Below are 114641 nucleotides of genomic sequence, written 5' to 3'. Positions count from 1 at the left end.
CGCCTGGCAGGAACGAACCCGTGCTCAGGCGTACCGCTACGAGCCGATGCCCGCGATCGACGACCCCGTGTTGGCCAAGCACCTCGCGGAGATGCGGCACGTGCAGCGTTCGGTGCAGCAGAACCGCCTCGCGGGCAAGCCGGTGACCGCGCTGGAGAATCGCTACGCGTGGTTGCAGCGGGAGGCGAGCCGGCTCGGGTGGTACACGAGTCAGTGGGGGCGGCCTCGGCCCGTCGCGTCTCCCGACCAGGTCGCCGACGCGCTCGGCGAGCGGGTCATGGTCAGTTTCGTCGGCCATGCCGACACCCTCGCCGCGGTGGTGGTGCGGGACGGCCGATTCGCGCTCGTGCGACTGGGTGTCCTGGGCGATGCGGTGGAGCTGACCCACCAGTTGCGGGCCGACCTCGACGCACTCGCTCCCGACCACCTGCCCGCGCCGCTCGCGGCAGCCGTGTTGTCGTCGGCGCGACGCCGGGCGGCCCGGCTGGACGACATGCTGCTCGCCCCACTCGGACGGCTCGTCGCCGACCGCGAACTGGTGATCATTCCGACGGGGTCCTTGCACGCCCTGCCGTGGGGCGCACTGCCGAGCCTGCGGGGACGGCCGCTGTCGGTGGCGCCGTCGGCCACGGCGTGGCTCGGCGCCGCGAGTCGACCGAAGCCCGAACCGGTGGTGCTGGTGGGCGGCCCGGGAGTGCCGGGCGCGGTGGGCGAGGTCGGCAAGCTGACCTCGGTGTATCCGACGGCGCGCCTCGTGGACGGCGAGAAGGCGACCAGCGACGCGGTGCTGGAGGCACTCGACGGTTCCGGGCTGGCCCATCTCGTGGCCCACGGAGCCCACGAACCGGCGAACGCGCTGTTCTCCCGGCTGGAGCTGGTGGACGGGCCCCTGTTCGCGCACGAGGCCGCGCGCCTGCCGAACCCGCCCGACCAGGTCGTGCTGGCCGCCTGCGAACTGGCGTTGAGCCACATCCGGCCCGGTGAGGAGGCGCTCGGCTTCGCGGGGGCGTTGCTGGCCAGCGGGTGTCGCACGGTGGTCGGCGCGGTCGCGCGGGTCGGCGACCACGCCTCCGCGGAGGCGATGACGGACCTCCACACCCGGCTCGCGGCGGGACGTTCGCCCGCCGTGGCCCTGGCCGAGGCGACGGCGGTGGATCCGTTCCGTCGCCCGTTCCTCTGCCTCGGCGCGGGCTGACGGGCGATTCGCCGGTCTCGCAGTAGCCAGCCACGACGGGGGCCGTGCGTCAAGATGGTCGTCGTGGACGCGACCGGCCGCCGCAGCGCCACCCCACGGTGGATCGTGCATCTGCTGCGCGTGCCCCTGGACCCGATCCGGTGGAACCAGTTGCTGCGCGCCGCGGTCGTCCTCTCGGCGCCCATCCTGGTGGGCTATCTGCTCGGCAACATCGGTTACGGCGCGCTGGCGTCCACCGGGGCGCTGCCGTCGATCACCGCGGACACCACGGACACGTACCGGGCTCGCGCCGTCCGGCTCGTCGGGGCGTTGAGCGCGGCCGTCGTGGGTTTCGGCCTGGGGATCGTGAGTGGAGACGACACCGTGGTGTCGGTGTCGGTCGTGATCGTCGTCGCCGCCGTGTCGGCGCTGATCAGCGATGCGGGGAGCAACGCGTCGACGGCGGCGCTGCAATTGTTCGTCTTCACCGTGCTCGGCTCGGGGCTGGTGACGGACGCGGCGTCGCCGTGGTTGTCGTTGTCGCTGTTCTGCGTCGGGGCGGGGTGGGGACTCTTCGTGGCGCTCGCGGGCTGGACGGTGCGGGCCACCAGCCCGGAACGGCGCGCGGTCGCCCAGGTCTACCTCGAACTCGCCACGATGTTGTCGGCCGTCGCCGCGGACGACGACGAGACGGCGCTGGAGGCGCGGCACCAGCTCACCAAGGCGCTGAACACCGCCTACGACCGACTGCTCGCCGCCCGGTCGTGGCTGCCGGGGCGCGACGACACCTACCGCAAGCTGCTCAACCTGCTCACCGCCACCACTCCGGCCATCGAGGCGACGGTGGCGGCCGTGAACTCGGGGGTCCGGCCGCCCCGTGCTCTCATCGCGCACTGCACGGACCTCGCGACCGCGGTGCTGTCCGACACGCCCCTGCCGCGCGTGCCTCCGCTGCGGGAGGAACCACGGCCCGAACAGGCACCCGCCGTCGCCGCGCTTTACCAGGCGCTCCACGACATCGGCACGGAGGAGGAACGCCTGCGCCGGACGAAGACGTCGGCCGCCGACCGGGTCGTCGAGTGGGTGAAGACGCTCGCGTCGGGGCCGTTGGTGTGGCTCGCCGCGGTGCGACTCACGGTGTGCGTGGCGGTGGCGGAGGTCGTGCGGTTCGTCCTGCCCACCGACCGGTCGTACTGGATCACGCTGACCGTCGGTCTGGTGCTCAAACCCGACTTCGGCTCGGTGTTCGGCAGGGCCGTGTTGCGTGGGTTGGGCACCGTGGTGGGCGCCGGGATCGGCACCCTCGCGTTGTCGCTGGTGCCTCACGGTGCCCTGCTGGCGGTGGTGGTCGCGGTGTTCGGGATGGGCGTCGCGATCGGCAAGGGGCGGCACTACGGCCTGCTGAGTGCCTTCGTGACGCCGGTGATCCTGGTGCAGATGGCGTTGTCCTCGGGCGACTACGGGGTGGCATCCGTGCGCGTGATCGACACCGCAGTCGGGTGCGTGCTGGTGCTCGTGTTCGGCTACGTGCTCTGGCCGGGCAGCCGCAGACCCGCGCTGGGGGGCAACCTCGCCGACGCGGCCGAGGCGATCTCCGAGTACGCCGAGTACGCGCTGCGACCGATGGCGGACGAGGATGCCCGCAACGCCCGGTCGCGGCGACGTCGGAAGTGCTATCGCGAGCTGTCGAACCTGCGGACGGCGTTCCAACAGATCGTGGTGGAGCCGTCGGCGGCAGGTCGGCAGGCGGTCGCGTGGTGGCCCGCGATCGTGGCGTTGGAGCAGCTCACCGACGCCGTCACGGCGGTCGGCGTGGCGATCGACCAGCAGGCCGCGGAACCGCCCGAGGAGAGCGAGGTGCGCAAGGTCCGTGCGGCGCTCGCGGAAATCGCGCTTGCCGTGCGAACCGGGATCGAGGCACCCGAAGTGGAGCTGCCGGGAGGCGAGGTGCTGGCCGACGTCCGCACGCAGCTCACGAACGCCGTCGACGCGGTGGCGGGGCCGGACCCGCACACGTTCCGGCACGTGCGGTGAGTCGGGCAGCGCGGCGCTCGCGTTGCGGGACGAGCCAGAGCCTGGTCCATTGGTCGTATGGGCATCAACTTCAACGAGCTGAAGCACAAGGCTCAGGACGCGTTGACGAAGAACAGCGACAAGATCGAGCAGGGCTTGGACAAGGCGAGCGGAATGGCCAAGTCCCGATTCGGCAAACAGTCGAGCAAGATCGACAACGCCACGGAGAAGGCGAAGAAGTTCCTGCACCGCAACGCCGGTGGCGACGACACGGGGCAGGCGGGCGGTCAGCCGCCGCCTCCGCGCCCGCAGCCCTGACCCGCCGCGTCAGGGCACGTCGGCCAGGGCCACGTCACCATCGAAACCGGTGACGTGGCCGCCACGGTGGCCGATCGAGAGCAACGCCTCGGGTGCGTCGGGTGCGTCGAGTCGCACTCGCACCGGGGTGGTGGGCGCGTCGCGCTGCTCCGCCATCCGACGGAGCGCGTCGTGCCCGGACCGGATCGTGGCGGCGAGTCCGCCCGTGGAGGCGAGTGACCCCCGCGCTGCTCCGAGCGCGCCCAGCACCTCGTCGACGACCGGGAGCAGGGCGTCACGGTTGCCCTCGGTCATGGCCTGGACGAGTTCAGGCCGGGTACCGGCCACTCGGGTGCCGTCGGCGAAGGACCCGGCGGCGAGCGAAGCGGCGACCGGCCCTCCGGCCGCGCCGACCGACGCGAGCACCGCGGCCAGCAGATGTCCGACGTGCGAGATCCGGGCCACCGTCTCGTCGTGGGTGTCGGCGTCGAGTGGAACGACCCGTGCCCCGAGATCGAGAGCGAGCGTGGCCACCTCCCGCCACGCCGACAGGTCCGTGCTGCCGTCGAGGGTGGTCACCCAGGCGGCACCGTCGAACAGCGTCGGCGTCGAGGCGCGCCAGCCCGACTCGGCCGTCCCCGCCATCGGGTGCCCACCGACGAACGTCACCGACGGGGCCACCGCCCGCGCCGCGTCGTGGACCGGGGCCTTCACGCTGGTCACGTCGGTCACCAGACAGCCCGGCGCGTGCTGCTCGATTCGCGTGAGCACCGAGCGGACGGCGGTGAGCGGGACGGCGAGCACCACGACGGCGTCGGTGGCGGCGGCCCGGCTCAACGCGTCGGCGACCGCACCGTCGCCGCCCCGCGCGTCGAAGCCGTCGGCGGTGGCGGCCTCGGCGTCGGCGACGGACGTCGACGCTCCCCAGGCCTTGCGGCCCGAGGCGACCGCCGCTCGCAGAACCGAGCCGCCGAGCAGGCCCAGCCCGATCACACACACGTCACGCACGGTGTTCATGGCAGCACATCCTGCCCGATCGGTTCACCGTCACCGGCGCAGGCTGTCGAGTGCGTAGGCGGCGTACATCGCGACGCCGTAGGCGAGTGCGTCCTCGTCGTAGACCACGCGGTTGGAGTGGTTGGGTGCCGCCTCGGCCGGGTCGACGCCGGGCGGGCAGGCACCGAGGAACGCGAACGCGCCCGGAACCCGCTGCAGCACGTACGAGAAGTCCTCCGCGCCCATGATCGGGTTGGCCATGCGCTGGGAGCGTTCGGCGCCGAGCACCTCGGCGGCGAGGTCGAGCACACGTTGGGTCTCGGTCTCGTCGGCGGCGGTGACGGGGAAACCCGGCACAACGTCGGCGAGGACGCGGCAGCCGTGTGCCTCACCGATCTGCTCCGCCACCCGAGGCACCTCGGTGCGCAGGTGCGCGCGGGTGCGTTCGGACAACGTGCGGATGGTGCCCTCCAGCTCGGCGGTCTCGGGGATGACGTTGTCCGTCGTGCCGCCCGCGATGCGGGTGACGGTGACGACCGCGGGGTCGAACACGTCCACGCTGCGGGTCACGCGGGTCTGCAGCGCCGTGACGATCTCGGCAGCCGCCGGGATGGGGTCGACGGCCGAGTGCGGCATGGAGCCGTGTCCGCCCTTGCCCACGACGCGGACGGAGAAGCTGTCGGCCGACGCCAGCACCGGGCCGGACCGCGTCGCAATGACGCCGGTGGGCAGATTGGCGAACGTGTGGATCGCGAAGGCGTTCGCCACCCGCGTGCCGCCGGCGTCGAGCACGCCCTCGTGGATCATGTGGCGGGCACCGTGGTGTCCCTCCTCGCCGGGCTGGAACATGAAGACCACCGACCCGGCCAGCTCGTCGACGTGCTCGGACAGCAGGCGAGCGGCTCCCACGAGCATCGCCACGTGGGTGTCGTGGCCGCAGGCGTGCATCGCGTTCGGGACCTCGGACGCGAACTCCAGGCCGGTGTCCTCCGGCATCGGCAGCGCGTCCATGTCGGCGCGCAGCAACACGGCCGGGCCGGGCTGCGAACCCCGCAGCACGCCGGTCACGGACGTGGTCGTGGTGCCCAGGGTGGTCTCGATGGGCAGCCCGTCGAGCGCATCCAGCACCGCCTGCTGGGTCTCGGGGAGCTGAAGGCCGAGTTCGGGACGGCGGTGGATCGTGCGTCGCAGGGCGACGGTGCTCGCTTGGAGGGCTTTCGCCTCGTCGAGCAGTCCCGCGAAGCGGGCGTCGGGCAGGGAGGGCAGGTCCGTCGGTCCGGTCATGCTCCGATAGTGACACGTGCGCCCGACGTCGTTCGTCGCTTGCGTCGGGCCGTCGCGGTATACGGTGGTCGTATGGCGCTGGAAGGGCCGGTCACGGGATTCGCAGTGGCCGTGGTGCGTGAGGACGGTCGTTGGCGTTGCGACCGGCTGGCCGACACGGCGCTGACCGAGTTGGACACCACCATCACCGAGTTGCGGAAGCTCCGGTCGACCGGGGCGGTGTTCGGGCTGTTGGCAGTGGACGACGAGTTCTTCGTGGTCGTCCGGCCGACTCCGAGCGGGGTGTCGTTGCTGCTCTCCGATGCGGCGGCGGCACTGGACTACGACATCGCCGCCGACGTGCTCGACCTGCTCAGGGCCGAGGCGCCCGATGACGATGACGACGTGGTGTGGCCCGCGGGCGATCTGGAGATCCTCGCCGACCTCGGGATGCCGAAGGCGGAACTGGAGGTCATCGTCAACGAGGTCGAGCTCTACCCCGACGAGCAGCTGCAGATGATCGCGCAACGCTGCGGGTTCGCCGACCAGTTCGCGACCCTGCTCGACGAACTGTGATCGCCGGGCCCGCGGACCTCGACGCCGTGCGGGTGGCCCTCGACTTCGCCGAGCGCGCTCGTGACACGGCCGACGTCCCCATCGGCGCCGCGGTGTTCGCACCCGACGGCAGGCTGCTGGCCGGTGCCCACAACGCAAGGGAGGCGCTGGGCGACCCCACCGCGCACGCGGAGGTGCTGGCGCTGCGGGAGGCGGCCCGCGTGCACGGTGACGGGTGGCGGTTGGAGGGATGCACGCTCGCCGTCACGGTGGAGCCCTGCACGATGTGCGCGGGAGCGCTCGTGCTCGCGCGCGTGGCACGGGTCGTGTTCGGCGCGTGGGAGCCCAGGACGGGAGCCGTGGGGTCGTTGTGGGACGTCGTCCGCGACCGCAGGCTCAATCACCGTCCCGAGGTGCTGGGTGGGGTGTTGGAGCAGGAGTGCTCGGCGTTGCTGGACGACTTCTTCTCCGGCCACCGAACGGCCTCGGAACGCCGCTGACCAGGCCGAAGATCGGTGTTGCGGACCCGTCGGCGATCAGCGTCGGGGCATGCAGTATTGTTTTCAGCGGTAGCGTGTCCGAGCGGCCGAAGGAGCACGACTCGAAATCGTGTGACGGGCAACCGTCCGTGGGTTCAAATCCCACCGCTACCGCCACGAGAAGCCGGGCGACCCCGAATCGGGTCGCCCGGCTTCCTCCGTTTTCGTGCCGTGTGCGGCCCGGACGGGTGGACGTCATCACCTGACCAGGGTCGGAGGCGACCCGAACGGCGTGTCCGCTGAAACCAGCACACGAGGGCCGTCGAAGGTGACGGTATGTGCTCTCTTGGAGACCGTCTGTTCGCGCGTCTGGTCGCCGTCGTCACCGCCACCGTTCTGGTCGTCGGCCTCACCGCGATCGGGATGCTGGAGGGCAGCACCGCGCGAGCGGAGCAGCCGCACCTTCCTGAAGGTTTCTCGCTCAAGGAGCTGCCCAGCGGGCAGGCGCCGGGCAACCTGACCGACTTCGCCTACCTGCCCGACGGCAGCGTGCTCAGCATCGGCAAGACCGGCACGGTCGCGTGGGTGTCCACCGACGGCCGGTCGCGGACCCTGCGCACTCTCGCGGTGGAGTCGCAACAGGACATGGGGCTCGTGGGGCTCGCCGTCGCGGCCGACTACGAGGTCTCCCGGCACATCTACCTCGCGCGGTCGGTGCCGACGGGTGGCGGCGCCTACGACCTCACGCTCGCCCGCTGGGAGGTCACCGGCGAGGCCGAGCCGACGGGATTGACCGGCGAGACGGAACTGGTGCGGCTGCCCGGCGACGCCAACGTGCACGGCATCACCGGCATCGTCGCCGACGACGACGGCACCATCTGGGTCTCCATCGGTGACGTCGCGAGCTACACGGAGACCGACCGTCTTGCCCTGCGCGCACAGAAGCCGCACGCCTTGCAGGGCAAGATCCTGCACCTCACCGCCGACGGCGCGGGTGTCCCGAGCAACCCCTTCTACGACCCCGACGCGCCCCACTCCGCCCGCAGCAAGATCTTCGCCAGCGGCTTCCGCAGCCCGTTCCGGATGTCGCTCGACCCCCGCACCGGGCTGCCCGTGCTCGGCGAGGTGGGGTGGAACCGCTGGGAGGAGATCAACGTCGTGCAGCCGGGCCGCGACTACGGCTGGCCCTGCTGGGAGGGCAACGAGCGCACCACCGGGTACCGCGACTTCCCCGAGTGCGAGCAGGCACCGAACACGGCACCGCTCGTGACGTTCCGGCATGGCAAGGGAGTCGACAACGCCAACAGCGTCACCGGCGGCGTGGTCTACACGGGATCGGCGTACCCGGAGCAGTACCGGGGCGCGTACTTCTTCGGCGACTACACCCACCGGAAGCTGTGGACGTTGCGATACGACCACCGGGGCAGGCTGACGCAGGAGCCGCAGAGCCCGCCGATGGGCACGCACGTGGGGCGGCCGGTCAAGTTCGACACGGCGGCCAACGGCGACATCGTGTTCGCCGACATCGAGTCGGGCAAGCTCAAGCGGCTCGTCTACGCGGCGGGCAACCAGGCTCCCGTCGCCCGCATCGCGATGGACACCGACCCCGAGACCCGCACGGTGTCCTTCGACGGCTCCGACTCGTTCGACTTCGACGGCGACACCCTGACCTACACCTGGGACTTCGGCGACGACAGCACCGCCGAGGGCGCCCACGTCGAGCACACCTACGGCGACGAGGCGGAACGCTTCACCGCCACCCTGACGGTCACCGACCCCGCGGGAGCCCAGGGCAGTGCGGAGGTGAGCGTCGTCCCCGGCAACCACACGCCCGTGCTGCGTGCCGAGCAACGGGACGACCACGCGTACGCGGTCGGGGAGCCGGTGACGGTGAGCGTGCTCGCCACCGACAAGGAGGACGGGATGCTCGACGTGCGCTGGCAAGCCACGGTGGTGCACTGCCCGGAACGGCAGACGTGTCACGCCCATCCCACGGAGACCGGCGAGGGGATGCGCTTCAGCGTCGCGTTCACCGACCACCCCGACTCCCACATGGAACTGACGGCCACCGCCACCGACAGCGCGGGCGTGTCCGCGACCCACACCTACGAGGCGCTGCCTCGCGAGCATCGGCTGAGGTTGTCGAGCAACGTGCCCGCCGCCGTGGAGATCACCAGTGAGGGCGACGGCGACACGTCGAACGGGGCCGGCGGGACGGCGATGGTCACGGCGGGCGCCACGGTGGGCGTCACCGCGCAACGGGTCGCGGCGGACGGCCTCTCGGTCTTCTCGCACTGGGACGACGGGGTGTCGGAGCGCACGCGCACGATCACGATGCCCGACGAGGACGCCACGCTGAACGCCGTCTACGCGACACCGGTGGAGCAGCGCTATGACGAGGAACCGGAACTGCGGGAGGTGCTGGGCCCGCCGACGGGTCCGGTGGTGATCGACGGCGGGACGTACTACCGCGATCACGCCCGAGGCCGGCTGTACTGGTCGGCCCGCACGGGCACACACGAGGTGCACGGACCCATCGCCGAGAAGTACGTCGAACTGGGCGGGCACGAACGGTTCGGGCCGCCCACCACCGACCAGACCGTGACCCCGGACGGCGAGGGTCGGTTCAACCACTTCCTCGGCACGCCCTACACCCGGACGGCGTCGATCTACTGGACACCGGAGACCGGGGCCCATGCCATCTGGGGCGAGGTGCGCAAGCGCTGGGCCGCGATGGGCTGGGAGCGGGGTCGACTGGGCTACCCGACCACCGACGAGCTGCGCACGCCCGACGGGATCGGGCGCTACAACCACTTCAGCAAGGGCGGCTCGGTGTACTGGACGCCGCGGACCGGAGCGCACGCCGTGTACGGCGCGATCCGCCGCCGCTGGGCGGAACTGGGCTGGGAGCGGTCGTACCTCGGTTACCCGGTGACGAGCGAGTACGCCGTCGAGGGTGGACGGCGCAGCGATTTCCAGGGCGGGTCGCTCGTGTGGCGGGCCGCCGACGACACCGTGGTCGCCCGACCCGCTAGGTCGTGACCAGCGCCCGCAGCTCGGCGAGCAGTTCGGCACGGCTGGAGGCACCCAACCGCTGACGCATGCGGGCCACGTGGTGTTCGACGGTCTTGGCGGAGATGAACAGTCGATCACCGACCTGGCGGTAGGTCAGTCCCGCGACGACCAGCTCGGCCACCTGCCGTTCCCGTTCGCTGAGGACGTCGGTGTCGGACCGTGGCGTCGGTTGCGCGGTGCTCGTCGTCACCGTGCCCTGCATCGCCCGAGCGCTTTCGAGCAGGCTCACCATGGCGGAGCGGTCGGTGGTGCGGATGGCGGCCTGACCGGCGAGTCGGGCGGCGTCCCAGCAGAGCCCCGCCGCGTGCAGGGCACGCGCGGCCGAGTCGACGCGGTCGGCGTCGACCGTGTTCCCCATCGCGTCGACCCAGCACGTGGCGGCCTCGGCGAGCGCGCGGTGGTAGTCGCTGTGGTCGGCGAACTCCCCCAGCGCGCGGGCGTGTTCGGCGGCCTCGTCGGGGCGGTCGGAGACGACGGCCTCGTGCAGTCCGTTCCAGTGCAGCGTCGCCGACCACAGCGGCGGGTCGCCCAGCGCGGCGAGCAGAGCGCGCGCTCGCTGGAGGTGGTGGGCGAGGCGGTCACGTTCCCCGATGCGCGCCGCGGCGACACCGAGTTCCGTGAAGGGGAGGATCGTGAACAAGTCGATGCGCAGCCGCGGCAACGCCTCCCGGACGTCGGCCCAGAGGTCGCGCAGCGCGGTCGGATCGCCGGTCCTGCGCGCGAGACCCGCCCGCAGCGCCACCGCGAACAGCCAGTCGCGTGTCGACAGCTCGGTGCCGACCGAGGGCAAGGCGTGCGTCGCCGCGTCCAGATCACCTCGCAGCATGCGGATCCACGCCGCCAACAGCAGATGGCGGGTCCGCGTCGTGCGGCCCCCGCCGCCGGTGTTCACGGCGTGGTCGAGCAACGCCTCCGCGAGGGGCAGTTCACCGCACTGCATGCCCACGAGAGCTCCCACGGCGGCCGGGGTGTCGGGCAGAAACAGCGTGTCGCCCACGGGGTCGAGCGTCTCCGCGGCGTCGGACAACGTGGACAGGGCGGTGGTCGGTCCCGCGGTCACCGACTCGACCACACCACGGACCAGGGTGGCGGTCGCCGCGGTCGCCAACGTCGGTGGCTCGTCGGTGTTCCGCTCGCTCAGCACCGACTCCGCGTCCGCCAGCGTTCCCTGCTGCACCGACACGAGAGCGGAGTGCAGTCGCGAGAGTCGGGTGCCCGACCAGCGATACAGTTCCCGCGCGCGGTCGAGTTGGCCTTTGTGGACGAACGCGGTGGCCGCCGTGCGGGCGGCCTCGGCGCGACCGTCGGCGTCGGGCGAGGCGATCACGGCGTCGGCCAACCGGAGGGCGGCGTCCAGCTCGCCTGCACGGGCCGCCGCCTCGGCCCACCGACTTCCGACGGCGGTGGTCGCCCGGCCCGCGCGCGTGGCCGCCTCGTACAGCGTCGCCGCGAGCCGGGGATCGCGTTCGGTGGCCTCGTCGGCGGCGGCCTCGAACGCCTTCGCCAGCTCCGCGCCGCTCGAATCGCTGCCCAACAACGGCCGGACGAGGTCGAGCACGGGGCCTCGGCGGTCGAGCTGGATGCGGACCAACCGGTGGGACACCGCGAGTCGTCGTTCCTCCGGAACCAGCACCCGCACGGCACGTGCCACCACCGGCACAGGAGCGCCGTCGTGAGTCAGCAGCCCGCACGCCCTCGCCGCGGCGACGGTGCGGGCGACACCGTCGTGGTCGGTGTCGAGCAGCCCGGCGAGCAGGTCCACGTCGAGACCGGCTCCCGAGGTGGCCGCCAACAACAACGTCAGCGTCTGCGGTGACAGACGGTCGAGGTCGGCCCGGAACTCGGTGAACACGGCGGGCGGGAGGCCGGTGCCATCGGCCGTGGCGTCGGCGGTGCCGCCCTTGTTCGCCCCGACGGCGGCGAGGGCGGCGGCGAGCCGCACCACGAATCCCGGGACGCCGAGGGTCTGGGCTCGCACGAGCTCGGCCAGCTCGGCGCGGTCGCGCCCCAGCAACGCGGCGACCCGACGGGCGTCGAGCGGGCGCAGCACGACCTGTCCCCGGAGCCGGGAGAGCAGCGTGGTCAGCGCGGCCGGACGCGGCCACGGTCGTGCCGCGATCACGAGGTCGGTCACCTCGTCGACCGCCTTCTCGCACAGGTCGCCCAGAGCTGCGTCGTCGAGGCGATGGGCGTCGTCGACGAGGACGAGGTCCGCGCCCTCGACATCCTGCTGGCCGTACCAGGCCACCGACCTCCCTCGGCTCTCGCAGCGTCGGGCGAGGTGGCCCAGTACGGCGGTCTTGCCGTGCCCGCCGGGTGCGATGACGGCGAGGCGCGCGGGAGCGAGCGTGCCGTCGGCGACCGCCGTGCACAGTTCCCGGGTCGGTTCGTCGAGCAACGGATCGTCGCGTGTGGACGTTCGGAGGGCGCTCGGCCGCTCCGGCGAGGCGACGTGGGTTGAGGGCATCAGCGATCCTCGTCTCGGGCTCGTGACGAGCCGCCTCGGCGCGCACGGGAGAACCGGCGGCGCGGCGGCTGCAACGGAGTGATCTCGACGGGTGGTCGATGGGGTGGTGGTTCCGGGGACTCGGGCGGTTCGCCGGAGCGTGCCGGCAGGTCGTCGAGGCCGGGAACGAGCGCCGTGCCGCGCGCCGGTGCGGCGGCGGGAGCGGGCGGCTTCGGGGAGTTGCCGGGCCTCGGGTGCGGTCGGGGACGTGCGGCCAGAGCAGCGCCCCGACTCAATGCGGTGCCGGGATCGTCGGCGACGACCACCGGACACGGCAGCTCGGCGCGCGCGAGCCTGGCGGCGAGCGGGATGTTGGCACTGCCCCCGACGAGGATCGCCGCGGCCAGCTGCCCCTCGGGCACGTGCAGCAGGAGTCGGCGCAGCCGCCGGACCGCCGACCGCAGCACCGGTGCGGCCAGTTGCTCGAACTCCTGTCTGCCCAGCGACACGGTGTCGGTGACGAGGACGTCCGTGGTCGTGGAGAGCCGTTCCTTCGCGGCCGTGGCGGCGGACCGAAGCCGCCCCATGGCGTTCGGGTCGCCCGTGTCGACGTCGGCGCGTTCGAGCACGTGCCGCACCACCAGGTCGTCGAGGTGGCAGCCCGCCTCGTGCTCCGACGACTCGGCGTGGGCGAGCAGTTCGACCCCGCGGGGAGTCCGGCGCAGCAGCGCCGTCTCCACGTGCACGCCGCCGATGGCGCACACCGCGAGCAGCCGCCCCGGTTCGACGTCCGCCGCGTCCGGACGGCCCAGGTGACACTCGGCGGCGGCGATGGGACTCGGCAGGGCCAGCACGCCCGGCAGCTCCGCCGCGTCGAGGGCCTTGTGCAGCAGGCCCCGGCGGTAGGCCGACCAGCTCGGCGGATGGGTCACGACGATGCGTTCGGCGTGGGATGCCTCTGCCTCGGCGACCCGGTCGGCGACCCAGCCGATCATGCCGGCGGCGAGCGTCTCCGCCGGGTAGGACGTCTCTCCCAGGACGAAGGGCACGGGATCGCCGGTCCGGTGCAGGGGAGCTCGTGCCACGCGCTCGGGCTCGCTCGCCACGTGTCGCAACGCCGCTTGTCCCACGAGCAGGTCGCCCCTGCCCGACACGTGCAGCACCGCGTCCGCCCATCGGGTGGACGTCCCCAGGGGGATCACCTCGGGCGGATGCCAGTGACCTCGGCGGTAGCGGGAGACCGCCGCGCTCACACGGGTGGCGCCGAGGTGGATCCCCAGGACATAGCGCATGAACGGCGAGTTCCTCCCGACTCGGGACTTCGGTCGGCGGGCGTCCGGGTGGGACGGGCCGCCGCGGGTGGGTCCTTTCGTACCAAAGTCATTCCTCCGTATGACACCCCCCGATTAGGCCGTTCGGCATCCCCTAACCCCCTAACGGGTGGTCACGGAACGGTGGTGAAGAACCCGGTCTTCTCCCCGATGCCCCTTGGAATGCGGCGACCTAGCGTCGGCCGGGCCGTCGCGCGCGGCGACACGGATGTCAGCTTCGGACGAAGGAGAAGACCCTTGATGAACGCACAGGGCGAGGCAGAGGCCGAGTACGACGTGACCGTCTCGGAGCCCGCAGGTGTCACCCACGAGCAGACGCTGCACGACTTCGTGGCGAACCTGCTCAACGACGCCACCGCCCGTGCAGCCTTCGCGCAGGACCCGGTGGGCATGCTCGACGTCGCCGGACTCGGCGGCATCACGCCGCAGGACGTCCAGGACGTGGTGCCGCTGGTGATGGACCAGGTCGGCGCCGAACCGGAGGACGACGTGGTGAACGGGCTCGGTGACGTCCTGGCCCAACTTCGGGGTGTGGCGCAGGAACAGGGGCAGGCGCCGCGGGCCGACCTGCCGGAGTCCACCGGTCTCGACTCCCTCGTGGGCGGTGTGACCGCGGGGGGAAGCGCCACGCTCGACGAGGTGACCGGCGTGCTGCGCTACGACAACGAGGCCGTCGTCGGTGAGACGGCGGGGCAGCTCGACGAGCACGGTCTGAACTTCGGCACCTACACCGACAGCCTGGTCGGCAGGGCGTCGGGCGTGGGTGGCGTCGGTCTGGAGAACTCGGGCGGGATGGCGTCCGTGGACAGTGCCGTGGGTACCGCGCACGGGATGCTGGACGCCAACGCCGACGGCGTCGCGGGCCTCGGTGGGGTGAGCACCGACCAGCTCGACGCGGGTGTGTTCGGTGACGTGGCCGAGGACAGTGTCGTCGGCAGCGCGGGTCTGCGTGGCGACATCGTGTCGGGTGACGGGCTCGCGATCCTGACCGAGGACGGTTACGCCGCCGGTGGCACGGTCGAGACGCCGTTCGGCACGTACGGCGTGGAGGTCACCGACGAGACCAGCCTCAGCCTTCCCGAGATCACGACCAAGGGGGACCTGGTCGACACGCTCGACGCCGACACGCTGACCCGGGGCAGCGAGGCCGCCGCCAGCACGGTGGCGACCTACGTGACCTCCGGTGGGGCCGCGTTGCCGGGCACCGTCCGCGCGGCGACGGAGGAGCTGGCCGCCGAACTGCCGGTCGACCTGCCCACCGACGTTCCGCGCGACACGCGCGCGGTCGCCCCGGAGAACGACGACGCCGTCGCGGCCGACGCGACCAGTGTGGACGACGAGGTGCTGGCGCAGCCCCGCGACGTCGGTCTGGACCTCGACGAGCCGATCCAGGTGATCGACCTCGACACGAACCTGCCGGAGCTGGGGCAGCCGGTCTACGACCTGGCCTCGGACCTGCACCGCGACCTCAACACGCTGCCTGAGCAGCTCGGTTTCGACATCCCGGGCCCGAAGGCGGAGATGCCCGACCTGCCCGTGTTGAACCCGATGCCCGAGTCCGACAGCGTCGACGCCGACACCATCGGCGACGTGACCCGCGCTGCGGAGCCGATGAGCGGCGGTGTCGACCAGGTCGCCGACACCGTCAGTGACAGCCCGCTCGGCGGCATTGCCGACCAGGGTGAAGATCTGCTCTCCCGTGGCTCCGGACTGGACGATGTGGACCTCGGGCACTGACTCTGAGTGATCTCAACCTGATAACAGGCCGGGCTCGGTGATATTACGAGTCCGGCCTGTACTGCGTCGCGTGAAGGAGGCACACTGTCCGATCGATGAAGGCTTCCCCGTGGCTCGACGTCCTGGACGAGGCGATCCGTTCGTGTGCCGCGCACGACCGCAACGACCTCGTTGCGCGGCTGCGTGCCCGCCGTGCCGAGCTGGCCGGACCGAAGATCCGCGTCGTGGTGCTCGGTGCGCGAGGGCAGGGCAAGAGCCAGCTCCTCAACGGACTGCTCGGTACGACCGTGTGCGAGGTCGGTGCCGACGTCACCACCACCGTGCCCACCGTGATCTCCTACGCCTCGGAACCGGTGGCCTCGCTGGTGCCGGGCAGTCCGGTGCCACTCGTCGAGGCCGGTGACGGCGGACTCGTGTCGGACGGTGTCGGCCACGGTGCTCCCGCGTTGGAGAGCGCCGACCGGACGGTGGTGTCGGTCGAGTCGGCCACCACGCTCGCCAACGGGCGCCGCGACGTGGCGCGAGTGGAGGTGGGGTTGCCCCGGGCCCTGCTGGAGACGGGCCTGACGTTGATCGACACACCGCCGTACGGAACCGGCGCCGACGAACACGCGCGTGCCGCTCTCGCCGCGTTGCCGAGCGCCGACGCGGTGCTGCTGACCACCGACGCGACCCGCGAGCTCTCCGCGGCCGAGCTGGAGGTGCTCGACAGCGTTCTCTCGGTGTGTCCGACCGTGGCGGTCGTGCTCACGAAGACCGACCTCGTCCCCGGATGGCGGCGGGTCGTGGAGCGGACCCGCGACCGTCTGCGGCAGCAGGGGCTTCCGGTCACGGTGTTCCCGGTGTCGTCGGCGTTGCGGCTGATCGCGGCGAGGACGAACGACACCGGACTGAACGACGAGTCCGGCTATCCCGCGCTCGTCTCGTACCTGCACCACGAACTCATGGGCAACGCGGACGTCCTGCGTCGGCGCTGCGCGGGCCTGCTCGCCGGCCTGGCCGCCGAGCGGATCGCACGCCCGTTGCGGGACCGGCTCGCGGAGCTGCAACGCAGCGGCGACGGTGAGCTGTTCGCCCGGTACCGCGCCGCGAGCACCCAGCTCGAACGGCTGCAGCGGGAGTCGGCGCGTTGGCAGACCATGTTGTCCGACGAGGTCGCCGACCTCACCGCCGATCTCGACTACGACTTGCGCGATCGAACGCGGCGCATCCTGCGGGAGGCGGACGAGTACTTCGAGGTGGCCGATCCCGCGAAGGACTGGCCGGAGTTCGAGGAGTGGCTTCGCGAGAACCTGACGGCCGCAGCCGAGGCGAACTCGGGCTGGTTGCTCGACCGCTTCGAGTGGATCACCCGCAAGCTAACGGGGGCGATCGCCGTCCACCGTCCCGACGCGTTCGCCCCCGAGGACGTCCTGCCGTCGTTGCCCGTCGAGGAGATCGCCGAGTTGAAAGGACCGAACATCGAGAGGTTCTCCCTCGGGCAGAAGCTCTTCGTCGGGATGCGCGGCTCGTACAGCGGATTGTTGATGTTCGGCCTCGCCACCACGTTGGCCGGGATGGACCTGATCAATCCGATCTCCATCGGGGCCGGGGTGGCGTTCGGCGCGAAGAGCGTCTTCGAGGAGCGGGGAACGCGGCTCAAGCGCAGGCAGTCCGCGGCCCGCACCGCCGCGCACCGCTACGTGGACGACTTCTTTTTGGCCTACGGCAAGGAGAGCAAGGACACGGTGCGCCTGATCCACCGGGAACTGCGCGACCGGTGTGCCGCCGTGGCGCAGGAGTTGCGCACGGAGATCAGCGAGGCGGCGGCGCGGGTCAAGCAGGTCATCGACGCCGAGGCCGCGGAGCGGGGCACGGCGATGCGTGAGGTGGCGCGGCGGATCGACGAGTTGGAACTGCTGCGCAGGCGGGCGGAGGCGCTGGCGCCGCGCGCGGTCCCGCGGGGGCTCACCGCATGACGTTGGCCGATCGAGCATGGTCGCTGCTCAACCGCGCGCAGGAGGTGTACGCCGACAACCCGAGGGCGTCGAGTTGGGTGCGCAAGCACCTGGTGCGGCTCGGGGAGCCGGTACGCATGGCCGTCGCGGGCACGGCGGGCTCGGGGGTCTCGACGCTCGTGTCGGCGTTGACGGGCGACGCGGACTACGGCGTGCCGCCGCACCCGCCGATGTCGTGGCGGCACATTCCGGCGCGTCACCCGTGGCCGGAGTTGCTGGTGCTCGACACGTCGTTGACGCGGCACGACTCCGTCACCGCGCTGTCCGAGTCGATCGGCGCGGAGGCCGACGCGGTGCTCTACCTCGTGACTCAGCACGACACCGACGCGGAGTTGCTGCGTGCGCTGCACGAACAGCCCTCGCCGAAACTCCCGCCCGTGCACGCGCTCGCGGTGTTGGCCAGGGCCGACGAAGTGGGTGGAGGTCGCCTCGACGCGGTCGACTCGGCGCGGCAGGTGGCGCGACGTCGGGCACGGGAGGGGCGGCTCGCCGAGTCGTGCCAGGACGTCGTCGCGGTGGCGGGACTGTGTGCGCGGGCGGCGCGGACCCTGCGTCCCGACGATTTCGAGCTGCTCGCCGCCCTGGCTGCCGTACCGGAGGCGGAACTCGAACCGCTGCTGTTGTCGGCCGACCGGTTCGGCGCGGACCCGCAGCGCGCTGAGCTGCTCTCGCGGCTCGGGTTGTTCGGGGTCCGGGTGGCCACGACGGCGATCCGCCGTGGGGTCCGCACTCCCCAGGGGTTGTGCGCGGAACTGGCGAAGCGCAGCGGCCTCGACGCCCTCGGCGAGGCCGTGTCGGGATACTTCACCGACCGCGCAGCCGTGTTGAAGGCGCGGTCGGCGTTGCTGGGGCTCGACGTGATGATGCGCAGAGAGCCGCGGCCGTCCGCCGCGCCGCTGGTGGCAGAGCTCGAACGCACGCTCACCGGGGCACACGAACTCGCCGAGCTGCGCTTGTTCGCCGCGTTGCGCACGGGCCGCGTGGTCCTGCCCGGCGACCTCGGTGAGGAGGCGGCTCGGCTCGTCGGAGGGTACGGCGAGGCACCGCGGACGAGGTTGGCGTTGACCGCGCCCGAGCCGGTGGAGCCGGTGGTACGGCGGACCGCGGCGGGAGTGTTGCGGATGTGGCGCTCGTACGTGGAGAACCCGGTGCTCTCCTCGACGCAGCGGCAGGCGGCCGCGACCGTGGTCCGGACGTGTGAGGCCCTCGCCACCGGCGCGCTCGGCTGACTCCTGAGAGCGCGGCGGTGGGGCGAGGCGGTCGGCCGCTGTCCGCTTCGTCGGGCACTCTGGGCGGCATGACCACACCGACGCGCTTGTTGCGCCTGCTGTCGCTGTTGCAGACCGCGCGCGAGTGGCCGGGCGGCGAGCTGGCGCGCCGGTTGGGAGTCAGCCGTCGCACGGTGCGCCGCGACGTGGAACGACTGCGGGAGCTGGGGTATCCGGTCGTGGCGTCACGAGGCGCCGAGGGCGGGTATCGGTTGGTGGCAGGTGCCGCCTTGCCGCCGCTGTCGCTGGACGACGAGGAAGCCGTGGCGGTCGCGGTGGGGCTGCGCAACGCCACGGCACACGCCGTGACCGGGTTGGGAGAGGCCGCTCTGCGGGCCCTGACGAAGGTGGAGCAGGTGTTGCCGTCGCGGCTGCGGTACCGGGTGACGGCGGTGCACAGTGCCGTCGAGCCTGGCCCGGAGCTCGGTGAGTCCATGGTGGACCCGACGGTGCTCACGGTCGTGGCGGCGGCGATCGGCAACACCGAGCGGCTCCGGTTCGCCTACCGCTCGCGCGGTGGGGAGCGCTCGCGACGGCACGTCGAACCGCACCGGCTCGTGCCACTGGGACGGTGCTGGTACCTGGTCGCCTTCGACCTCGACCGCGACGACTGGCGCACGTTCCGGGCAGATCGGATCGCCGAGCCGTTCGCGACCGGGGCTCGGGCGGCACCGAGGCGGTTGCCTGCCGACGACGCGGCGAGCGTCGTCGCCGACGCGTTGTCCCGACTCGGACCCACCCACGAGGCGGTGGTGACCGTGTTCGCGCCCGCGACCGAGATCGACGCGGGACTCGGCGACGTCGAACCGCTCGACGAACGCCGGTGCCTGGTGCGCTGCCACGCGGACACGGCGGAGTGGCTCGCGGTGCGACTCCTGTCGCTCGGGCACGAGTTCCGGGTCCATGAACCCCCGGAACTGCTCGACCAGGTGCGTGAGGTGGGACGACGCGCGCTGCGGGCGGCGTCGCCGGATGAGGCGTCGAGTGCGCCGTGACACAGTTCGCCGGGACATCCCCGACGAAGGGCGGCTTCTCCCCGTTCACCCGAATGGGTAAGGATGCGCCGGTGAAGTCTTCCCAACGCACAGCGAGGATCGCGGGCAGCACCGCCCTCGTGGCGACTCTGGGCGTGCTCGTCGCGCCCGGAGCGGTGGCCGACCCCGAGCACACCGTCACCGCCACGCCCACCCGCATCCACGAGATTCAGGGCACCACGCGCATCTCGCCCCTGGTGGGCGAGCGCGTGAGCGTGTCGGCCGTGGTGACGGCCACCCGCGCCTTCGGTTCGAGCCGTGGGTTCTGGATCCAGGACCCCCACCCCGACGACGACCCGCGCACGAGCGAGGGCCTGTTCGTCTTCACCGGCTCGCAGACCCCCGACGTCGAGCCGGGTGACGTCGTCACCGTCGACGGCACCGTGACCGAGTACTACCCCGACGACCCCGCGACGACCGCCGCGCAGTCCACCACAGAACTCGTGGACGCCGACTGGACGGTCACCGCACGCGGCGCAGAACTGCCGAAGGCGCTGGAGATCGGGCCGGACACGATCCCCGAGTTGCTCACGGCCACGCCCGGCGGGTCGATCGAGCACGAGCCCCTGCGCCCCGAGACGTACGCCCTCGACTTCTGGGAGGCGCACGAGGGCGAGCTGGTCTCCGTGTCGGACGTGCGGCTGGTCGGGCCCAGCACCGCCTACGACGAGCTGTACGTGACGACCAAGCCCGAGCAGAACCCCAGCGCGCGGGGCGGGACGGTGTACCTCGACTACGACCGTCCCAACACGGGTCTGCTCAAGATCGAGTCGTTGATCCCGTTCTCGGAGCGGCCGTTCCCGACGGCGAACACGGGCGACACCCTCGCCGGGGTCACGTCCGGGCCGGTGGAGTACGACTCCTACGGCGGGTACACGCTCATGGCGACCGTGCTCGGCGAGGTGAAGGACAACGGGCTGGAACGCGAGGTCACGCGTCCCCAGAAGCCCGGCGAGTTGGCCGTGGCGACCTACAACGTCGAAAATTTGTCCGCTGTGGACAGCGAGGAGAAGTTCGCCCGCCTCGCCGAGGGCATCGTTCACAACCTGTCGACACCCGACGTCGTCGCGCTGGAGGAGATCCAGGACGACAACGGCCCCGAGGGGGTCGGTGACGGCGTGGTGTCCGCCGACCAGACGTTGCGTCGCTTCACCGAGGCGATCGTGGCCGCCGGTGGGCCGCGGTACGAGTGGCGGCAGATCGACCCGGAGGACCTCGCGGACGGCGGTCAGCCCGGCGGCAACATCCGCGTGGGCTTCCTCTTCAACCCCGAGCGCGTGCAGTTCGTCGACCGCGAGGGCGGGGACGCCACCACCGCGGTGCGGGTCGAGCGCGAGCGTGGCGGGGCGCGGTTGTCCGTGTCTCCCGGCCGGATCGAACCCGGCGACGACGCCTGGATGGAGAGCCGGAAGCCGCTGGTGGGCGAGTTCGTCTTCCGCGGGCGGACCGTGTTCGTGGTGGCCAACCACTTCGCCTCCAAGGGCGGGGATCAGCCGGTGCGCGGGCGCTTCCAGCCTCCGGCTCGGCCGTCGGAGGACCAGCGCGTCCGGCAGGCGGCGCTCGTGCGGGAGTTCGTGGACGAGCTGCTCGCGGTCGACCGCAGGGCGAACGTCGTCGTGGCGGGCGATCTCAACGACTTCCCGTTCTCGCCGACCGTGCGGGAGCTGACCCGGGGAGGGGCGCTGCGCTCGCTCGTCGACACGCTGCCGCCTTCCGAGCGCTACAGCTACGTCTACGAGGGCAACTCGCAGGTGCTCGACCACATCCTGGTCTCCTCCGGCCCGCACCGGGTCGACTACGACGTCGTGCACGTCAACGCCGAGTTCGCCGACCAGGCGAGCGACCACGACCCGCAGATCGTGCGGTTCATCCCCAGGTAGCGTGCGTGGGCGGTGCCTCGACCGGCACCGCCCACGTCGATCACCGGCCGGGCTGGCGAGCCAGTGTCGCCTGGAAGCCGGTCACCAACGCGTCGAGCGCCGCGTCGAACCGCGCCGTCCGTCTCCCTGAGCTCATCGCCTCGTGCAGCAACGGGTGCGTCGAGGCGTCCACGTCGGACCCGTCGGTGTCCGGGGTCGCCGTGTCGAGGACGACGTGTCCGACGACGAACCCGGCGAGCGAGTGCAGCACGTCCAGGGCGGCCTTCGGCTCGAAGCCGTGGGAGCACAGCGCGGTGAGCACGGCCTCAACGAGGTCCTGGTTCCTGGTGGTGAGAGCAGGCCGCGTGGCGACGAGCGAGATCAGCGCGGGATGGGTCAGCAGAGCCTCTCGCAGTGTTCGCGCGTACTCCCGCAGCACCGCCTGCCAGTCGTCGGAAGGCTGCGGTGACCTGGCTGAACGAAGCACCTCCTCGACCATGCCGTCGAGCAAGGCGTCCTTGCCTGCCACGTGGTGGTACAGCGTCATCGCCTCGACGCCGAGTTCCGAGGCCACCCGGCGCATCGACACGGCCGTGACTCCCTCGTCGTCGGCCAGCCGAACGGCGGCGTGCAGGACGTCCTCGCGCGTGAGACCAACGCGATGTCCGCGTCCCCGCTTCGCTGTCACGGTCCCTCCCCGTTCTGGCCAAACTTACGATGTAAGAATACGATGGTCGGCGCAATGACGCCGCGGGGCGGGGGGCACCGCGGCGTCCCGTGACGCGGTGTGGGGGAGACATGACAGCGAATCCAGTGGTCAGGACACGTGCCGGTGCCGTACGAGGGCTGGTGATCGACGGCGTCCACGTCTTCAGAGGCGTGCCGTACGCGCAACCGCCCGTCGGGGCTCTACGGCAACGGCCACCACGTCCGGCCGAGCCCTGGGACGGCGTGCGGGAGGCGACGTCGTTCGGACCGACCGCGCCGCAACCGGACTTCGGGATGCCGGAGGAGCTGTCGGGCTTCTATCCCACGGTCGTCGGGGACGACTACCTCAACCTCAACGTCTTCTCGCCCGATCTCGGTCGGGCCGGCCTACCGGTGATGGTGTGGGTGCACGGCGGCGGGTTCGACGGCGGCAGCAGCATCCTCTACGACGGACGCCGCTTCGCTCGGGACGGCGTGGTGTTCGTCAGCGTCAACTACCGGCTGGGCGTCGAGGGGTTCCTCGCGCTGGGCGACGGCATCGCGAACCTGGGGTTGCTCGACCAGGTGGCCGCGCTCGAATGGGTCCGGGACAACATCGCGGCCTTCGGGGGCGACCCGGACAACGTCACGGTGTTCGGGGAGTCCGCCGGGGCGATGTGCACGGCGACGTTGCTCGCCATGCCGGCCGCACGTGGGCTGTTCCGCCGCGTGGCCCTGCAGAGCGGTGCGGGCAACCTGGTCCAGTCGCTCGACACCGCTCGGCACGTCGCCGGTCTGCTCGCTGACGAACTCGGGATCGGTCCGACGCGTCAGGAGTTCGCGCAGGTGCCCGTCGAGCGGCTGTTCGCCGCGCAGCAGCGGGTGGAGCGGCGGCTGGCCGAACGTCCCGACCCGCGGCGGTGGTGCGGCGAGCCCGGTGCCAGGGTGCACCTGGTGCAACCCACGGTCGACGGCGACGTCCTGCCGTCGACCACCCTCGACGCGGTCCGTGCGGGGGTGGCGGCCGACGTCGACGTCCTCCTCGGCAGCAACGCGGAGGAAGGACGGCTCTCGTTGGTGCCGTTCGGTGCGCTGGACGCGATCGGTGACGACGACGTGGAGACCGCCATGCGGTCGTACGGGCTGCCGGTCGAGCGGGCGTGGAGCGTCTACCGCGCCACCCACCCCGACGCCGGTCCCGGCGACGTCCTGGCGCTGCTGCAACGAGACTGGTACTACCGCGCGCCGGCCCACCGCCTCGCCGAGGCCGTCGTCCGACGCGGCCGGTCGGCGTACCTCTACGACTTCGCCTGGCGTTCCCCCCAGTTCGGTGGGGCGCTGGGGGCGTGTCACTTCCTGGAGGTCCCGTTCGTCTTCGACCTCCTCGACATGCCGCTCTTCTCGGCGATCACCGGTGACGCCCCGCCGCAGGCGCTCGCCGACGCGATGCACACCGCCTGGGTCGCCTTCGCCACGCACGGCGATCCGGGTTGGCCTCGCTACGACCTGAGCACGCGACCTGTGCAGCGGTTCGACAGCGAGTCGCGCGTGGTGGAGGACCCGGCTCCGGAGGAACGGCGGCTGTGGGAGGACCTCGACATCGCGCGCGGGAGCTGATCAGGGCGCGGCGAACTCGGCCACGACGGTGAACAGTCCCGTGTGGACGGACGGTGTGGGTGTGTCACCGCCCGCCCACACCGTCCGTCGTGCCGTGTGCCCGCCACGCCTCAGCGGCGGGCGCGCCAGCCCAGTGCGGCGACCGCCTTGGTGAGCTCGCGGTAGGACGTGCGGATCTCTTCGAGGTACTGGTCGAGGTGCTCGCTGCGGGCCACGGGACTGGCGTTGGGCGGGTCCCCGGGTTCGATCCACGACAACCGGTCCACGTTGTCGCACGCCATGCGCCACCAGCGGTGGGTGCGCTCCTGGACGGCGACCTCCTGCTCGGCGACGCGGTCGAGCCGGTCCTGCGCCCCGGCGATCTGCGACTCCAACTCCTCGACCCGGCGCCGTTCCCACTCGCGCACCTCGTCGGCGGAGCGGCGGGCGCCGCTCATGATCTCCTTGTAGCGAACGGCGGCGGTCGGCTCGTCAGGCATGGTCGGCCTCCGGACGATGGAACGGGACGGTGACCTCCGGGCTCGCGTGCGTGCTGCGGTCGAAGAACAGTGCGCGCCCGGCACGCGGCGCCCAGTGCACGACCTGGCCCGCGCAGAACGCCGCGAGTTCGTTGCCCTGGACGTCGAGTGCGACCCAGGCCCCGATGTCCTCGGTGCCGCCGAAGCCCAGGGTGTCCTTCAGCCGGGCCACGCCACGCCACCAGCCCAGCACATGGAGGCCCTTCGGCGGCCCCTGCTTCAACAGGATCCGCAACTGGTCCAGACCGCTCGGTTTGCCCGGCTCCTTGCGTTCCAGTGCGGGGAGCACCGCGTCGACCCCGTACAGGACGAGGAACCGGTCGCCCGCCGACTCGGACAGTTCGGTGGCACGCTGCGCGATCAGCTCCGGGAACTCGTCGGCCGTCACGACGGGAGCCTTGTGTCCCAGTGAAGCCAGCTCGTCCGCCAGAGCCCGCACGTCGCCCAGACACCGGTCCACCGCACACCCCAGCACGAACTCCGCCGTCCCCGGCTCGTACTGCCGGGCCAACGAGCGGGTCGCGGCGTCGAGCACGGAGAGCGCCTCCGTGGTGCTGCTGCCGAGGACAGCGAGGTTGCGTCCGGGCGCGGCGGGCAGCTCCACTCCGTGGGCGTTGTCGGCGACCTCGATCGACTGCCCCACCAGCGCCTTCGGGCGGTTGCTGCCGGGCGTGAGCGAGGTGAACGCGGTCAGCTCGTCGAGCCGGGGCGCGACGGCACCGTCGAAGAGCCTCGGTCGTCCGTGCGTGGCGTACCGCTGCCACAACTGCCGCTGCAACACCGGGAACGTGTTCTTCGTGCTGGCGTCGGGAATGTGGGCGAGTTGGTTGCCGTGCGCGACGCCGGACTCGTGGTTGATCACGGCGTGCCAGCGAGGTGCGGACACCGCCGCCTGGTTCGACTCCGCCAGCACGCGGCGGGCCTTCGGCATGGCGATGCGCAACGTGCACTGCTCGAACACGGCGGGCTTGCCCCAGAAGGCGTCGATGCCCGCGATGTCCTGGCTGGCCAGGATCAAATGGATGCCCTGGGAGCGGCCCCGCCTCGCCAGGTCCTCCAGCAGCGACGTGGCCATGGCCGTCACCGAGTCGCGTTCGGCGAACAGGTACTGGAACTCGTCGATCACGGCGACGATCCGCGGCCAGTGCCCGGTGGGGTCGGCCTCGCGCAGCTCCGCGATGTTGGTGACCTCGAACTCCTTGGCCGCCGCCGATCTGCGCCGCATCTCGTCGGAGAGGAACCGCAGCAGCGCAACGCCGAACTCGCGGTCGGTGTTGACGTTGACACCCACCAGCCGGGCGTGCGGCAACCAGCTCTCGTCCTTCTTCCCGGGCGCCAGCCCGGCGAACGAGACGCCTTCCTTGAAGTCCAGCAGGTACAGCGCCAGTTCGTCGGGGGAGTACCGGGCCGCGAGCCCACCCAGCAGCGCGTACAGGAAGTTCGTCTTGCCCGATCCGCTCGGCCCGCCGATGAGGGCGTGGGGGGTGGCGTCGCCGATCACGACCTCGACGGGTTCGCCCTCGTGGAAACCGACCGGGGTGCGCAGTTCGCGGGCGGAACACTCCTGCCCGTACTCCGTCGGCAGTAGGTCGGCGAACGATCGTGGGCCGCCCTGCCGCGTGACGATGGCCTCGGCGATCCGCGCCGCTGCGTTGGCCACCTGCCCGCCCGGCAGCGGCGGGTCGAGTCGGATCTCGACGCCGGAACCGGTCATCGACGTGATCGCCCGCCGGTCGTCGAGCAGGCTGATCGTCTCCACCGAGCCGCCCAGGACGGTGGGAACGTCCACGAGCACCAACGAGATCCCCGCGGCGAGCGCGCCGCTGGCGACCCGCCTGAGGTCGCGCAGATGCTCGGGTGCGAGGTCCTCCCCGTTGCCGTAGAGCACGGCGATCCGCCACGGCTCGACGCGTTTGCCGGTGGCCTCCCGCATCGCGCGCAACGACGCGTAGCCCGCCTGCAACGTCTGCGTGTGGATGCGGCGGATGTGCCCGGCGAGTTCGTCGAGCAGGTCGACCAGCCGCGTGGGGTCGTGCACGGTGACGGCGCTGGTCCGGCTCAGCGCGTAGAAGTTGGGCAGCACGGCCGTGAGCTGGCCGATGTCCCAGAGGTGCACCTTCACCGCGCCCGGCGCGAACGTGCTCAGCACGCGCATGAGCAGGTTCTCCACGAGCGCGTCGACCGTGGCGCGCGTCTTCGGCGCCGACGTGATCGACAGGTGCGACTCGTCGAGCAAGGGCACGGCGACGTCGAACGACAGGGTCGTCCCCGGGGCGCGGCCGACGCTGGAACCGTCCACTGTGGCCTCGCCGATCCGCCACAGTCCGGGCGAGGTCGGGCCCTCGTCGGTGCCGAGCCTGCCGAGCCACTCGCTCGGCGGTCGCCCCGCCGGACCCGGCGCGGCCGAGGCGACCACCCGGCGCAACTCGTCGGGACCGTCCGCCCAGTCGGCGTAGAAGCGGCTACGGACGCTCTCCAGCCACGACAGCACCGACGTCATCGCCGGATCGCCCCGGTACTCGGCCAGTCTCGGGTCGGTGGCGACGTTGTCGAGCCCCACCGACAACACCAGCTTTTCGAGCTTCAGCTTGGTGAGTTCCAGCTCGGCGTCGGAGTGGGCGTTACGGGCGGCCCCGAGGGCGAGCCCGATCTGGTGGCGCAGCGCCTCCAGCGCGTTGGTCACCCGCGCGCGCTGCTCGACGACCTTGCGTCCCATGGGCACACTTCACAATCTCGACTCGTACTCCGTGAGCAGGCCCCGCACGGTGTCGAGCCGCGCGTGGTTGGCGTCGATCTGCTCCACGGCCCTGTCCAACTCGACGGGCAGCCACGGTTCGGCCTTCGCCTGTACCTCGACGACCACACGGCGGTAGTCGTCGAGTAGCTGTCTCGCCTTGGTGCTGTGGGCGTGGGCGTCGACAAGCGAGTCGAGCGTCCCCGCGAGGAGGTGCCGTACCTGCTCCAGCATGGGACTAGAGCCGAGCCGAGTAGCTCTCGGCGGAGGAGATGCACGCGAGGATGGTGCTCTGCGTGCCCGTCACCGCCTGCAACGCCTCCGCGAGGAGGCCGTGTGCCTGGCTGATCTCCTCCTGCGTGCTGCCGGCGGTGGCCTGCGCCAGGGACTGCTGCGCCTCCTGGAGTGACTGAGCGGCCTGTTCCAGAGCGGCGATGCTGGCCGAGGCCTTCTCGTTCGCCAGGGCGATACCTGCGCGAATCTCGTCCACACCGGGCATGGCGAGCTCCTTCGAGCGAAGTCGGGTTGGGTTCTGTCACGCCGCATCCAACTTAGCGTGAGTGATCGACAACGCACAGCAGGTAGGTGGGGGATTCGAAGTGCGCTGATCAGGCGCGTGCGAGGACTCCGGACGAAGGCCGGTACGGACGACGAACGCCGGGCCCCTCGTGGCGAAGGACCCGGCGTCGTGATGCTGGCGGAGGATACGGGATTCGAACCCGTGAGGGCTGTTACACCCAACACGATTTCCAATCGTGCGCCTTAGGCCGCTCGGCCAATCCTCCGCGGAAGAGGGTAGCAGGCGCGCGATCGGCTGCTCGTCGCGGGCACGGCCCGGCTCAGGACGTCAGGGACAGGACGTTGTTCTTCGTGCTCGTGTTGGCGCGCACCGCCTTGCGCATCCGCTTCCGCAGCCGACGTGCGCGCCGGTCGTCCTCCGTCAGGGCGAAGGTGGCCGCCGTCGCGAGCCCGTACGCCAGGTGCGGCAGTACGTCGCTGAGCCAGTCCGACGTGCTCCACGTCCGTGGGTCGCTCACCCCCAGCGCCGCCATGGGAGCGTTCGAACCGACCATCGCCGCGACCGTCGCGACGACCCCGCCGACCAGCACCGGCGGACGCCAGCCCAGGCCGTGCAGAAGTCCGTAGCCGACCCCCACGGTGGTTCCCGTGACCATGCCGAGCAACGCGCCGAGGCCGGACTTGCGGCTCTCCTGTTGTTCGGCGTCGCCGGGGATCTTCGTCCCAGCGGCCTCGCTGAGCTTGTCCACGGTCTGCTGGGGCGTGCTGCTCGACGGCCGTCCGCGCAGTGTCATGTCCAGGTAGGTCGCGGCGTGCAGGGCGGTGGTTCCGGCGGCACCCGCCGCGGCGCCGCGCGCGATGGAAGACAACATGGCACCGGATTACCCCGGGCGGCGGCCGCGAACCGGTGCGATCGGGTCAGCCGTGACGCACGCCGGCCGTCCCGAGCACCTCCGTGACGAACTCGGTGACGTTCGCCGACGCGGTGGTGTAGTCGACCGAACGGGGGCTGCGGGTGAGGACGGCGACGAGCCAGCGGTCCGGCTCGGCACCCTCGCCGACGACCCCGGTCGTGTGCAGGACGCGGTGGTCGGTGCAGCACGCCCACCCTTGCTTCACCGCGAACGACAGGCCGTGCCGCAGGGCGGCGTCGGGGATGCCGAAGCGCTGGTCGAAGCCGTCGTGCCCCCGAGGCGTGGACGCCTGTAGTGCGGAGAGCACCACGTCTCGGGTGCGGGGAGGCGCGTCGCGTAGCAGGTGGTCGTAGACGGCCACCGTGTCCGCCGCCGTGGTGAGCGTGTCGCCCCACATGGCGGGCCGCTCGGGCGGGACGGTGTGGCGCAGGTCGAGTCGTTGCGCCCAGGACGTGACGAGCCTCGGGCCGTCGTAGCGGACCCAGAGCCGACTCGCTAGCGGGTCGTGGCTCGTGGCGAGCATGGTGTGCACGTCGGACGCGGGCTCACCGCGGTCCAGGGCCTCGAACGCCAGGAGCAGCTTCACCAGCGACGCGGACGTGAAGATCGCGTGCGGGGCGTGGGTCAGCACGACACCCGGGCGGGCGCGGTCGACGACCACCAAGCCCACGTCCTCGAAGCCGTGCTCGTGGACGACCTCGTCCGGCACGGACGCGACCGGCACCGCCGGGGCTTCGGCGACCGGAGCCGGTGAGAGCGGAGATGCCGAGGATGGCGCCGGGGATGGTGTCGGGGACGGAGCCGTCGAGGGAGGCTGCGTCGGGGACGTCGGTGTCTGGGACGGCGGTGTCTGGGATGCGGTGTCGACGGCGCAGGCCGCCACCGGAGCCGTCACGCCGACGACGGCGATGGCGGCGAGTCTCAGAAGCCGGCGAAATCCCGGCTCGCGCGTCGACATGCTCGGTGTCGTCCGTGGGTCATCGGGTGGGCCGCCCACCCGAACGTGTGTGACTCAAGCCACATGCCCCAGGGTGCGCGCGGAAGCGGCGCATGGCAACGACCGAGGCGTGCGTCCTGGCCCGTCGATCAGACCTCGTGTTCCTCGCGAGGGTCGGCGGCCCAGGTGGTGTGGAAGCTGCCGTCGCGGTCGACCCGGCGATAGGTGTGAGCGCCGAAGTAATCGCGTTGCCCCTGGATCAACGACGCGGGGAGCCGGTCCGCGCGGAGTGCGTCGTAGTAGGCCAGTGCCGTGGAGAACCCGGGCGTCGGGATGCCCAGCCGGACGGCGGTGCTCACCACCGACCGCCACGCGTCCTGCGCGTCCTCGACCGCGGCGCGGAACTCGCCGCTGGTCAACAGCGTGGGCAACGTCGGTTCCGCACGGTAGGCGGCGCGGATGTCGTCGAGGAACGTCGCGCGGATGATGCAGCCGCCGCGCCAGATGGCGGCCACGGACGCCAGGTCGATGTTCCAGTCGTACTCGGCGCTGCCCGCCTGGATCTGGTGGAAGCCCTGCGCGTACGCGACGACCTTGGACGCGTACAGCGCGTGCTCGACGTCGTCGGCGAAGCTTTCGGGCACGTTCGCTCTCACCGAGGAGTCGCGGGTGGGTCCGGCGAGGCCACGGGCGGCACGCCGCAGGTCCGTGTGACCGGAAAGCGAACGCGCGAAGGTGGCTTCGGCGATGCCCGTGATCGGCACCCCCAGTTCGAGTCCGTTCTGGACGGTCCAGCGCCCGGTGCCCTTCTGCTCGGCCTCGTCGGCGACGACGTCGACGAACGGCCTGCCGGTCGCCGGGTCGGTGTGCGCGAGGACCTCCGCGGTGATCTCGATCAGGTAGGAGTCGAGCCTGCCCGTGTTCCAGGTGCGGAAGATGTCGGCGATCCGGGGCGGCTCGTACCCGAGCGCACCCCGCAGCAGGTCGAACGACTCGGCGATGAGCTGCATGTCGGAGTACTCGATGCCGTTGTGCACCATCTTCACGAAGTGACCCGCGCCGTCGGGGCCGATGTGGGTGCAGCACGGCGCGCCGTCCACCTTGGCGGAGATGTCCTCCAGCAGCGGCCCCAGCGACTCGTACGACTCCGCCGAGCCGCCCGGCATGATGCTCGGCCCGTGCAGGGCTCCTTCCTCGCCGCCGGACACGCCCGTGCCCACGAAGTGCAGGCCGCGCTCGCGCAGCGCCGCCTCCCGACGTCGCGTGTCGGCGAAGTGCGCGTTGCCCGCGTCGATGACGATGTCACCCGGTTCGAGCAACGGCACGAACTCGTCGATGACCGCGTCGGTGGGTGCGCCCGCCTTGACCATGACGACGAGCTTGCGGGGGCGTTCCAGTGCCCGCACGAACTCCTGCGCGGAGTAGGTGGGGACGAAGTCGCCCTCGGAGCCGAACTGCTCGACGAGGTCCCGTGTGCGCTGCTCCGTCCGGTTGTGCAGGGCGACCGTGTGCCCGTGCCGAGCGAGGTTGCGCGCGAGGTTGCGGCCCATGACCGCGAGCCCGGTGACGCCGATGCTTGCTCTGCCCGTCTGCGAGGTCATGGCTCGACATTACGCGCGCCGGGCCTCTCGCGACGGTCGCGCAGCGTGGCCATCGGGTGAGTCGAAAGCCAGCCGGTGAGGTGATTTCACTCGGGCGGTTGAACGCGGTAACGTCATCGCGCCATGGCCAGCACCGTCACTTCCCGTCGCAAACAGCTCGGTAACGAGCTTCGGCATGCGCGCAGGTCTGCCGGAATGACCCAGCAGCAGGTCGCCGAGGTTCTGGGCTGCACGCAGGGGAAGGTCAACAAGATCGAGTCAGGCGCGGTCGGCGCGAAGCTCGGCGACGTGCGCAGGATGTTGGAGGCGTACGGCGTGACTGGCGACGAGGCCGAGACCTTGATCGACATGGCCAGATCGGCCGCGGGGCAGCGAGGTCGGTGGTCCGGCTACCGCTCCGTGGTGCCGCACTGGTTCCGCACCTTCACGGACCTGGAACCGGCCGCGGCCGAGATCATGACGTGGCACTGCGAGCGCATTCCCGGCCCGCTGCAGTCCGAGCACTACATGCTCAAGCAGTTCACCGAGTTCGGGGCCACGGACATCACGGCATTGGTGCGCAACCGGCTCGACCGCAAGGCCGTGTTCGACCAGCAGCAGCCGCCCTACTACCGGTTCATCATCAGCGAGGCCGCGTTGCGGCGAGCCCCGGGTGGACACGCTCCGGCGGTGATGCTCGACCAGATCGAGCACATGCTGGAGCTGGACCAGCGGCAGCGCGTGTACGTGCACGTCCTGCCGTTCGACGCCAAGCTGGCCTCGGTGCCCAACGACTTCACGATTATGAGGTTCCCCGACCGCACCCGGGACTTCGTCTACATCGAGCACTCCGCCGGCGGGCTCTACCTCGACGACATCAAGGACTTCCAGATCTTCGTCGACTCGTGGGACCGGCTGCGGGGCGCGGCCCTGGAGCGACAGGAGACCCGCCAGTTTCTCAAGCAGCTCGCTCAGGAGTATCGCGAGGCCCTCGACTGAACCGCGTCAGCGGCCCCCTAGGCTCGGCACAGGTAGCGCAGCGCCAGCGGGTCCTCCACGAACAGGAGAGACACGGGCTTCTTCCGGGTCGAGAGCTTGACGAGGTTGAGATTGAGTCGGTTGCGACGAGGCGTGGGTGTGTCGGCTTCTGATTCTTCGTTTCTCCACCGGCTCGCCAGCGGTCCCACGTCGAGTCGTACGGCCATGCCTGCTCCATCCCCCGGAGTTGTTGCCGATCTCTCAGGAGATCGACCCCGCTCGCGTGTGGTGATCCCTACCCGCTAGTAATAATCCTAGATCGTTAATAATCGTGTTGTCGACCCGCGGCGTCGAAAGTCGCACGGATGGACGCATCCGTTCGAGGGGTTTCGGGCTCTGCGACGACAAATGTCACTGAGGGCGACGACGGGGTGCGGAACGTTCGCACCGGGTTCGGAGGTAGGCGATGGTCGATTATGCCGGGAACGGGGACTATGACCCGTCGACGGCGGTGAGCTTGTTCGACCCAGGAAACTGGCGCAAGTCCTTCGCCAGTGAACCCAACGGGGGCAATTGTGTCGAGGTGAATCTCGCCGAGGACAAGGTCGGGGTTCGCGACACCAAGCTTTCGCAGAGTCCGGTGTTCGTGTTCGGCCACTCCGAATGGCAGGCGTTCTTGACGGCGGTGAAGGCGGGGCAGTTCGACCTGCCGCAACGCTGAGGCGCGCCGACGCGGCGACCCGGGCTCGATCCGCCTCGGCGGTGTGGCCTAGACTGAACGTGGACCCCCGCGGCGTCCACCCTGTGAACCTCCCCAGGGCCGGAAGGCAGCAAGGATAAGCAGGCTCTGACGGGTGCGGGGGTCCCCTTCTTTTCCTGCCCCCTTTTTCCTCCCGTCGGCGCGCGTGTCGTCGCGGTGGGGCGGTACCGGGCCGGTGGCACGCCATTGCCGGGACCGTGCAGGCTACGGGCCGAGCGTCGGGACCTGCCGGTACGCTCGCGTCGTGGCTTTAGCGCTGTACCGCAAGTATCGGCCGGCGACCTTCGCCGAGGTCGTCGGGCAGGAGCACGTCACCGAACCGCTGCGCACCGCGCTGGCTTCCGGCCGCATCAACCACGCCTACCTCTTCTCGGGGCCCCGCGGCTGCGGCAAGACGTCGAGCGCGCGCATCATGGCCCGCTCGCTCAACTGCGAGAAGGGGCCGACTCCGGACCCGTGCGGCGAGTGCGGACCGTGTCGGGCGCTCGCGCCCGAGGGGCCGGGCAGCGTGGACGTCACCGAACTCGACGCGGCCAGCCACGGCGGCGTCGACGACGCCCGCGAGCTGCGCGACCGCGCGTTCTACGCGCCCGCGGAGTCGCGCTACCGGGTGTTCATCATCGACGAGGCCCACATGGTCACGCCGCAGGGCTTCAACGCCCTGCTGAAGATCGTGGAGGAGCCGCCCGAGCATCTGATCTTCATCTTCGCCACCACCGAGCCCGACAAGGTGCTCACCACCATCCGGTCGCGGACGCACCACTACCCGTTCCGGCTCATCCCGCCCAGCGCCATGCGGGAGTTGCTGGAGCGCAACGTCGCGGCGGAGGGCGTGCCCGTCGAGCCCGCGGTGTACCCGCTGGTGATCCGCGCGGGTGGCGGATCGGCGCGTGACACCCAGTCTGTGCTCGACCAGCTTCTGGCGGGCGCGGGACCGGAGGGCGTCACCTACGAGCGCGCCGTGGCCCTGCTCGGGGTCACCGACTCCGCGCTCATCGACGCCGTGGTGGACGCGCTGGCCAATGACGACGCCACGAACGTCTTCGGCACCATCGACCGACTCGCCGAGGCGGGACACGACCCTCGGCGGTTCGCCACGGACTTGCTCGATCGCTTCCGCGACCTGATCCTGCTGCGGTCGGTGCCGGAGGCGGCGAACAACGGCATGGTGTCCGCGCCCGAGGAACAGATCGAGCGCATGGTCGGGCAGGCCGAGCGGTTGCAGCCCGGCACGTTGACCCGTTATGCGGAGATCCTCCACAACGGACTGTTGGAGATGCGGGGCGCCACGTCGCCGCGGCTGGTGCTCGAACTGCTGTGCTCGCGGATGCTGCTGCCCGAGGTCGCCGACGACTCCGGAGCCGTGCTCCAACGACTCGAACGGATGGAACGGCGACTCGCTGCCGGGGTCCCCGCCGCCGGGCAGCCGAGTGCGCCGTCGGCCGAATCGGAGACCCGGCCCGCGCCCGAGCGCGTGTACCAGCGACCGTCGCAGCGCGCGGCGGCGCAGCAGGAGCGGGCGGCACGCCCCGAGCGTGCGAGTGTCTCCGAGAGCCCGACGCGGCGTGCGGAGACCGCGGCCGCCCCGGCGCCTTCGCCCACCGCGCAGCCCGCACCCACTGCGCAGCCCGCGCCGGAGCGCCCGACGTCCGACACCGGGTCGGCGAGCGCAGGTGCGTCGGGAGCGGTCGACGTCGCCGGGCTGCGCCAGTACTGGCCCCAGGTGCTCGCGGCCGTGCGGTCTCAGAGTCGGAGCACGGAGGCGTTGCTCACGGGCGCCACGGTGCACAGCGTCGAGGGCACCGCGGTGACGCTCACGCACCCGGCGCAGCCGCTGGTGCGACGGCTGTCGGAGCCGCGCAACCTCGACTGCATCGCCCGGGCGCTCGGGCAGGTGGTGTCGGGCACGTGGAGCGTGCGGTGCGTGCACCCGAGTGCGTTGGCAGGTGACGAGCCGAGTGCCGCGCCCCCGGCCAGAGCACCACAGGCACGTCCCGAGCAGGGCAAGGCCCGCACCTTCCAGCGGCCGTCCGACTCCGCCGCGCGCGAGGGAGCGCGGGCACGGGTCACGACGTCGGAGCCCGACATCCCGCTGCCACCCGAACCCGACGACGAGCCCTACCCGCCCGAGCCCTCGGAGCAGGAGACCGAGTCGGTCGACCCGGAGACCCGGGCTCGTCGACTCATCACCGAACACCTCGGCGCCCGGCCCATCGACTGACCCGCCACGCCGCCGTGCGGACCAGGGCGCACTTCTCTTCAAGCCCGCGGCGGGCACTCGGAGGGCACGGTCACCGTCGGCGCCTGCGGCTAGGCTGGAACCGGCGCGACGACGTCGCCAGGCGGCGGACTCGGCCAGCGAAACAAGCACTCGACAACGAGACGATCGGAAAGCCACATCATGGTGCAACCCGGCGGCGGAATGCCCGACATGCAGCAGATCCTCCAGCAGGCGCAGAAGATGCAGGAGCAGCTCGTCGCGGCACAGGAGGAGCTGGCGAACGCCGAGGTGACCGGGAGCGCGGGTGGCGGTCTGGTCACGGCCACGGTCAGCGGGAGCCTCGAACTGAAGAACCTGACGATCGACCCGAAGGTGGTCGACCCGTCGGACACCGAGACGCTGTCCGACCTCGTGGTGGCCGCGGTGCGTGACGCGATGGGCAACGCGCAGCGGCTCACCGAGCAGAAGCTCGGCCCGCTCGCCGGTGGACTCGGCGGCGGTGGCGGCATGCCCGACCTCGGCGGCTTCGGACTTCCTGGATAACGGTGTACGAAGGCGTCGTTCAGGATCTGATCGATGAACTCGGGCGGCTGCCCGGCATCGGTCCGAAGAGTGCGCAGCGCATCGCCTTCCACCTGCTGGCCTCCGACCCGGCCGACATCGCGCGGCTGCAGGAGGTGCTCGGCAAGGTCCGGGAGGGCGTGCGGTTCTGCGAGGTGTGCGGCAACGTGTCGGAGAACCAGCGTTGCCGCATCTGCTCCGACGTGCGTCGCGACACGAGCGTCATCTGTGTCGTGGAGGAGCCCAAGGACGTCCTCGCCGTCGAACGCACCCGGGAGTTCCGGGGGCGCTACCACGTGCTCGGTGGGGCGCTCGATCCGTTGTCGGGAGTGGGGCCGGATCAGCTCCGGATCAAGGAACTGCTCGCGCGCATCGGCGCCGACGAGGTGTCCGAGGTGATCATCGCGACCGACCCGAACACGGAGGGCGAGGCCACCGCCACGTATCTCGTGCGGATGCTGAAGGACTTCCCGGGGCTGACGGTCACGCGCCTGGCGTCCGGGTTGCCGATGGGCGGTGACCTGGAGTTCGCCGACGAACTCACTCTCGGCCGGGCGTTGTCCGGTCGGCGTGCGCTCTGATCCTGTCGCCGACCGGGTGGCCGACGCGGTGCGTGGGTCACCCGCTCGGCTCGGCGGCGTGCGGCTGGTCGCGGTCGACGGGCCGTCGGGTGCCGGGAAGTCGACGTTCGCGCGTCGGCTCGTCGCGGCGCTACGAGCCCGAGGGGACGCGGTGGCCCTGGTGAGCACCGACGACTTCGCCACGTGGGACGACCCCGTGTCGTGGTGGCCGAGGCTCGCCGCCGTGCTCGACCGGCTCGCCACCGGGTGTCCCGGCTCCTACCGCGCATGGGACTGGACGAGCGGCCTGCCGCGTCCGGGTGCTGTGGTGGAGGTCCCCGTCCCCGATGTCCTCGTCGTGGAAGGGGTGTCGTCGGGGCGGGCCTCGGTGCGTCTGAGGTTGACGCGGTTGTGCTGGGTGGAGGGCCCCGATCGGGCTCGCCGGTTGGAGCGCGCGGTGGCCAGGGACGGCGAGTCGTGTCGACGACACCTCGAAGCCTGGCAGCGCTTCGAGGACGGCTGGTTCGCGGTGGACGACACGCGTCGCCACGCCGACGACGTCGTCCAGCCGGAGGACGGTGCGGCGGTCGTCGGCGCGTGACGAGGACGTCAGGGTTTCCTGGCGACTCCACCGGTCATGAAGCGCACGCCCATCGTCGTGGAGTCGGTGATGCTTCGGCGCGCAACGGGCGCCTCCTCGTAGTGGTATCGCTACACACCGTGACGTCGACCGTCGACTGGTCACCTGGTTGTCAGCAGTTATCCAACTGTGACGAAGCTGTGGGATGCAACCCTTTCGAGTGATGATCGCCGATCAGGTGACACGCGTCTGACACTCCGCGACGGCGCGAAATGCGAGGCCCAGAAGGTCTCGACCACTCTCGGCAAGATCCGCGACGGCTTGATCGAGTCGGCGATCGAGCGGCGTTCGGCGCTCCGACGACCCGCCGATGGGCGGTGTGAGGCCGGTTTCGGGGGCTTAAGTGAGCGCGCGATAACCGATATGGTCACCCACCATCCGCGTGCACCCTCTGTGGACGCGGCCTGAACCGAAGCCTTTGCTCAAGGGGGCCAACATGCTCCAATCACGGGTGGCTCGACCACGCCGCCTGGCTGTGCTCGGCATCGCGGGCGCGCTGGCGCTCTCGCTCACCGCGTGTGCCGAGTCCCAACGTGACGCCGCGGGCGGTGGCGAGGGCGGCACGTTCGTCTTCGGCGCCACGGGAGCTCCGTCCAACTTCGACCCGTTCTACGCCTCCGACGGCGAGACCTTCCGCGTGACGCGGCAGATGTTCGAGAACCTCATCGGCATCGAGCCCGGCACTGCCGACATCAAGCCCGAGCTCGCGAAGGAATGGTCGTCGAGCGAGGACGGCAAGACCTGGACGTTCGAGCTCCAGGAGGGTGTCACCTTCCACGACGGCACGCCCTTCGACGCCGAGGCCGTGTGCGCGAACTTCGAGCGCATGTTCAACCAGGAGGGCGCGGGGACGTCCCCGGCGCTGTCCTACTACTGGATCGAGAACTTCGGCGGGTTCGCCGACGGCAAGAAGCCGTCGCTGTACGAGGGGTGCGAGGCCACGGGCGAGCACACCGTGGAGCTGACGCTCACCCGCTTCACGGCCGACTTCCCGACCATGCTGACGCAGGACTCGTTCGCCATGCAGAGCCCCAAGGCGATGGACGAGCACAAGGCGAACGACGTCAAGGCCGAGGGCGACAGCTTCGTGTTCTCGGAGTACGCGCGTCAGCACCCGACCGGCACCGGCCCGTTCGTCTTCGACAGCTACGACGAGGCCAACGGCACCATCACCCTCAAGCGCAACGAGGACTACTGGGGTGAGAAGGCCAAGCTCGACCGCCTGATCTTCCGCATCATCCCGGACGAGACCGCGCGCAAGCAGGCCCTGGAGGCCGGCGAGATCGACGGCTACGACTTCCCGTCGCCGTCCGACTGGGACTCGCTGGAGAAGGCCGGCTACAACGTCGAGATCCGCGACCCGTTCAACATCCTGTACCTGGGCATCACCCAGAAGAACAACCCGGCGCTCAAGGAGTTCAAGGTCCGCCAGGCGCTGGCCTACGCGATCGACCGCAAGACCCTGGTCTCGTCGATCATGCCGGAGAACTCCGAGGTCGCGAAGCAGATGTATCCGTCCTCGGTCGACGGCTACGCCGACGACGTGATGGAGTACGAGCACGACGTCGACAAGGCGAAGAAGCTGCTGAAGGAAGCCGGACACGCCGACCTCACCGTCGAGCTCTGGTACCCGACGCAGGTGACGCGTCCGTACATGCCGAACCCGACCGCCATCTTCGGTGCCATCAAGGAAGACCTGGAAGAGGCGGGCATCACCGTCAAGCCGGTCAGCAAGCCGTGGGCCGGTGGCTACACCGACGACGTCGAGTCGGCGCGCGCGGAGCTGTTCCTGCTCGGTTGGACCGGTGACTACAACTCGCCGAACAACTTCATCGGCACGTTCTTCGGCACGACGGAGAACCAGTTCTACACCGGTGGTTCGCCGTGGGGTGACGAGCTGGCGGACGCGCTGCAGGCTGCCGACTCCACGGTCGACGCCAAGGAGCGCGAGGCCGCGTACCAGGACATCAACCGTGACCTGATGTCCGAGTACCTGCCGGCGATCCCGCTGACGCACTCGCCGCCCGCGTTGGTGCTCCGTCCTGAGGTGAAGGGTCTGGTCGCCAGCCCCCTCACCAAGGAGGAGTTCGCTGCCGTGACGATCGCGGAGTAGAAGCTGAGTCGTGCTTCGCTTCGCTCTTAGGCGAGTACTGCAGCTCGTACTCGTTCTGTTCGTTCTCTCGGTGCTGCTCTTCGCCTGGCTGCGGTCACTGCCGGGAGGGCCGGTCTCGGCCCTCCTCGGTGACCGCGGCACGGCGGAGAGCCGCGCGCAGCTGGCCCAGGACCTCGGTCTGGACCAGCCGATCTTCGTGCAGTACTTCGCGTTCCTGGGACGCGCGCTGACCGGCGACTTCGGAACGTCGCTGGGGGTTTCGCCAGGAAGGCCCGCGTTGGAGCTGTTCCTCGAACGGTTCCCCGCCACGATCGAGCTGAGCTTCGTGGCCATCGTCATCGCGTTGGCCACCGCGATCCCGCTCGGTTACCTGTCCGCCCGCCGCCGTGGTGGCTGGCTGGACAACATGGGCATCGTCGGCTCGCTCGTGGGCATCTCCGTCCCGATCTTCTTCCTCGCGTTCCTGCTCAAGTGGATCTTCGCCATCGAGCTGGGCTGGTTGCCCACGGGTGGTCGCCAGACCGTCGGCATCGACGCCACGAGAGTGACCGGCTTCTTCGTGCTGGACGGCATCCTGACGCAGGAGTGGGACGCGGCGCTCGACGCGCTGGTGCACCTGATCCTGCCGGCGATCGCGTTGTCCTCGATCCCGTTCGCGGTCATCTTCCGTATCACCCGAGCCTCGGTGCTCGACGTGTTGGACGAGGACTACGTGCGGACGGCCCGGTCGAAGGGGTTGGCCAAGCGGGTGATCCGCGACCGCCACATCCTGCGCAACGCGATGCTGCCCGTGGTCACGACCATCGGTCTGCAGACCGGCTCCCTGCTGTCGGGTGCGGTGCTCACCGAGACCGTGTTCGCGTGGCACGGCATCGGTGAGGCGCTCGCGCTCGGCTTCGAACGCAAGGACTTCCCCGTGCTCCAAGTGGTGATCATCGCCGGGGCGGCCTCCTACGTCCTGGTCAACCTCATCGTCGACCTGTCGTACGCGCTGATCGATCCGCGCATCCGGACGGCGCAGAAAGCGGGGGCGTGACATGGCCTCGCGTGCAACCAAGATCGACGAGCTCGCGGCCACGGCGGGTGGGGTCGCGGGTGGACTCGAACCCGACGACTCCGGCGCCTCGGGCGCGGAGGGGTTGAGTCTCGCCAAGTCGGCGTGGCGTCGGCTGCGGCGCAACCCGCTGTTCTTGATCGGTGCCACGATCATCGGGCTGTTCGTGCTGCTGGCGTTGCTGGCGCCGTGGCTGGCCCCGCACGACCCGGCGTTGCGGCTGTTGGAGGACCAGGTGTCCAACGCCCGCAACGAGATCCCGCCCGCGCAGGACGGGCACCCGCTGGGTGGTGACCAGTACGGTCGCGACCTGTTCTCGCGGATGCTGCTCGGGTCGCAGCAGACCCTGCTGGTGGCGTTGTTGGCCACGATCATCGGGCTCGGCGGTGGGCTGGTGCTCGGCACGCTCGCGGGCGCGTTCGGCGGCTGGGTCGACACCGTGGTGATGCGGGTCGTCGACGTGATGCTGTCGATCCCGTCGCTGCTGTTGGCGGTGTCGATCGGCGCGCTGTTCGTGTCGCAGACGCAGTTCTCGGTGATCCTCGCCGTCGCCATCGTGCAGGTGCCGATCTTCGCGCGGCTGCTACGCGGCACGATGCTGGCGATCCGGGAGAGCGACCACGTGCTCGCGGCCCGGGCCCTCGGCGTGAAGCGCGGGGCGATCGTGTTCCGGCACATCCTGCCGAACTCGCTGGGGCCCGTGATCGTGCAGTCCACGTTGGTGCTGGCGATCGCGATCCTCGACGCGGCGGCGCTGTCGTTCCTCGGCCTCGGCGCGGCGGACGACTCGACGCCCGAGTGGGGGCAGATGCTCGGCAACGCACAGGACTACTTCGACACGCAGCCGCACCTGGCCTTCTGGCCCGCGGCCTGCATCGTTGTGGTGGCACTGGGATTCACGCTCGTCGGCGAGTCGATGCGGGAAGCCCTCGATCCTCGGCAACGGCGGTGATGGCATGGCTCTGCTGGAAGTACGCGACCTCTCGGTGCAGTTCCACCGTAAGGGCGAGCAGCCGACCACGGCCGTCGACTCGATCTCCTTCGACGTCGAGCCGGGGCAGACCGTCGGTCTGGTGGGCGAGTCCGGTTGCGGCAAGTCGGTGACGTCGCTGGCGATCATGGGGTTGTTGCCCACGCGCAGCGCGCGGATCAGCGGCTCGGTGAAATTCGCGGGTGAGGAGCTGCTGACGCTCAGCCCGAAGCAGCTCGACGAACGTCGCGGTCGGGACCTGAGCATGGTGTTCCAGGACCCGCTGTCGTCGCTGAACCCCGTGGTGACCGTCGGCGTGCAGTTGACCGAGGTGCTGCTGCGACACCGTGACCTCACGCGCAAGCAGGCGAAGGCGGAGGCCGTCGACCTGCTCGGCCGGGTCGGTATCCCGGACCCGAAGCGGCGGGTGGACGAGTACCCGCACCAGCTCTCGGGCGGGATGCGGCAACGGGTGCTCATCGCCATCGCGCTGGCGTGCTCGCCGAAGCTGCTGATCGCCGACGAGCCGACCACGGCGCTCGACGTCACCATCCAGGCGCAGATCCTGACGTTGCTGCGGGAACTCGTGTCGGAGACCGGCACCGCGCTCATCATGATCACCCACGACCTGGGTGTCGTGGCGGGCCTGTGCGACCGGGTCAACGTCATGTACGGGGGACGGATCGTGGAACGCGCGCAGCGCCACGAGTTGTTCGCCGAACCCCGTCACCCGTACACGAACGGCCTGCTGGCCTCGATCCCGCGGCTCGACGCGCCGAGGGGCGAGAAGCTGGTGCCCGTGAAGGGCTCGGTGGCCGACAACATCCCGTGGACGAGCGGCTGCGCGTTCGCCCCGCGGTGTCCGAACCACGTCGAGGCGTGCTGGTCGAGCGCGCCCGAGCTGGTGTCCGACGGCCGTCGCGAGGGCGGGATGTTGCGGTGCCACAATCCGGTGGAGGTCACGGTGGCGGAGGGAGCACGATGACCGACGAGACGCCACGGACCACGGCCGAGTCGGGCCCCGGCGACGACCTGCTGGTGCTCGACGACGTCAAGGTGCACTTCCCGATCAAGCGCGGGTTGCTGCTCGACCGCACGGTCGGCTACGTCTACGCGGTGGACGGGGTGAGCCTGCGGGTCACCCGCGGGGAGACCTACGGACTCGTCGGTGAGTCGGGCTGCGGCAAGAGCACGCTCGGCCGCGCGGTGCTGCGACTGACCGATCCCACCGACGGCACCATCACCTTCGACGGCACCGACCTGTCGTCGCTCAAGGGCGAGGCGCTGCGGTCGATGCGCAAGCGGATGCAGATGGTGTTCCAGGACCCGCTGTCGAGCCTCGACCCACGCCAGTCGGTGGAGTCGTTGCTCGTCGAGGGCCTGCGGGCACACGGGCTCGACAAGGACCCCGCCGAGACGAGGGCGAAGCTCAAGGAGCTGCTCTCGGCGGTGGGGCTGCCGGAGTCGGCGCTGCGCAAGTACCCGCACGAGTTCTCGGGCGGCCAGCGGCAGCGCATCGGCATCGCGCGGGCGCTGGCGTTGCAGCCGGACCTCATCGTGGCCGACGAGCCCGTGTCCGCGTTGGACGTCTCGGTGCAGGCGCAGGTCATCAACCTGCTGAAGGACCTGCAGGAACAGTTCGGGCTCACCTACGTGGTGATCGCGCACGACCTCGCCGTCGTGCGGCACATCTCCGACCGGATCGGCGTGATGTACCTCGGCTCGCTGGTCGAGGAGTCCGATGCGGACAGTCTGTACGCCGAGCCGCTGCACCCGTACACGAAGGCGTTGCTGTCGGCCATCCCGGTGCCGGACCCGGTGGTGGAGGACAGCCGGGAGCAGATCCTGCTCTCCGGCGACCTCCCGTCACCGGCGAACCCGCCCACCGGCTGCCGCTTCCACACGCGGTGCCCGTGGCGGCAGCAGACGCTGTGTGACACCGAGCGACCGGAGCTGCGCGAGGTGGGCGACGGGCACCGGGTGGCCTGCCACTACGCCGAGGACATCCTCGCGGGGCGCGTGTCCCCGCGTGCCGAGGCGGCGGAGGAGCCGGTGTCGGCCTGACCGTGTGACCGTCGTGGTCGGCGGGGAAGCGATCCCAACAGGACCCCGCCGACCACGACCACGGAGGCCGCGATCTCGACGGGTGTGGGGCGCTCGTCGAGCACGAGGAACGCGAGCGTGAGTCCCACGACGGGCACCAGCAGCGAGAAGGGTGCGACCGTGCTCGCCGGGTTGCGGCGCATGAGCGTGGTCCAGATTCCCGAGCCCACGACGGTGCCGAGGACGACGACGTAGGCGAGACCCGCGAGTGCGAGCCAGGCGTCACCGGCCAGTGCCGTCGACACCGCTGTCCACTGCGCCCGCGGTCCCTCGAACACCAGGGACAGCGCGAACATCGGAAGCGGCGGGACCACCGATGACCACAGCGTGAAGTGCAGCGGGTTGGGTGCCTCCGCCTTGCGGGCGCACAGGTTCCCGACCGCCCAGCTCAGCGCACCGAGCAGGGTCAGGATCACCGGCAGGAGGGCGGCGTGCTCGGCGCGTTGCCACGCGATGGCGGCCATGCCGAGGACCGCGACGGTGATGCCCACGACCTGCCGCCCGCTCAGCTTCTCCCGCAGCAACACCGCGCCGAGCACCACGGTGAACGGCGCCGAGGCCTGCAACACCAGTGAGGCCAGTCCGGTCGGCATCCCGGTGTCCATGCCGACGAACAGGAACGCGAACTGCAGCGTGCCGAAGCCCAGTCCGTATCCGACGAGCCAGCGCAGCTTCACCCGGGGCCGGGGAACCAGGAGGATCGTGGGCACGGCGACCAGGAGAAACCGGATCGCCCCCGCGAGCAATGGCGGGAAATGGGTGAGCATCGCGTGGATGGCGAGGAAGTTGCAGCCCCAGAGCAGGGCAGTGAGCACGGCGAGCAGGCGGTCGAGGCGTGGCACGTCTTCAGGATCTACCCAGGCACTGTGAAGCACCAGCGAGTTTGTTTTCACCGAGTATGAAGTGAAGCTTCACGATTCGTGCTTCGATGCGGTTGTGGACGTCACGAGACTTCGAACGCTGCGCGAGTTCGCCGACCGCGGCAGCGTGACCGCGGCGGCGGAGGCGTTGCACTGCACCCCGTCGGCGGTGTCCCAGCAGCTACGGGCACTCGCGCGGGAGGTCGGGGTGCCGTTGACGGAGCCGTCCGGACGCGGACTGCGGCTGACCGACGCCGGTCGTGCGCTGGTGGCGCGTGCCGACGAGGTTCTCGCCGCCGTGGAACGGGCGGAGGCCGAACTCGACGCCTACCGTCGGGTGCCGCGGGGCCGGGTCCGCGTGGCGGTGTTCCCGTCGGCGGGGCTGTTGCTGCTTCCCGGGCTGCTCGACCGGGTCGCGGCGCACGCCGGGCTGGACGTCGAGGTGCGCGACGTGGACATGACCCCGGCCGAGGTGCCGCGGTTGGTCGCCGACTTCGACGTGGTAGTGACCCATCGCGACGAGCACGGCGAGCCGTTCCCCACCGACCGCCTGGACGTGGTGCCGTTGCTGCGCGAGCCGCTCGACGTGGCGTTGCCGTTCGGGCATCGACTGGCGAACCAGCGGCGCATCGAGCCGCACGAGCTGGCCGACGAGCCGTGGATCGGTGTGGACGTGGGGTTTCCCGTGGACGACGTATTGCGGTCGCTGGCCGTGCGTACGGGGGTGCGGCCTCGCGTGGTGCACCGCATCAACGACTTCCGCATCACCGAGGCTCTGGTGGCGGCGGGTCACGGCATCGCGCTGTTGCCGCGTCACACCATGGACACGCGCCGCGTGCTGCGCCGCGAGCTGTCCGGGATCAGGGCTGCTCGCCACGTGGAGGCGGTGCTGCGACCCGGTGCGGCCACGCGTCCCGCCGTGGCGGCGGTGCTCGCCGCGCTGCGCGCCGAGGCCAACCGGGTGGCGTGACGCGGTTCAGCGGTGCGCGTCGGCGGTCGAAACTCTGCCGGTAGGTGGCAGGGTTCGCGGGCACCGTGAAGGCATGAACGAACTGACAGGCAAGGTCGCACTCGTCGCCGGTGGCACACGGGGTGCGAGCCGGGCGATCGCGGTGGAGTTGGCGCGGGCGGGGGCCTTCGTCTACGTCACGGGGCGCACGTCCGGCGAGCACCGGTCGGAGGTCGGCAGGCCCGAGACGATCGAGGGCACCGTCGAGCTGATCGAGCAGGCGGGCGGCAGGGGCACCGCGATGCGGGTCGACCACCTCGAACCCGACCAGGTTCGCGCGTTGGCGGAGCGCGTCGAGGCCGATCACGGCAGGCTCGACATCCTCGTCGACGGCGTGTGGGGCGGTGACACGCATCTGGGCTGGGAGAAGCCTGTGTGGGAACACCCGCTGGACGCCAGTCTGCGCATGATCCGGCTGGGCATCGACGCCCATCTCATCACGGCGCACTCCCTGCTGCCGCTGGTGCTGAAGCAGCCCGGGGGACTCGTGGTCGAGCTGACCGACGGAACGGCCGAGCACAACGCGAAGTACCGGGAGGGCACCACGCTCGCGTTCTACGTGGCCAAGGCGTCGGCGCACACGCTCGCGATCGGTGAGGCGGCGGAGACGGCGAAGTACGGCTGCACGGCCGTCGCGTTCACCCCGGGTTGGCTTCGGTCGGAGGCGATGCTCGACGAGTTCGGTGTCACGGAGGAGAACTGGCGGGACGCGCTGGCCGAGCAGCCGCACTTCTGCATCTCCGAGACGCCGACGTTCGTGGGCCGCACGGTCGCGGCCCTGGCGGCCGATCCCGAGAAGTCGCGGTTCTCGGGGCAGACGCTCAACAGCGGCCAGCTCGCGAAGCTCTACGAGATCGACGACGTGGACGGCAGTCGGCCCGACGGGTGGCGGTACATCGAGGAGGTGGAGCAGCAGGGCAAGCCCGCCGACCCGACCGGTTACCGCTGAGGTCGGTGACGTGACCGGCACGGCGGCCATGGTGGCCTCCGCCGTGCCGGGTTCCGGCGGTGACGCGGATCAGCCGCCGTGGCGCTCGGCGATCCGTCGGGCCACGGCGGCGAACTCTTGGCGTACCGATGCGGGTTCGAGGACCTCCACCTCGGTGCCGAGCGCGAGGAGCTGCCCCACCGCGACGTCGGGTGCCTCGAATTCGACGACGGCCTCGGTCCAGCCGTCGGTGGTGGGGCGAGCGCCGTCGAGCGCCGCCGCGGCGAGCTCGGCGTCCAGCACGGTCGCCAACGCCCGAACCCCGGCCGGGCTCAGCTTCACCCGCACCGGGAGCCGACGCAGCGAGCGTTCGAACCGTGCCGACGACTCCGCCCACCACCGGGCGAGGTCGAAGTCCTCCGGGCGTTCGGTGCGTTCGGTCAGCGGTTCGACGTTCGTCATGCGCGCGACGCGGTAGGTGCGGATCGACTTCTCGACCCGCGCCACGAGGTACCACACCCCGGCCTTGAGGACGAGTCCGAGCGGGTCGAGCGTGCGTTCGACCTCGCGCTCCGCGCCGCTGGGGCGATAGCGCACCCGTAGCCGCGTCTCCTCCCACACTGCCTTCGCCAGCTCGGCGAGGTGAGCGGTGTCCTCGGCGGGGCGGAACCAGCGAGGAGCGTCGAGATGGAAGCGTTGCGCCACTTGTCGGGCCTGGTCCCGCAACGGAGCGGGCAATGTGGCGGTCACCTTGGCGTGCGCGCCGGCGACCGCCGCGCCGAGCCCGAGTTCGGCCAACGCCCGCGGCGCGCCCATCGCGAAGAGCGCCACTGCCTCCCGGGCCGTCAGCCCGTCCAGCCGGGTGCGCCACCCCTCGACCAGTCGCACACCGCCGTAGCGTCCGGTTTCCGTCCACAAGGGAACGCCCGCGGCCTGGAGTGCCGCGAGGTCCCGGTGCATGGTGCGTGGCGACACCCCGAGCGCCTGCGCCAGTTCGGCCACCGTCGCGCTGCGTCGGCTCTGCAAGGTGAACAGCAGGGCCACCAGACGTTCGGCTCGCACCCCGCCATCATGCCCGGGCGGAGGCGGTCGCGGCGCGCCGGATCATCGCCGTGATCACCACGGCCACCGTCAGCGCCACGGTGGCCGAGACCACGACCCCGAGTCGGGACTGCTCGGCCAGTGTGCCGCCCAGGTAGCCGAGTCCACCCGCGTACGCGCACCACAACGGCACGCCGATCAGGGAGGCGGACACGAACCGCGAGCCGGACCAACGCAGGGACCCCGCCAACAGGGCGCCCACGGTGCCGCCTGCGGGCAACCAGCGCGCGAGAACGAGGATCGGCACGCCCCGCCGGTCCAGGTGACGGCCGATCCAGTGGGCGCTGACGTCGGCGGAGCGCCGGGTCCGCAACCGGTCGAGCAGGCGAGCGCCGCCGAGCCTGCCCACGAGGTACAGCCCGAGGTCGCTGATGAGGCAGCCCGCCACCGCCACCGCCACCACCAGCAAGAAGGGGTCGCCACCGTGTGCGGCGGCGACCCCCATGCCGATGAGCGCGACCTCCGTCGGTATCAACGGCACGACGGAGACGGCGAAGAGGATCAGCAGCGAGACGTCGTCCACGCCACCATCCAACGCCGTGACGGTCGAGAAGTCCTCAACCGCACCGTCGCGCCGTGATCACGGCCTCACCGGTGGGCGCGGTTGACTGCCGAGACGACGGCCCGCAGCGAGGCGGTGATGATCGAGTGATCGATGCCCACACCCCAGAACACCCTGTCCTCGATGGCGCACTCGATGTACGAGGCGGCCTTCGAGTCGTCTCCGGGGGTCAGCGTGTGCTCGCTGTAGTCCATGAGCCGCAGGTCGAAGCCCACCGTGGCCAGCGCGTCGAAGAACGCCGCGATCGGTCCGTTGCCCCGGCCGACGACCTCCTGCTCCTCGCCGTCGAGCCGGATGGTGGCGGTCAGCTCGTAGTCCCCGTTGGCGACCACGTGCTGGCTGATCAGCTCCAGCGGAGCACTCGGCTCCAGGTACTCGCCGGAGAACGCGTCCCACATCGTCTGCGGGTCCACCTCGCCGCCCTCGGTGTCGGTGTACCGCTGGATGATCTTCGAGAACTCGATCTGCAGGCGTCGCGGCAGGTCGAGCTGGTGCTCGGTCTTCATGATGTAGGCGATGCCGCCCTTGCCCGACTGCGAGTTCACGCGGATGACGGCCTCGTAGGTGCGGCCGACGTCCTTCGGGTCGATCGGCAGGTACGGGACCTCCCACGGGTGCTCGTCCACCGGGACTCCCGCCTTGTCGGCGGCGTCGCGCAGCGCGTCCAGCCCCTTGTTGATGGCGTCCTGGTGGCTGCCGGAGAACGCGGTGAACACCAGGTCACCGGCCCATGGGCTGCGCTCGTGTACGGGAAGCTGGTTGCAGTACTCGACGGTGCGCTTGATCTCGTCGAGGTCGGAGAAGTCCAGTTGCGGGTCGATGCCCTGGCTGAACAGGTTCATGCCCAGCGCCACCAGGTCGACGTTGCCGGTGCGCTCGCCGTTGCCGAACAGGCACCCCTCGATGCGGTCGGCGCCCGCCTGGTAGCCGAGTTCGGCGGCGGCGATGCCGGTGCCGCGGTCGTTGTGCGGGTGCAGCGACAGGATCACCGAGTCACGCCGTTCGAGGTTGCGGTGCATCCACTCGATGGAGTCTGCGTAGACGTTCGGGGTCGCCATCTCGACCGTGGCAGGCAGGTTGAGGATCACCGGCTTGTCCGGGGTGGGCTGCCAGATCTCGGTCACCGCGTTGCACACCTCGGCGGCGTACGACAGCTCCGTGCCCGTGTACGACTCGGGGGAGTACTGGAAGCGGAAGTCCGTGTCGGAGTACTTGGCCGCGTACTCGGTGACCAGCTCGGCGGCCTGCGTGGCGATCTTCTTGACGCCCTCGCGCTCCTCGCGGAACACGACGCGGCGCTGCAGGATCGACGTGGAGTTGTAGATGTGCACGATGGCGCGCGGTGCGCCCTCCAGCGCCTGGAACGTGCGCTCGATCAGCTCGGGGCGGCACTGGACCAGTACCTGGATGCGGACGTCCTCCGGGATCGCCCCGTCCTCGATGATCTCGCGGACGAAGTCGAAGTCGGTCTGGCTCGCGGCGGGGAAGCCGACCTCGATCTCCTTGAAGCCCATGCGGACGAGCAGGTCGAAGAACTTCCGCTTGCGGGCGGGCGACATCGGGTCGATCAGTGCCTGGTTGCCGTCACGCAGGTCGACGGCACACCACAGCGGGGCGTGGTCGATGCGCTTGTCCGGCCACGTGCGGTCGGGCAGCGAGATGTCCTCGACCAGCCGGTGCCACGGCCGGTAGCGGTGGAACGGCATGGAGCTGCCGCGCTGGGGATTCCACGCCGGTTGGTCGGCGGGTGCGGGCCGGGAAGGCTTGCGAATGCGGCTGGCGGGGGCGATGGGCTCCGGGGTGGAGGACGTGCTCATGGGGCTCCTTCGAGAGAAACGGCTGGTGACGACCGGCGCTGGCGGCGTGTCGAGAACACCAGGAATCCCCGCGACGGGGAGCCGGTCAGATCAGGCCCCGTCGCGGCAGCGAAGGAGAAGGAGCGCGAACGCCACGGGGTCAGCTTAGACACCGCGTCGGGAGAACGACATCCGGGGGCGTGTCCGAACCGTTATTCGGCGGCGACCGAAGCGGTTACTCGCGCGTAGATTCCGGCGGATGTCGCATGCCACACTGCTGCACATGGGTGCACATCACATCGACGACGACGTGCGGGAGAGCGGTGGCGAGACACCGGCGGAGTCGTCGTCCACCCGCACCGTCGATTGGGGTGCGGTGCGAGGCAGGGTCGTTCGGGGACTGGCGGGGCTCGTCCGTTGGGTGGGGCTCGCCTGCGCCACGGTGCTCGTCCTCCACGTCCTGTTCGTGGTGGGTGAGGGCAACCCGGACAACGGCATCGTGTCGTTCGTCGCCGACGCCGCCGACGCCGTCTCGCTCGGGTTCGAGGACCTGTTCCTGCCCGACGACCCGAAGCTGACGGTGCTCGTCAACTTCGGACTCGCGGCGCTGTTCTGGCTGGTCGTGTCGTCGGTGGGGGCGAAACTCGTCCGCCGCGTCGGTGGCGAGGACGTCTGACGGCCGCTGCGGTACGCAAGGCCCTGCGCGACCGGATCAGGACAACCGGCCCACGGGGGCCACGGGCCCTCGCATAATGTCCCCCACACAGCCGAACACGCTGCAGGGAGAGATGTCATGTCGGCCCAGATGGACGAGTTGATCGCCCAGTTCTCGAAGTTCCAGTCGAAGCTCCGCGAGGCGGAGGCGCGCTTCGAGGGGGTCGGCGAGATGCAGCAACAGATCGCCGAGATCCGGCACGCGGTGACCTCGCCCGACGGCACCGTGACGGTGGTCGCGGGCGCGTCCGGGTCGGTCACGGATCTCACGCTGTCGCCGTCCGCGATGCGAATGGACCACACGCAGCTCGCGTCGACGATCCTGTCGACGCTGCGTCAGGCCGTCGCGGGTGCCGTGCAGCAGCAGGCCGGGATCGTGGACGACACCTTCGGCGACGCGTTCGGTCTGAACACCTCGGAGCAGATCCGGCAGGCGCAGGCCGAGGCGTTCGGCACCGGCGATCAGGACACGGCCGAGCAGGCTCCGCAGGCGTCGAGGCCGAGCCGGTCCCGTCCCGACGACGACTACTTCGAGGACCAGGGCTCGATCCTTCGCCGCTGACGTCGGCCTCCGGACGAGCCGTGGCCCAGCGAGACCGGCGCACCGCTGACCTGGCGCCGTCCGACGCCAGGCGGCGGGCCGTGCGGAAACGGCGAACCCGAGGGCTGACCCGGGCGAGCGGCCCGGGCGGTCGCCGCACTCAGAACGCCGGGGTGCCCCAGTCGCGCAGTGCGAACTCGTCCAGCGGGACCCGCACGCGGGGAGCGTTCTCGCGCTCGACGTCGCGGTCCGTGCCCAGCACCTCCGGCTCGGCGCGGACGCCCACCGCGATGGCGACGAGCGGCTCGACACCGTCGGGCAGGTCGAACACCTGTCGGGCGGCGTCGGCGTCGAAGCCCGCCATCTGCCGCGCCGCGAGACCCTCGGCGACGGCCTGGAGCACGAGGTTCTCGCTCGCGAGCCCGAGGCCGTACTCGGCGTAGGGCACGTCGCCCTTGTCGTTGCGCGTCACCGCGCAACCCAGCAGCAGCACACCGGCGCGGTGTGCCCACTGCCGGTTGCCTTCGGCCAGCACGTCGAGGATGCGCTTGTACGTGTCGTCACCGCGCACACCCACCAGGTAACGGGCCGGTTGGGTGTTGCCGAACGACGGGGCCCAGCGCGCGGCTTCCAGCAGTGCGCGCAACTGCGTCTCGCTCACGTCCGCCTCGGCGTCCAACGCGCGAGGGCTCCATCGGCGGGCGATGATGTCGTGGATCCCGACGCTGGTCAGGGCTCGCTTGTCACTCACGGCGGTCGAGTATGCCAGCCACAGAAAATGCAGGTCGGGCAGTGGTCGGCGCCACACAATCGGGTAAAGGGAAGATGAGCCACCGGTAGTCTGATGTCTCGAAGCGACCCGCACGCGCTGACGTCGAGACCGGATCGGCGGCAGGCGCGGCATGCGAGGAGGTACGAGGCAGTGGCCCTCGTAGTCCAGAAGTACGGTGGTTCGTCGCTGGAGAGCGCTGACCGGATCAAGCGTGTGGCGGAGCGGATCGTCGCCACGAAGAAAGCAGGAAATCACGTCGTGGTCGTGTGCTCGGCGATGGGCGACACGACCGACGAGCTGCTCGACCTCGCTCAGGAGGTCAACCCCGTTCCGCCGGAGCGCGAGATGGACATGCTGCTCACGGCGGGGGAGCGCATCTCGAACGCCCTCGTGGCGATGGCGATCTCGGCACTCGGAGCGGAGGCCTGGTCGTTCACGGGCTCGCAGGCCGGTGTGGTGACCACGTCCGTGCACGGCAACGCCCGCATCATCGACGTCACCCCGTCGCGGGTGACCGAGGCCCTGGAGCAGGGGTACATCGCTCTGGTGGCCGGGTTCCAGGGCGTCGCGCAGGACACGAAGGACATCACCACGCTCGGCCGTGGTGGCTCCGACACGACCGCGGTGGCGGTCGCGGCGGCGCTGAACGCCGACGTCTGCGAGATCTATTCCGATGTGGACGGCGTGTACTCGGCCGACCCGCGCATCGTCTCCGACGCCCGCAAACTGGACACGATCCCGTACGAGGAGATGCTGGAACTCGCCGCGAGCGGTTCCAAGATCCTCCACCTGAGGTCGGTGGAGTACGCCCGCCGGTACGGGGTGCCGATCCGAGTCCGTTCTTCCTACAGTGACAAGCCGGGCACCACGGTGACCGGTTCGATTGAGGAGATCCCCGTGGAACAAGCGCTGATCACCGGTGTCGCCCACGACCGGTCCGAGGCGAAGATCACCGTCACCGGTGTGCCCGACCATGCCGGAGCCGCCGCCCGCATCTTCCGTGCCGTGGCCGACGCGGAGATCGACATCGACATGGTGTTGCAGAACATCTCCAACACCACCGGCCGCACGGACATCACCTTCACGCTCTCGAAGTCCAACGGGCCGAAGGCGGTCAGCGAGCTCGAGAAGATCAAGGAGGAGCTGGACTTCACCGCCGTCCTCTACGACGACCACGTGGGCAAGGTCTCCCTCGTCGGAGCGGGCATGCGCTCGCACCCGGGTGTGACGGCGACGTTCTGCGAGGCGCTGGCCAAGGCCGGAGTCAACATCGAGATCATCAACACGTCGGAGATCCGCATCTCGGTGCTGATCCGGGACGAGCAGCTCGACGACGCGGTGCGCGCCATCCACGAGGCTTTCGATCTCGGTGGCGACGAGGAAGCCGTCGTCTACGCGGGGAGTGGTCGCTGATGGCCGGCGCAGAGGGCGTGCGGATCGGCGTCGTCGGCGCCACCGGCCAGGTGGGTGGCGTGATGCGCGCGTTGCTGGAAGCCAGCGACCTGCCCGTGACGCAGATGCGGTACTTCGCGTCGTCGCGGTCGGCGGGCACCACGCTGCCGTGGCGGGGCGAGCAGATCGAGGTCGAGGACGCGGCCACCGCCGATCCGTCCGGGTTGGACATCGCGTTGTTCTCCGCGGGCGGGGCGACGTCCAAGGCGCAGGCGCCGCGGTTCGCCGAGGCGGGCGCGACCGTGATCGACAACTCGTCCGCGTGGCGACTCGACCCGGACGTGCCTCTCGTGGTGAGCGAGGTGAACCCGCACGCGCTGAAGGAAGCGCGCAAGGGCATCGTCGCCAACCCGAACTGCACCACGATGGCCGCCATGCCGGTGCTCAAGCCGCTGCACGACGAGGCCGGGCTGCGGCGGCTGGTGGTCAGCAGCTACCAGGCCGTGTCGGGCAGTGGACTGGCCGGCGTGCGGGAGTTGGCGTCGCAGGTCCGAGCCGCGGGTGACCAGGCCACCGAGCTGACCTACGACGGCTCGGCCGTCGACCTCGGTGAACCCGACAAGTACGTGCGGCCGATCGCCTTCAACGTGCTGCCGATGGCCGGGTCGATCGTGGACGACGGTTCGTGGGAGACCGACGAGGAGCAGAAGCTCCGCAACGAGAGCCGCAAGATCCTCGACATCCCTGAGCTGCGGGTGTCCGGGACGTGCGTGCGGGTCCCGGTCTTCACCGGGCACGCGCTGTCGATCAACGCCGAGTTCGAGCGGCCCCTGTCGGTCGAGACCGCGACGCGGTTGCTGTCCTCGGCTCCGGGGGTGCGGCTGTCCGACGTGCCCACGCCGCTGGAGGCTGCGGGCAAGGACCCGTCGTACGTCGGCCGCATCCGGGTCGATCCCGGTGTCGACGGTGGCCGGGGCCTGGCGCTGTTCGTCGCCGGTGACAACCTGCGCAAGGGTGCGGCGCTGAACGCCGTGCAGCTCGCGGAGCTCGTCGCCCGGTCCTGAGTCGTGTCGACGTGCCCCGGCGGCCGACGTGTCGACGTCGCCGCCGGGGCACTGTCGTGTCTGGGACCGAGCGTCGGTATGCGAACTGCTACCCCGGGTAGTCGGTCGCCGGTAGGTTGAGTGCCATGCGATTGACGGGTGGTGGGACGGCGGCGGTCGTAGCGGTGTTGGCAGGCGTGATGTTGGCGGGCTGCGACGAGGTGACCTCGGCCGTGGAGGGCGTCGAGTCGGCGGGCGACAAGGCGAAGGTGTGCACGGAGGCGTTGCGGATCATCGATCTGAACGTCGACGTCAGCCCGGAGAGTGTGGCGGCGGGTGCCGAGGAGAAGGCACGCGAACTGCGGGAACTCGCCGAGCAGGTCGCCGACCAGCCGGTGCGTGACACGCTCTTCGACCTGGCCAACGGGTATCTCGAACTGGAGCAACGGAAGTACGAGCACCTCGGCAACTTCTCGGCCTGGCTCGAACGCAACCTGGACAACCTCGGAGAGCTGCGGGAGGCGTGCTTCTAGGCCGGTTGCGGTGCGCTCGGCGTGCGGGGTGACCGCTGCCGGGCCCGCGCCGACAACAGGGCACCCACCGCGGCGAAGCACAGCCCGCCCGCGGCGGAGGCGACGAATCCCCAGCCCGCGGCCGCGCGGTCGAGCACGAACCCGATGACGGGACTGCCGAGGCCGAGCCCCAGCCGCGTCGCGGAGTCCTGCAGTCCCATGGCGACGCCGCGCACGGTGTGGGGAACCTGTTCGCTCACGGTCTCCGCCGTGGCCGCCAGCGTCGGGGCGCACAGGACGTTGGCGGGTATCAGCGCGAGCAGGAGCACCCACCAGGTGTCGGTGGCCAGGCCCACGGGCGCCGTCAGCACCGTGAGCAGCACCATCAGCGTGAGCTGGCTCAGGGCGCGTCGGGCGGCACCGTGTGCGAGTCCGCCGAGCAGTGAGGTCACGCCCATGCCCGCGAGCACCACACCGGTCCACGCCACGTCGCCGGAAGCCCGCAGGGCCGCGATGGCCGACAGCTCGGTGCCCATGAGGACGAACGCGGCTCCCATCGCGATGGTGAGCGCGGCGACGAATCGCAGGGAAACCCAGGCTCGCAGCGTGGGGACCGTTTCCCGGGTGGACCGCGACTCGTCGGGCGAACGAACGGGCGGGTCGAGGAACCACAGTGCCAGCGACACCACCCCGAACGTCACGCCGACGCCGGTGAGTGTCACCGACGTCGAGTAGCGAGTGCTGACGAAGATCGCCAGCACGGGGCCGAGCATGTACGACAGCTCGATCAGCACCTGGTCGAGGGAGAATGCCGTCCTGCGTCGGTCGACGGGTACGAGCGCGCTGATCACCTGTCGGGAGATCGATCCGGCCGGGACCACGAGCATGCCCGCGGGGAAGGCGGCCACGAGCAGCACCTCGTAGGGCAGGTGCGCGGCGGCCAGCCAGTAGACACACGACACGAGACCGCAGACGGCGATCACCGGACGCAGGCCGAGGCGGTCGATGGCCCTCCCGACCGTCGGAGCACCGACGGCCGTGCCGAACAGGGTCGCGGTGCCGACCAGTCCTGCCGCGCCGTATCCCCGACCGAGTTCGCTCACCACGTGCAAGGTCGTCACGACGCTCGTCGAGATGATCGGTATCCGCAACAGCAGCATCAGCGCCAGTGACGTCGGAAGACCCCGGATGCGCAGAACGTGCAGATACGGTCGAAGCCCCACGACGACGACGCAACCCCACGACGCCCCGTGGAGCAAGCCATTTTCGTGTGGCGTCGGTCCTGCTCAGTCGACCACGGTCACGCCGAGCGCCTGGGCGAAGGCGGGTGCGAGTGCCGTGAGCTGGGCGGTGTCGATGACGAGGCCGGTCAGTGAACTCGGGCCGAGCCGCAGGTGCAGGTCGTCGGCCTCCCGTAGGTCGACCCGGTCCATGGTGGCGTCGTCGAGCCCGACGTTGCGCAGCGTCGAGCCGGGGAAGCGCACCCGTGTCAGGGTCGCGCCGCCGAAGTCGACCTCGTCCAGCGTGCAGTCGGCGAACACGACGTCGGTGATCCTGCTGCCGCGGAGGTTGACGGAAGCGAGTTTGCAGCCGTGGAAGGTGACCCGGCGCAGCGTGCTGTCGTAGGCCAGGCCGCCCGCGACAACGCTGTTGACCAGCTCGGCGTCGAACCACGAGCTGGTGGTGATGTCCGTGCCGACGAGCCGGCACCCGGTCAGCCGGACGTCGGTGAACCGCGACCGGGGCAACCGTGCGGTGCCGAACTCGACCGACGAGAACGCGCACTCGGAGAATGCCGAGGCCGGGGCATCCGTGGCGGACAGGTCCACGCCCGTCACGTGTGCCCTGTCGAGGTCGGTCGAGTCGTCGAACGGCTCGGTCACCGGCACGAGGTGACGGCGGTAGGGCAGGTCCGACAGCGCACGCGGAACGGGGCGAGAGGTCACGGCCCCGCATTCTGCCGAACGTGCGGGCGCCGGAGCGGAATCCGGCACCGCGACGGTGCCGCTCCCGCCCGTGCGCGTCACTCGGCTGCCGGCCTGCTGAGCCCGACCTTCAGCGCGCCTGCGGCCTCGGCCAGTGCCTCCCGGAACCGTCGACCGACCCCGAGGAAGTTGGCGTAGCCGTGGATGAGGTCCGACTGGCGGGACAGGGCGACGGGAACACCGGCGTCGGCGAGCCGGGCGGCGTAGGCCTCACCCTCGTCGCGCAGCGGGTCGAAGCCGGCCGTCGCGACGTAGGCCGGGGGCAGCCCGGAGACGTCGTCGGCGAGCAGCGGGGACAGCGTGGGGTCCGACCGGTCGACGCCCTCGGGGGCGTAGTGGTCGATGAACCACGTCATGTGCTCGTCGGTGAGGAAGAAGCCGTCGGAGAACAGGTCACGCGAGCGTCGCCGCCGAGTCGCGTCGACGCCGGGGTAGAGCAGCAGTTGGAAGGCCGGGGCCGGGCCACCGCGCCGGGTCGCCACCTGCGCGGTCACGGCGGCGAGGTTGCCGCCCGCGCTGTCGCCGCCCACGGCGATCCGGCGCGGATCGGCGCCGAGATCACCGGCCTTGGCGTGGGCGAAGTCGAACGCCGTGAGCGCGTCCTCCTGCGCCGCGGGGAAGGGATGCTCGGGGGCGAGTCGGTACTCGACGGAGAGCACGCGCACCCCGGCGTACTTGGCGAAGAAGCGAGCCGTGTTGTCGTGGCTGCGTCGCGACCCGACCACCCAGCCGCCGCCGTGGTAGAAGACGAGCAGGCCGGAGTCGGACGGTGCTTCTTCCGGCGTGTAGAGGGTCGCCGGGATCTCCCCGTGCGGGGCGGGAATGGTGACTTCGCGCGTGAGCACCGGTTGAATCGGTGGTCCACTCACCAGGTGGCGGGAGACGTCCAGGGCCTTGCGGGACGACTCGACGGTGCCCCGCACAAGCGCGGCCCCGCTCAGCCGTTGCAGTCGCAGCAGCAGCTGTGCGTCGAGGGCGAGTTCCTGACCGTCGATCCGGACGGGCCTGCCCGCCAGCAGCCGGCGGAGCGGTCGCGGTAGGCCGTACACCAGCCGCGCGCCGGCGGCTTGGACACGGATGTGGGCTGGTAGCACCATGATCGCCTCCGTGGCTCGATTCGCACGCGACGCTCAGGCTACTCAGCAGTAGATTGTTGGACCAGCCCCGGCCGAGGTGTGACGGAGTTCCCTTCTCACGAGCTGGACCTCTACCGAAGTCGAACGTCTAGCCTCGGAGTCGTGACAGCGACACGCGCGATCAAGGTGCTCGGGCTCGGCGGGTCCCTGCGCAACGGCTCGCAGTCCGAGCGAGCGTTGCGCATCGCCCTGGCCGGCGCCGAGGAACGGGGAGCGACCACGACCGCTCTCACCGGAGAAGCCCTGCAACTGCCGTTCTACGACGCCGGGGTGCCCGACCGCACCGCCGAGGCGAGGGAGCTCGTCGAGGCCGTCCGCGAGGCCGACGGCGTGATCGTCGTGTCGCCCGGTTACCACGGTGCGCTCTCCGGTCTCGTCAAGAACGCGCTCGACTACGTCGAGGACCTGCGCGACGACACCCGCCCCTATCTGCACGGCCGCGCCGTGGGGCTCATCGCCGTCGCACACGGCTGGCAGGCGGCCGTCACCACGCTGAACCAGATGCGCACCATCGCGCACGCGTTGCGGGGCTGGCCGACTCCGTTCGGTGCCGCCGTGAACAGTGCCGAGGTGAAGTTCGACGAGACCGGCGGAGCGTCCGAGGAGCGGATCGAACGCAACCTTCGGCTCGTCGGCCGCCAGGTCGCCGAGTTCGCCGCCGCTCAGCTCGCCGCGGGTTTCGGTGATGCCCCGATCGGGTAACCCTGCGTCAAGCGACAGTGCAGGGAGGACACCACGATGGCGCACTCGCCGATCAAGAGCCCGCTCAAGGAGAGCGACAAGGAGCTGACCGCAGGCGTCCTGCAGTCGGCCCTCGTCGACCTGATCGATCTGAGCCTCATCGCCAAGCAAGCGCACTGGAATGTCGTCGGTAGGAACTTCCGCAGCGTGCACCTCCAGCTCGACGAGCTCACCGAGGCGGTCCGGGAATTCGTCGACGACGTCGCCGAACGGGCCAACGCGATCGGTGTCTCGCCGAACGGCAAGGCCAAGACGGTGGTGGAGAACTCCGGACTGCCTGAGTACCCGGACAACTGGCAGAGCTCGGACATGACGGTCGACCGGATCGTCGAGATCCTGGACCGGCTGATCCAACGGATGCGGGTCCGGATCGACGAGACCGACAAGAGTGACCTCGTCACCCAGGATCTGCTGATCACGATCACCCAGGAGCTGGAGAAGCAACACTGGATGTGGCAGGCGCAGAAGGCCTGACATCGCGCACCGAAGGGCCACCTCCCCGGGTCGGGAGGTGGCCCTTCGAGCGTTCAGGCCAGGCCGACCGCGCGGCGCGCGAAGTCGACCTCGATGGCCACCTGCTTCATGGTCTCGGCCACCACGAGGGAGCCGTGCCCGGCGTCGTAGCGGTAGAACGCGTAGTCGGCGCCCCGTTCGGCGAGCCGGTCGAGGTAGTTCTCGATCTGCCGGATCGGGCAGCGCGGGTCGTTGTCCCCGGCGAGGACGAGCACCGGCGCGCGGACCGCGTCGACGTAGGTGAGCGGTGAGCACTTCTCGTACACCTCGGGCACGTCCGACGGCGCACCGCCGAACAGCGCGCGGTCGAACGCCCGCAGCGGCTCCATCTCGTCGGCGTAGGCCGTGACGTAGTCCGCCACCGGAACTCCGGCGACCCCGGCCGCCCACCGCTGCGGCTGCGTGCCGAGCGCCAGCAGCGTGAGGTAACCACCCCACGAGGCGCCCGCCACCACGCACCGTGCCGGGTCCGCGAGTCCCGAGTCGACGGCCCAGTCGTGCACGGCCGCGACGTCCTCCAGCTCGGTCAGCCCGGGCCTGCCCTCGATCGCGTCGCGCCACTCCGACCCGTACCCGGTCGACCCGCGGTAATTGACCTCCACCACGGTGAAGCCCGCGTCCAGCCACAGGGCTCGGTACGCGGAGAAGCGGTCCTCGTCGGCGGCGTGCGGCCCGCCGTGCAGCAGGAACACCGTCGGCCCGGCCGTGGTGTCGTCCTCCGGCGTCGAGATCAGGGCGTGCACGTCACCACCGGGGCCGGGCACGAACGCGTCGCGCACGGGCCGCGAGCCGGGGGCACGGTCGCCGGGCGGGGTGATGAGGACCCGGTCGTCGCCGTCGACGTCCCGCACTCGCACCAGCGGCGGCTCCGCGGCGTTGGACCAGGTGTACTCCACCGCGCCGTCCGGCCGGACCGCCGCGGCGCCCACGTATCCGGGTCGGGAGTTCAACGCCGTCAACGCCGACGCACCGGGTTCGGCGTCGAGGTCGTAGCGGTACAACCGACTCCGTCCCCGCTCGAACTGCGCGACCAGGAGGGCCCGGCCGTCGGGGTACCAGTCGGCGGTGAGCTCGCCGGGCAGGTCGATGTCGAGCTCGGTCTCGGTGTCCGCCTCGACGTCCCAGATCAGCAGCTCCTCGCGATCGTGCCGTTCGTGCTGCACGAGTAGTCGCGAGTCACCCTTCACCGGGGAGAACGCCAGTGCGCCGAGCCCCTTGCCCTCGCCGTCCCACTTCTCCGCCACGACGTCGAAGCCGTCGGTCGTCAGTACGCGCAGCGCCGGGTGGCGCGAGTCGCCGTGCTCGGAGTGTCCGATCGCGACCAGTCGTTCGTCGCGCGACAGCGCGGACACGTCGGCGTCGTGCTCGCTGGCGTAGAACTTCACCGTCCGTCCGTCACGGTGCAGGTAGAGCGCCGTGCCGTCGTCGGTGGACACGCCGACGGCCGAGCACGTGTGTCCCAGCGCCAGGCCCGCCGGGTACCCGGCCGGGACGTCCGGCAACGCCGGTACCGGCGCGGCCCCACCGGCGAATGGTTCCCGCACCCAGGAGCCGAACTCGTCGCCGTCGGTGTCGTCGAACCACCAGATCCACGCCCCGTCGGCCGACAGGGTGCCGTGCATGGTCCCGTTTGGACGGTCGGTGACCTGGCGGTGCGTGTCGGTGGCGCGATCCCAGGCGTACAACTCCCACACGCCGCTCGCGTTCGACACGTAGAGGTTCGCGTCCGGCGCGTCGAGTGCCCAGCTCGGGGCCGACACCCGGGCCGCGCTGAACCGCGCCCGCCAGCGGGCTTCCAGTTCGGGATCACCGAACAACGTCTCGGGAACACGGGGGCTCGGATGTTGTGTGCTCACCCCGGTGATCCTGCCAGGTCCGTAGGGTTGACAGCGTGAGTGAGGGGCAGTCGGGTCACGCGAGATTCGTGTTGCCGCTGTTGCGGCCGGGAATGCGAGTGCTCGCGCTCGGCTGCGTTCCGTCCGGGGGTGCCGAGGACGTCCGACTGCTGACCAGCCTGCGTACGGCGACCCAGCCACTGCACGTCGTCGGCGCGGACGTCGATCTCGACGCGGCGCGCCGGGCTCGGCGGGCACTCGCGCTCTCCGCGGTGTCGACCACCGACGTCGTGGTGGCGAGCCCGACCGCGCTCGCCCTTCGCTCGGAGTCCGTCGACGTGGTCTACGCCCATGCCCTGCTCGACCGTGTGCGGGAGCCCCAGCGGGTGCTGGCCGAGTGCGCCCGGGTGCTGCGGCCGGGTGGGCTGCTCGCGTTGTCGACCCCGGACTGGAGCCGGACGCGGGTCAAGCCCCGCACCGCGAACGTCGACGCCGCACTGCGCGGGTGGACCATGCTGCGTCGGCGCGAGGGCGGGGACCCGGCGGCGGGCCGGCATGTGGAGGACTGGGTGCGGGGCGCGGGCTTCACCGACGTCCGATCGCGAGCCCGCTTCCACCACGGCGCCGACTACCGGCAACTGGGGTGGACCATCGAGGCCGAGCTGGCCGAGGTGCTGCGGGAGTCCGGCGACCACATGGACCCTCAGCTCGCGAGCGCGGCACGATCGGCGTGGATGTGGGTGCGTGGCGGCCCGGGCGAGGTCAGCCAGTGCTGGGTGGAGACGGTGGCGGTGCGCTGAGCGTCCGCCGTCGACGCATCCGAAAACGAAAGGACCCCCGCCCGGAGATCCGGACGGGGGCCCTTCGACGTCGGGGTGGCGGGATTTGAACCCACGACCTCCTCGACCCGAACGAGGCACGCTACCAAGCTGCGCCACACCCCGATGTTCGCCTGGGGTCACCCCCAGCGGGTCGTCACCTAGTTTAGCGGACGTTGCTGGCGGCTCGACGGCGGGCCGCACTTTCGGCGTCCGACCGTGCCTGACCTCGCGGAACCAGCGTCAGCAGGCTGGCCTCGGGCGGGCACGCGAACCGGGCGGGAGCGTACGGCGAGGTGCCCAGTCCGGCCGAGACGTGCAGCCACATGTCGGCTCCCCAGCGGGACGCCCCACGAGCGCGGGAGCGGTCGAGCTCACAGTTGGTGACCAACGCGCCTACGCCGGGCACGCGGAGCTGGCCGCCGTGGGTGTGGCCCGCCAGCACCAGGTCGTACCCGTCGGCGGCGAACGGGTCCAGCACCCGCGGTTCGGGCGAGTGCGTGACACCGAGTCGCAGCACCGCGTTCCGGTCGGGCGTGCCGGTGATGTCGGCGTAGCGGTCGCGGTGCAGGTGCGGGTCGTCGACCCCGGCCGCGAAGACGCGCTGTCCGGCCACGGTGAGGGTCCGTCGCACGTGTGTGAGGTCGAGCCAGCCGTGCTCGACGAACGCGGCCCGCAGGTCGCGCCACGGCAGGTGGGCGCCGTGGATGCGCTTCTTCTTGCCCTTCGGCATCAGGTAGCGCGCCGGGTTCTTGGGCTTCGGCGCGTAGTAGTCGTTGCTGCCGAACACGAACAGGCCGGGCCGCTGCAACAGCGGGCCGAGTGCGCGCAGGACGGCCGGCACCGCCTGCGGGTGCGCGAGGTTGTCACCGGTGTTGACGACGAGGTCGGGATCGAGCCGGTCGAGTTCGGCCACCCAGCGTTGCTTGGACTTCTGTCCGGGCAGCATGTGCAGGTCGGACACGTGCAGGACCCGGATGGGGCGGGCACCCGGGGCGAGCACGGGCAGCTCCGCGGTGCGCAGCGTCCAGTGTCGGCGTTCGATGCCGATGGCGTAACCGAGGGTCGCAGCGGCGAGCGCCGCCGTCCCCGTCACGAGGCGTTTCATCATCATCCTTGAGGTGACGTGTGTCACCGAGCGTACGCGCGGTCACCGACTGTTCGCTGTGCCCCATAAGGGTTGTCGACGCCTCCGTACCACGGTGCACGGCGGAAAATACCTGATCGGGTGAACAATCAGGCGGGTTCGGGCGCCCGGACCCACCGGGAGTGGAGCCGGGCGCCCGCGACGTTCACCCGACCTTCGCGTACTCCGGGTCGGGTTTCGGCAGTTGTTGCACGGGCTCGCCTTCCAGGATCGGCTTCATGGCCCGGAACCAGGTGTGTGCGGGCGTCTTGCCGCCGAACATGTTCCCGTCCGTGGTGGCGCGGACATTGCCCGGACCACCGTAGGTCAGGCCGCCGTACGGGACGTCGGGGCGGAAGACCATCGCCGCCCCCGCGAGCTGCGGGGTCGCTCCGACGAATGCGGCCGAACCCTGGAACTGCGTCGTCCCCGTCTTACCGATCATCGGCCGGTTCCAGCCCACGGAGGCCGCGGCCGCTGCTGCGGTGCCGCCCGGTTCGGTGTCCTTGCTCATGCCGACCGCGAGCGTGTTCGCCAGCCCTTCCGGGATCACCTGCTCGCACTCCGGCTCCTTCACCGGGAAGGCCTTGCCCGCCCGGTCATTGACCTCCAGCACGGGCGTGGGGGAGCACCACACCCCACCGCTCATGATCGTCGCGGCGACGTTGGCCATCTCCAGACCACTGACCGGGCTCGCCCCGAGCGTGAACATGCCGCGTCCCTGCGGGGCCAGCTCGTTCGGCCCGTAGAACTCCTTCTGCGTCATGCTGTACTCCGGGCGCTCGTGGTCCGGGTCGGGAGTCCCACCGTTCGCGGGGCTCGACGACATCGTCTTGCGCAGCCCGAGTCGCTCGGCCATCTCCACGACCGGCCCCATCCCGGTCCGTTCCTCCAGGATGACGAACGTGGTGTTGGGCGACTTCGCCAGCGCGTCCTGCAGCGACATCGAGGTGTCGGCGCCGTCGCTGGCGTTCTGCACGCAGTACGTGCGGATGCCCGACGGCCTGGTGGGGCAGTGCTCGCCACCCCAGTTGAAGACGGGGGAGACGTGGAAGTTCGGCACCGGCACGGTGTCGTAGATCCCGACCTTCTTGTGCTCCATCGCCGCCGCCGCGGTGAAGATCTTGAAGCTGGAGCCCGCACCCGTCACGTTGATGACCTCGTAGGGCAGGCCGAAGGAGGTCTGACCGAGGTCGGCGTCGGTGCCGTAGTCCTTGTTGGCCACGAGCGCCACCACCTCGTGCCGGTCCTTGCCCGGCTTGACCAGCGACAGCGTGTTGGCGACGTTCGGCTCGTTCTTGCGGACCTCGGCCTCGGCGGCTTCCTTCGCCTTCAGCGTCGCCTCGCGGTCCATGGTGGTCCGGATGACGTAGCCGCCCGTGTAGAGGTCGTCCTTGTCCATGCCGAGGTCCTCGACGAGGTGGTCCTCGACGTACTGGCAGAAGAAGCCGAACTCCGGCTTGGCGCTGACGCACGTGGAGGCGGGCTTCTCGGGGCCGCCGGGCAGCACGCCGAGGGGTGCTTCCTTGAACCGCTCCGCGTCCTTCTCGGCCAGCTTGCGGTTCTCGACCATCTTGTCGAGCACGAAGTTGCGGCGTTCCTTCGCCTTCTCCGGGTTGTTCCACGGGTCGAGCACGGCCGGGTTGTTCACCATGGCGGCGAGCAGTGCCGACTGGGGCACGTTGAGCTTGTCGGCCGTGGTGCCGAAGTACGCCTTGGCCGCCGCGCCGACGCCGTAGATCTGGCGGGAGAACTCGACGACGTTGAGGTATCCGGTGAGGATCTCGTCCTTCGTCATCTTCGTCTCGAGCTGAATGGCGACCCGCGCCTCTTTCAACTTCCGGGCGATCGAAGCTTCCTGCGCCTTTTGCTGCCCGAGTTCGTCACCCCGGTAGGTGACATTGATCAAATAGTTTTTCACGTACTGCTGCGTCAGTGTCGACGCGCCTTGTGTGTCGCCGCCCGACGAGTTGCTGATCGCGGCCCGAAGTGTCCCTTTCCAGTCGACGCCGTGATGGTCGTAGAAACGGCGGTCCTCGACCGACACGAGAGCCCATTTCATGGCTTCGGAGATCTGGTCCGACGTCGTGGGAATTCGGTACTGCTTGTACAGGGTCGCGAACGGTTCGCCGTCCCGGTCGGTCAAGGTCGTGACCAGGGGTGGCGGTTCGTCGGCAAGCTCGGACGACATCGAATCAACCGTCTCGCTGGCCTGATTGGAGATCACTCCGGCGGCCCCCACGACGGGGAACAGAAGCCCCGCGACAAGGACACCGGCGAGCAGGCACAGACCCAGCAGCTTGAACAGACCGCTCCGGATACTCACGCACTAAGGGTACGCACACCCAGGTGTGATCACGGTGACCAGATCCCTTGCGTGAGAGGCCGTCTGATAACAAATGACCATGGGGGCTTGGCGGAGGGAACCGGTAGCCCCTACAGTCCGTCAACAAACTCACGGGAACGATGCCTGGGGAGGCTTCGTCGGAGGGACGTGAGTACGAAAGACCTGCTCGTGGGGGACGCGGTCGCACGCTCCGTCGCCTACCTGCCGGTCGTAACAGGGTAGGAGCTGGGGGTATGAGGTACGACTTCTCGGACTGGCGTGTTCATGCGTTCTGCAGGGACACCGATCCCGACGGCCTGTTCGTGCGGGGAGCCGAACAGAATCGGGCGAAGCTGGTCTGCATGGGTTGTCCGGTCCGTACGGAATGCCTTGCCGAGGCATTGGACAACCGCATCGATTTCGGCGTGTGGGGAGGCATGACCGAGCGCGAGCGTCGTGCGCTGCTCCGCCGTAGGCCGGAGGTCGTCAGTTGGCGCGACCTGCTCGAATCGGCCAAGCGGGAGTACGAACCCGCGCAGCGCGTCTCCTGACCGTCGGCCACGCGGTCATGCGCCCGCCAACCGATTGCCGACGTCGCGAAGACCGGGGAGGTCGTGCACGTCGCTGGGCAGCGCGGGAACCGTGGTGACGGCGACGTCGGGATGTGCCTTCGTGAAGCGCGCCAGCAGGCGCTCCTCGCGTCGGGACATCTCGACACGGTCGGCGTGCAGTCGGAGCACGGCGGCGGCGAGCGAGGCTTCCGCGTCGCCGTCGGCTCCGCCCGCGCCGCTCGTCCGGCGTTCCAGGGCTTCCGCGGCAGCGAGGGCATCGATCGCCGACAGGTCGGCCAGCACGGGATGGGTCCGGTTGGCGACCAGCCCGGCCAGCGGCATCGACTCCGTCGACAGCCGTTCGACGAAGTAGCTGGCCTCGCGCAGCGCGTCGGGTTCCGGGGCCGCGACGACGACGAATGCCGTGCCCTGGGATCGCAGCAGTTCGGCGGTCTTGGCGGCGCGTTCGCGGAACCCGCCGAAGGTGGAGTCGAAGGCCTGCATGAACGCCGATGCGTCGGCCAGTAGTTGTCCACCGAGGATGGTCGACACGGCCTTGGCGAACATGGAGAAGCCGGCACTGACGACCTTGCGCAGGCCCCAACTGCCCGCGCGCGCCGGTGTGGTCAGCAACCGGATCATGCGGCCGTCCAGCGCGGCCGAGAGCCGGTTGGGCGCGTCGAGGAAGTCCAGCGCCGACCGGCTCGGCGGGGTGTCCACGACGATGAGGTCCCACTCCTCCGTCGCCGCGAGCTGGCCGAGCTTCTCCATCGCCATGTACTCCTGCGTGCCGGAGAACGACGTGGAGATCGTCTGGTAGAAGGGGTTGCCGAGCAGCGCCTCGGCACGTTCCGGGCCCGCGTGACGGCGCACCATGTCGTCGAAGGTGCGTCGCATGTCGAGCATCATGGCCCAGAGTTCGCCCTTGGGTTCGAACCCGGCGACGGAGACCTTCCTCGGCTGGTTGCCGAGTTCGCGCAGCCCGAGTGCCTGGGCGAGTCTGCGAGCCGGGTCGATGGTCAGGACCACGGTCTGGCGACCGCGTTCGGCGGCCCGAAGCGCCAACGCCGCCGCGGTGGTGGTCTTGCCGACGCCACCCGAGCCGCAGCACACGACCACCCGGGTCTCGGGGTCGTCGAGCAACCTGTCGATGTCGAGCTGGTCGGTCACAGACGTACTCCCTGGTCCACCAGAGCGTCGGCGAGTTCGTACAGTCCCGCGACGTCCACTCCACCACGCAGGTCGGGAAGGCGCAGAGTGGGCAGGTCCGCTTCCGTGAGCTGCTCCGACGAGCGCGCTTCCGCGGCGATGCCGATGGCGTGTTCGACGGTCTCGGTGACGAGGGCCTCGACCGTGGAGTCGGGCAGGTCGAGTCCGGCCGCGCGGAGTCCGGCCCTGACGCCGTCGGTGTCCACCTCGCCGTCGGCCGCCGGAGTCAGCGACGGGGCGGGCAATCGTGGTGGGCGGACCCGGTTCACGAGCACGGCACCGGGGCGAAGGTCCGCCCCGTCCAGTTCGGCCACCGCGTCGAGGGTCTCCCGCACCGGCATCTCCTCCAGCAGGGTGACGAGGTGGACGGCCGTCTCGCCCGAGTGCAGCAGGCGGACCACACCCTCGGCCTGTCCCCGGATCGGCCCGGTCTTGGCGACGTCGGTGAGTGCCCTGGTGACGTCGAGGAACTTCACCACCCGGCCGGTCGGCGGGGCGTCGACGACGACGGCGTCGTAGACGTGCCTGCCGTCGGAGTCGGTGCGCCCGACGCACTCCTTGATCTTGCCCGTGAGCAGGACGTCCCGGAGCCCGGGAGCGAGCGTCGTGGCGAACTCGATGGCCCCCATCCTGCGCAGCGTCCGACCCGCGAAGCCGAGGTTGTAGAACATCTCGAAGTACTCGAGCAGCGCCGCCTCGACGTCGATGTGCAGGGCGCGCAGTTCGCCCCCGCCCGGTGCGGACGCCAGCCGCTGCTCGGCGTACGGCAGCGGTTCGGTGTCGAAGACCTGGGCGAAGCCCTGCCTGCCCTCGACCTCGACCAGCAGGACACGACGGCCGCCCCTCGCGAGCGCGAGGCCGAGCGAGGCCGCGAGGGTCGTCTTGCCGGTTCCGCCTTTTCCGGTGACGAAGTGCAGTCGGGTCCGAGCGAGTTCGTCGGTCCAGCCTGGCAGGGGAGTCACAGTCCGAAGCGTATCCGGAAACCGGGGGCGACCGGTCAGCTCGCGAGTGCGAGGACGCTCACGATGACGGCCACCGTGCCCGCCAGCACCCAGGTCACGGGACCGGGGAGAGTCGTGAGGGTGAGTACGGCCGTGACCGCGAGCGCCGTGAGTCCCACCAGACCGGTGACGGCGACGGTCGAGCCGCGGCCGGTCTTCTCCCGTGCTTTCGCCATGGCGAGCAGCACGCCGATCACTCCGGGGACGCCGAGCAGCACCGTCGCGAGGATGCGCCATCCTTCCACGGGATCAAACCGTAGTGGCTAGGGTGTTCGACCATGAGTGCCACGAAGTGGGAGTACGCCACGGTGCCCCTGTTGATCCACGCCACCAAGCAGATCCTCGACCAGTGGGGCGAGGACGGCTGGGAGCTGGTCACGGTGCTGCCGAACCCCAGCGGTGAGCAGCATGTCGCCTACCTCAAGCGCCCGAAGAACTGAGGGGTCGAGACGATGCAGTGGAGCGCGAGGCTCGCGGAGCTCGGTATCGAACTGCCCGACGTCGCGGCTCCGGTCGCGGCCTACGTCCCCGCGGTGAAGACGGGCTCGCACGTCTACACGTCGGGCCAGTTGCCGTTCGTCCGGGGCGAGCTGGCGGCCACCGGCAAGGTCGGGGCGGAGGTCAGCCCGGAGGAGGCCAAGCAGTACGCGCGCACGGCCGCGTTGAACGGCCTGGCTGCCGTCCACGCCCTCGTGGGCATCGACTCGGTGGTCCGCGTGGTGAAGGTCGTGGGCTACGTGGCGTCGAGCGAGGGCTTCGGAGGTCAGCCCGCGGTGATCAACGGTGCCTCGGAACTGCTCGGTGAGGTGTTCGGTGAGGCGGGCGCCCACGCGAGGGCAGCCGTCGGGGTCGCCGAGCTGCCGCTGGGAGCCCCGGTCGAGGTCGAGCTCATCGTGGAGGTCGAGTGATGGACCCGGACATCGAGAACTCTTGCCACGAGCTGCTGCTGCGGTTGGCGGGTCGGCTTCCGGACCGGTTGCTCTGGCGTTTCCGCGACTGGCTGGGCGAGGGTGCCATGGGCACGCTGGCCAGGACGCTCCCGAAGACTTTGCTGAAGCACAGGATCGATCTGGACCAATCGGAGTATCGCCTGTTGGTCGCCGGTCTCATCCCGCACGGCGCGGACTGGCACGAGGTGAGTTCCACCCTGGGGGTGGACGCCTTGATCGAGAACCGGTACACATTCACCACGGGAGCACCCGATTGGGTGAACACCGTCGATTCGGTGTCCGTGGTGGTTCACGCAACGTTGCGGGGACGTCCGGATGTGGGTGAGGTCCGGGAGAGTTGGCGACACGAGCCAGGAGCCGGCGAGGACGAGGCCAAGCGAGTCCTCCTCGTGACGGCCGTGGCCGGGTTGCCGCGTCTCACCGGGGAGCTCCAACGCGTCCTTCGCGTGCTGGGTGACGAAGCGCCCAGCGTCGAGGTCCTGCCGACGCAGGTCGAGTTGCCCGCCTACCACGAGGCGGCGCTCGCGAATTCCCGGTTCGTGTGCGTCGGCGCCGTGGACGCCGGTCATCACAGGCTTGTACCCGCATAGCGCTCGCATCGCAGCGGGCTGGAGGGAGTTGGGGGATGGTGGACGAAGGTCTGCCCAAGGATGGCTTCGCCGTTCCGCTGCGGCTGCACAACGTCCTGCTGGCGTTGGCCGGTCGGCTCGACGACAGTGCGTTGTCCGAGGCGCGGGAACTGGTTGCCCGGTCTCATCTCGACGACGCGGCTGAACTCGCCGTCGGGGCGCTGATCGCCGGACGGATCATGGTGCGGCCGAGCGAGCAACGCGAACTCGCACTCGTGCTGGAGATGAGTCGTTCGGACGCGGCGCTGGCGGACCAGCTCACCGTCGGCGACTCGGTTCCGGGCTTCACCCACCGGTTCAGCCGGGACAACGACCCGGACGCCGGGATCGCCGAGGCGCTCGACCGCACTCTGCAGGTGCTGCCCGACGTGCGGTCGGTGCACGCCGTGTGGCGGAACACGCCCGCGGGCAGCGTGCCGGGGCCGCTGCCCCAGCGGGTGGTGCTGATCGAGATCGGTCCGGAGGCGCACCCTCCGGCCGTCGCGTTCCGGGTGGACGACGCGCTGCGGCGTGGTGGCATCCGCGCCGTCGTGGAGGTCACGGGCCCGAGCGCCGAGCGCACCGAGTACCACGAGGCCGCGTTGGCCTCGGCCGCGCCGGTGTGGCTGGCCTCCGGCCAGGCCGGTGCGGAGGGCAGCAACTCGAAGTCGCGGCCGAGGTCGTCCCGCAAGTCGGCCTCGGGTGCGGCGCGGGCCGAGGGGCCGCGGACCCCGGCCCACGCGATCGCGGAACCGCCGGCAGCCGAGCCGCAGCAGTCGGGACAGCACGTCCTGGCCGAGTCGGAGTCGACCCCGGTCGCGATCCCGCAGGCGCGGGAGGGCGGTTCGCGTTCGATCGCGACGTTCGAGGTGGAGCATCCGGTTGCCGCCGGCGACACCGTCGACGCGGGCGCGACGCCGTCCGTCGAGGCGGCGGCGGTGGAGACGGCCGAGCGTCCGGAATCGGCGGTGGTGGAGACGGCCGAGGCCGTCCAGACCGCTGCGCCCGAGGCCGAGCCCACCCCCGAGCCGTCGCGGCGGGAGAAGGAGAAGCCGTCCTTCTCCGCCGACGAGCTGGCGGAGCTGGAAAACCGGGTCGCCGAGACCACCGAGATGAGCCCGGAGGAGGTCGCGCAACTGCGTGCCGCGATCGCCGAGGACTCCGAGCGGGGTCGCGAGATCGCCGGTCTGGCCTCCAGCATGGTCGAGCTCCCGGAGCTGAATCTGGACGACCCGCAGCTCTCCGACCGCGATCGCCAGTTGCTGAGGGAGCTGCACGCCGAGCTCGCGGAGCGGGAACGGGCCGAGGCGGCACGCACCAACAACGGAGCCGAACGCCCCTGAGAGGGTGGTCCGGCGGGTGATCGGCGGTTATCGTGCGGCCGTGACTCACTCTCCGAATGGCGGGGCGACCGAGAGTTCCTTCTCGGTCCCCGCCCGTGTCGTGCCGCCGATGTCGAGGAAGACACCGCCGGAGCCGGTGCCCGCGAAGGACTCGGCCACGGTGGTGTTGGTGCGGGACGCCGTGGACGGCGCCGGCGTCGAGGTGTTCCTGCAGCGGCGGGTCAGGACCATGGCCTTCGCCTCCGGCATGACGGTGTTTCCCGGCGGTGGGGTCGACGAGCGTGACGCCGACGCGTCCGTGGGCTGGGTCGGTCCTCCGCCCGCGGAGTGGGCGCGTCGGTTCGCGTGCTCGGAATCGCTGGCGCGCGCGTTGGTGTGCGCCGTCGTTCGGGAGGCGTTCGAGGAATCCGGCGTGCTGCTGGCCGGGACGCCGTCGGAGGTCGTGGCCGACACGAGCGCGTACGCCGACGCGCGGGCGGCGTTGACGTCGGGGGAGCTGTCGTTGGCCGAGTTCCTCGCCGACGCGGGGCTGGTGGTGCGTGCCGACCTGCTGCGGCCGTGGGCGAACTGGGTGACGCCCGAGCAGGAACCCCGGCGATACGACGCGCGGTTCTTCGTGGCGGCACTGCCGGAGGGACAGGTGGCCGACGGCGCGACGTCCGAGGCGGAGTCGACGCGCTGGCAACGGCCCGCCGACGCCATCGCCGACGCCGAGGCGGGTCGTGCCGCTCTGATGCCGCCCACGTGGCACACGCTGGAGGAGGTCGGACGCTTCGGGTCGGCGGCGGAGGTGCTCGCCTGCGAGCGGACGATCCGGCGCATCATGCCGAGGCTGGTGCGCGACGGCGAGCGTGTGGTGGTGGAACTGTGACCACGCATCCCGCGTACGGCGTGCTCCGCCCGGTCTCCCCGCTGGCGACGGTGCTGCTCCAGAACAACCCGTCGACGATGACGCTCGACGGCACCAACACTTGGATCCTCCAGGCACCGGGAGCGTCCGGTCGGGTGCTGGTCGACCCGGGGCACGCACTCGACGACCACGTGGCCGCGCTGGCGGAGCTGGAGAATGTCGAGTTGGTGCTGCTGACGCACTGGCATCCCGACCACACCGAGGCCGCCGACGTGGTCGCGGAACGACTCGGCGCACCGGTGCGGGCGTTCGACCCGCGGTTGTGTCGCGGGGCCGGGCCGCTCGAACACGGTGAGGTCGTGCGGGCGGCGGGCTTGACGTTGGAGGTCGCCCACACGCCGGGCCACACCGACGACTCCGTGGTGCTGCGGGTCGACCACGGTGAGCGGACCCACGTGCTGACCGGCGACACGGTGCTCGGTCGCGGCACCACCGTGCTCACCGACCTCGGCGCCTACCTCGACTCGCTGCGGACGCTGCGGGAGCTGCCCGAGGGTGTGCTGGGACTTCCCGGGCACGGCCCCGAGCTGGCCGACCTCGCCCACACCGCGGGCGAGTACCTGCGCCACCGCCAGCAGCGGCTCGACCAGGTTCGACAGGCGCTGCGGGCCCTGGGTGAGGACGCCACGGCCCGGCAGGTGGTCGAGCTGGTGTACGCCGACGTCGACCGTGCCCTGTGGGCTCCCGCGGAGGAGAGTGTGCGGGCGCAGTTGGAGTACCTGCGCACGCGCGGGTGATCACGTCCTCGTCGGCTGTCCGACCTCCGTCGAAGTGGGGCGCACCGTGTTCCTGCGCAGCCACACGAGTCCGGCGATCACGGCGGCGCAGGCTCCGGCCACGAGGAACGCGAGTGGCGGGCCGCTCTGTTCCACGAGGTAGCCGCTGACCGACTGTCCGGCGGCGAGGCCCAGGGTGATGGACGTGAGCACCCACCCGAACGCCTCGGCGGCCGTGTCCTTCGGCGCGACCAGCTCGATGGTCATCGAGTGAGTCGTCGACTGCGGCGTGATGAGCGCGCCCGCCGCGAGCATCGCCACGCCCAGCCCCCACAGGGTGGACGGCCACGCCAGGAGTGCGACGGTCGCCGCGAACAGTCCGAGCAGGACGGGCAGTCGGAGCCCGAGCGGCCTCGGCCACGGCCGAAGACTGAACAGCACGCCGAAGGCGACCGAGCTGATCGACCACACCGACAGCAGGACACCGCCCACGGCGGTGTTGCCCGCAGCGGTGGCGGCCGCGGGCACGGCGACCTCGACGAAACCGATGACCATGCCGAACCCGAGAGCGGCCAGCGCGAGCGTGCGCATGCCGGGGCTGGCGAACGCGCCCAACAGCGTGGCACCACCCCGGCGTGGGTTCGGGGGCCACGCGCGGACGGCGGGGCTGAGCGCGAACAGCACGGCACCGGTGATCATGCAGGCGGCGCCGAGCACCATGCCGGTGCCGGGCCACGGTGCCGTCACCAGCGCACCCGCGAGGCCGGGGCCGAGGATGAAGAAGACCTCCATGCTGATGGCTTCGTAGGAGTACGCGGCGGTGAGCGCGGGGCCGGGTGACAGCAGCCGTCCCCACAGGGCACGGGAAGCCGACCCGCACGCGGGCTCGAAGATCCCGATGCCGAAGGCGAGCGTCACCAGCACCACCGTGTCGGCCTCGGTCTCGATCGCCGTGACGAGGGCGGCGATCGAGAGGGCGAACAGTGTCGTCACGACCACCAGAGGGCGGGTGGGGCCGAGTCGGTCGATGAGCCTGCCCTGCGCCACCGAGCCCACGGCGACGCCGAGGAGGGTGCTCGCCGACACGAGACCCGCCACGGCGTAGGTGCCGGTCTCGTGCTGGACGTACAGCAGTTCCGAGATGCCGATCATCGCGATCGGGAGGCGGGCCAGGAGCGAGGCGACGAGCGGGCGGCGGGCCGCCGGCGTGGTCAAGGCGACGCGGTAGTCGGCGAAGGTCGTGCGGCCGGACTCAGCAGAGTGGGACACGCGTACCAGTATGAAGCAGAGTGGTACGGCAGTGCCACTCCGGGTTCCGAAAATCTTGAGAGGATCGACGCGGAAGAGGTGTTGAATGCACCTCTGTGGGGTAAGTAGATATCGGAACGATAACGGTGTCCGGGGGTGCGGCATCATCTTCTGCCCCCAGGCGTCTTTGAGGGTGAAAGACCTTGAACCCACGGGGTGGGGCCATGGGACCCTAGCGAGACAACCCCCGTGGTCGGAACATTGAAGACAGCGACCTTGCGAGGTTGTCGCGAAGAACGTTCACCGGCGCTCGGCGCGGTGGGTGTTCACAACTACAGACTCCCTCCGGGTTTCGGGTCGGGGCCTACAACCGGAGGGCGGGGAGCGCGGTCTGTCGGGGGATGGCCCGCGCATGACGGACAAGGGGCCGGAACAGTGCCACGTCGGGGGTGGCGCCCGGCCCCTTGTTCCATTTCAGACTTCGTGGTGGGAGATGCTCCGCCACGCCCTCGCAGCACGACTCTGTGCGCGACAGGTGCGCGGCGGTGTGCAGGTCAGCGAGCCCGTCGAGCCAGTCGCTCCGGGTCGAGGATGAGCACGCTCTTGCCTTCCAGTCGGAGCCAACCGCGGTGGGCGAAGTCGGCGAGCGCCTTGTTGACGGTCTCGCGCGACGCACCCACGTACTGGGCGATCTCCTCCTGGGTGAGGTCGTGCGTGACGCGCAGCAGCCCGGCCTCCTGGCTGCCGAAGCGCTGGGCGAGCTGCAGCAGAGCCCTGGCCACACGTCCGGGGACGTCGGTGAAGATCAGCTCCGCCACCATGTTGTTGGTGCGGCGCAGCCTGCGAGCGACGACACGGAGAAGCTGCTCGGCGATCTCCGGGCGCGTGGAAATCCACTGCCGCAGTGCCGGGCGGTCCATCGTGACCGCGCTCACCTCGGTCACCGTGGTCGCGGTCGACGTGCGCGGGCCCGGGTCGAAGATCGACAGCTCGCCGAACATGTCCGAGGGACCCATGATCTGGAACAGGTTCTCGCGGCCGTCGGCCGACTTGCGGCCGATCTTCACCTTGCCGGACTTGATGATGTAGAGCTTGTCCCCCGGCTCACCCTCGTTGAAGATCACGTGGCCTCGGGGAAATTCCACTGTCTCCAGAGTCTGCGCGAGCGCCTCGGCCGCAGCCGGTTCCACACCCTGGAAGATGCCCGCGCGGGCCAGGGTCTCGTCCACCTCGTGCCTCCTTTGGGTAGCGGCAGCCGTCTTCAGGCGCGAAGACGGTGCCGCCGATCACTACATGCAGTGTAGGGCGTGCCCCCGAGATCGCTCCGCGCTCGGGTCGTCGAACGGCAATTGGCTACCTGCGAGTACGCCCGAGGTGAACCGACCGCGTTCGCCTGCATACTCGCTGTTGTACGGCGTGGCGGAGCATCTCGTCCGACCGAACAGCCTAACTCCGGAGGCTACGCTGCTTCCCCTTGGCTGCCTTTCCGGCGAGCCTGCGCAGCCGGAACAACTCCAGCGCGCGGCCGATCCCGTGGCCGTAGAGCGCCCTGACCTCGTCGGGCCGGGCCTGCTCCAGGAACTCCTCGACGTCCTCCCCGCGCACGGACACGTGACGCAGTCGGTGCTCGACCCGCTCCATCCCGAGTGCGAAGAGCATCACCACGACCGGCACCGCGATCACGAACCAGACGGTCATATCACTCCTGATCCCTCGTTTATCCGGGCTCGGTCGCCGAGTCGCCGATGGTGACCCGACGTCAGCGAAGGAGGTGGCTTCCTGACCCGACGGCGCACGTAGGCTAGCGGGGTGTCGTCAACCGTCGGTCACGCCCCCCGAAAGGGGCGCGCAGTCGCTGAGCAGAGCCGGTTGTCGTTGGTGAGACGTGCACGGCGTATGAAGCGTTGCCTCGATGCCGCCTACCCAAACGCTCACTGTGAACTCGACTTCACGACGCCGCTGGAACTGCTGGTGGCCGTCATCCTGTCCGCGCAGTGCACGGACGAGCGCGTCAACGCCGTCACGCCCGCGCTCTTCGCGCGGTACCGCACGGCCGCCGACTACGCGGGTGCCGACCGCGCCGAGCTGGAGGAACTGATCCGGCCCACCGGGTTCTTCCGCAACAAGGCGACTTCGCTGATGGGGTTGGGCGCCGCCCTGGTCGACCGCCACGACGGCGAGGTCCCGGGCACGCTGGAGGAGCTGGTGAAGCTCCCGGGAGTGGGTCGCAAGACGGCCAACGTGGTGCTTGGCGAGGCGTTCGACGTGCCGGGGATCACGGTCGACACCCACTTCGGGCGTCTGGTGCGGCGCTGGGCCTGGACCGACAGTGAGGACCCGGTGAAGGTCGAGCACGAGGTCGGTTCGCTCTTCCCGCGCAAGGACTGGACCGTGCTGTCGCACCGGGTGATCTTCCACGGGCGCCGGGTCTGTCATGCCCGCAAGCCCGCGTGCGGCGCGTGTCCGCTGGCGAAGGACTGTCCGTCCTACGGTCTGGGGCCCACCGAGTTCGACGTCGCGGCGAAACTCGTGAAGGGAGTCGAGCGCGACCACATCCTCGGGCTGGTGACGGGCTCTTGACCACTGCGACGAAGTGGGCGCTGGCGGTGGGAGCTCTCGCTCTCGCGTTGATCGTCGCGCTGTTGCCGCGGTCGCAGAGCGTGCCCCCGGACTCGGGAACCGCCGAGCTCGGCCCCGCCCGGGAGCGCGCCGCGTTGGAGGCGTGCGTTCCCGGTGACGGCGAGCGGGAAGCGGAGGACTCGGCGTTGGCGGACGTGGAGACGCTGTGTCTCGGTGACGGCTCCGGCGTCACGCTCGCCGACGCGTTGGGCGAGGGGCCCACGCTGGTCAACGTGTGGGCGACGTGGTGCGAGCCGTGCCGGGAGGAATTGCCGCTTCTCGCCGAGTACGCGCGTCGCCCCGACGCCGCCCGCGTCGTGACCGTGCAAGTGCAGAGTTCACCCGAGGACGGGCTCGGGTTGCTGACCGAACTCGGCGTGCGACTGCCCACCCTCCACGACGGCGAGGGGGCACGGGGGCCGGTGCGTGAGGCACTCCGCGTGCCCACCGGGCTGCCCGCCTCCTACGTGGTCGCGGACGGGAAAGCCCGTCTGGTGACGACTCCGCGGCTGTTCACCTCGGTCGACGAGATCGTCGACGCCGTCGACATGGGGGAGGGTGCGCGATGACCGGACCGCTGGTCCCGGCCGGGCAGGTGCCGGAGTTCCTTCGGCCGTTGGTCAAGGCGAGCGAGTCGGCCGACTCGACGGTGTTCACGCGCGTGACGGCCCCGCCGTACGACGACGCGCGCCGGGCGTCCGTTCTGATGTTGTTCGGCGAGACTCCCGAGTCCGGGCCGGACGTGCTGCTCCTGCGGCGGGCCGACACGCTCGGTTCGCACGCAGGCCAGGTCGCGTTCCCCGGCGGCGGCGCCGACGACGGCGAGGACCCGGTCGCCACCGCGCTTCGGGAGGCGGAGGAGGAGACCGGGGTCGTGCCTGCGGGTGTGTCGCCCCTCGCCGTCTTCCCCGAGCTGTACGTACCCGTGTCCCGCTTCGCGGTCACCCCGGTGCTCGCCCACTGGCATCGGCCCTCGCCAGTCCGTCCCGTCGACCCCGCCGAGACGGCGGCCGTGGCGCGCGTGCCGGTTTCCGAGCTCGTCGATCCCGCCAACCGGTTCCAGGTCACGAAGGCGGGCGCGGGATGGCGCGGTCCGGCATTCTCGGTGCGTGGCCTGTTCGTCTGGGGTTTCACGGGCGGGCTGCTGTCGGTGTTGCTGGAGCTGGGCGGTTGGGCCACGGAGTGGGATCGCGACGACGTGCGCGATCTTGACGTAGCGTTGGCCGAACACGAGGGACGCGCGGCGGCCCGGCCGGACCGGACAGAGGAGAGACGGTGAACTGGGTCGACGTACTCGTGATCCTGGTGGCACTGCTCGCGGCGGTGTCGGGAGCACGCCAGGGTTTCGTCGTCGCCCTCCCCGCCTTCGCCGGCGTCATCGTGGGTGCGGTGCTCGGCATCCGGCTCGCCCCGCTCGTCATCGAGGCGTTCGATCACCCCGCGGCCCGGGTTGCCTTCGCCGTCGGCACGGTGGTCTTCCTCGTCGCGCTCGGAGAGACCATCGGCGTCTACTTCGGGCACAAGCTCAAACGTCGGATCTCCTCGCCGAAGCTGTCCGGCGTCGACAACGCACTCGGCGCGGTGGTGCAGGGCGCCGTGGTCTTCGTGGTGGCGTGGCTCATCGCGTTGCCGTTGACGAGCGTCGCCGCGTTGCCCGGCCTGACCAAGGCGATCAACGAGTCCTCGGTGCTCGGTGGGGTCAACCACGTGATGCCCGAGGCCGCCCAGGGGCTGCCCGGCGAGCTGCGGCAACTGCTCGACGAGTCGGGATTCCCCGCCATCCTGGCGCCCTTCCAGGAAGCGCCGGTGCGGGAGATCGAACCCCCCGACCCGGAACTGCAGAACAGCGCCGTCGTCCAGGGGCTGCGACCGAGTGTGTTGAAAGTGAGAGGTACCGCACAGAGCTGTTCGCGGTCGCTCGAAGGCACCGGATTCGTCGTCGACGACGAACGGGTGATGACCAACGCCCACGTCGTCGCGGGCACGAACCGCGTCTCCGTGGAGACGAACCAGGGAACGTTGGACGCCGAGGTGGTGCATTACGACCCCCGCACCGACCTCGCCGTGCTCGCCGTGCCCGGGCTGTCGGCCGCGCCGCTTCCCCTGGCGACCGAACCCGCCACGGCAGGGGACGACACCATCGCGCTCGGCTATCCCTTGGACGGTCCCTACACCGCGACACCGACACGTATCCGCGAGCGGATCACCCTGCGCGGACCGGACATCTACGACTCCACGACCGTCCAGCGGGACGTCTACACGGTGCGCGGCGAGGTACGCAGCGGCAACTCCGGCGGGCCGCTGATCGATCCCGACGGCCGAGTCGTCGGCGTCGTGTTCGGGGCCGCGGTGGAGGACCCGGACACCGGGTTCGTGCTCACCCTCGACGAGGTGCGCGACGAGATCGAACGTGCGCGCGCGTTCGACTTCGAGGTGTCGACCGGCCAGTGTTCCGGCTGATCAGGTGCCGTGATCAGGTGCTCTGCAGGAACTCGGTGAGGAGCTTGGTGGTCCGGTCGGGAGCTTCCAGGTGCGGGAAGTGGCCGACCCCGCGCAACCACTCCAGATGGGAGTGCGGGCCGCGCCACGGAGCGGAGTCGTGAGCGGTGTCGGGCAGGACGCACGGGTCGCTGTCGCCGTGGAGTTGCAGCACCGGCATGGTGACGCGGTCGGACACGGCGTCGGCGAACCGACGGCCGTCGCCCCGGAACTGGGAGCGGAAGGCCCACCGGTAGTACTCCAGGGCGCTGTGGGCGACACCGGGCACTTGCATGGCGTGCCGGAACTTCCGGGCCACCTCGGGGAACTCCGGGTTCGCGGGCCAGGAGCCGCCCGACCACGTCCGCAGCAGCCGTTCGACCTCGGCGGAGCCGTCGGCCATCAGTCTGCGTTCGGGCGCCATCGGCACCTGGAACCGCAGGAGGTGGCTCATGGCCCTCGCCTGGCCGTGCCGTCGCCACCACGTGCGTCGGATGGCCGCCCGCAGGGCGAGCGGATGAGCCCCGCCGATCACCCCGACCGACGCGACCACACGCGGATGCAACGCTGCGACCGACCACGCGAGCAGGCCGCCCCAGGCATGCCCCACGAGGTGGGCGCGGCGTTCCCCGAGCGCGCGGACCAGACCGGCGACGTCACCGGCCAGTGTCCACCCGTCGTAGCCGCGTGGCGGTTTGTCGGAGTCGCCGTAGCCACGCAGGTCCACCGCGACGACCCGGTAGCCCGCGTCCGCGAGCGCCCGTAGCTGGTGGTGCCATGCCCACCAGAACTCACCGAACCCGTGCAACAGGAGCACGGCCGGTCCGGAACCCAGCTCCGCGACGTGCAGCCGGATGCCGTTGGCGGAGACGTCGCGATGCGTCCACGGTCCGGGGTGGCGCACGGTCGAGGGATCGGGAGCGGACACGGTTCGAGGACCCGGCAGGTCAGCGCGTCGCCACGGAGCCCGCGGTGTCCTCTGCGGTGGACCCCCGCCGATGCCGCAGCACGTCCGCCGTGTCCTTGAGGCTCTCGATCGAGCGCTGCGGTGCGCGCACCCGCTTCCACTTGCGCCAACCGGCGAAGGCCGCGAGACCGGCCGTCAGCAGCATCAGTAGGAAGACGATGCCGAACGCCGCCCAGCGCGGCAGCCACTCCGCGATGAGCTCGCCGAGGAAGAAAAAGAAGAAGAAGGAGCTGTACAGCGCGACGACACCGGCGACGATGAAGAACAGGCTGCCCTTGAAGGCCTTCTTCGCCTCGCGGGCGGTCTCGGACTTGATCAGCTCGACCTCGGCTCTGACCAGCGTGGACACGTGCGTGGCCGCGTCCTTCACCAGAGTGCCGAGGGAGGCGTCCTGCTGTGCTGTTGCGTCGTCGGACGACAGCGGGAGGTAGGGCACCGCCGGGCCGCTACCCGCGCCGTCGCCCGAAAGGTTCTTGGGGCTGCTCACGCGCCTCATCGTGCCACGTGATCAATCCCGGGGCGCGACGAGGCGCGCCGCCACGGTTACCCGAGGGCGGTACTCGTCACGAAGCCCACCGCGTAGGTCACGAGCATCGTCAGTGCTCCGACCCCGACGTTGCGGGCGGCGGCACGCACCGGCGAGGCCTGGCCGAGCCGTGCGCTCAGCCAACCGGTGATGGCCAACGCGACGACGACGGAGGCGGCCGTGGCTGGGACGCGGGCCGGCGGCGGGAACAACAGGATGGCGAGCAACGGCAGCAGCGCACCCGCGGTGAAGGCGACGAAGGACGCCCCCGCGGCCTGCCACGGGCTGGTGAGGCGATCGGGGTCGATACCGAGCTCGGCGTCGGCGTGGGCGCGCAGTGCGTCCGCCTCGGTCAGTTCCCGGGCGACGTCGGCGGCGAGTCGGGGTGACAGGCCCTTCTGCTCGTAGAGCAGCGCCAGCTCCTGTTCCTCTTCCTCGGGCATCGTGCGCAGTTCCTGCTGTTCGAGCGACAACAGGGCTCGCTCGGTGTCTCGCTGGGTCGACACCGAGACGTACTCGCCTCCGGCCATCGAGAGCGCCCCGGCCACCACACCCGCCAGCCCGGCGAACAGGATCGCCCGGTGATCGGTGGTGGCACCGGCGACTCCGACGACGAGGCCCGCGGTGGAGACGATGCCGTCGTTCGCGCCGAGCACTCCGGCGCGGAGCCAGTTTAGTTTGCCGCCCACGTCACGCGAGTGCGGCTCGTGCGCGTGTGCGTGCTTCGAGGTCTCGGACACCGCCTCATCACAACGCAGGAGCGCAGGTCGGGCAACGCGACGGGGGCGTGGCCGCCGTGCTCGTCCCGCACGGTGGCCACGCCCCCGTTTCGATGATCAGCTCTCCAGCTCGGCGAGCGCCTGCCTGGCCTGCTGCAGCTCGGCCTCGAGCTGGGCGACCTTGGCCTGCTGCTGTTCCCGCGCCTGGTTGATCACTTCGTCGATCGGCGCGGACAGCTCCTCGTGGAGCTCCTTCGCCGCACGGGACACAGCCGAGGCGGGGATGCCCAGCCCCCTGGCGACCCACGTGCTGCCGTGCTTCAGCTCGGCCTGCCACTCCCCGTCGGCGGTGCCGGTGACGGTGAGCGTGAGGACGACGGTCCTCGTCTTGCGGGCCGTGCTCTTGGGCTTGCGCTTGGCGGGCTCCGCCGGGGCCGGGGCGGGCTGTTCCTGCTGCTCTCGCTCTGCCGAGACGGTTCCCTGCTCACCCTCGGAGCTCACGGCGGAGTCCTCTGGCGCCTGGGTCGCGGAAGCAGCGTCAACGGTCATCGTCAGTGTCGTCTCCTCGAAAGATGAGGTTGTCCTACGAGAGGAACTTGCGGGCGACCAGGATAGAACGTTCGTTCGACTCGTCCCCCGGTGGGGTTGCCCGTCGAGCGCGAGTGAAAAGCAGTAGCGAATATGCACTCAGGTTGCGTCCGTGACCGAGTTGAGACCTTTCGGAAAAGCAGTGGCGTCCCGTTGAGGGGAGTGGCGCGTTACAGCTGTGCACACGAAAGGATGAAACGCGCAGAAAAATGATTGCGCAACGAAACATGGCGCCGAGGTGTGTCCATTTGTCGAGTGGCTGCCAGGGGGCCGGAAGGCCCTTTACTCGCCGATAGTTCGACTCTCCGTAGCGATCGACGAAGATCAATTACCGAACGTGGTGCCTCAGTGGGGTCTCGGGGGGCCTGCCGTGGTTATGCCACTGTGGACAGTCGAATGCCGTTTCGGCAGGATTTCGGCCCTTTCGTGATCGCGGAACTGCTGTTTCGGGAGCCCGTGCGGCCTGGGTTTCGGGGCGGTTTCGGTCTTTGCTTGAATTACGACCACTCGCCCAGTTGATCTATTCCTCCAGGGGCTGCGATAAATGGAAAGCAACGCTACTTCCCGAGGTCGGTCGGCAGGTCCGGCCGGCCGTAGACGGTCCTCGCGCAGGATGGTGGCCGTCGTCGCTGCCGCGACGCTGGCGCTGTTGCCCGCCGCATGTGGATCGGACGCCGAGGACACGGCGGAAGCCGCAGGCGGACAGCAGCAGGAGCAGTCGGTGGCCAACCTCCCGGAGGCCACCACTCACGGCAAGCTCCCGAACGCGCCCGCCGATCCCGACCCTCAGGCCGCGACCGACGGGGAGGTTCTTCACCCGACCCGCGAACTCGTGGTGCACGACGCCGTGGACGGCAAGGCGATCGCGCGGCTTCCCGTGCAACAGATCTCCTCGCCGACCTGGGTTCCCGTGATCAAGCGGGAGGGGGACTGGGCGCAGATCCTCCTGCCCACCAGGCCCAACGGGGCCAGTGGGTGGATCGACACGTCCGGTGACGCGGTCGAGTCGGCCCAGAACGACTTCGTGGTCAACGTCGACCTCGACGCGTTCACCCTGGAGATCCTCGAGAAGGGACAACAGATCGGGGAATGGACGGTCGGAATCGGGAGCTCGGACTCACCGACCCCGACCGGGCGTGCCTACATCATCGCCTCCATCGAGGAGACGGTGAACGACTACAGCCCGATCGTCCTGCCGCTCAGCTACCACTCGGACTCGCACGAGACCTACGGCGGTGGCCCCGGCACGGTCGGCATTCACACCTGGCCGGACGACAGCTTCGTCGGCAAGGCCAACAGTGACGGGTGCATCCGGGTCACGCAGGAGGCCTTGGACGCGCTCACCAAGCTCCCGCTCGGCACGATCGTCAACATCGTCTGACCGGCGAGCGGGCTTCACCCCAGTAATCACGCAAGTCGCATCGACTGAAGAAAGGCATTGCCTTGTCGAACAAGAGAACAGCCGCTCTCGGTGCCGGTGTCCTGTCCGCGGTGGTCGCGGGTGGCATCGCCTTCGCTCCCGCCGCCGTCGCGCAGGGCGAGGACTCGGCCTACGCCCTGTCGGCGAACGGCCTGGTCAACATCACGAAGGTGCCGCACGTCGTGGGTGAGGGCAAGGACCACCTGGTCCACACCGACCTGCCGCAGGGCGCGGACCGCATCCTCCACGCCGGTGTGTTCAACTCGGCGGTCGAGGACGGCTACGCCAAGGCCAGCACGACGGACGTGAAGCTGGGTCTGCCCGGCGTGCCGACCATCGAGGTCGGTCTCGTGACGGCCGAGTGCGACGACCTGAGCGGTGCCACCTCCGTGGCCGGGCTGAAGATCGGCGGCACGAACGTCGAGATCAACCAGCTCCAGCCGAACACCGAGCTGATCCCCGCGCCGCTGCAGGGCCTCGCGCGCATCACGCTCAACAAGCAGACCGAGAACGGCGACGGCACGCTGACCGTGAGCGCGCTGTCGGTGGACCTCCTCGACGGCACGCAGACCGTGGACCTCTCCACCGCCACCTGCGGTGAGCGGCCCGAGACGACGCCGGAGGAGCCCGACGCTCCGGAGGAGCCCAACACGCCCGGTGACGACGGGACGAAGCCCGACGACGAGGGCAAGGCTCCGGTGCCGGTGCCCCAGCCCGGCCACCTCGACGTGACCGGCTGAGCACCACCAGAGAAAAGGGCGGCCTCCACCACGAGCAGGGTGGAGGCCGCCCTTGTGCTGTCGGCGAGTCGGCTCAGTCGTCGCCGGAGCCGGAGCTCAGCCCCTTCGAGATGAGGTCCATCACCGAGCTGTCGGCGAGCGTGGTGACGTCACCGATCTCGCGGTTCTCGGCGACGTCGCGCAGCAGGCGCCGCATGATCTTGCCCGAGCGCGTCTTGGGCAGTTCGGGGACGACCATGATCTGCCTCGGCTTGGCGATCGGGCCGATCTCCTTGGCGACGTGGTCGCGCAGGGCCTGGATGGCGGCGCCACCGGCCTCGTTCTCCGCGACTCCGCCCCGCAGGATGACGAACGCGACGATGCCCTGTCCCGTGGTCGGGTCGGTGGCACCCACGACCGCCGCCTCCGCCACCGTCGGGTGGGAGACCAGCGCCGACTCGACCTCCGTGGTCGAGATGCGGTGACCCGACACGTTCATCACGTCGTCGACGCGTCCCAGCAGCCAGATGTCGCCGTCGGCGTCGTACTTCGCGCCGTCACCGGCGAAGTAGAAGCCCTGCTCCTCGAAACGCGACCAGTAGGTGTCGCGATAGCGCTGGTCGTCACCCCAGATGCCGCGCAGCATGCTCGGCCACGGCTTGTCGAGCACGAGGTACCCGCCACCACCGTGGGGAACCTCCACACCGTTGTTGTCGACGACCTTCGCCGAGATGCCCGGCAGCGCGCGCTGCGCCGAGCCCGGCTTGGTGTGGGTGACTCCCGGCAACGGCGAGATCATGATCGCGCCGGTCTCGGTCTGCCACCACGTGTCGACGATGGGGCAGCGCTCGTCGCCGATGTGCTTGCGGTACCACATCCACGCCTCGGGGTTGATCGGTTCGCCGACCGAGCCGAGGACCCGCAGCGACGACAGGTCGTACTTGGCGGGGATGTCGGCACCCCACTTCATGAACGTCCGGATCAGCGTGGGCGCGGTGTAGTAGATCGTCACCTTGTAGTTCTGGACGATCTCCCAGTGCCTGCCCTCGTGCGGCGTGTTCGGCGTGCCCTCGTACACGACCTGAGTGGCGCGGTTGGCCAGCGGGCCGTACACGATGTAGGAGTGGCCGGTGACCCAGCCGATGTCGGCGGTGCACCAGTACACGTCCTCGCCCGGCTTGTGGTCGAAGACGACGTGGTGGGTGTAGGCGGCCTGCGTGAGGTAGCCGCCCGACGTGTGCAGGATGCCCTTCGGCTTCCCGGTCGTGCCCGAGGTGTAGAGGATGAACAGCGGGTGCTCGGAGTCGAACGCCTCGGGGGTGTGCTCGGCGGACTGCGCGTCGACGAGGTCGTGCCACCAGACGTCCCGACCCTCGGTCCACGGCACGGTGCCCTCCAGGTCGTCGCCCGTGCGGCGCACCACCACGACCTTCTGCACCGTCTCCGCGCCGTCCAGTGCCTCGTCGACGTTCGCCTTCATCGGCACGGCCTTGCCACGCCGGTACTGCCCGTCGGAGGTGATCACCACCTTGGCGTCGGCGTCGTCGACCCGGGATCGCAGCGCGGCGGGGGAGAACCCGCCGAACACCACGCTGTGCAGCGCGCCGATGCGCGCGCACGCCAGCATGGACACGATCGCCTCGGGGATCATGGGGAGCTGGATGGCGACCCGGTCGCCCGAGCCGACGCCCAACGAGACGAGCGCGTTGGCGGCCTTGGAGACCTCGCGCTGCAGGTCGGCGTAGGTGAGGTCGCGCGTGTCGCCCGGCTCACCGACCCAGTGAATGGCCACCTGGTCGCCGTGGCCCGCCTCGACGTGCCGGTCGACGCAGTTGTAGGCGACGTTCAGCTTGCCGCCGACGAACCACTTCGCGAAGGGTGCGTCGCTCCAGTCCAACACCGTCGACCAGCGGGTGTCCCAGTGCAGGCGGTCGGCCTGCTTCGCCCAGAACGCCTCGCGGTCGGCGTCGGCGTCGGCGTAGAACTGCTCCGTCGCGTTGGCCTTCGCCGCGAACTCCTCGCTCGGAGGAAAGGTACGGCTCTCGGTCAGCAGGTTGTCGAGTGCCGGTGACTGCTCTGTCATGGTGCCTCCTGAAATGCGAAATGACGGCTCTACGGCCGCGGCGCCGGTAGCGACGTTAGTACCCCAAGTCACACGGCGGCAGCCAGTCCGCGACGGCCGACCGGCGCCGGGGGACGAGCGGCTGACGAACGGTGCACGAGCGCTCCGTATGCTCATGCGACATGAGTGATCCCCTCGCACCGCTGCTGGACCTGGGCGGTGTCGCCGACGCCGCGAAGAGCGCACAGGACGCCGTCTTCGCGGTGCACCGGCTTCCCGCCAACCTGCGTGGCGGCTCGGCGACCGCCGCGGAGGCGTCGGTGCGGGCCGCGCGGGCGTCCGCGGCACTCGACGGCGCCGACCCCGACCTTCCCGACGACGGGAGCGTCACCGACCCGGTGCTCGCCGGATCGCTGCGGGTGGCGGGCGCGACCGAGTCGTTGTTGCCGACGTGGCGGCGGGCTCCGTTGCAGGTGCTGGCGCGGATGCACGTCCTCGCCGCGACGGATCTCGTCGAGGACTCGGAGACGCTCGGTCGGCCGCGTGGTGCCGACGGTGTGGCGTCGCGGCTGGAGTTGCTCGCCCAGCTCGTCACCGGCGCGACGTCGGTGCCCGGCCCGGTGCTGACGGCGGTGGTGCACGGCGAGCTGCTCACGCTGCGGCCCTTCGGATCGGCGGACGGTGTGCTGGCGAGGGCCGCTGCCCGGTTGGCGATGGTCGCGACGGGGCTGGACCCGAAGGCGCTGACCGTGCCCGAGGTGGCGTGTTTCCGTCGGCAGCGGCGGTACGAGGAGGCGGCGCAGGCCTTCGCGTCGGGCGAGCCCGACGGCGTGCGCCAGTGGCTGCTGTTCTGCTGTGAGGCTTTCGAGGCGGGAGCGCGCGAGGCGAAGAGCATCGCCGACGCCGCTACCCCCTGATGTCCACTGCCCGCGTGTCCGCGAGCCCTGCGCGCGTGTCCGCGGCTTGTGCACTCGTGTCCGCGAGTCCTGCACGCGTGTCCGCAGTACGTCGCCGTCGCGGCCCTCACCACGCTGTGGGGGCTGCGCAGCGGTGTCGACGTCGTTCCTCGGCGACCCGGTGCCTACGAGGCGTGTGACCGCACGGCGTCGAGCGCGGCCCGCACGTGACCGTCGGCGCTGTCGAGAGCCTCGGCCGCACGCTCGGTGTCGACGTCTGCGAGCAACTGCACGAGAGCCACCTTGAGGTCACCGTCGGCGCGGTTGAGCGCCTCGCCGCACTCCTGGTCGCTCAGACCCGTCGCCTCCTGCAGGATGCGGATCGTCCGGCCACGCAGCTTGGCGTTGGTGGCCCGCACGCTCACCATGAGGTTGGAGTACGTGCGCCCCAGCTTGACCATCGTGGCGGTGGAGAACGCGGTCAGCACGAGCTTCTGCGCCGTCCCCGCCTTCATGCGGGTGGAGCCCGCGATGGCCTCCGGGCCCGTGTTCACGGTGATCAGCACGTCGATGCCGTCGAACTCGGGAGCCTCGGGGTTGCACGACACGAGGGCCGTGGTGGCACCCAACCGGTGGGCCTCCTGAAGAGCGCCGATCACGTACGGCGTGCGCCCCGACGCCGTCAGTCCGAGGACGAAGTCGCCGTCCTCGACGCTCTCGCGAATCTCGGCGGCCCCGGCCTCGGCGTTGTCCTCGGCGTTCTCGACGGCGGTCTGCAACGCCTTCTGCCCACCGGCGTGGTGGGCGACGAACCAGTCGTCGGGCACGTTGTAGGTCGGCACGAGCTCGGCCGCGTCCAACACGGCGAGCCTGCCCGACGTCCCGGCGCCCACGTAGTGCACGCGGTGGCCCGCGCGGAGTGACTTCGTGGCCGCGTCCACCGCGTCGCCGAGCTCCGGCAGCACCTCTCGTACCGCGCCGGGGACACCGTGGTCCTCGGCGTTGATGGCGGCCAGGATGTCGGCGGTCGACATCCGGTCGATGTCGGTCGTGTTCGGGTTGCGTCGCTCCGTGGGCGACTCGACCTGAACGACCTGCGGTGGATGGGTCATCTCCAGCCTCACTCTTCTCTTGCGACGGCGAGCGCCCGCGAGCGCTCGCCCGGTCCACTACCCCCGATCGGCCCGCCGCCTCCCGTCCGGACGGATGCCGAGTCGGTGTCCGTTGACGGCGTCGCGGGTGGCGTCGAGGGCTGCCATCGCGTCGTCGAGGTGTTGCTGGGCCACGCCGATGAACAGGCAGTCGATCACTGTCAACTGTGCGATGCGGCTTGCGGTGGCGCCGGAGCGGAAGGTGGTCTCGCGCGCGGCGGTGGTGAGGACGTGGTCGGCGACCGACGTGATGGGCGAGCGCGGGAAGTTGGTGATGGCGACCGTGGTGGCGCCGTGCTCCTTGGCCACGCGCAGCGCCTCGACGGTGTCGGTGGTGGCACCGGAGTGCGAGATGGCCACCGCGACGTCGCCTTCGCGCAACACGGCGGCGGAGGTGAGCATGATGTGCGTGTCCGACCACGCGAAGCTCACGCGGCCGATGCGGTGCATCTTCTGCTGGAGGTCTGCGGCCACGAAAGCGCTGGCCCCGACGCCGTAGACGTCCACGCGCCCGGCCGCGGCGAGGAGTTCGACGACGCGCGTGAGTTCGGCGACGTCGAGCTGATCGGTGGTCTCCTCGACGGCTCGGGCGTCGGCGAACCCGACCTTGCTCACGACTGCGGCGAGGTCGTCGTCGGCGGTGATGTCGCCGCCGAGGTCCCGCGTCGCCCGTGCCTCGGTGCGGGCGGTGTCGGCGGCGAGGGCGATGCGCAGTTGCGGGTAGCCGCCGACGCCGATCGCCTTGCAGAAGCGCGTGACGGTGGTTTCGCTGGTCTTGGCGGCGAGGGCGACCTCGGTGATGCTGCGGCGCGCGACCGACGACGGGTCGTCCAACACGACCTTGGCGACTCGCTGTTCGGCACGCGCCAGGCCCGGCAGGAGTGAACGGATACGCACGAGGGGACTCGTGTCGTGGTCGGACGCCGGGCGGGGACCCGACCCACCATCCGTGGGAAAGTTACTAACACCAGGCATATATGACAAGGTTACTCATACCTTCCCGAGAGATCGCAACCTCGACGACGAGCCGCCGTGCTGCGGTGACTGGTTGCTCGGAAAGTCGCTGCTCAGGGGGAGTGTGTTAGCCCAGAGCGGTTAACGAGTTGGCAACTATCAACGCCTGGTCAGGGTGAATCCCCGCCCGTCGAGCCGTTCGGGGTGTCGTTCACCGTCCAACAGCGTGCCCTGTGACGAGGTGACCGAGATGCCGTCGACCAGCACACCGCGGGCGGTGTAGCTCTCGTCCGTTGTGAATCGCCAACGAAGCGTGACGGTGTCGGCCTCGGGCAGGTTCGCGGTGACCCGCCACCACGCGCGGTGATCGGTGCCCGCGAGCTCGGTGACCGTCTCCCGCGGAGCGCCCTTGCCGCGGACGTGCAGCGGCAGCGCCGACCACGTTCGACCGCCGTCGGTGGACGCCTCCAGCACCAACGGGTCCGTCGGCTCGCTGCTGACGAAGGTTGCGAACGACGCGGTGGCCCGACGGCCGTTCGTGACGAGCTCGGGAGTGGTGAGCGTGGCGGTCTCGGCGTTGCCGATCGAGCTCGACCACGCCGTCGAGCCGTGACGCGGCTTGACGGCCATCGCGCGGGCGAGGCTCGTGGCCCACACCTGTCGGGCCTCGTTGATCGAGCCCCACGACCGCGACGGGTGCACGCGGTTGGTCAGCAACACGGCGATCGAGCGCGACTGCCGGTCGATCACCAGGGACGTGCCGGTGTAGCCGGTGTGGCCCGCCGTGGACGGCGAGGTCAGGCCGCCCATGTACCACATCTGGTCGAGCTCGAAGCCGAGTCCGTGGGAGTCGTCGGGGAACTCGGTGTTGTAGTTCGTGAACAGCTGCAGCACCGTGCTCGGGCGCAGGATGCGCTCGCCCTGGTAGCTACCGCCGTTCAGCAGTGCCTGGGCGAGCACGCTGAGGTCGCGGGCCGTGGAGAACAACCCGGCGTGCCCGGCGACGCCACCGAGTGACCACGCGTTCTCGTCGTGCACCCGGCCCCGGATCATGCCGCGGTCGGGCGTCGACTGGAACTCCGTCGCCGCGATCCGGTCGAGCTTGGCCTCGGGCGGGTTGAACTCGGTGTCGCGCATGCCGAGCGGTTCGGTGATCCGCTTCGCGATCACCTCGTCGAGCGGCTCACCGGTGATGCGTTCGACCAGCACTCCGAGGGTGATCAGGTTGAGGTCGGAGTACGTGTACGTCGTGCCCGGTTCGTTCTGCGGCGCGACGTCCATGACGGCCTTGATGCGCGACGGCTTGTCGGGCCAGTCGCGCCACAGGAACAGGCCGGGCTCCAGGCCCGAGGTGTGGGTGAGCAACTGCTCGACCGTGATCTCCTGCTTGCCGTTGACCCCGAACTCGGGCAGGTAGTCCGCCACCGGCACGTCGAGGTCGACCTCGCCGCGCTCCACGAGCTGCATCACCGCGAGCGAGGTGAACAGCTTGGTGACCGACGCGATGTCGAAGATCGTGTCGTCGCGCATCGGCACCTGCTCCTCGGCGGGCAGCTCGGTGCCGTCGCCGTCGGCGTAGCGGACGGCACTGCCGACGGCGTAGGTGTCCACGACGGCGCCCTCGTGGGCGAGCAACCCCACGGCGCCCGAGAAGAGCGGGTGGCCGTCGACGTAGTCCGACTCGGTCATCCGAGCCAGCACGCTCTCGGCCTCCCGGATCGGTGCGGCGTCGAGCCCCACACTCTCGGGCGCGGCGGGGCGCAGGACGGTGGAGGCGGGAGCGAAGCCGGGCTGTGGCTGGTCGAAGCGTCCGGAGGTCGCCGTCACCGCAGCCATCGCCGTCGCTCCTGTCAGCAGCAGGACCGCGAACACGCCCGCGATCCTGGAGACACTCGCCTTCGCACGCATCGCGTCGCTCCCCTCACCTTGTCACGAAAGCACCGTCGTGGACGTGGAACGTACTACCGGTAGAGCAGGTAGGGCTGTCGTTTCCGCCGGAACTCCGCGAGTTCGTCCTGCCAGGAACCCACCACGTCGTCGGTGGTCGCGCCCGCGTCCACCATCGTGCGGAACCGGTCGGAACCGGTCAGCTTGTCGATGAAGTTGTCCTCACGCCAGGCGAAGAGATCGGGGTACAGCCGCTTGGCGGTCACGATGAGGTCGACCCCGGTGCGGATCGGGTCGAACCGGTACGGGTCGGTGACGGTGACCTGCACGCCGCCGCAGGTCTCGCCCTCGAACTTGCCGAACGTGGGCACGTAGTAGCACTCGCGGAACGCCACGCCCGGCAGGCCGTGGGAGGCGAGCTCCTCCTGCCAGCGCCAGTCGACCTCCGGTGCCCCGACGATTTCGAACGGACGGGTGGTGCCACGCCCCTCCGAGAACACCGTGCCCTCGAACAGGCAGGTGCCCGGGTAGACCGCCGCCGTGTCCGGGGTCGGCATGTTCGGCGACGGCGGGGTCCACAGCAGCCCGGTGTCCGCGAACACGTGCCTTCGTCGCCAGCCTCGCATGCCGACGACCTCGAGTTCGGCCAGTTCGACCCCGTCGCCGGGCAGCAGCTCCGCCGCGAAGTACCGGGCCAGCTCACCCACCGTCATGCCGTGCTGTTGCACGATCGGACGCAGTCCGACGAACGAGCTGTACGCCGGGTCGAGCATCGGCCCGTAGGCTTCGCCGCCGACGGGGTTGGGGCGGTCGAGCACCAGGAACTTGATGCCGAGCCGGGCGGCGGCCACCATCGCCTGGTACATCGACCAGATGTAGGTGTAGAAGCGCGCGCCGGCGTCGGCGATGTCGAACACCATCATCTCGATGTCGGCCTTGCGGAACAGGTCCGTGAGCTTGTCGATGTCGACGCCGTACGTGTCGTACACCGGCACGCCGGTACGGGGGTCCGGGTAGTCGCCCTCCGAGCCGCCGGCCTGCGCGCTGCCCCGGAAGCCGTGCTCGGGGCCGAACACGGCCACGGGCTCGAGCCCGGCCTGCACGAGCGAGTCGACGACGTGCACCTGGTCGTTCAGCACGCCGGTGGGGTTGGAGAGCACGCCCACCCGACGGCCCGCGAGCTGCCGCCAGCCGTCCGCCGCGAGCCGGTCAGCCCCCGTCGTGACACGGGGAGCCGGGCCGCCCCGCGGGGGAGTCGGGACGGGAGCCGCGGCGGCCGTGGTGGCGGCGGTGGCGACCAACGTGCCCGCGAGTGCGCTCGCGGACAGGAACCTGCGTCTGTTCACGGTCATGGTCTGTTTTCCTGACGTCGGGGCGGGTTCACCACGTCAGCCCGTGGCCGAACGGGTACTGGATCTGGGCGGGGTCGTCGCCGTGGGGGACGGCGACCGGCAGCGTGCCTTCGGGGGAGCGTTCCCCGACGAGCACCTTGGCCAACGACGTCATGGTGACGGCACGCCAGTCGTAGGTCGCGAGCCACGTGGGAACGTCGGCGAAACCGGGGTCGTACGGCTCCTGGACGGCGACCGCGATCACCGGGGTGTCGGTGCCGGTCAGGCGCTCCACCAGCTCACGCTGGGCGGCGCTGGTCCGCAGGCCGCTGGTGAGCACGACCACCACGTCGGCCTCGCCCGCCGCGGACACGGCTTCGTCGATGGCGCCGGGCTCGGGGGACGTGCCCGTGGAGAGCGCGGTGACGTCGGCGTCGGTGCGGTCGCGCAGTGCGTCGGCGAGGTCGGCGACCGGTTCGGCGGCGTAGCCGGGGTAGTCCGGGCGGTTCCAGCCGGTCACGAGGATCTTCTGTGCGTCAGCGGACAGCGGGAGCAGGTCGGCGTCGTTGCGTAGCACCGTGGTCGAGCGGTCGGTGATCTCCTGCACGGCCGCGCGGTGCTCGTCGCTGCCGACCACGCGGTCGACCTGCGGCACCGGCACCAGCGGGTGCGTCACGATGCCGCGAGCGTGCTTGAGGTCGAGGATGCGCCGGACGCTCTCGTCGATGCGCTCCTCGGTGAGCCTGCCGCTGCGGACGGCCTCCAGCACGCCGTTGATCGCCGCGTCGAGGTCCGGCGGCATGAGCATCTGGTCGACGCCCGCCTCCAGCGCGCGCACCGGGATCTCGTCGTCGGGGTACATCTCGCGGACACCGGCCATGCCGAGCGAGTCGGTGACCACCACGCCGTCGTAGCCGAGTTCGTCCCGCAGCAGACCGGTCATGATCGGCTGTGAGAGGGTGGCCGGGTCGCCCGACGGGTCGAGGCTCGGCACCGAGATGTGCGCCGTCATGATCACGTCGATACCCGCTTCCACGGCCTTGCGGAACGGCGGGAGGTCGTGGGTACGCCAGTCGGCCTCGCTCCGGTCGATGACCGGGAGTCCGACGTGGCTGTCGTCCTTCGCGTCACCGTGGCCGGGGAAGTGCTTGGCCGCGGCCGACACGCGAGCGAACGCAGGACCCGAGTTCTCGTAGCCGTCCACCTGAGCGGCGACGAAGTCTCCGGCCAGCTCGGCGTCGGACGAGAAGGAACGCGATCCGATGACCGGGTTGAGCGGGTTCGAGTTGACGTCGGCGACCGGCGCGAAGTCCTGGTTGATGCCCATCGCTCGCAGCTCGGTGGCGCTGATCTCGGCGGCCTTCCGCGCGCCCTCCACGTCACCCGAGGCGCCGAACGCCATCGCGCTCGGGTACTCGGTGGCGTCCCCCGCGATGCGGGTGACCCGACCGCCTTCCTGGTCGATCGACACGATGAGCGGGATGCGGGGCTTCGACTCCAGCGCCGCCCGCTGGAGACCGTTCGACAGTTCGGCCACCTGCCGGGGCGACTCGATGTTGTCCGTACCGGCGTTGTTGAAGTAGATGACACCGCCGACCTGGTACTTTCGCACCACCTCGGCGGCCGTGTCGACGCCGTACTTCTCCTGGTTGCCGGGATGCGCCTCGTCGGCGGAGAGTCCCCAGACGTCCGCGACGAAGAGTTGTCCGACCTTCTGTTCGAGCGTCATCGACTGCAGGGTGCGTTCGGACCAGGTCCGAGGCCCCTTGCGGCCGGAGGTGTCCGCGTCCGTCGTGGACGGTTCGAGCGCCTGCGCCGAAGCCACACCAGTGGTCACGGCGAGCAAGCCTACGAGTGCAGCAGAGGCGCGGGCCTTCCAAGGCCGGGCGCTGCGATGGGTCACGAGGCCTCCCGGGGATGCGACGTGCGGATGTGAGAAGTCCACCCGTACGAGTAAGCAAGCGGAAAGCTACTCACCAAAACGTGGCAGGTCAATGACCGCGTGTGGCGAGGGCCGGGGGGCAGGGGGGAGGAGTCGCACGAGTGGCGCCCGCCGGTTACCGGAACCAGCGGGCGCCCATGTGTCTCCATGGAGCGGTCGGGTGACCAAGCGTGCATACACGTCGTCATTTCCGGGGACTCGGCGTCCGGCGTCCCGTTACGCAGTCCCTCGACGACAGGCCTCTCGCGGCGAGCTCCGCGTGGGTACCCGACGTCCATGCACGGACGTTCGACCGGGGTGGACCAGGCTTCTCCTCCGCCTGCTCCCTGGCCGGAAGAACCTCCGCACTTCCCTTTGTAGTCAGTGACGGCGGTCACTTCAAGGGCGTGCGCGAGAAGTACCGTTCGCGCCGAAACTCGCGGTCAGCGGGAGCCCGAGTCCCGGTGCCTCCGCCGGGAAAGACCGAAGAGCGTCGCCCCCGCGGCCACCGCGCCGATCCCGAGCCCCACCGCCACGGCGGCCGTCGGCGCGGGGAAGCGGGTCCGCGGAGACACCGGGTTGACGAAGGTGTGGATCGGCCAGCCGCGCTCCTGCGCGAGTCGGCGCAGTGCTTTGTCCGGGTTCACGGCGTGGGGGTGGCCGACGACCTCCAACAGCGGGATGTCGGTGCTCGAATCGGTGTAGGCGTGGCACGAGGCGAGGTCGTAGCCGCGTTCGGCGGCGATACGTCGCGCCGCGACGGCTTTGTACTCGCCGTAGCAGTAGAAGTCGAGCTTGCCCGAGTACCGCCCGTCCACGATCTCCATCCGACTGCCCATGCAATGCGTGATGCCCAGCATCTCGGCGATCGGCTGCACGACCTCTTCACCGGTGGCCGACAGGACGATGACGTCCCGGCCCTCCGCCTTGTGGTGTTCGATGAGTTCGGCGGCCTCGGCGTACACGAGCGGCGCGACCACGTCGTGCAGGGTCTCCCGCACGATGGCCTGGACCTGGTTGACGTCCCACCCGGTGCACATGCGCGAGATCTCGGCGCGGAGGCGTTCGGTGCGGTCGGCGTCCGCGCCGGAGAGCGCGAACATCAACTGGGCGTAGGCGCTCTTCAACGCGGCGCGGCGGTTGATCAGGCCCTGTCGCAGGAACGGCTTGCTGAAGGCAAGCGCGCTGGACGAAGCGATGATCGTCTTGTCGAGGTCGAAGAACGCCGCCGACGTGGCGGTCTGGTGGGGTGCGGGCACACCACCACGATATGGGTCGGCGCGGCGACCCGTCGGGGAGCACTCGGCCGCTCCTCGGGCGCGCTGTGGGGCGCTTGCCGTTCGGTTGCCCGGCCGGTCGGGCGCAGCGGGTTACAGTGTGGGCGCCCGGCACGTCCGGGCTGGTTCGGTCCGACCCCCCGGGACCGGACTTCGGCGGCCCCCGCTCCTCCCCCTGGCGGGGGCCGCCTCCCTTCGAACCCCGAGTTGTCCACAGCTCGGTCCACATTCCGTCGAGTTGTCCACAGGGCAGCCGGTGTGGGTTGTCGAGGCTCGCGGCGAACGTGACGCTGGTGATCACGACTCAACGACACCGGGGGCCGACGTGACAGACAACCGTCCACTCGTGGTCGTCGCCGACCACGTCGTGCGCGATCACCTCAGACGACTGGCCGCGGCCGTGGGCTGCGAACTGCGGTACGCCGACGACCTGTCGACGGCGCGGTCGGCGTGGGCAGAGGCCCCGCTCGTCCTGCTCGACACCGTCGCCGGCGCGGGCGGGCTCCCACGGCGGTCCGACGTGGTGCTCGTACGCGCGCAGGCTCCGACCCAGGAGGAGTGGCGCGCTGCCGTGTCGTTGGGCGTGGACTCCGTGGCGCTGTTGCCCGCCGACGAGGAAGCCGTGGTCACGGCGCTCGCCGACGTCGTCGAACGACCCAGTGCGAGGGCAGGCAGGGTGGTGGCGGTCGTGGGTGGACGCGGCGGAGCCGGTGCCTCGGTCTTGGCGGCGAGCGTGGCGATCACGGCGGCGAGGTCGGGGGAGGCGGCGTTGCTCGTCGACTGCGACGCACTCGGCGGCGGTGTCGATCTCGTGCTCGGCACGGAGAGCGACGAGGGACTGCGTTGGCCCGACCTCACGATGTCGGCGGGACGCGTGTCCATGACCGAGCTCGACGCCGCGCTCCCTACCCGGCGACGAGGCCGAGGACGGCTGTCAGTGCTTTCGTGCGACCGAGTGGGAGCAGGCCCCAGCGACGTCGCGGCGGCCGCGGTGGTCGACGCCGGCCGACGGGCCGGGCGCACGGTGGTGTGCGACCTGCCCCGCTACCCGGACCGCGCGTCCGTCGAGGTGCTGCACCGAGCCGACCTCGTGGTACTCGTCGTGCCCGCCGACGTGCGTGGTTGTGTCGCGGCCGCGTGTGTGCGTCGCCGCCTGAGCGACCACACGACCCGACTCGAAGCCGTCGTCCGAGGTCGTCCGTCGGGGTACCTCTCCGAAGCCGACATCGCCGATGCCGTCGGCGTGCCAGTGCTGGCGTGGGTTGGTCAGGAGAATGCGGTCGGACGGGTTCTCGACCGGGGTTCGTTCCGTCCGACCCGTCGGTTGGCGAGAGCTGCCCGGACCGTCCTCGCCGCCCTCGCGTGAAGGGAACGTCGAAGCCATCCACGCTGATCGTCGTTCCCGGCGCGTAGCGCTTGTCCGAGCCCGCGGAGGACCCGGCCGCGGAGAGGGAGGCGGTCGTGCGGACCTCTGTTCGATGTCGGGCTGTGTCCGCTTGCGACAGCGCGAACGGTGAACGCGGTGCTGAAGCGCGTCCCGCACTTAAACCTCGCTCGCCGAGTGTGCTGAGAACTTCGGTCGTCTCGATGTCGACACGGCCAATTCCTCATCGTTGCGGTGACGGAGGGGCGCCCTCGCCAGGCCACCACGATTGCCTCGATACGCCTCGATCGCCTCGCTACGTGGCGGTTTGGTCATCGACCTCCTTCACGACCTTGCTCCGTCGTTACGGCGCCTAGTCCGGAGTGGGTTGAGCCGTCGCCTGTCAACGCCGGTTCGCCTCTTCGCAGCTCTCGACACGTCGATGCCTCGATGGCGCGCGCTGACACCGCGTGCGGTGCTTGCGATGTCCAGCCGTGTCACCCGGGACCCAGCCGAAAGCGAACCGCGTGTCGTGCTGCGGCCGCAACCGTGTCACCGGAGTTGTCCACAGGGAACGGGTTGTCCACAGGGGTGGTGAGTGGTCGTTGTCGGGGGTGGCGTGGTGCCGAGATCGTGGGCGGTGTGGCCAGCGTGACTGAGCACGGTGCCGAGGAGGGGGAGAGATGAGTACCGAACTGGTCGACAGGGTCAAGGCTCGGCTCGCCGCGACGGAGGGGGTGACGGATCCCAGAGCCGTGGCGGACGCCGTTCGTGCAGAGGCCGGAGGCGTCGCGGGCCACCTCGACGTCCTCGCGGCGCTCAAGCTGCTCGACGACGAGCTCGTCGGAGTCGGTCCGCTGGAGCGACTTCTGGCGTCGCCGGAGGTCACCGACATCCTGGTCACCGCGCCCGACGAGGTGTGGGTCGACGGGGCGGAGGGGCTGCGGAGGACCGACGTCCGATTCCCGAGCGAGGACGCCGTGCGAGCTCTCGCGCAGCGGTTGGCTCTGGCCGCCGGTCGCAGGCTCGACGACGCACAACCCTTTGTGGACGGATGGCTGCCCGGCAGCGGGCCTGCCGGGCGGATTCGACTGCACGCCGTCCTGCCACCGGTGGCGGCGGAGGGGACGTGTCTGTCGTTGCGGGTGCTACGTCCCGCCACCCACGACCTTCGATCGCTCCGTCGACTGGGCACGGTCGACGAAGCCGGCCTCGCCTTGCTGGAAGCCGTCGTGTCCGCCCGCCTGGCCTTCCTCGTCACCGGAGCCACCGGTTCCGGCAAGAGCACGCTCCTGGCCGCGCTGCTCGGAGCCGTCGATCCTTCCGAGCGCATCGTGTGCGTGGAGGACGTCGGGGAGCTCCAGCCGGAGCACCCGCAGTTCGTGCGCCTGGTGGCGAGACCGCCCAACGTCGAGGGCGCGGGTGAGGTGACGCTGCGGGAGCTGGTTCGGCAGGCCCTCCGCATGCGCCCCGACCGCCTCGTGGTGGGTGAGGTCCGAGGCCGTGAGGTGGTCGAGCTGCTCACCGCGTTGAACACGGGCCACGACGGCGGCGCCGGCACCCTCCATGCCAACGCTCCTGCCGAGGTCCCGGCGCGGCTCGAAGCGTTGGCTGCGCTCGGAGGACTCTCGCGGGAGGCGTTGCACAGTCAGTTGGCTGCGGCGGTGCAACTCGTTCTGCACATGAAGCGAGGTCCGTCGGGCCGCAGGGTGCTCGCCGAGATCGGAATGCTGCGTCGGGACGGTGCGGTGGTGCGGGTGGAGACCGTCTGGAAGCCCGGCGAACGGCTGAGGCGCGACTCGGACCTGACCACCGCCTTGGTGGCAGCACGAGACTCACGGCGTGCGCGGGTCGGGACGTCGTCGTGGTGATCCAGGCGTTGGTGAGTGTGGCCGCCGCGATGGTTGTGTGGCCGTCCCCGCCCGGAGTGAGGCGGCTTGCTGCTGTGGCGTCACCGCCGACGCCTCGATCGGTGGGGCGGACGACGTCGCGTTGGCGAGATCGCCGGCTGCTGGCGATGGTGACGGTGTCGATGTGTGTGCTGGGGAGCCTCTTTGGCGTCCTCGTCGTGGTGTCGTTCGTTGTGCTTCTCGCAGCGGTGGCGACGTTTCGGCGGGAACGACGTCGCGCACGCTCTACTGTGGACGAACTCGATGGACTCGCCTCCGCGTTGCAGGGGGTCGCCGGTGAGCTGAGGGCGGGGAGCCACCCCGTCCGCGCGTTGGAGTCCGTCGCAGCGGAGTCGCCCGCCGGTGTGGCGCAGCGGCTGCACGCGCTGGCGGTCTCGACGCGCATGTCCGGTGGAGCGGTCGAGGCTGTGGGTGCGCGGGAGAACGGTGAGGCGACCTCGTACGCAGACCTCCTGTTGGCACGAGCGGCCACAGCGTGGTCGTTGACCGCCCACCACGGCGTTCCGGTCGCCGACGTCGTCGAGGCATTGCACCGCGACGCGGACGCCAAGGCCCATGCCGCCCGTCGACTCGACGCGAAGTTGGCGGGGGCTCGCGCGGGTGCCGCGATCCTGGCTGTCCTTCCCGTGGCCGGAGTCGCTCTCGGCGAAGCAATGGGTGCTGCGCCGATGCGTGTGTTGACGAGTACGGCCGTCGGGTCGGTGGTGTTCCTGACCGGAACCGCCCTGATCCTCGGCGGAGTGGCATGGACGTCCCGTCTGACCAGGCAGGTCGTGCCGTGATGGTGGCGGTGGTCGCGTCGGTTGCGTTCGCTCTGCTCGTGAGCCCGCCGACGGCGGCACGCAGGCTGCGCGCGGCCGCCCGTACCGGGGTGGCACGCAAGGCGTCGCCGGTCGGGCGGTTCCTGCGTCGACCACGAGAGCTGCTCGGCCGAGCGCGAGCGGTTCCCGATGACCCGGCGCTGGCTCTCGACCTACTGAGTGCGTGCCTGACGGCTGGCACTCCGGTGCCGACCGCGGTGTCGGCCGTCGCCGAGGTGACGACCGGTCGTACAGCGGAGGTGTTGCGTGCCACGGCGCATGCGCTGTCGCTGGGGGCCAGTCCGGACGTCGCCTGGCAGCGGGCCCGGGCGCATCCGGCGACGGCCGAGCTCGCCCGCGCTGCGTGCCGAACCGCGTCGTCGGGGAGCGCGTTCGCCGCTCAAGCGGCTGCGCTTGCCGAGCGGATCAGAACGGCCGAGGACGACCGCGTCGAGGCGCGTGCCCAACGCACGAGTGTCCTGGTCGCGGGACCGCTGGGCCTGTGCTTTCTCCCCGCTTTCTTCTGTCTGGGGGTGATCCCGGTCGTCGTCGGCCTCGCCAGCCGTCTGCACGTACTGCCGTGACCCGCAAGCACCCATGGAAGGACACGTGATGCTCACCCGACTTCTCGCACGAACCACGGCGGACGACGGCATGTCCACCGCCGAGTACGCCATCGGCACACTTGCCGCTGCCGCCCTGGCCGCGGTGCTGTACGCGGTGCTCACCGGCGACGCGGTCCAGGACGGGTTGTCCTCGATCGTCGAGCAGGCGATCTCCGTGGACCTCTGATGCACGACAGGCCACACGGCGGCGTCCGGTACCGCGACCGCGGCGCCGTCACGGTGGAGGCGGCGATCGCGGTCTGTGCTCTCGTCGCCGTGTTCGGTCTGGTGCTTGCCGGAGTGGCCACCGTGGTCGACCACCTCCGGTGCATGGACGCCGCAGCACAGGCCGCGCGCGTGTTGGCGCGGGGCACCCCGGAGGCCGTCGCTCGGCAGGTGGTCGAGGCGACGGCGCCGGACGGGGTGGCGATGACGGTGGACAGGACCGCGGAGTACGTCATCGTTCGAGTTCGAGCTTCGGCAGCCGGCGGGCTCGTTCCGGGACTCGTCGTCCAGGGCGAAGCGCAGGCGATGATCGAACCGGGAGCACAGGAGCCGGGAGCGGGGGAGGCCGTCCATGCACCACCGTGAAACGCGGGAGCAACCGGACGTCCGAAGGCTCGACGTCGACGCCGGAGCGGCCACGGTGTGGGCCGCCTGTGCGAGCGCGGCGCTACTGGCGCTCGCCGGACTGGTGTGGGTGCTGTCGGGTGTTCTGGTGGCCCGGCAACACGCTGCGGGTGTCGCGGACCTGGCGGCACTCGCCGCAGCCGGCCGATCGACGGAAGGGCAGACAGCCGCCTGCGCCCGTGCCGAGGACCTCGCCGAAACGATGAAGGCCCGAGTGGCCGACTGCCGCCTACGTGGCTGGGACGCGGAGGTCACGATCTACGTCGACGTGCGTGCTCCTCTCGGGATGGGAGGCGCCGTGACCGCTCACGCCCGAGCCGGTCCCGTGGAGGAGGCACCGACGATCGTCGACAGCGAGCGGACACAAGGGTGAGCGGTGAGCTACACCTGAGGCGTCGAGCAAGGCCGCCGAGCGCCGCCCGCGTGGGATTCGGGGGGTCGGTGAGTCGACGGAATGTGCGTGGGCCGTCCGCGGCGGCGGCCGCTGGGCTTGTCCGCGCGGGCTGTCGGAGTTGGCGACCGGTGGGCCTGTCCGCGCGGCGGCGAGCAGCGGTCGATTGCGAGCGACGAACGGTTCGACAACCTGCAACTCGCGAGTGGCGGCCCGAAAGTTGAGCCGTCGTGAACCGGTTCCGGGGCTGCTCGGCGGACGGGAGAGGACGTGCCAGGCACAGCGATCTGCCGTTCGTCCCGGCATGCGCCTTCACCCCGCCTGGAGACACGGTGCTCGCTCGTCGTCCGAGTGGCACCGGTGGTCGAGTGAGTGCTTCCCGCTCTCTGCAACTTGCCGTTGAGTGAAATGCGACACCACGACCAATGACGGTCACTCCCGAGGAGGCTCGAGTACGACATGGTGGACACCGAATGGCCGGATAGCTGGCGCGCCGCCTTCCGCATCGAACTGAGGGCGGAGGCCATCGGCCTCGCCTGGCGTGGCTGGCCGGTGGTGCCGGGCACCTACCCGGACGCCGACACCGTGGCCGACAACTCCGAGACCTGGACCCGACCGGTTCCTGCCCACAGCGACTGGCAGAACCGGATCGGCGCCCATCCCCAGCAGGTGGCCGCGTGGTGGACGGGACGGCCCTACAGCGTCCTCGTCGCCACCGGCACCCTCGTCGACGCCATCGAGGTGGACGACCGTCTCGGTCGGCGCGCCGCGATGCTGCTGCGTGGCACGGGGCAGCCCGCTCCGATCGTGGCGATGCCGAACGGACGGTGGCTCTTCCTCGTCGCGTCGGCCGACGACGGCCCGCGCGAGCTCGCCGACGCTCCGAACGTCGAGTGGCACGGTGAGGGAAGCTGGATCCCGTTGCCGCCCACCCCGTTCCACCACGGTGTCGTGCACTGGCGTGTGAAGCCCGACGTCTGGGGCTGGCAGTTGCCGCAAGCGGCTGTCGTGCACGACGTCCTCGTGCGGGCACTCGACGACCTCTCGACCTCGGGTGCGAACGTTCCTCAGGTGACGTCCGTCGAACGCTCGGCCGCCTGATCGTCGACGTGGTCGTGTGTGGTCGCAGCACCCTCGATCGCTGCCAGCACGAGATCCAACACGGCCACCGCCCCCGCCTTGTCCAGCGGTTCGTTGCCGTTCCCGCACTTGGGCGACTGAACGCAGGACGGGCACCCCGCCGGGCACTCGCAGGAGATCACGGCCTCCCTCGTTGCGGTGAGCCAGGGAACGAATGCGGCGTAGCCCCGGTCGGCGAACCCAGCGCCGCCGGGATGACCGTCGTGCACGAACACCGTCGCCTCCCCGGTGTTGGCGTGCACGGCGGTCGACACGCCGCCGATGTCCCAACGGTCACACGTCGCGAACAACGGTAGAAGGCCGATCGCCGCGTGCTCGGCGGCATGCAGGGCGCCGGGGACACGTGCCGGTTCCACGCCGGTGTGCGTCCCCGGCCCCTCACCGCACAACAGTGGCTCGGCGATCGTGTACCACACCGCCCGGGTGTGAAGGACCTGCTCCGGGAGGTCGAGCGGGACATGGTCCAGCACCTCACCGGACGGCAGCCGCCGCAGATACCCCACGACCTGCGACGTCACCGCGACGTGTCCCAGATTCACCGTCACCCCGCCGTAGCTGCGGCTCTCCACGGTGTCCAGGATCTCGATGTCCACCACGTCACGCGCCGACGTGCTCCACTCCGGGTCCTCCGCGTGGACGAAGGCGATTCCCTGTTCCAGGTCGAGATCGTCGACCACATAGGACTCTCCGCGATGCAGGTACACCGCCCCGGGATGGACTGTGCCGCAGGCGGAGGCCCCGTCGACGGTGCCGAGTAGCCGGGAGGTGTCGGCCTCCACGACCGCCACCTGCTCCACGCCGGAGCCACGAATGTCCACATCGGAGTGCGGTCGTTCCCGTGACGTCCAGTACCAGCCGCTGGGGCGGCGACGGAGGACCGCGTCGGCGACGAGGTCGTCCAGTACCGCGCGCGCTGCCGATCCGCCGAAGTCGGTCAGATCCTTCGTCGTCAACGCCGACTCCGCCGCCGCGCAGGCGAGCTGAGGGGCGAGGACGTACGGGTTCGTCGGATCGAGCACCGCGGCCTCGACCGGTCGTTCGAGCAGGGCCCTCGGATGATGGGCGAGATAGGTGTCCAGTGGGTCGTCACGGGCCACGAACACCACCAGCGCGTCGTCACCCGCGCGCCCGGCCCGACCCGACTGCTGCCAGAACGACGCCAACGTGCCCGGGTAACCGGCGATGACCACCGCGTCGAGCCCGGAGATGTCGACGCCGAGCTCCAGGGCGTTCGTGGTCGCCACGCCCAGCAGCTCACCGTCGAGCAGCGCGGACTCCAGCGCGCGACGTTCCTCCGGCAGATAACCCGCGCGGTAGGCCGCGACCTTGTCGGCCAGCTCCGGCGCCACCTCGGCCAGGATGCGTTTGGCGCCGAGTGCGGTCAGCTCCGCACCTCGGCGCGACCGGACGAACGCCAGAGTTCGGGCACCCTCGATAACCAGCTCGGCGAGTATCCGGGCTGCCTCCGCACCCGCGGAGCGCCGCACCGGGGCGTCGTTCTCTCCCGCGAGGTCCCCGAGCAGCGGCGGTTCCCACAACGCGACGGTGCGCGCCCCGCTGGGGGAGGCGTCGTCGGCGACGGCCGTGCACTCCGCCCCGACGAGGCGGCTCGCGAACTCGGCGGGTTCCGCCGTGGTGGCCGAGGCGAGTACGAACACGGGGTCGGCCCCGTACTGCCGGGCGATCCGTCGCAGGCGCCGCAGCAGCAGTGCCACGTGCGAGCCGAACACACCCCGGTAGCCGTGACATTCGTCCACCACCACGTAGGTCAGCCCGCGGAAGAACCGTGCCCAGCGCGGGTGGGCAGGCAGGACGCCCCGATGCAGCATGTCGGGGTTGGTGAAGACCCACCGTGCGTGGTCCCTGACCCAGGTTCGTTCGCTCTGCGGCGTGTCGCCGTCGTACCGCGCGGGCCGCACGCTCGGAACGCCCATGTCGGACACCGACCGGAGTTGGTCGGCGGCGAGCGCCTTCGTCGGGGAGAGGTAAAGGGCGGTCGCCCGAGGGTTCGCGACCAGCCTCGACAGCACAGGGAGCTGGTATGCCAGCGACTTTCCCGACGAGGTCCCGGTCGCGATGACCACGTTGCGCCCCGACCAGGCCGCCGTCGCCGCGTCGACCTGGTGCTGCCACGGCCGGTCGACTCCCGTCGCGGTGACGGCGTCGAGCACCGTGTCGGGCACCCAGTCCGGCCAGTCCGCAATCCGGGCCTCACGCGCGGGGAGGTCTGTGACGTGCGTGACCGGGTGGCCCTCCTGCGGCAGCCCGGCCGTTGCGCGGTCCAGCAGTCGACGTGCCCGGGTGTCCGTCGTTTCGGTCACGACGCATCACCGGAGAGTGTCGATCTCGTCGAAGCCGGGTGGCGGAGGGGTCGTCGTGCGGTGGATGTGCTGCTCACCGCGTCGGCGACGCTTCGTCGATCGGTCACCCGGTACGCCACCTTCGCAGCTTCGCACACACGTCCGACGTGACTGTGCCGCGTGGGACACCCGCATCCGGTCGGCGCCCCCGAAGGCCGATCGGGCCTCCTTTGCGGACGCCTTCTCCCCCCGCGGACACATCATTTGAGTGATCAGATTCACACCGAGTGTACCCGAATGCGACCTGGGTCACTGTTGCCCGCGAGGGCTCCATTACCAATAGACTCCGCCGAACCACGACAAATAGTGGCGAAGATCCCACTGTCAGCGTCGGCACACTGGGTCGGCATCCGGCCGCGGGGAACCGGCGCGGGCAACAGGCGACGTCTCAGGAGGACAACGAATGTCCCGGCAATTCCTCGCGGAGAGTTCCCTGGAACTCTCCGGAGGTGACTACGGCATCGTCGCCGTGGTCGCCGCGGTCGCCCTTGCAGCACTGGTCATCGGTTATCTCCTGCTCAAGGAAGTGCTGGCTGCGGGCCAAGGCACCGAGAAGATGCAGGAGATCGCCAAGGCCGTGCAGGAAGGTGCGGCTGCCTACCTCAACCGACAACGGAACACACTCGCCGTCTTCGGCATCGTCGTGTTCCTCCTGCTACTGGTCCTGCCTGCCGACACCGTCGGTGAGCGGATCGGACGGTCGGTGTTCTTCCTCGTCGGCGCGGTGTTCTCGTTCTTCATCGGCTACCTCGGGATGTGGTTGGCGACGAGGGCGAACGTCCGGGTGGCGGCGGCGGCCAGGGAGACCGGTGGCCGGGAGAAGGCGATGCGGATCGCCTTCCGCACCGGTGGTGTCGTCGGCATGTTCACGGTCGGCCTCGGACTGTTCGGCGCCGCCGTGGTCGTCCTCGTCTACACCGGACAGGCACCGAAGGTGCTGGAGGGCTTCGGCTTCGGTGCGGCGTTGATCGCGATGTTCATGCGGGTCGGTGGTGGCATCTTCACCAAGGCCGCCGACGTGGGTGCCGACTTGGTCGGCAAGGTCGAGCAGAACATCCCCGAGGACGACCCGCGCAACGCGGCGACGATCGCCGACAACGTGGGCGACAACGTCGGCGACTGTGCGGGCATGGCTGCCGACCTGTTCGAGTCGTACGCGGTGACGTTGGTCGCGGCGTTGATCCTCGGCAGTGCCGCGTTCGCCACGACGGGGCACGGTCTGGTGTTCCCGCTGATCATCCCCGCCATCGGTGTGATCACGGCCGTCATCGGCATCTACATCACGCGCGCCAGGGCGGGGGAGAGCGGTCTGACGACCATCAACCGCTCCTTCTACATCTCCGCCGTCATCTCGGCGGTGCTGTCGGCCGTCGCGTCGTTCGTGTTCCTGCCGAGCTCGTTCGACGGCGCCGAGGGCAATCCGGCCGTGATCGCGACCGTGTCGGTGATCATCGGGATCGTCCTCGCGGGCATCATCCTGTGGCTCACGGGCTACTACACCGGCACCGAGCACAAGCCGGTGAAGGACGTCGGCAAGACGTCGGAGACCGGACCGGCCACCGTGATCCTCTCCGGTATCGGTGTCGGGTTCGAGTCGGCCGTGTTCACCGCGCTCGTCGTCGGTGGTGCCGTGTTCATCGCCTACCTGCTCGGCGGGTCGGTGGCGTTGTTCGCGGTGGCCCTGGCGGGAACCGGTCTGCTGACCACGGTCGGTGTCATCGTCGCGATGGACACGTTCGGTCCCGTGTCCGACAACGCCCAGGGCATCGCGGAGATGTCGGGCGATCTGACCGAGGGCGAGGGCGCGCAGATCCTCACCGAGCTGGACGCGGTGGGCAACACCACCAAGGCGATCACCAAGGGCATCGCGATCTCGACGGCGGTGCTGGCGGCCACGGCGCTGTTCGGGTCGTACTCGGCCGCGATCCGCGAGGCGCTCGTCGACGCTGGTGCCACGCTCAGCGACATCGGCGACTCGTTCGTCGACAGCATCATCTCGCCGAACACGCTGGTCGGGGTGGTCGTCGGGGCGGCCGTGGTGTTCCTCTTCTCCGGGCTGGCGATCAACGCGGTGTCGCGGGCCGCCGGTGCGGTGGTGTACGAGGTGCGTCGCCAGTTCCGCACGATCCCGGGGATCATGGAAGGCACCACGCGACCCGAGTACGGCAAGGTGGTGGACATCGTCACCCGCGACTCGCTGCGGGAGTTGGCGACGCCCGGGTTGTTGGCGGTGTTCGCGCCGATCGCCGTGGGCTTCGGTCTCGGTACCGGTGCGCTCGCCGGGTATCTCGGTGGGGCGATCGCCACGGGCATGCTGATGGCGGTGTTCCTGGCCAACTCGGGTGGTGCCTGGGACAACGCCAAGAAGCTCGTGGAGGACGGCCACCACGGTGGCAAGAACTCCGAGGCGCACGCGGCCACCGTCATCGGTGACACGGTCGGCGACCCGTTCAAGGACACGGCCGGTCCGGCGATCAACCCGTTGCTCAAGGTCATGAATCTCGTGTCGCTGCTCATCGCGCCCGCGGTCGTGACCCTGTCGGTCGGGGAGAACGCCTCGACGCCGTTCCGGTTGGCCATCGCCGCGGCATCGGTGGTGATCATCGCGGCGGCCATCGTGGTGTCGAAGCGGCGTGCGTCGGCGATGAACGACACGCCCGCAGCGGAGAACGACACGGCGAAGGCCTGACAGCGACCGGTCGGGCCGGCCGGGTCGACTTCCCGGTGCTCGTCCGGGCCGGGTCGGGACAGCCTGAACAGCGGCGACGTCCCGGCCCGGCCCGGGCATGTCGGGGTGGATCATCGACGCCCTAGAGTGCACCGGTCGGCCCGTTCGCTTCGGAGGTGTGCATGCACCGGTTCACAAGGAGGGTCGGGCTGTGCGCGGCGCTCGTGTGTCTCGCCGCGGGGTGCGGGGCCGCGCCCACGCAGCAGTCCGCGCCCCCGTCGAGCGCGGGACCGACGCCGACGTCGGCCGACGTCTCACCCCGCGATCTCACGGTGAGCTGGGCCAACGACTACTGCGGTGCGGTGTCGGAACTCGTGCTCTCGGTGTCGGAGATGCCGGCCATCGACGCGAGTAGTCCGCGACGTGCGTCGGAGACGTCGGGCGAGCTGCTGGAGGTCGTCGTGGGAGGCCTCGATCGCACTGTCGACCGCCTGGAGAACCTGGACGCGGCGCCGGTCGTCGGTGCCGATCGCGTGCGGGAGCAGGCGCTGAACACCTACGGCGGTATCCGGGACCGGGCGCGTGCCGTGCTCGACGAGCTGCATCACGCCGAGGGAGTCGAGGCCAGCCGGAAGGCGGTGAGCGCCGTGCGTGAGCCGCTCGACGACATCGGTGCCCTCGACCTGTTGGACGGCTTCGACGCGGTTCCGGAACTGCGCGAGGCGAGCAGTGACGCCCCGGCGTGTCGCACGCTCACGAGCACCGACGCGGCACCACGGATCGATTCGCCGGGAAGCTGAGCCGAGTCGTTTCCCCACCTGCGGCCGGGGAACCCGCTCGGTGCGCATCAGGGCGGGGTCGGGCGTCGATTGCACGGACAGTGTCCGCGCGACTACGCAGTGCCCCGGGCGACGAGTGCGGCGTCTGACGTGCTAGGTGTGGAAAAGAGAGACGTCGTCGACCATCTGGCTGCGACGTGGAACGGATGACGGTGCTGGTGTGTTGCAGCACCTGAGCGGACAGCGGCCGTGCACAGCGTGCACACTGGCTGGTCGAACGAGTGACATTTGAGCGAAAGAGCGGACAGCGTGGCTGGATCGACACGGACGAAGAGAACGGGCGCGAACGGGGACGGTCGCCGACGACTGGTGATCGTCGAGTCTCCGACGAAGGCCCGCAAGATCGCTCCGTATCTCGGGGGCGACTACGTCGTCGAATCCTCCCGTGGTCACATCCGCGACCTGCCGAGGGGCGCGGCCGACGTGCCCGCCAAGTACAAGGGACAGCCGTGGGCCCGCCTCGGTGTGGACGTCGACAACGGCTTCGAACCGCTCTATGTCATCACGCCCGACAAGAAGACGACCGTCAGCGAGCTGAAGAGCCTGTTGAAGGACGTCGACGAGCTCTACCTGGCCACCGACCCCGACCGCGAGGGCGAAGCCATCGCGTGGCACCTGCTCGAAGCGCTCAAGCCGAAGGTCCCCGTGCGGCGCATGGTCTTCCACGAGGTGACCGAGCAAGCCATCCGCGCCGCCGCCGACAACACTCGTGACCTCGACCCCGACCTGGTCGACGCCCAGGAGACCCGCCGCATCCTCGACCGGCTGTACGGCTACGAGGTGTCGCCGGTGCTGTGGAAGAAGGTCATGCCGAAGTTGTCGGCCGGCCGCGTGCAGTCGGTGGCGACCCGGGTGATCGTCGAACGCGAACGCGAGCGGATGCGGTTCACCTCGGCGTCGTACTGGGACATCTCCGCAGTCATGGACACCGGCGGCGAGGGCGACGACACGGCACCCCGCTCGTTCCCCGCCCGGTTGACCGCCGTCGACGGCGCTCGCCTGGCGACGGGCCGTGACTTCGGTCCGGACGGTCGGCTCAAGGAGCAGTCGCAGGACGTGCGGGTGCTGGACGAGGCCGACGCCAACCGGCTCGCCGAGGCGCTGGCCGACCGCCGGTTCACGGTGACCAGCGTCGAGGAGAAGCCGTACACGCGCAGGCCGTACGCGCCGTTCATGACCTCGACGTTGCAGCAGGAGGCGGGTCGCAAGCTGCGGTTCTCCTCGGAGCGCACGATGCGTGTGGCGCAGCGACTCTACGAGAACGGCTACATCACCTACATGCGTACCGACTCCACCACGTTGTCGGAGTCGGCGTTGGCGGCGGCACGTAGCCAGGCCACCGAGCTGTACGGCGCCGAGTACGTGGCGGACAAGCCGCGGCAGTACACGCGCAAGGTCAAGAACGCGCAGGAGGCGCACGAGGCCATCCGGCCGGCCGGTGAGGTCTTCCGGACACCCGGCGCGGTGGCCGGTGAGCTGGAGAGCGACGAGTTCCGGCTGTACGAGCTGATCTGGCAGCGCACGGTCGCCTCGCAGATGGCCGACGCCAAGGGCACCACGATGTCGGTGAAGATCACCGGAACGGCGTCCAGCGGCGAGGAGTGCGTGTTCTCGGCGTCCGGGCGCACGATCACGTTCCCCGGCTTCCTCAAGGCATACGTCGAGTCGGTGGACGCCGAGGCCGGTGGCGAGGCCGACGACAAGCAGAGCAGGCTGCCCAGGCTCTTCCGCGACCAGGCGGTGACCGCGAGCGAGCTGAGCCCGGACGCGCACGCGACGACGCCGCCGCCGCGGTACAGCGAGCCGAGCCTGGTGAGCAAGCTGGAGGAACTCGGCATCGGCAGGCCGTCGACGTACGCGTCGATCATCAACACGATCCAGGATCGTGGCTACGTGTGGAAGAAGGGTTCCGCGCTCGTGCCGTCCTGGGTGGCGTTCTCGGTGGTCGGGCTGCTGGAACGGCACTTCGAGCGCCTGGTGGACTACGACTTCACCGCGGCCATGGAGGACGAGCTCGACCGCATCGCGGCGGGCGACGAGCAGCGCACCGCGTGGCTGTCGCGGTTCTACTTCGGCGGCGACATGGGCGTCGACGGCTCGATCGGTCGGCTCGGCGGGCTGAAGAAGCTGGTCGGTTCCGGGGTCGAGGACATCGATGCCCGTGAGATCAACTCGATTCCGATGTTCCTCGACGACGCGGGGCGGCAGGTCTACGTGCGGGTGGGCCGGTACGGGCCTTACCTGGAGCGCGAGGTGGACGGCGAGTCGCAGCGCGCGAACCTGCCCGAGGACCTCCCGCCGGACGAGTTGACGGTCGAGATCGCCGAGAAGCTCTTCGCGACGCCGCAGGAAGGCCGGGTGCTGGGCACTGATCCGGAGACCGGGCACGAGATCGTGGCCAAGGAGGGCCGCTTCGGGCCTTACGTCACCGAGATCCTGCCCGAGCCGGAGGAGAGCGCCGACGGCAAGAAGACGAAGGCGAAGAAGCCCAAACCGCGGACGGCGTCGCTGTTCAAGTCGATGTCGGTGCAGGACGTGACCCTCGACGACGCGCTGCGACTGTTGTCGTTGCCGCGGGTGGTGGGCACCGACCCGGACAGCGGCGAGGAGATCACGGCGCAGAACGGACGGTACGGGCCCTACCTGAAGAAGGGCACCGACTCGCGGTCGCTGACGAGCGAGGAGCAGATCTTCGAGATCACGCTGGAGGAAGCGCTCAAGATCTACGCCGAGCCGAAGCGTCGCGGGCGGCAGGCCGCGGCGAAGCCGCCGCTCAAGGAACTCGGTGACGACCCCGTGTCGGGCAAGCCGATCGTGGTCAAGGACGGCCGCTTCGGCCCGTACGTCACCGACGGCGAGTACAACGCGTCGCTGCGCAAGTCCGACTCCGTGGAGGATCTGACACCGGAGCGGGCGGCGGAGTTGCTCGCCGAGAAGCGCGCGAAGGGACCCGCGAAGAAGAAGTCGACCACGCGGCGCAAGACTGCCGCGAGCGCCAAGTCGAAGAGCTGATTCGGCACCCGGCAGCCCGTCGGCGTGTGCGCAGCGTGATCAACTTGCGCTCGATGGGCGGGTGGCGAGGCGCTCGAGTGCCGCTACGCTGTTCTACACACGGCACGCGGCGTGACACGGTGGGTGAGGCTCCGCCGTGTCACGCGCCGACCATGGGGAGGACGTGTGGTGGACGCGGACGGTACTCAGGCTCCCGAGCCGCCGAAGCCGTTCGGCGACTCGCTGGGCGGTACGCCTGACGGCGGTGGCGGCGCCAACGCCGGGGGTGCGAGCGGCGGCGTGGCCCGACCGGTCGAGGTGAACCGGGAGGCGGCCAAGCAACTGGCCGCGGCGCTGGCCACCGAAGAGGGGTCGCAAGGCGCGGGTCAGGGCAAGGGCGAAGGTGCCTCCGGTGCCGAGGACGACGAACCGACCGCGGAGATCCCGCCCCGGAAGCCGCGGCTCCGGGCCTCCGCGCCGACCCTGCTGGCTCCGATCATGCGGAGGCGCAAGCCGGCGCCACCTCAGGCCCGTCGTCCGGTGCCGCAGGTGCGCAAGCCGTCCTCCGGTTCGGCCGGGCTCGTCGTGGCGTTGACGTTGGGGCTCATCTTTCTGATCGTGGCGATTCAGTTCGTGGTGAGTTTCGTCGAAAGCGTTACGGGCATTTTCGACTAGTTTTGCGCCACCATTCGTACTGTTCCGTTCACGCTTCGTGTTGTTCGCGGCTGTTCAGCGGGTGTCCGTGCCCCGGCGCTACCCTGAGCGCACGGCAGAGCCGAGTGTTATGGGGTGGGGTCCATCAACGAGTCGCAGCAGGGGGCAGGGGACGCCGGGGCGCGGTCGGCCGCGTCCAACGAGGTGTCGACCCTGAGCAGAGTGCGCCGTGTCCTGGCCATCAGACCGTTCCGCAGGCTGTGGGGAGTCACCTTTCTCTGCAGCGTTGCGGATTGGCTCTCGCTGCTGGCGCTGACCGGGCTGGTCACGAAACTGACCGACGACTACGCGGCCCAGAACTTCGCGTTCGCCGGAATTGTACTGACTCAGTTGCTGCCCGGTCTGCTGTTCGCGCCGCTCGGTGGAATGCTCGCCGACCGTTTCGACCGGCGCAAGATCATGGTGATCGCCGACCTTGTGCGTTTCGGGTTGCTCATTTCCATCGCGATCGTCGGCACGCCGTTGTGGTTGTTCATCGCCAACTTCCTCGTCGGTTCCGCGGCCATGATGTGGATTCCGTCGAAGGACGCGGCGGTGCCGAACCTGCTCCGCAGGCGTGACCAGGTCGAGACGGCGAACCAGCTCGGCATGGTGATGACGTACGGCGTCGCCGTCGTCACCGGTGCGGGTGTCTACGCAATCCTCACCGGTATCCAGACGACATTGCACCTGCCGCCGGACCTGTTGGGGGAGTTCGGGACGGCGAAGATCGTCGTCGTTCTCAACGGGCTGCTGTACTTGGCCAGCGCGTTGCTGGTGGCGCGTATCCCGCAGTTGTCGCTGCGCAACGTGCACCCCGTCCCCGAGGCCGCCGAGAAGCGGGTGAAGCGCAAGCCGGAGAAGGACGAGAGCTCGGGCGGGTTCCGCGCCATGGTGCGCGACGGTGTGCGGTTCGTGAAGAGCACGCCGCTGATTCGCGGGCTGCTGATCGGCATGGCCGGTGCCTTCGCCGCAGGGGGTGCGGTGATCGGGTCGGCCAAGCCGTACTCGTCGAGTCTCGGTGGCGGCGACGCCTCGTTCGGCCTGTTGTTCGTGGCCGTGTTCATCGGTGCTGCCGTCGGTCTCACGGTCGCACCGAAGCTGGCACGCAGGTTGCCTCACGAGAGACTGTTCGGCGTCGGGATCGTCGTGGCGGGCCTGGCGCTCGTCGTGGTGGCCCTCGCGCCACACCTCGCCGTGGCGCTCGCGGCGGTCGCGTTGGTGGGGGCGTGTGCCGGGGGCGCGTTTCTCACCGGCATCACGATCATCGGCTCGCAGATCGACGACAGCATCCGGGGCCGCATCAACGCCATCTACCAGTCGCTGCTCAAGATCATCATCTTCGGGACGACCTCGGCCGTTCCCGGCCTCATCGGCCTGGTGAAGCCGCGCCGGATGACGGTCTGGGGCAACGAGATCATCATCGACGGGACCAGGCCGGTGCTGCTGGCCGGAGGCTTGCTCGCGGCGCTGGTCGGCGTGATCGCCTACCGGCAGATGGATTCGCGGCGCACCGAGCCGATCTTCGCCGACCTGCGCAACGCCATCCGGCGACGTCCTCGACGCTCCAGCGGCATTCTCATCGCGGTGGAGGGCACCACCGCGGCCGACACCGAGGCACAGGCGGCGCGGTTGGCCGCGTGGCTGCGGGACGGCTCCCGGCCGGTGGTGCTGGCCGCCGACCCGGCACTCGACGACGAGCGGCTGACCTCCCTGGTTGCGGGAGCGTCGCTCGGTGGGGCGCGGGCCAAGGCACTGGCCGCCGCGGCCGTGCGCGCCGACATCGTGGAGCGGGACGTGCGGCCGGCCCTGGACAGCGGCGCGATCGTGGTGATGGAGCGGTTCGTCGACACGCCGTTGGCCCATCTGTCCACGCTGGCGGAACTCGACCTCGCCGAGCTGGAGGGCCTTACCGACTGGGCCACGGGGCGTCTGCGGCCCGACCTCACGGTGTTGCTCGACGCCGATCCGGGGGAGGGCAGCACGCGGTCGACCAACACGGCGGAGCACCATTGGAGGGTGCAGGAGATGCTGGCGGAGATGGCAGCCTCCGCCCCGGACCGGTACGTGGTGGTCGACGCCGAGGGCGCGCCCGACGAGGTCGCCGAACGCGTGCGGACGTCGGTGTGGGGTGCTCTTGCGGGGAAGGTGACCCTGCCGTCGGTCACACAGGGAGAGGTGACGCGACCGTGACGAGTGCGGCGGCCACCGGTCGACTGGGCCGGGTGTGGTCGCAGTTGGTCGGCCAGGAGTCGGCCGTGGAGATCCTGGCGGCGGCGGCCGAGTCCGCGACCGCCCTGGTGTCGGGCCGCACCGACGACCACGGTGCGATGACCCACGCCTGGCTGTTCACGGGCCCGCCCGGGTCGGGTCGTTCCGTGGCGGCTCGTACCTTCGCGGCGGCGTTGCAGTGTCTCGTCGACGGTGGCTGCGGTGAGTGTCAGGGCTGTCGGACCGCGCTGGCGGGCACCCATGCGGACGTCAAGGTGGTCGCGCCGGAGGGGTTGTCGATCTCGGTGGCGGAGATGCGCGCGCTCGTGCAGGCGGCGGCACGCCGACCCACCACCGGCCACTGGCAGGTGGTGATCATCGAGGACGCCGACCGACTCACGGAGGGCGCGTCGAACGCGCTGCTCAAGGCCGTCGAGGAACCGCCGGACCGGACGGTGTTCCTGTTGTGCGCGCCGTCGGACCATCCCGACGACGTGAGCGTGACCATCCGGTCGCGGTGTCGATTGGTCAACCTGCGGACGCCCGCCCCCGAGCCGATCGCGGACGTGCTCGTGGAGCGGGACGGCATCGACCCCGAGCGGGCGCGCTGGGCGGCGTCGGTGTGCGGCGGGCACGTCGGCCGGGCCCGGCGGTTGGCCACGGACGAGGACGCCCGCGCGAGGCGGGAGGCGGTGCTGCGCATCCCGCTCGGGTTGCGGCGGGCCGACGACGTGTTCCGGTGTGCCGACGAGTTGATCGCGACGGCCGAGGCCGACGCGACCGCGGAGAGCAAGGCACGCGACGAGGCGGAACAGGACGCGCTGCGCACTGCGATGGGCTCCGGTGGCACCGGCAAGGGCGTCGCCGCCGCGAAGCGAGCCGCCGACGCCGCCGTGCGGGCGTTGGAGAAGCGGCAGAAGTCGCGGGCCACGAGGACGCAGCGCGACACCCTGGACCTCGCGCTCGTCGACCTCGCCGGGTTCTACCGGGACGTGCTCGTGCAGACGAGTGGCGCCTCAGCGGCGTTGACCCATCCCGACTTCGCCGAACAGTCGGCGGAAGCGGCGCGAGAGTGGGGGCCGGTGTCGGCGTTGCGTCGGCTGGAAGCCGTGTTGGCCTGTCGTGACGCCATCGGCTGGAACGTCAAACCTCGCATCGCGGTCGAGGCCATGTTGACGACGTTGCGCGAGGGCTGAGTCCTTGTGAGTTCACCCGGGTCGCCCCTCGAACGGCGAGGGGCGACCCGGGCCCGTCACTCACCGCGGGGGCGGGGTGACGGCCTCACGGGG

General features: G+C 70.3%; 103 protein-coding genes, 3 tRNA genes and 1 other RNA gene (1 of these 107 running past the window's edge). 63 read left to right on the top strand and 44 right to left on the bottom strand.

What is annotated here, in order from left to right; genetic code table 11:
- The 3 genes in view from JAV51_RS17585 to JAV51_RS17575 are tightly spaced (at most 57 nt apart) and all read left to right on the top strand, a layout consistent with a single transcriptional unit that may run on beyond the window.
- On the top strand, positions 1 to 1195 hold the 3' end of the coding sequence (locus tag JAV51_RS17585) for a CHAT domain-containing tetratricopeptide repeat protein (protein ID WP_197321844.1). 1382 nt of this gene lie to the left of the window's left edge; the window shows 1195 of its 2577 coding nt (coding positions 1383-2577); the start codon falls outside the window, past its left edge; it ends in the stop codon at positions 1193 to 1195.
- A 54-nt stretch (positions 1196 to 1249) separates the two neighbouring features.
- Positions 1250 to 3208, top strand: coding sequence for an FUSC family protein (locus JAV51_RS17580; RefSeq protein WP_197321843.1), 1959 nt, complete (start codon positions 1250 to 1252; stop codon positions 3206 to 3208).
- A 57-nt stretch (positions 3209 to 3265) separates the two neighbouring features.
- Positions 3266 to 3505, top strand: coding sequence for an antitoxin (locus tag JAV51_RS17575; RefSeq protein WP_197321842.1), 240 nt, complete (start codon positions 3266 to 3268; stop codon positions 3503 to 3505).
- Positions 3506 to 3514: 9 nt separating this feature from the next.
- Here JAV51_RS17575 and JAV51_RS17570 read toward each other — a convergent pair whose 3' ends face one another.
- Positions 3515 to 4501, bottom strand: coding sequence for a prephenate dehydrogenase (locus JAV51_RS17570; protein ID WP_197321841.1), 987 nt, complete (start codon positions 4499 to 4501; stop codon positions 3515 to 3517).
- A gap of 30 nt (positions 4502 to 4531) precedes the next feature.
- On the bottom strand, positions 4532 to 5764 hold the full coding sequence (locus JAV51_RS17565; RefSeq protein ID WP_197321840.1) for a M20 family metallopeptidase: 1233 nt from the start codon (positions 5762 to 5764) through the stop codon (positions 4532 to 4534).
- Positions 5765 to 5836: 72 nt separating this feature from the next.
- On the opposite strand from JAV51_RS17565, the gene JAV51_RS17560 reads away from it, so the two are divergent.
- The 4 genes from JAV51_RS17560 (at position 5837) to JAV51_RS17545 (ending at position 9819) form a co-directional block, all read left to right on the top strand.
- Entirely contained in the window at positions 5837 to 6319 is a 483-nt protein-coding gene (locus JAV51_RS17560; protein WP_197321839.1) for a tRNA adenosine deaminase-associated protein, read from the top strand.
- A complete protein-coding gene (locus tag JAV51_RS17555; RefSeq protein WP_197321838.1) occupies positions 6316 to 6798 on the top strand; it encodes a nucleoside deaminase in 483 nt (160 codons plus the stop codon). The genes JAV51_RS17560 and JAV51_RS17555 overlap by 4 nt, the downstream gene beginning before the upstream one ends.
- 68 nt (positions 6799 to 6866) lie before the next feature.
- Positions 6867 to 6954 (top strand) — tRNA-Ser (locus tag JAV51_RS17550).
- A gap of 159 nt (positions 6955 to 7113) precedes the next feature.
- Positions 7114 to 9819 (top strand): PQQ-dependent sugar dehydrogenase, encoded by a 2706-nt coding sequence (locus JAV51_RS17545; RefSeq protein WP_197321837.1) that lies wholly within the window; start codon positions 7114 to 7116, stop codon positions 9817 to 9819.
- Here the strand turns inward: JAV51_RS17545 and JAV51_RS17540 are convergent.
- Both JAV51_RS17540 and JAV51_RS17535 read right to left on the bottom strand, forming a co-directional pair.
- A complete protein-coding gene (locus JAV51_RS17540) occupies positions 9809 to 12319 on the bottom strand; it encodes a helix-turn-helix transcriptional regulator (protein WP_197321836.1) in 2511 nt (836 codons plus the stop codon). The genes JAV51_RS17545 and JAV51_RS17540 overlap by 11 nt on opposite strands.
- Positions 12319 to 13590 carry an Hsp70 family protein gene (locus tag JAV51_RS17535; protein ID WP_197321835.1) on the bottom strand — a complete coding sequence of 424 codons (1272 nt, stop codon included), beginning with the start codon at positions 13588 to 13590 and terminating at the stop codon, positions 12319 to 12321. Before JAV51_RS17535 ends, JAV51_RS17540 begins: the two co-directional genes overlap by 1 nt.
- A gap of 279 nt (positions 13591 to 13869) precedes the next feature.
- On the opposite strand from JAV51_RS17535, the gene JAV51_RS17530 reads away from it, so the two are divergent.
- The 5 genes from JAV51_RS17530 (at position 13870) to JAV51_RS17510 (ending at position 21545) form a co-directional block, all read left to right on the top strand.
- Complete coding sequence (locus JAV51_RS17530; RefSeq protein ID WP_197321834.1) at positions 13870 to 15366, top strand: IniB N-terminal domain-containing protein; 1497 nt, start codon at positions 13870 to 13872, stop codon at positions 15364 to 15366.
- 95 nt (positions 15367 to 15461) lie between these two features.
- The gene (locus JAV51_RS17525; protein ID WP_197321833.1) at positions 15462 to 17324 is read left to right on the top strand and encodes a dynamin family protein; all 1863 of its coding nucleotides are present in this window, start codon (positions 15462 to 15464) and stop codon (positions 17322 to 17324) included.
- On the top strand, positions 17321 to 18592 hold the full coding sequence (locus JAV51_RS17520) for a hypothetical protein (RefSeq protein ID WP_197321832.1): 1272 nt from the start codon (positions 17321 to 17323) through the stop codon (positions 18590 to 18592). The genes JAV51_RS17525 and JAV51_RS17520 overlap by 4 nt, the downstream gene beginning before the upstream one ends.
- A 68-nt stretch (positions 18593 to 18660) precedes the next feature.
- Positions 18661 to 19626: a YafY family protein gene (locus tag JAV51_RS17515; RefSeq protein ID WP_197321831.1), complete on the top strand. Its 966-nt coding sequence runs from the start codon at positions 18661 to 18663 to the stop codon at positions 19624 to 19626.
- A gap of 71 nt (positions 19627 to 19697) precedes the next feature.
- Positions 19698 to 21545, top strand: coding sequence for an endonuclease/exonuclease/phosphatase family protein (locus JAV51_RS17510; protein WP_197321830.1), 1848 nt, complete (start codon positions 19698 to 19700; stop codon positions 21543 to 21545).
- 40 nt (positions 21546 to 21585) lie between these two features.
- Here JAV51_RS17510 and JAV51_RS17505 read toward each other — a convergent pair whose 3' ends face one another.
- Entirely contained in the window at positions 21586 to 22212 is a 627-nt protein-coding gene (locus JAV51_RS17505) for a TetR/AcrR family transcriptional regulator C-terminal domain-containing protein (RefSeq protein WP_197321829.1), read from the bottom strand.
- Between the two features lie 110 nt (positions 22213 to 22322).
- Between JAV51_RS17505 and JAV51_RS17500 the strand changes: the two genes are divergently transcribed.
- Positions 22323 to 23828, top strand: a complete 1506-nt coding sequence (locus tag JAV51_RS17500) for a carboxylesterase/lipase family protein (RefSeq protein WP_197321828.1) — start codon at positions 22323 to 22325, stop codon at positions 23826 to 23828.
- 110 nt (positions 23829 to 23938) lie between these two features.
- Here JAV51_RS17500 and JAV51_RS17495 read toward each other — a convergent pair whose 3' ends face one another.
- The 8 genes from JAV51_RS17495 to gndA form a co-directional block, all read right to left on the bottom strand.
- Positions 23939 to 24307, bottom strand: coding sequence for a hypothetical protein (locus JAV51_RS17495; protein WP_197321827.1), 369 nt, complete (start codon positions 24305 to 24307; stop codon positions 23939 to 23941).
- On the bottom strand, positions 24300 to 27062 hold the full coding sequence (locus JAV51_RS17490) for an FtsK/SpoIIIE domain-containing protein (RefSeq protein WP_197321826.1): 2763 nt from the start codon (positions 27060 to 27062) through the stop codon (positions 24300 to 24302). Before JAV51_RS17490 ends, JAV51_RS17495 begins: the two co-directional genes overlap by 8 nt.
- A gap of 9 nt (positions 27063 to 27071) precedes the next feature.
- Positions 27072 to 27314 (bottom strand): hypothetical protein, encoded by a 243-nt coding sequence (locus tag JAV51_RS17485; RefSeq protein ID WP_197321825.1) that lies wholly within the window; start codon positions 27312 to 27314, stop codon positions 27072 to 27074.
- A 4-nt stretch (positions 27315 to 27318) separates the two neighbouring features.
- On the bottom strand, positions 27319 to 27579 hold the full coding sequence (locus tag JAV51_RS17480; RefSeq protein WP_197321824.1) for a hypothetical protein: 261 nt from the start codon (positions 27577 to 27579) through the stop codon (positions 27319 to 27321).
- A gap of 196 nt (positions 27580 to 27775) precedes the next feature.
- Positions 27776 to 27865, bottom strand: a tRNA-Ser gene (locus tag JAV51_RS17475).
- A 54-nt stretch (positions 27866 to 27919) separates the two neighbouring features.
- A complete protein-coding gene (locus JAV51_RS17470; RefSeq protein ID WP_197321823.1) occupies positions 27920 to 28471 on the bottom strand; it encodes a hypothetical protein in 552 nt (183 codons plus the stop codon).
- A gap of 46 nt (positions 28472 to 28517) precedes the next feature.
- The gene (locus JAV51_RS17465) at positions 28518 to 29237 is read right to left on the bottom strand and encodes a serine hydrolase (RefSeq protein WP_307845915.1); all 720 of its coding nucleotides are present in this window, start codon (positions 29235 to 29237) and stop codon (positions 28518 to 28520) included.
- 362 nt (positions 29238 to 29599) lie between these two features.
- Entirely contained in the window at positions 29600 to 31051 is a 1452-nt protein-coding gene (gene gndA / locus JAV51_RS17460; RefSeq protein ID WP_197321821.1) for an NADP-dependent phosphogluconate dehydrogenase, read from the bottom strand.
- Positions 31052 to 31174: 123 nt separating this feature from the next.
- On the opposite strand from gndA, the gene JAV51_RS17455 reads away from it, so the two are divergent.
- Entirely contained in the window at positions 31175 to 32029 is an 855-nt protein-coding gene (locus JAV51_RS17455) for a helix-turn-helix transcriptional regulator (protein WP_197321820.1), read from the top strand.
- A gap of 17 nt (positions 32030 to 32046) precedes the next feature.
- On the opposite strand, the gene JAV51_RS17450 is transcribed toward JAV51_RS17455, so the two are convergent.
- Positions 32047 to 32235: a hypothetical protein gene (locus tag JAV51_RS17450; RefSeq protein ID WP_197321819.1), complete on the bottom strand. Its 189-nt coding sequence runs from the start codon at positions 32233 to 32235 to the stop codon at positions 32047 to 32049.
- 239 nt (positions 32236 to 32474) lie between these two features.
- On the opposite strand from JAV51_RS17450, the gene JAV51_RS17445 reads away from it, so the two are divergent.
- From JAV51_RS17445 to JAV51_RS17395, 11 genes are all read left to right on the top strand, one after another.
- Positions 32475 to 32729 (top strand): DUF397 domain-containing protein, encoded by a 255-nt coding sequence (locus JAV51_RS17445; protein ID WP_197321818.1) that lies wholly within the window; start codon positions 32475 to 32477, stop codon positions 32727 to 32729.
- Between the two features lie 56 nt (positions 32730 to 32785).
- An RNA gene (ffs, locus tag JAV51_RS17440) (signal recognition particle sRNA small type) lies at positions 32786 to 32882 on the top strand.
- 130 nt (positions 32883 to 33012) lie between these two features.
- Positions 33013 to 34989: a DNA polymerase III subunit gamma and tau gene (locus tag JAV51_RS17435; RefSeq protein ID WP_197321817.1), complete on the top strand. Its 1977-nt coding sequence runs from the start codon at positions 33013 to 33015 to the stop codon at positions 34987 to 34989.
- 180 nt (positions 34990 to 35169) lie between these two features.
- Positions 35170 to 35532, top strand: a complete 363-nt coding sequence (locus tag JAV51_RS17430) for a YbaB/EbfC family nucleoid-associated protein (RefSeq protein ID WP_197321816.1) — start codon at positions 35170 to 35172, stop codon at positions 35530 to 35532.
- A 2-nt stretch (positions 35533 to 35534) separates the two neighbouring features.
- On the top strand, positions 35535 to 36131 hold the full coding sequence (gene recR, locus JAV51_RS17425) for a recombination mediator RecR (protein ID WP_197321815.1): 597 nt from the start codon (positions 35535 to 35537) through the stop codon (positions 36129 to 36131).
- Positions 36121 to 36711: a uridine kinase gene (locus JAV51_RS17420; RefSeq protein ID WP_197321814.1), complete on the top strand. Its 591-nt coding sequence runs from the start codon at positions 36121 to 36123 to the stop codon at positions 36709 to 36711. Before recR ends, JAV51_RS17420 begins: the two co-directional genes overlap by 11 nt.
- A 475-nt stretch (positions 36712 to 37186) precedes the next feature.
- Positions 37187 to 38863, top strand: a complete 1677-nt coding sequence (locus JAV51_RS17415; protein ID WP_197321813.1) for an ABC transporter substrate-binding protein — start codon at positions 37187 to 37189, stop codon at positions 38861 to 38863.
- Between the two features lie 10 nt (positions 38864 to 38873).
- A complete protein-coding gene (locus JAV51_RS17410) occupies positions 38874 to 39899 on the top strand; it encodes an ABC transporter permease (protein ID WP_197321812.1) in 1026 nt (341 codons plus the stop codon).
- A 1-nt stretch (position 39900) separates the two neighbouring features.
- Positions 39901 to 40869: an ABC transporter permease gene (locus JAV51_RS17405; protein WP_197321811.1), complete on the top strand. Its 969-nt coding sequence runs from the start codon at positions 39901 to 39903 to the stop codon at positions 40867 to 40869.
- Positions 40870 to 40873: 4 nt separating this feature from the next.
- Positions 40874 to 41872 (top strand): ABC transporter ATP-binding protein, encoded by a 999-nt coding sequence (locus JAV51_RS17400; protein ID WP_197321810.1) that lies wholly within the window; start codon positions 40874 to 40876, stop codon positions 41870 to 41872.
- The gene (locus JAV51_RS17395) at positions 41869 to 42951 is read left to right on the top strand and encodes an ABC transporter ATP-binding protein (protein WP_197321809.1); all 1083 of its coding nucleotides are present in this window, start codon (positions 41869 to 41871) and stop codon (positions 42949 to 42951) included. The genes JAV51_RS17400 and JAV51_RS17395 overlap by 4 nt, the downstream gene beginning before the upstream one ends.
- Here the strand turns inward: JAV51_RS17395 and JAV51_RS17390 are convergent.
- Complete coding sequence (locus tag JAV51_RS17390; RefSeq protein ID WP_197321808.1) at positions 42879 to 43832, bottom strand: EamA family transporter; 954 nt, start codon at positions 43830 to 43832, stop codon at positions 42879 to 42881. The two genes, JAV51_RS17395 and JAV51_RS17390, sit on opposite strands and share 73 nt — an antisense overlap.
- 94 nt (positions 43833 to 43926) lie before the next feature.
- On the opposite strand from JAV51_RS17390, the gene JAV51_RS17385 reads away from it, so the two are divergent.
- Together JAV51_RS17385 and JAV51_RS17380 are read left to right on the top strand one after the other, a co-directional pair.
- Complete coding sequence (locus JAV51_RS17385; protein ID WP_197321807.1) at positions 43927 to 44820, top strand: LysR family transcriptional regulator; 894 nt, start codon at positions 43927 to 43929, stop codon at positions 44818 to 44820.
- 73 nt (positions 44821 to 44893) lie between these two features.
- Positions 44894 to 45808 carry an SDR family oxidoreductase gene (locus JAV51_RS17380; RefSeq protein WP_197321806.1) on the top strand — a complete coding sequence of 305 codons (915 nt, stop codon included), beginning with the start codon at positions 44894 to 44896 and terminating at the stop codon, positions 45806 to 45808.
- A 69-nt stretch (positions 45809 to 45877) separates the two neighbouring features.
- Here JAV51_RS17380 and JAV51_RS17375 read toward each other — a convergent pair whose 3' ends face one another.
- From JAV51_RS17375 to leuA, 3 genes are all read right to left on the bottom strand, one after another.
- Complete coding sequence (locus JAV51_RS17375) at positions 45878 to 46849, bottom strand: YafY family protein (RefSeq protein WP_197321805.1); 972 nt, start codon at positions 46847 to 46849, stop codon at positions 45878 to 45880.
- A gap of 7 nt (positions 46850 to 46856) precedes the next feature.
- On the bottom strand, positions 46857 to 47411 hold the full coding sequence (locus tag JAV51_RS17370) for a DedA family protein (RefSeq protein ID WP_197321804.1): 555 nt from the start codon (positions 47409 to 47411) through the stop codon (positions 46857 to 46859).
- 65 nt (positions 47412 to 47476) lie between these two features.
- Positions 47477 to 49267 (bottom strand): 2-isopropylmalate synthase, encoded by a 1791-nt coding sequence (gene leuA, locus JAV51_RS17365; RefSeq protein ID WP_197321803.1) that lies wholly within the window; start codon positions 49265 to 49267, stop codon positions 47477 to 47479.
- A 262-nt stretch (positions 49268 to 49529) separates the two neighbouring features.
- Between leuA and JAV51_RS17360 the strand changes: the two genes are divergently transcribed.
- Together JAV51_RS17360 and JAV51_RS17355 are read left to right on the top strand one after the other, a co-directional pair.
- On the top strand, positions 49530 to 49922 hold the full coding sequence (locus tag JAV51_RS17360) for a hypothetical protein (protein ID WP_197321802.1): 393 nt from the start codon (positions 49530 to 49532) through the stop codon (positions 49920 to 49922).
- A gap of 117 nt (positions 49923 to 50039) precedes the next feature.
- On the top strand, positions 50040 to 50522 hold the full coding sequence (locus tag JAV51_RS17355) for a YbaB/EbfC family nucleoid-associated protein (RefSeq protein WP_197321801.1): 483 nt from the start codon (positions 50040 to 50042) through the stop codon (positions 50520 to 50522).
- A 139-nt stretch (positions 50523 to 50661) separates the two neighbouring features.
- Here the strand turns inward: JAV51_RS17355 and JAV51_RS17350 are convergent, their stop codons facing one another.
- Positions 50662 to 51252, bottom strand: coding sequence for a nitroreductase family protein (locus JAV51_RS17350; protein ID WP_197321800.1), 591 nt, complete (start codon positions 51250 to 51252; stop codon positions 50662 to 50664).
- 171 nt (positions 51253 to 51423) lie between these two features.
- Between JAV51_RS17350 and JAV51_RS17345 the strand changes: the two genes are divergently transcribed.
- The 3 genes from JAV51_RS17345 to JAV51_RS17335 all read left to right on the top strand — a co-directional run bounded on the left by JAV51_RS17345 (position 51424) and on the right by JAV51_RS17335 (position 54241).
- Entirely contained in the window at positions 51424 to 52686 is a 1263-nt protein-coding gene (locus JAV51_RS17345) for an aspartate kinase (protein ID WP_197321799.1), read from the top strand.
- Positions 52686 to 53729 (top strand): aspartate-semialdehyde dehydrogenase, encoded by a 1044-nt coding sequence (locus tag JAV51_RS17340; protein ID WP_197321798.1) that lies wholly within the window; start codon positions 52686 to 52688, stop codon positions 53727 to 53729. Before JAV51_RS17345 ends, JAV51_RS17340 begins: the two co-directional genes overlap by 1 nt.
- Positions 53730 to 53854: 125 nt before the next feature.
- Positions 53855 to 54241 (top strand): hypothetical protein, encoded by a 387-nt coding sequence (locus tag JAV51_RS17335; protein ID WP_197321797.1) that lies wholly within the window; start codon positions 53855 to 53857, stop codon positions 54239 to 54241.
- Here JAV51_RS17335 and JAV51_RS17330 read toward each other — a convergent pair.
- The 3 genes from JAV51_RS17330 to JAV51_RS17320 form a co-directional block, all read right to left on the bottom strand.
- A complete protein-coding gene (locus tag JAV51_RS17330; RefSeq protein WP_197321796.1) occupies positions 54238 to 55443 on the bottom strand; it encodes an MFS transporter in 1206 nt (401 codons plus the stop codon). The genes JAV51_RS17335 and JAV51_RS17330 overlap by 4 nt on opposite strands.
- A 63-nt stretch (positions 55444 to 55506) precedes the next feature.
- Positions 55507 to 56166 (bottom strand): pentapeptide repeat-containing protein, encoded by a 660-nt coding sequence (locus tag JAV51_RS17325; protein WP_197321795.1) that lies wholly within the window; start codon positions 56164 to 56166, stop codon positions 55507 to 55509.
- 77 nt (positions 56167 to 56243) lie between these two features.
- Positions 56244 to 57302 (bottom strand): alpha/beta hydrolase, encoded by a 1059-nt coding sequence (locus tag JAV51_RS17320; RefSeq protein WP_197321794.1) that lies wholly within the window; start codon positions 57300 to 57302, stop codon positions 56244 to 56246.
- 141 nt (positions 57303 to 57443) lie between these two features.
- On the opposite strand from JAV51_RS17320, the gene JAV51_RS17315 reads away from it, so the two are divergent.
- Together JAV51_RS17315 and JAV51_RS17310 are read left to right on the top strand one after the other, a co-directional pair.
- Entirely contained in the window at positions 57444 to 58043 is a 600-nt protein-coding gene (locus JAV51_RS17315) for an NADPH-dependent FMN reductase (RefSeq protein ID WP_197321793.1), read from the top strand.
- A 36-nt stretch (positions 58044 to 58079) separates the two neighbouring features.
- Positions 58080 to 58556, top strand: coding sequence for a Dps family protein (locus JAV51_RS17310; protein ID WP_197321792.1), 477 nt, complete (start codon positions 58080 to 58082; stop codon positions 58554 to 58556).
- Between the two features lie 53 nt (positions 58557 to 58609).
- Here JAV51_RS17310 and JAV51_RS17305 read toward each other — a convergent pair whose 3' ends face one another.
- On the bottom strand, positions 58610 to 60451 hold the full coding sequence (locus JAV51_RS17305) for a prolyl oligopeptidase family serine peptidase (RefSeq protein WP_197321791.1): 1842 nt from the start codon (positions 60449 to 60451) through the stop codon (positions 58610 to 58612).
- 35 nt (positions 60452 to 60486) lie between these two features.
- Here JAV51_RS17305 and JAV51_RS17300 point away from each other — a divergent pair, with 35 nt between their 5' ends.
- Entirely contained in the window at positions 60487 to 61230 is a 744-nt protein-coding gene (locus tag JAV51_RS17300) for a methyltransferase domain-containing protein (protein ID WP_197321790.1), read from the top strand.
- A gap of 70 nt (positions 61231 to 61300) precedes the next feature.
- Here the strand turns inward: JAV51_RS17300 and JAV51_RS17295 are convergent.
- The 3 genes from JAV51_RS17295 to JAV51_RS17285 form a co-directional block, all read right to left on the bottom strand.
- Positions 61301 to 61374: transfer RNA gene (locus JAV51_RS17295), tRNA-Pro, on the bottom strand.
- 40 nt (positions 61375 to 61414) lie between these two features.
- Positions 61415 to 62356: a metallophosphoesterase gene (locus JAV51_RS17290; RefSeq protein WP_197321789.1), complete on the bottom strand. Its 942-nt coding sequence runs from the start codon at positions 62354 to 62356 to the stop codon at positions 61415 to 61417.
- A gap of 184 nt (positions 62357 to 62540) precedes the next feature.
- Positions 62541 to 64700: a transglycosylase domain-containing protein gene (locus tag JAV51_RS17285; protein ID WP_197321788.1), complete on the bottom strand. Its 2160-nt coding sequence runs from the start codon at positions 64698 to 64700 to the stop codon at positions 62541 to 62543.
- Positions 64701 to 64954: 254 nt separating this feature from the next.
- On the opposite strand from JAV51_RS17285, the gene JAV51_RS17280 reads away from it, so the two are divergent.
- On the top strand, positions 64955 to 65251 hold the full coding sequence (locus tag JAV51_RS17280; protein WP_197321787.1) for a WhiB family transcriptional regulator: 297 nt from the start codon (positions 64955 to 64957) through the stop codon (positions 65249 to 65251).
- A 15-nt stretch (positions 65252 to 65266) separates the two neighbouring features.
- Here the strand turns inward: JAV51_RS17280 and JAV51_RS17275 are convergent, their stop codons facing one another.
- From JAV51_RS17275 to JAV51_RS17265, 3 genes are read right to left on the bottom strand one after another with little or no spacing between them, the layout of a single operon-like run.
- Positions 65267 to 66421, bottom strand: coding sequence for an ArsA family ATPase (locus tag JAV51_RS17275; protein WP_197321786.1), 1155 nt, complete (start codon positions 66419 to 66421; stop codon positions 65267 to 65269).
- Positions 66418 to 67422 carry an ArsA-related P-loop ATPase gene (locus tag JAV51_RS17270; protein ID WP_197321785.1) on the bottom strand — a complete coding sequence of 335 codons (1005 nt, stop codon included), beginning with the start codon at positions 67420 to 67422 and terminating at the stop codon, positions 66418 to 66420. Before JAV51_RS17270 ends, JAV51_RS17275 begins: the two co-directional genes overlap by 4 nt.
- A 35-nt stretch (positions 67423 to 67457) precedes the next feature.
- Positions 67458 to 67706 (bottom strand): hypothetical protein, encoded by a 249-nt coding sequence (locus tag JAV51_RS17265; RefSeq protein WP_197321784.1) that lies wholly within the window; start codon positions 67704 to 67706, stop codon positions 67458 to 67460.
- A 33-nt stretch (positions 67707 to 67739) separates the two neighbouring features.
- Here JAV51_RS17265 and JAV51_RS17260 point away from each other — a divergent pair, with 33 nt between their 5' ends.
- From JAV51_RS17260 to JAV51_RS17235, 6 genes are all read left to right on the top strand, one after another.
- Positions 67740 to 67901 carry a DUF4177 domain-containing protein gene (locus JAV51_RS17260; RefSeq protein WP_006238837.1) on the top strand — a complete coding sequence of 54 codons (162 nt, stop codon included), beginning with the start codon at positions 67740 to 67742 and terminating at the stop codon, positions 67899 to 67901.
- 12 nt (positions 67902 to 67913) lie between these two features.
- Positions 67914 to 68369, top strand: a complete 456-nt coding sequence (locus tag JAV51_RS17255; protein ID WP_197321783.1) for a RidA family protein — start codon at positions 67914 to 67916, stop codon at positions 68367 to 68369.
- Positions 68369 to 69001: a hypothetical protein gene (locus JAV51_RS17250; RefSeq protein WP_197321782.1), complete on the top strand. Its 633-nt coding sequence runs from the start codon at positions 68369 to 68371 to the stop codon at positions 68999 to 69001. The genes JAV51_RS17255 and JAV51_RS17250 overlap by 1 nt, the downstream gene beginning before the upstream one ends.
- A gap of 35 nt (positions 69002 to 69036) precedes the next feature.
- Positions 69037 to 70362 (top strand): hypothetical protein, encoded by a 1326-nt coding sequence (locus JAV51_RS17245; RefSeq protein WP_197321781.1) that lies wholly within the window; start codon positions 69037 to 69039, stop codon positions 70360 to 70362.
- Between the two features lie 109 nt (positions 70363 to 70471).
- Entirely contained in the window at positions 70472 to 71233 is a 762-nt protein-coding gene (locus JAV51_RS17240; protein ID WP_231642513.1) for an NUDIX hydrolase, read from the top strand.
- Positions 71230 to 72009, top strand: coding sequence for an MBL fold metallo-hydrolase (locus tag JAV51_RS17235; protein WP_197321779.1), 780 nt, complete (start codon positions 71230 to 71232; stop codon positions 72007 to 72009). Before JAV51_RS17240 ends, JAV51_RS17235 begins: the two co-directional genes overlap by 4 nt.
- Here the strand turns inward: JAV51_RS17235 and JAV51_RS17230 are convergent, their stop codons facing one another.
- From JAV51_RS17230 to JAV51_RS17220, 3 genes are all read right to left on the bottom strand, one after another.
- A complete protein-coding gene (locus JAV51_RS17230; protein ID WP_197321778.1) occupies positions 72010 to 73257 on the bottom strand; it encodes an MFS transporter in 1248 nt (415 codons plus the stop codon).
- 533 nt (positions 73258 to 73790) lie between these two features.
- Positions 73791 to 74465, bottom strand: coding sequence for a Crp/Fnr family transcriptional regulator (locus tag JAV51_RS17225; RefSeq protein WP_005441764.1), 675 nt, complete (start codon positions 74463 to 74465; stop codon positions 73791 to 73793).
- Positions 74466 to 74682: 217 nt separating this feature from the next.
- Complete coding sequence (locus JAV51_RS17220) at positions 74683 to 74934, bottom strand: hypothetical protein (protein WP_005441763.1); 252 nt, start codon at positions 74932 to 74934, stop codon at positions 74683 to 74685.
- A 198-nt stretch (positions 74935 to 75132) separates the two neighbouring features.
- Here JAV51_RS17220 and nth point away from each other — a divergent pair, with 198 nt between their 5' ends.
- The 4 genes from nth to JAV51_RS17200 are packed head-to-tail and all read left to right on the top strand — an operon-like array spanning position 75133 to position 78315.
- Positions 75133 to 75816, top strand: coding sequence for an endonuclease III (gene nth, locus JAV51_RS17215; protein ID WP_231642512.1), 684 nt, complete (start codon positions 75133 to 75135; stop codon positions 75814 to 75816).
- A complete protein-coding gene (locus JAV51_RS17210) occupies positions 75813 to 76424 on the top strand; it encodes a TlpA disulfide reductase family protein (protein WP_197321776.1) in 612 nt (203 codons plus the stop codon). The genes nth and JAV51_RS17210 overlap by 4 nt, the downstream gene beginning before the upstream one ends.
- Complete coding sequence (locus JAV51_RS17205) at positions 76421 to 77134, top strand: CoA pyrophosphatase (RefSeq protein WP_197321775.1); 714 nt, start codon at positions 76421 to 76423, stop codon at positions 77132 to 77134. Before JAV51_RS17210 ends, JAV51_RS17205 begins: the two co-directional genes overlap by 4 nt.
- Positions 77131 to 78315 (top strand): MarP family serine protease, encoded by a 1185-nt coding sequence (locus JAV51_RS17200; RefSeq protein ID WP_197321774.1) that lies wholly within the window; start codon positions 77131 to 77133, stop codon positions 78313 to 78315. The genes JAV51_RS17205 and JAV51_RS17200 overlap by 4 nt, the downstream gene beginning before the upstream one ends.
- 13 nt (positions 78316 to 78328) lie before the next feature.
- On the opposite strand, the gene JAV51_RS17195 is transcribed toward JAV51_RS17200, so the two are convergent.
- From JAV51_RS17195 to JAV51_RS17180, 4 genes are all read right to left on the bottom strand, one after another.
- Positions 78329 to 79261, bottom strand: coding sequence for an alpha/beta fold hydrolase (locus JAV51_RS17195; protein WP_197321773.1), 933 nt, complete (start codon positions 79259 to 79261; stop codon positions 78329 to 78331).
- A gap of 19 nt (positions 79262 to 79280) precedes the next feature.
- Positions 79281 to 79796: a phage holin family protein gene (locus JAV51_RS17190; protein ID WP_197321772.1), complete on the bottom strand. Its 516-nt coding sequence runs from the start codon at positions 79794 to 79796 to the stop codon at positions 79281 to 79283.
- 47 nt (positions 79797 to 79843) lie between these two features.
- The gene (locus JAV51_RS17185; RefSeq protein ID WP_197321771.1) at positions 79844 to 80566 is read right to left on the bottom strand and encodes a VIT family protein; all 723 of its coding nucleotides are present in this window, start codon (positions 80564 to 80566) and stop codon (positions 79844 to 79846) included.
- A 96-nt stretch (positions 80567 to 80662) separates the two neighbouring features.
- Positions 80663 to 81094 (bottom strand): DUF6319 family protein, encoded by a 432-nt coding sequence (locus JAV51_RS17180; protein WP_197321770.1) that lies wholly within the window; start codon positions 81092 to 81094, stop codon positions 80663 to 80665.
- A 652-nt stretch (positions 81095 to 81746) separates the two neighbouring features.
- On the opposite strand from JAV51_RS17180, the gene JAV51_RS17175 reads away from it, so the two are divergent.
- Together JAV51_RS17175 and JAV51_RS17170 are read left to right on the top strand one after the other, a co-directional pair.
- The gene (locus JAV51_RS17175) at positions 81747 to 82514 is read left to right on the top strand and encodes a L,D-transpeptidase family protein (protein WP_197321769.1); all 768 of its coding nucleotides are present in this window, start codon (positions 81747 to 81749) and stop codon (positions 82512 to 82514) included.
- A gap of 62 nt (positions 82515 to 82576) precedes the next feature.
- Positions 82577 to 83293, top strand: coding sequence for a choice-of-anchor P family protein (locus tag JAV51_RS17170; protein ID WP_197321768.1), 717 nt, complete (start codon positions 82577 to 82579; stop codon positions 83291 to 83293).
- 73 nt (positions 83294 to 83366) lie between these two features.
- Here the strand turns inward: JAV51_RS17170 and acs are convergent, their stop codons facing one another.
- Complete coding sequence (acs, locus tag JAV51_RS17165; protein ID WP_197321767.1) at positions 83367 to 85355, bottom strand: acetate--CoA ligase; 1989 nt, start codon at positions 85353 to 85355, stop codon at positions 83367 to 83369.
- Between the two features lie 161 nt (positions 85356 to 85516).
- Between acs and JAV51_RS17160 the strand changes: the two genes are divergently transcribed.
- On the top strand, positions 85517 to 86251 hold the full coding sequence (locus JAV51_RS17160; RefSeq protein ID WP_197321766.1) for an oxidoreductase: 735 nt from the start codon (positions 85517 to 85519) through the stop codon (positions 86249 to 86251).
- A gap of 164 nt (positions 86252 to 86415) precedes the next feature.
- Here JAV51_RS17160 and murQ read toward each other — a convergent pair whose 3' ends face one another.
- The 6 genes from murQ to JAV51_RS17130 all read right to left on the bottom strand — a co-directional run bounded on the left by murQ (position 86416) and on the right by JAV51_RS17130 (position 94733).
- The gene (murQ, locus tag JAV51_RS17155; protein WP_197321765.1) at positions 86416 to 87342 is read right to left on the bottom strand and encodes an N-acetylmuramic acid 6-phosphate etherase; all 927 of its coding nucleotides are present in this window, start codon (positions 87340 to 87342) and stop codon (positions 86416 to 86418) included.
- A gap of 57 nt (positions 87343 to 87399) precedes the next feature.
- On the bottom strand, positions 87400 to 88356 hold the full coding sequence (locus tag JAV51_RS17150) for a MurR/RpiR family transcriptional regulator (RefSeq protein WP_197321764.1): 957 nt from the start codon (positions 88354 to 88356) through the stop codon (positions 87400 to 87402).
- Positions 88357 to 88494: 138 nt separating this feature from the next.
- Positions 88495 to 90243 (bottom strand): serine hydrolase domain-containing protein, encoded by a 1749-nt coding sequence (locus tag JAV51_RS17145; RefSeq protein ID WP_197321763.1) that lies wholly within the window; start codon positions 90241 to 90243, stop codon positions 88495 to 88497.
- Positions 90244 to 90296: 53 nt separating this feature from the next.
- On the bottom strand, positions 90297 to 91574 hold the full coding sequence (locus JAV51_RS17140) for an exo-beta-N-acetylmuramidase NamZ domain-containing protein (protein ID WP_197321762.1): 1278 nt from the start codon (positions 91572 to 91574) through the stop codon (positions 90297 to 90299).
- A 28-nt stretch (positions 91575 to 91602) separates the two neighbouring features.
- Positions 91603 to 93456 carry a glycoside hydrolase family 3 protein gene (locus tag JAV51_RS17135; protein WP_197321761.1) on the bottom strand — a complete coding sequence of 618 codons (1854 nt, stop codon included), beginning with the start codon at positions 93454 to 93456 and terminating at the stop codon, positions 91603 to 91605.
- A 461-nt stretch (positions 93457 to 93917) separates the two neighbouring features.
- Positions 93918 to 94733 carry an HAD family phosphatase gene (locus tag JAV51_RS17130; RefSeq protein WP_197321760.1) on the bottom strand — a complete coding sequence of 272 codons (816 nt, stop codon included), beginning with the start codon at positions 94731 to 94733 and terminating at the stop codon, positions 93918 to 93920.
- A gap of 343 nt (positions 94734 to 95076) precedes the next feature.
- Between JAV51_RS17130 and ssd the strand changes: the two genes are divergently transcribed.
- The 8 genes from ssd (at position 95077) to JAV51_RS17090 (ending at position 101551) form a co-directional block, all read left to right on the top strand.
- On the top strand, positions 95077 to 96117 hold the full coding sequence (ssd, locus tag JAV51_RS17125; protein WP_197321759.1) for a septum site-determining protein Ssd: 1041 nt from the start codon (positions 95077 to 95079) through the stop codon (positions 96115 to 96117).
- Positions 96118 to 96797: 680 nt separating this feature from the next.
- Positions 96798 to 97985, top strand: coding sequence for a TadA family conjugal transfer-associated ATPase (locus tag JAV51_RS17120; RefSeq protein ID WP_197321758.1), 1188 nt, complete (start codon positions 96798 to 96800; stop codon positions 97983 to 97985).
- A 269-nt stretch (positions 97986 to 98254) separates the two neighbouring features.
- Positions 98255 to 98806: a type II secretion system F family protein gene (locus JAV51_RS17115; RefSeq protein WP_231642510.1), complete on the top strand. Its 552-nt coding sequence runs from the start codon at positions 98255 to 98257 to the stop codon at positions 98804 to 98806.
- Positions 98770 to 99408, top strand: coding sequence for a type II secretion system F family protein (locus JAV51_RS17110; RefSeq protein ID WP_231642509.1), 639 nt, complete (start codon positions 98770 to 98772; stop codon positions 99406 to 99408). Before JAV51_RS17115 ends, JAV51_RS17110 begins: the two co-directional genes overlap by 37 nt.
- Positions 99409 to 99436: 28 nt before the next feature.
- Complete coding sequence (locus JAV51_RS17105) at positions 99437 to 99616, top strand: DUF4244 domain-containing protein (protein ID WP_197321756.1); 180 nt, start codon at positions 99437 to 99439, stop codon at positions 99614 to 99616.
- On the top strand, positions 99616 to 100020 hold the full coding sequence (locus tag JAV51_RS17100; protein ID WP_197321755.1) for a TadE family type IV pilus minor pilin: 405 nt from the start codon (positions 99616 to 99618) through the stop codon (positions 100018 to 100020). The genes JAV51_RS17105 and JAV51_RS17100 overlap by 1 nt, the downstream gene beginning before the upstream one ends.
- Positions 100007 to 100432 carry an Rv3654c family TadE-like protein gene (locus JAV51_RS17095; RefSeq protein ID WP_197321754.1) on the top strand — a complete coding sequence of 142 codons (426 nt, stop codon included), beginning with the start codon at positions 100007 to 100009 and terminating at the stop codon, positions 100430 to 100432. Before JAV51_RS17100 ends, JAV51_RS17095 begins: the two co-directional genes overlap by 14 nt.
- A 477-nt stretch (positions 100433 to 100909) precedes the next feature.
- On the top strand, positions 100910 to 101551 hold the full coding sequence (locus JAV51_RS17090) for a bifunctional DNA primase/polymerase (RefSeq protein ID WP_197321753.1): 642 nt from the start codon (positions 100910 to 100912) through the stop codon (positions 101549 to 101551).
- Here the strand turns inward: JAV51_RS17090 and JAV51_RS17085 are convergent.
- A complete protein-coding gene (locus JAV51_RS17085; protein ID WP_197321752.1) occupies positions 101518 to 103911 on the bottom strand; it encodes a DEAD/DEAH box helicase in 2394 nt (797 codons plus the stop codon). The two genes, JAV51_RS17090 and JAV51_RS17085, sit on opposite strands and share 34 nt — an antisense overlap.
- A 442-nt stretch (positions 103912 to 104353) precedes the next feature.
- Between JAV51_RS17085 and JAV51_RS17080 the strand changes: the two genes are divergently transcribed.
- From JAV51_RS17080 to JAV51_RS17055, 6 genes are all read left to right on the top strand, one after another.
- Positions 104354 to 106639: a sodium-translocating pyrophosphatase gene (locus JAV51_RS17080; protein WP_197321751.1), complete on the top strand. Its 2286-nt coding sequence runs from the start codon at positions 104354 to 104356 to the stop codon at positions 106637 to 106639.
- Positions 106640 to 106800: 161 nt separating this feature from the next.
- On the top strand, positions 106801 to 107418 hold the full coding sequence (locus JAV51_RS17075) for a hypothetical protein (protein WP_197321750.1): 618 nt from the start codon (positions 106801 to 106803) through the stop codon (positions 107416 to 107418).
- A 288-nt stretch (positions 107419 to 107706) separates the two neighbouring features.
- Positions 107707 to 110469, top strand: a complete 2763-nt coding sequence (gene topA / locus JAV51_RS17070) for a type I DNA topoisomerase (protein WP_197321749.1) — start codon at positions 107707 to 107709, stop codon at positions 110467 to 110469.
- Positions 110470 to 110634: 165 nt separating this feature from the next.
- Positions 110635 to 111123: a hypothetical protein gene (locus JAV51_RS17065; protein ID WP_197321748.1), complete on the top strand. Its 489-nt coding sequence runs from the start codon at positions 110635 to 110637 to the stop codon at positions 111121 to 111123.
- 114 nt (positions 111124 to 111237) lie between these two features.
- The gene (locus JAV51_RS17060; RefSeq protein ID WP_197321747.1) at positions 111238 to 113334 is read left to right on the top strand and encodes a dTMP kinase; all 2097 of its coding nucleotides are present in this window, start codon (positions 111238 to 111240) and stop codon (positions 113332 to 113334) included.
- Positions 113331 to 114548, top strand: coding sequence for a DNA polymerase III subunit delta' (locus JAV51_RS17055; protein ID WP_197321746.1), 1218 nt, complete (start codon positions 113331 to 113333; stop codon positions 114546 to 114548). Before JAV51_RS17060 ends, JAV51_RS17055 begins: the two co-directional genes overlap by 4 nt.
- The last annotated feature ends 93 nt before the right edge of the window (positions 114549 to 114641 follow it).

This window comes from Saccharomonospora sp. NB11 (genome assembly GCF_015910535.1).
GTDB lineage: Bacteria > Actinomycetota > Actinomycetes > Mycobacteriales > Pseudonocardiaceae > Saccharomonospora.
The sequence above is the reverse complement of the archived record's forward strand: the minus strand, read 5'-3'. Positions and strand labels throughout refer to the sequence as shown.

Excerpts from the sequence above, each read along its gene's own strand:
- JAV51_RS17565 (WP_197321840.1), bottom strand. The coding sequence starts at position 5,764 with ATGACCGGACCGACGGACCTGCCCTCCCTGCCCGACGCCCGCTTCGCG.
- JAV51_RS17260 (WP_006238837.1), top strand. The coding sequence starts at position 67,740 with ATGAGTGCCACGAAGTGGGAGTACGCCACGGTGCCCCTGTTGATCCAC.
- JAV51_RS17160 (WP_197321766.1), top strand. The coding sequence starts at position 85,517 with ATGAGTGATCCCCTCGCACCGCTGCTGGACCTGGGCGGTGTCGCCGAC.
- JAV51_RS17075 (WP_197321750.1), top strand. The coding sequence starts at position 106,801 with ATGCACCGGTTCACAAGGAGGGTCGGGCTGTGCGCGGCGCTCGTGTGT.
- JAV51_RS17540 (WP_197321836.1), bottom strand. The coding sequence starts at position 12,319 with ATGCCCTCAACCCACGTCGCCTCGCCGGAGCGGCCGAGCGCCCTCCGA.
- JAV51_RS17175 (WP_197321769.1), top strand. The coding sequence starts at position 81,747 with ATGGTGGCCGTCGTCGCTGCCGCGACGCTGGCGCTGTTGCCCGCCGCA.
- JAV51_RS17445 (WP_197321818.1), top strand. The coding sequence starts at position 32,475 with ATGGTCGATTATGCCGGGAACGGGGACTATGACCCGTCGACGGCGGTG.
- JAV51_RS17245 (WP_197321781.1), top strand. The coding sequence starts at position 69,037 with ATGGTGGACGAAGGTCTGCCCAAGGATGGCTTCGCCGTTCCGCTGCGG.
- nth (WP_231642512.1), top strand. The coding sequence starts at position 75,133 with ATGAAGCGTTGCCTCGATGCCGCCTACCCAAACGCTCACTGTGAACTC.
- JAV51_RS17490 (WP_197321826.1), bottom strand. The coding sequence starts at position 27,062 with ATGGGACGCAAGGTCGTCGAGCAGCGCGCGCGGGTGACCAACGCGCTG.
- JAV51_RS17310 (WP_197321792.1), top strand. The coding sequence starts at position 58,080 with ATGGCGCACTCGCCGATCAAGAGCCCGCTCAAGGAGAGCGACAAGGAG.
- JAV51_RS17120 (WP_197321758.1), top strand. The coding sequence starts at position 96,798 with ATGAGTACCGAACTGGTCGACAGGGTCAAGGCTCGGCTCGCCGCGACG.
- JAV51_RS17090 (WP_197321753.1), top strand. The coding sequence starts at position 100,910 with ATGGTGGACACCGAATGGCCGGATAGCTGGCGCGCCGCCTTCCGCATC.
- JAV51_RS17560 (WP_197321839.1), top strand. The coding sequence starts at position 5,837 with ATGGCGCTGGAAGGGCCGGTCACGGGATTCGCAGTGGCCGTGGTGCGT.
- JAV51_RS17430 (WP_197321816.1), top strand. The coding sequence starts at position 35,170 with ATGGTGCAACCCGGCGGCGGAATGCCCGACATGCAGCAGATCCTCCAG.
- JAV51_RS17525 (WP_197321833.1), top strand. The coding sequence starts at position 15,462 with ATGAAGGCTTCCCCGTGGCTCGACGTCCTGGACGAGGCGATCCGTTCG.
- JAV51_RS17575 (WP_197321842.1), top strand. The coding sequence starts at position 3,266 with ATGGGCATCAACTTCAACGAGCTGAAGCACAAGGCTCAGGACGCGTTG.
- JAV51_RS17530 (WP_197321834.1), top strand. The coding sequence starts at position 13,870 with ATGAACGCACAGGGCGAGGCAGAGGCCGAGTACGACGTGACCGTCTCG.
- JAV51_RS17280 (WP_197321787.1), top strand. The coding sequence starts at position 64,955 with ATGAGGTACGACTTCTCGGACTGGCGTGTTCATGCGTTCTGCAGGGAC.
- gndA (WP_197321821.1), bottom strand. The coding sequence starts at position 31,051 with ATGACCTCGCAGACGGGCAGAGCAAGCATCGGCGTCACCGGGCTCGCG.
- JAV51_RS17400 (WP_197321810.1), top strand. The coding sequence starts at position 40,874 with ATGGCTCTGCTGGAAGTACGCGACCTCTCGGTGCAGTTCCACCGTAAG.
- JAV51_RS17140 (WP_197321762.1), bottom strand. The coding sequence starts at position 91,574 with ATGACCGTGAACAGACGCAGGTTCCTGTCCGCGAGCGCACTCGCGGGC.
- JAV51_RS17515 (WP_197321831.1), top strand. The coding sequence starts at position 18,661 with ATGACCACACCGACGCGCTTGTTGCGCCTGCTGTCGCTGTTGCAGACC.
- JAV51_RS17220 (WP_005441763.1), bottom strand. The coding sequence starts at position 74,934 with ATGACCGTCTGGTTCGTGATCGCGGTGCCGGTCGTGGTGATGCTCTTC.
- JAV51_RS17545 (WP_197321837.1), top strand. The coding sequence starts at position 7,114 with ATGTGCTCTCTTGGAGACCGTCTGTTCGCGCGTCTGGTCGCCGTCGTC.
- JAV51_RS17355 (WP_197321801.1), top strand. The coding sequence starts at position 50,040 with ATGTCGGCCCAGATGGACGAGTTGATCGCCCAGTTCTCGAAGTTCCAG.
- leuA (WP_197321803.1), bottom strand. The coding sequence starts at position 49,267 with ATGAGCACGTCCTCCACCCCGGAGCCCATCGCCCCCGCCAGCCGCATT.
- JAV51_RS17320 (WP_197321794.1), bottom strand. The coding sequence starts at position 57,302 with ATGGTGCTACCAGCCCACATCCGTGTCCAAGCCGCCGGCGCGCGGCTG.
- JAV51_RS17470 (WP_197321823.1), bottom strand. The coding sequence starts at position 28,471 with ATGTTGTCTTCCATCGCGCGCGGCGCCGCGGCGGGTGCCGCCGGAACC.
- acs (WP_197321767.1), bottom strand. The coding sequence starts at position 85,355 with ATGACAGAGCAGTCACCGGCACTCGACAACCTGCTGACCGAGAGCCGT.
- JAV51_RS17380 (WP_197321806.1), top strand. The coding sequence starts at position 44,894 with ATGAACGAACTGACAGGCAAGGTCGCACTCGTCGCCGGTGGCACACGG.
- JAV51_RS17520 (WP_197321832.1), top strand. The coding sequence starts at position 17,321 with ATGACGTTGGCCGATCGAGCATGGTCGCTGCTCAACCGCGCGCAGGAG.
- JAV51_RS17580 (WP_197321843.1), top strand. The coding sequence starts at position 1,250 with ATGGTCGTCGTGGACGCGACCGGCCGCCGCAGCGCCACCCCACGGTGG.
- JAV51_RS17190 (WP_197321772.1), bottom strand. The coding sequence starts at position 79,796 with ATGAGGCGCGTGAGCAGCCCCAAGAACCTTTCGGGCGACGGCGCGGGT.
- JAV51_RS17495 (WP_197321827.1), bottom strand. The coding sequence starts at position 24,307 with ATGCCTGACGAGCCGACCGCCGCCGTTCGCTACAAGGAGATCATGAGC.
- JAV51_RS17095 (WP_197321754.1), top strand. The coding sequence starts at position 100,007 with ATGCACCACCGTGAAACGCGGGAGCAACCGGACGTCCGAAGGCTCGAC.
- JAV51_RS17250 (WP_197321782.1), top strand. The coding sequence starts at position 68,369 with ATGGACCCGGACATCGAGAACTCTTGCCACGAGCTGCTGCTGCGGTTG.
- JAV51_RS17570 (WP_197321841.1), bottom strand. The coding sequence starts at position 4,501 with ATGAACACCGTGCGTGACGTGTGTGTGATCGGGCTGGGCCTGCTCGGC.
- JAV51_RS17395 (WP_197321809.1), top strand. The coding sequence starts at position 41,869 with ATGACCGACGAGACGCCACGGACCACGGCCGAGTCGGGCCCCGGCGAC.
- JAV51_RS17455 (WP_197321820.1), top strand. The coding sequence starts at position 31,175 with ATGGCCAGCACCGTCACTTCCCGTCGCAAACAGCTCGGTAACGAGCTT.
- murQ (WP_197321765.1), bottom strand. The coding sequence starts at position 87,342 with ATGACCCATCCACCGCAGGTCGTTCAGGTCGAGTCGCCCACGGAGCGA.
- JAV51_RS17150 (WP_197321764.1), bottom strand. The coding sequence starts at position 88,356 with ATGCCTGGTGTTAGTAACTTTCCCACGGATGGTGGGTCGGGTCCCCGC.
- JAV51_RS17080 (WP_197321751.1), top strand. The coding sequence starts at position 104,354 with ATGTCCCGGCAATTCCTCGCGGAGAGTTCCCTGGAACTCTCCGGAGGT.
- JAV51_RS17255 (WP_197321783.1), top strand. The coding sequence starts at position 67,914 with ATGCAGTGGAGCGCGAGGCTCGCGGAGCTCGGTATCGAACTGCCCGAC.
- JAV51_RS17110 (WP_231642509.1), top strand. The coding sequence starts at position 98,770 with ATGGACGTCCCGTCTGACCAGGCAGGTCGTGCCGTGATGGTGGCGGTG.
- JAV51_RS17360 (WP_197321802.1), top strand. The coding sequence starts at position 49,530 with ATGGGTGCACATCACATCGACGACGACGTGCGGGAGAGCGGTGGCGAG.
- JAV51_RS17535 (WP_197321835.1), bottom strand. The coding sequence starts at position 13,590 with ATGCGCTATGTCCTGGGGATCCACCTCGGCGCCACCCGTGTGAGCGCG.
- JAV51_RS17340 (WP_197321798.1), top strand. The coding sequence starts at position 52,686 with ATGGCCGGCGCAGAGGGCGTGCGGATCGGCGTCGTCGGCGCCACCGGC.
- JAV51_RS17500 (WP_197321828.1), top strand. The coding sequence starts at position 22,323 with ATGACAGCGAATCCAGTGGTCAGGACACGTGCCGGTGCCGTACGAGGG.
- JAV51_RS17415 (WP_197321813.1), top strand. The coding sequence starts at position 37,187 with ATGCTCCAATCACGGGTGGCTCGACCACGCCGCCTGGCTGTGCTCGGC.
- JAV51_RS17240 (WP_231642513.1), top strand. The coding sequence starts at position 70,472 with ATGTCGAGGAAGACACCGCCGGAGCCGGTGCCCGCGAAGGACTCGGCC.
- JAV51_RS17450 (WP_197321819.1), bottom strand. The coding sequence starts at position 32,235 with ATGGCCGTACGACTCGACGTGGGACCGCTGGCGAGCCGGTGGAGAAAC.
- JAV51_RS17290 (WP_197321789.1), bottom strand. The coding sequence starts at position 62,356 with ATGAAACGCCTCGTGACGGGGACGGCGGCGCTCGCCGCTGCGACCCTC.
- JAV51_RS17485 (WP_197321825.1), bottom strand. The coding sequence starts at position 27,314 with ATGCTGGAGCAGGTACGGCACCTCCTCGCGGGGACGCTCGACTCGCTT.
- JAV51_RS17145 (WP_197321763.1), bottom strand. The coding sequence starts at position 90,243 with ATGCGTGCGAAGGCGAGTGTCTCCAGGATCGCGGGCGTGTTCGCGGTC.
- JAV51_RS17205 (WP_197321775.1), top strand. The coding sequence starts at position 76,421 with ATGACCGGACCGCTGGTCCCGGCCGGGCAGGTGCCGGAGTTCCTTCGG.
- JAV51_RS17100 (WP_197321755.1), top strand. The coding sequence starts at position 99,616 with ATGCACGACAGGCCACACGGCGGCGTCCGGTACCGCGACCGCGGCGCC.
- JAV51_RS17105 (WP_197321756.1), top strand. The coding sequence starts at position 99,437 with ATGCTCACCCGACTTCTCGCACGAACCACGGCGGACGACGGCATGTCC.
- JAV51_RS17180 (WP_197321770.1), bottom strand. The coding sequence starts at position 81,094 with ATGACCGTTGACGCTGCTTCCGCGACCCAGGCGCCAGAGGACTCCGCC.
- JAV51_RS17405 (WP_197321811.1), top strand. The coding sequence starts at position 39,901 with ATGGCCTCGCGTGCAACCAAGATCGACGAGCTCGCGGCCACGGCGGGT.
- JAV51_RS17335 (WP_197321797.1), top strand. The coding sequence starts at position 53,855 with ATGCGATTGACGGGTGGTGGGACGGCGGCGGTCGTAGCGGTGTTGGCA.
- JAV51_RS17480 (WP_197321824.1), bottom strand. The coding sequence starts at position 27,579 with ATGCCCGGTGTGGACGAGATTCGCGCAGGTATCGCCCTGGCGAACGAG.